Source organism: Pedobacter sp. V48, assembly GCF_000523515.1.
In the GTDB taxonomy this organism is placed as follows: domain Bacteria; phylum Bacteroidota; class Bacteroidia; order Sphingobacteriales; family Sphingobacteriaceae; genus Pedobacter.
On the sequence record NZ_AWRU01000005.1, the window covers coordinates 57,672 to 173,014 of the forward strand.

The 115,343-nt window shown below is 39.0% G+C and carries 69 protein-coding genes and 7 pseudogenes; 50 read left to right on the forward strand and 26 right to left on the reverse strand.

The window, feature by feature from the left end; translation table 11 throughout:
* Positions 1 to 223 precede the first annotated feature (223 nt).
* Positions 224 to 1,087, forward strand: coding sequence for an alpha-1,2-fucosyltransferase (locus N824_RS03675; protein ID WP_048903800.1), 864 nt, complete (start codon positions 224 to 226; stop codon positions 1,085 to 1,087).
* 26 nt (positions 1,088 to 1,113) lie between these two features.
* Here N824_RS03675 and N824_RS31140 read toward each other — a convergent pair whose 3' ends face one another.
* From N824_RS31140 to N824_RS38205, 3 genes are all read right to left on the reverse strand, one after another.
* On the reverse strand, positions 1,114 to 1,353 hold the full coding sequence (locus N824_RS31140; RefSeq protein WP_048903801.1) for a hypothetical protein: 240 nt from the start codon (positions 1,351 to 1,353) through the stop codon (positions 1,114 to 1,116).
* Positions 1,354 to 1,540: 187 nt separating this feature from the next.
* Positions 1,541 to 1,702 carry a hypothetical protein gene (locus N824_RS31145; RefSeq protein WP_161662253.1) on the reverse strand — a complete coding sequence of 54 codons (162 nt, stop codon included), beginning with the start codon at positions 1,700 to 1,702 and terminating at the stop codon, positions 1,541 to 1,543.
* Positions 1,703 to 1,707: 5 nt separating this feature from the next.
* Complete coding sequence (locus tag N824_RS38205) at positions 1,708 to 1,950, reverse strand: DUF6577 family protein (protein WP_048903802.1); 243 nt, start codon at positions 1,948 to 1,950, stop codon at positions 1,708 to 1,710.
* A gap of 70 nt (positions 1,951 to 2,020) precedes the next feature.
* Here N824_RS38205 and N824_RS03690 point away from each other — a divergent pair, with 70 nt between their 5' ends.
* Positions 2,021 to 3,916 carry a PQQ-binding-like beta-propeller repeat protein gene (locus N824_RS03690; protein ID WP_052334048.1) on the forward strand — a complete coding sequence of 632 codons (1,896 nt, stop codon included), beginning with the start codon at positions 2,021 to 2,023 and terminating at the stop codon, positions 3,914 to 3,916.
* A gap of 637 nt (positions 3,917 to 4,553) precedes the next feature.
* Here N824_RS03690 and N824_RS03695 read toward each other — a convergent pair.
* Positions 4,554 to 5,756, reverse strand: coding sequence for a TlpA disulfide reductase family protein (locus N824_RS03695; RefSeq protein ID WP_048903803.1), 1,203 nt, complete (start codon positions 5,754 to 5,756; stop codon positions 4,554 to 4,556).
* Between the two features lie 130 nt (positions 5,757 to 5,886).
* Between N824_RS03695 and N824_RS03700 the strand changes: the two genes are divergently transcribed.
* From N824_RS03700 to N824_RS03720, 4 genes and pseudogenes are all read left to right on the forward strand, one after another.
* On the forward strand, positions 5,887 to 7,029 hold the full coding sequence (locus N824_RS03700) for a carboxypeptidase-like regulatory domain-containing protein (RefSeq protein ID WP_161662254.1): 1,143 nt from the start codon (positions 5,887 to 5,889) through the stop codon (positions 7,027 to 7,029).
* Between the two features lie 526 nt (positions 7,030 to 7,555).
* On the forward strand, positions 7,556 to 8,143 hold the full coding sequence (locus tag N824_RS03705) for an RNA polymerase sigma factor (RefSeq protein WP_048903805.1): 588 nt from the start codon (positions 7,556 to 7,558) through the stop codon (positions 8,141 to 8,143).
* Between the two features lie 436 nt (positions 8,144 to 8,579).
* Positions 8,580 to 9,356: pseudogene (locus N824_RS03715) on the forward strand (FecR family protein).
* Between the two features lie 49 nt (positions 9,357 to 9,405).
* On the forward strand, positions 9,406 to 9,771 hold the full coding sequence (locus tag N824_RS03720) for a hypothetical protein (protein ID WP_048903807.1): 366 nt from the start codon (positions 9,406 to 9,408) through the stop codon (positions 9,769 to 9,771).
* Positions 9,772 to 10,349: 578 nt separating this feature from the next.
* Here N824_RS03720 and N824_RS03725 read toward each other — a convergent pair.
* Together N824_RS03725 and N824_RS03730 are read right to left on the reverse strand one after the other, a co-directional pair.
* On the reverse strand, positions 10,350 to 11,561 hold the full coding sequence (locus N824_RS03725) for a hypothetical protein (RefSeq protein ID WP_152541976.1): 1,212 nt from the start codon (positions 11,559 to 11,561) through the stop codon (positions 10,350 to 10,352).
* 510 nt (positions 11,562 to 12,071) lie between these two features.
* The gene (locus tag N824_RS03730) at positions 12,072 to 12,668 is read right to left on the reverse strand and encodes a pitrilysin family protein (protein ID WP_048903809.1); all 597 of its coding nucleotides are present in this window, start codon (positions 12,666 to 12,668) and stop codon (positions 12,072 to 12,074) included.
* A gap of 200 nt (positions 12,669 to 12,868) precedes the next feature.
* Between N824_RS03730 and N824_RS03735 the strand changes: the two genes are divergently transcribed.
* The 3 genes from N824_RS03735 to N824_RS03750 all read left to right on the forward strand — a co-directional run bounded on the left by N824_RS03735 (position 12,869) and on the right by N824_RS03750 (position 16,658).
* The gene (locus N824_RS03735; RefSeq protein WP_048903810.1) at positions 12,869 to 13,561 is read left to right on the forward strand and encodes a LytTR family DNA-binding domain-containing protein; all 693 of its coding nucleotides are present in this window, start codon (positions 12,869 to 12,871) and stop codon (positions 13,559 to 13,561) included.
* A 143-nt stretch (positions 13,562 to 13,704) separates the two neighbouring features.
* Positions 13,705 to 15,561 (forward strand): tetratricopeptide repeat-containing sensor histidine kinase, encoded by a 1,857-nt coding sequence (locus N824_RS03740; RefSeq protein ID WP_048903811.1) that lies wholly within the window; start codon positions 13,705 to 13,707, stop codon positions 15,559 to 15,561.
* A 359-nt stretch (positions 15,562 to 15,920) separates the two neighbouring features.
* Positions 15,921 to 16,658, forward strand: a complete 738-nt coding sequence (locus N824_RS03750; RefSeq protein ID WP_048903813.1) for a hypothetical protein — start codon at positions 15,921 to 15,923, stop codon at positions 16,656 to 16,658.
* Positions 16,659 to 16,807: 149 nt separating this feature from the next.
* Here the strand turns inward: N824_RS03750 and N824_RS03755 are convergent, their stop codons facing one another.
* Positions 16,808 to 17,611 carry a hypothetical protein gene (locus N824_RS03755; RefSeq protein WP_048903814.1) on the reverse strand — a complete coding sequence of 268 codons (804 nt, stop codon included), beginning with the start codon at positions 17,609 to 17,611 and terminating at the stop codon, positions 16,808 to 16,810.
* A gap of 67 nt (positions 17,612 to 17,678) precedes the next feature.
* Positions 17,679 to 18,326, reverse strand: a complete 648-nt coding sequence (locus N824_RS03760) for a DUF1349 domain-containing protein (protein ID WP_048904083.1) — start codon at positions 18,324 to 18,326, stop codon at positions 17,679 to 17,681.
* A gap of 65 nt (positions 18,327 to 18,391) precedes the next feature.
* Between N824_RS03760 and N824_RS03765 the strand changes: the two genes are divergently transcribed.
* Positions 18,392 to 19,180: a response regulator transcription factor gene (locus N824_RS03765; protein WP_048903815.1), complete on the forward strand. Its 789-nt coding sequence runs from the start codon at positions 18,392 to 18,394 to the stop codon at positions 19,178 to 19,180.
* A 52-nt stretch (positions 19,181 to 19,232) separates the two neighbouring features.
* On the opposite strand, the gene N824_RS03770 is transcribed toward N824_RS03765, so the two are convergent.
* On the reverse strand, positions 19,233 to 19,868 hold the full coding sequence (locus N824_RS03770; RefSeq protein ID WP_048903816.1) for an MgtC/SapB family protein: 636 nt from the start codon (positions 19,866 to 19,868) through the stop codon (positions 19,233 to 19,235).
* A 191-nt stretch (positions 19,869 to 20,059) separates the two neighbouring features.
* Between N824_RS03770 and N824_RS03775 the strand changes: the two are divergent.
* The 10 genes and pseudogenes from N824_RS03775 to N824_RS03825 all read left to right on the forward strand — a co-directional run bounded on the left by N824_RS03775 (position 20,060) and on the right by N824_RS03825 (position 37,173).
* Positions 20,060 to 20,427, forward strand: a pseudogene (locus N824_RS03775) (VOC family protein).
* 131 nt (positions 20,428 to 20,558) lie between these two features.
* Positions 20,559 to 21,917: a sensor histidine kinase KdpD gene (locus N824_RS03780; RefSeq protein WP_048903818.1), complete on the forward strand. Its 1,359-nt coding sequence runs from the start codon at positions 20,559 to 20,561 to the stop codon at positions 21,915 to 21,917.
* 565 nt (positions 21,918 to 22,482) lie between these two features.
* Entirely contained in the window at positions 22,483 to 23,670 is a 1,188-nt protein-coding gene (locus N824_RS03785) for an ROK family protein (protein WP_048903819.1), read from the forward strand.
* A 117-nt stretch (positions 23,671 to 23,787) separates the two neighbouring features.
* A complete protein-coding gene (locus N824_RS03790; protein ID WP_200869809.1) occupies positions 23,788 to 27,144 on the forward strand; it encodes a SusC/RagA family TonB-linked outer membrane protein in 3,357 nt (1,118 codons plus the stop codon).
* A 19-nt stretch (positions 27,145 to 27,163) separates the two neighbouring features.
* A complete protein-coding gene (locus tag N824_RS03795; protein WP_048903820.1) occupies positions 27,164 to 28,765 on the forward strand; it encodes a SusD/RagB family nutrient-binding outer membrane lipoprotein in 1,602 nt (533 codons plus the stop codon).
* 57 nt (positions 28,766 to 28,822) lie between these two features.
* The gene (locus tag N824_RS03800) at positions 28,823 to 29,404 is read left to right on the forward strand and encodes a redoxin domain-containing protein (protein ID WP_048903821.1); all 582 of its coding nucleotides are present in this window, start codon (positions 28,823 to 28,825) and stop codon (positions 29,402 to 29,404) included.
* Positions 29,404 to 30,738, forward strand: coding sequence for a cytochrome c (locus N824_RS03805; RefSeq protein ID WP_152541977.1), 1,335 nt, complete (start codon positions 29,404 to 29,406; stop codon positions 30,736 to 30,738). The genes N824_RS03800 and N824_RS03805 overlap by 1 nt, the downstream gene beginning before the upstream one ends.
* 53 nt (positions 30,739 to 30,791) lie before the next feature.
* Complete coding sequence (locus N824_RS03810; protein WP_052334049.1) at positions 30,792 to 34,139, forward strand: VCBS repeat-containing protein; 3,348 nt, start codon at positions 30,792 to 30,794, stop codon at positions 34,137 to 34,139.
* 254 nt (positions 34,140 to 34,393) lie between these two features.
* A complete protein-coding gene (locus N824_RS03820; RefSeq protein ID WP_161662256.1) occupies positions 34,394 to 35,467 on the forward strand; it encodes a vanadium-dependent haloperoxidase in 1,074 nt (357 codons plus the stop codon).
* 155 nt (positions 35,468 to 35,622) lie between these two features.
* Complete coding sequence (locus N824_RS03825) at positions 35,623 to 37,173, forward strand: sulfatase (RefSeq protein ID WP_084498180.1); 1,551 nt, start codon at positions 35,623 to 35,625, stop codon at positions 37,171 to 37,173.
* Positions 37,174 to 37,246: 73 nt separating this feature from the next.
* Here the strand turns inward: N824_RS03825 and N824_RS03830 are convergent, their stop codons facing one another.
* The 5 genes from N824_RS03830 to N824_RS03850 all read right to left on the reverse strand — a co-directional run bounded on the left by N824_RS03830 (position 37,247) and on the right by N824_RS03850 (position 44,515).
* Positions 37,247 to 38,680, reverse strand: coding sequence for a TolC family protein (locus N824_RS03830; protein WP_048903823.1), 1,434 nt, complete (start codon positions 38,678 to 38,680; stop codon positions 37,247 to 37,249).
* Positions 38,673 to 41,840 carry an efflux RND transporter permease subunit gene (locus N824_RS03835; RefSeq protein WP_048903824.1) on the reverse strand — a complete coding sequence of 1,056 codons (3,168 nt, stop codon included), beginning with the start codon at positions 41,838 to 41,840 and terminating at the stop codon, positions 38,673 to 38,675. Before N824_RS03835 ends, N824_RS03830 begins: the two co-directional genes overlap by 8 nt.
* A gap of 27 nt (positions 41,841 to 41,867) precedes the next feature.
* The gene (locus N824_RS03840) at positions 41,868 to 42,950 is read right to left on the reverse strand and encodes an efflux RND transporter periplasmic adaptor subunit (RefSeq protein ID WP_048903825.1); all 1,083 of its coding nucleotides are present in this window, start codon (positions 42,948 to 42,950) and stop codon (positions 41,868 to 41,870) included.
* Between the two features lie 146 nt (positions 42,951 to 43,096).
* Positions 43,097 to 43,501 carry a hypothetical protein gene (locus tag N824_RS03845; protein ID WP_048903826.1) on the reverse strand — a complete coding sequence of 135 codons (405 nt, stop codon included), beginning with the start codon at positions 43,499 to 43,501 and terminating at the stop codon, positions 43,097 to 43,099.
* 123 nt (positions 43,502 to 43,624) lie between these two features.
* Complete coding sequence (locus tag N824_RS03850) at positions 43,625 to 44,515, reverse strand: FimB/Mfa2 family fimbrial subunit (RefSeq protein WP_048903827.1); 891 nt, start codon at positions 44,513 to 44,515, stop codon at positions 43,625 to 43,627.
* Between the two features lie 892 nt (positions 44,516 to 45,407).
* On the opposite strand from N824_RS03850, the gene N824_RS03860 reads away from it, so the two are divergent.
* From N824_RS03860 to N824_RS03950, 19 genes and pseudogenes are all read left to right on the forward strand, one after another.
* The gene (locus N824_RS03860; RefSeq protein ID WP_048903829.1) at positions 45,408 to 48,599 is read left to right on the forward strand and encodes a TonB-dependent receptor; all 3,192 of its coding nucleotides are present in this window, start codon (positions 45,408 to 45,410) and stop codon (positions 48,597 to 48,599) included.
* Positions 48,600 to 48,618: 19 nt separating this feature from the next.
* Positions 48,619 to 50,277: a RagB/SusD family nutrient uptake outer membrane protein gene (locus tag N824_RS03865; protein ID WP_048903830.1), complete on the forward strand. Its 1,659-nt coding sequence runs from the start codon at positions 48,619 to 48,621 to the stop codon at positions 50,275 to 50,277.
* 322 nt (positions 50,278 to 50,599) lie between these two features.
* Entirely contained in the window at positions 50,600 to 52,369 is a 1,770-nt protein-coding gene (locus tag N824_RS03870) for a hypothetical protein (RefSeq protein ID WP_200869810.1), read from the forward strand.
* 66 nt (positions 52,370 to 52,435) lie between these two features.
* Positions 52,436 to 55,603: a TonB-dependent receptor gene (locus tag N824_RS03875; protein WP_200869811.1), complete on the forward strand. Its 3,168-nt coding sequence runs from the start codon at positions 52,436 to 52,438 to the stop codon at positions 55,601 to 55,603.
* An 18-nt stretch (positions 55,604 to 55,621) separates the two neighbouring features.
* Positions 55,622 to 57,517 (forward strand): annotated as a pseudogene (locus N824_RS03880) (RagB/SusD family nutrient uptake outer membrane protein).
* Between the two features lie 34 nt (positions 57,518 to 57,551).
* Positions 57,552 to 60,617 (forward strand): SusC/RagA family TonB-linked outer membrane protein, encoded by a 3,066-nt coding sequence (locus N824_RS03885; RefSeq protein WP_161662257.1) that lies wholly within the window; start codon positions 57,552 to 57,554, stop codon positions 60,615 to 60,617.
* A 12-nt stretch (positions 60,618 to 60,629) separates the two neighbouring features.
* Complete coding sequence (locus N824_RS03890) at positions 60,630 to 62,396, forward strand: RagB/SusD family nutrient uptake outer membrane protein (RefSeq protein WP_048903833.1); 1,767 nt, start codon at positions 60,630 to 60,632, stop codon at positions 62,394 to 62,396.
* 129 nt (positions 62,397 to 62,525) lie between these two features.
* A complete protein-coding gene (locus N824_RS03895) occupies positions 62,526 to 65,801 on the forward strand; it encodes a glycosyl hydrolase (protein ID WP_052334058.1) in 3,276 nt (1,091 codons plus the stop codon).
* Positions 65,802 to 65,815: 14 nt separating this feature from the next.
* Positions 65,816 to 67,009 carry a glycoside hydrolase family 99-like domain-containing protein gene (locus N824_RS03900; protein WP_084498182.1) on the forward strand — a complete coding sequence of 398 codons (1,194 nt, stop codon included), beginning with the start codon at positions 65,816 to 65,818 and terminating at the stop codon, positions 67,007 to 67,009.
* A gap of 5 nt (positions 67,010 to 67,014) precedes the next feature.
* On the forward strand, positions 67,015 to 68,733 hold the full coding sequence (locus tag N824_RS03905; RefSeq protein ID WP_048903834.1) for a hypothetical protein: 1,719 nt from the start codon (positions 67,015 to 67,017) through the stop codon (positions 68,731 to 68,733).
* Positions 68,733 to 70,553: pseudogene (locus N824_RS03910) on the forward strand (hypothetical protein). Before N824_RS03905 ends, N824_RS03910 begins: the two are co-directional and overlap by 1 nt.
* 72 nt (positions 70,554 to 70,625) lie before the next feature.
* Positions 70,626 to 73,445, forward strand: a pseudogene (locus tag N824_RS03915) (family 78 glycoside hydrolase catalytic domain).
* Between the two features lie 23 nt (positions 73,446 to 73,468).
* Positions 73,469 to 75,223, forward strand: a complete 1,755-nt coding sequence (locus tag N824_RS03920; protein ID WP_052334050.1) for an alpha-L-rhamnosidase C-terminal domain-containing protein — start codon at positions 73,469 to 73,471, stop codon at positions 75,221 to 75,223.
* Positions 75,224 to 75,345: 122 nt separating this feature from the next.
* Complete coding sequence (locus N824_RS03925) at positions 75,346 to 76,395, forward strand: FecR family protein (protein WP_048903837.1); 1,050 nt, start codon at positions 75,346 to 75,348, stop codon at positions 76,393 to 76,395.
* Positions 76,396 to 76,425: 30 nt separating this feature from the next.
* A complete protein-coding gene (locus tag N824_RS03930) occupies positions 76,426 to 79,893 on the forward strand; it encodes a SusC/RagA family TonB-linked outer membrane protein (protein WP_048903838.1) in 3,468 nt (1,155 codons plus the stop codon).
* 23 nt (positions 79,894 to 79,916) lie between these two features.
* Positions 79,917 to 81,506 carry a SusD/RagB family nutrient-binding outer membrane lipoprotein gene (locus tag N824_RS03935; protein ID WP_048903839.1) on the forward strand — a complete coding sequence of 530 codons (1,590 nt, stop codon included), beginning with the start codon at positions 79,917 to 79,919 and terminating at the stop codon, positions 81,504 to 81,506.
* Positions 81,507 to 81,528: 22 nt separating this feature from the next.
* On the forward strand, positions 81,529 to 82,512 hold the full coding sequence (locus N824_RS03940) for a glycosyl hydrolase family 18 protein (protein WP_161662258.1): 984 nt from the start codon (positions 81,529 to 81,531) through the stop codon (positions 82,510 to 82,512).
* 32 nt (positions 82,513 to 82,544) lie between these two features.
* A pseudogene (locus N824_RS03945) lies at positions 82,545 to 83,885 on the forward strand (glycosyl hydrolase family 18 protein).
* Positions 83,882 to 85,075: a DUF5009 domain-containing protein gene (locus N824_RS03950; protein ID WP_048903842.1), complete on the forward strand. Its 1,194-nt coding sequence runs from the start codon at positions 83,882 to 83,884 to the stop codon at positions 85,073 to 85,075. The pseudogene N824_RS03945 and the gene N824_RS03950 overlap by 4 nt, the downstream one beginning before the upstream one ends.
* Here the strand turns inward: N824_RS03950 and N824_RS03955 are convergent.
* The 4 genes from N824_RS03955 to N824_RS03970 form a co-directional block, all read right to left on the reverse strand.
* A complete protein-coding gene (locus tag N824_RS03955; protein ID WP_048903843.1) occupies positions 85,072 to 85,668 on the reverse strand; it encodes an RNA polymerase sigma factor in 597 nt (198 codons plus the stop codon). The genes N824_RS03950 and N824_RS03955 overlap by 4 nt on opposite strands.
* 290 nt (positions 85,669 to 85,958) lie before the next feature.
* Complete coding sequence (locus tag N824_RS03960) at positions 85,959 to 86,888, reverse strand: bestrophin family protein (RefSeq protein WP_048903844.1); 930 nt, start codon at positions 86,886 to 86,888, stop codon at positions 85,959 to 85,961.
* Positions 86,889 to 86,924: 36 nt separating this feature from the next.
* Complete coding sequence (locus N824_RS03965) at positions 86,925 to 87,416, reverse strand: hypothetical protein (protein ID WP_048903845.1); 492 nt, start codon at positions 87,414 to 87,416, stop codon at positions 86,925 to 86,927.
* Positions 87,417 to 87,654: 238 nt separating this feature from the next.
* On the reverse strand, positions 87,655 to 88,335 hold the full coding sequence (locus tag N824_RS03970) for a response regulator transcription factor (RefSeq protein ID WP_048903846.1): 681 nt from the start codon (positions 88,333 to 88,335) through the stop codon (positions 87,655 to 87,657).
* A 157-nt stretch (positions 88,336 to 88,492) separates the two neighbouring features.
* Here N824_RS03970 and N824_RS03975 point away from each other — a divergent pair, with 157 nt between their 5' ends.
* Both N824_RS03975 and N824_RS03980 read left to right on the forward strand, forming a co-directional pair.
* Positions 88,493 to 89,812 (forward strand): DUF3887 domain-containing protein, encoded by a 1,320-nt coding sequence (locus N824_RS03975; protein ID WP_048903847.1) that lies wholly within the window; start codon positions 88,493 to 88,495, stop codon positions 89,810 to 89,812.
* Between the two features lie 100 nt (positions 89,813 to 89,912).
* Entirely contained in the window at positions 89,913 to 90,275 is a 363-nt protein-coding gene (locus N824_RS03980; RefSeq protein WP_048904094.1) for a response regulator transcription factor, read from the forward strand.
* A gap of 59 nt (positions 90,276 to 90,334) precedes the next feature.
* Here the strand turns inward: N824_RS03980 and N824_RS03985 are convergent, their stop codons facing one another.
* Both N824_RS03985 and N824_RS03990 read right to left on the reverse strand, forming a co-directional pair.
* Positions 90,335 to 90,835 carry a DinB family protein gene (locus tag N824_RS03985; RefSeq protein ID WP_048903848.1) on the reverse strand — a complete coding sequence of 167 codons (501 nt, stop codon included), beginning with the start codon at positions 90,833 to 90,835 and terminating at the stop codon, positions 90,335 to 90,337.
* Positions 90,836 to 90,942: 107 nt separating this feature from the next.
* A complete protein-coding gene (locus N824_RS03990; RefSeq protein ID WP_048903849.1) occupies positions 90,943 to 91,251 on the reverse strand; it encodes a hypothetical protein in 309 nt (102 codons plus the stop codon).
* 135 nt (positions 91,252 to 91,386) lie between these two features.
* Here N824_RS03990 and N824_RS03995 point away from each other — a divergent pair, with 135 nt between their 5' ends.
* The 3 genes from N824_RS03995 (at position 91,387) to N824_RS04005 (ending at position 93,368) form a co-directional block, all read left to right on the forward strand.
* Positions 91,387 to 91,977 carry a hypothetical protein gene (locus N824_RS03995; RefSeq protein ID WP_152541978.1) on the forward strand — a complete coding sequence of 197 codons (591 nt, stop codon included), beginning with the start codon at positions 91,387 to 91,389 and terminating at the stop codon, positions 91,975 to 91,977.
* A 95-nt stretch (positions 91,978 to 92,072) separates the two neighbouring features.
* Positions 92,073 to 92,570 carry a phosphoheptose isomerase gene (locus N824_RS04000; RefSeq protein WP_048903851.1) on the forward strand — a complete coding sequence of 166 codons (498 nt, stop codon included), beginning with the start codon at positions 92,073 to 92,075 and terminating at the stop codon, positions 92,568 to 92,570.
* A 66-nt stretch (positions 92,571 to 92,636) separates the two neighbouring features.
* A complete protein-coding gene (locus tag N824_RS04005) occupies positions 92,637 to 93,368 on the forward strand; it encodes an acyl-CoA desaturase (RefSeq protein WP_048903852.1) in 732 nt (243 codons plus the stop codon).
* A gap of 317 nt (positions 93,369 to 93,685) precedes the next feature.
* Here N824_RS04005 and N824_RS04010 read toward each other — a convergent pair whose 3' ends face one another.
* The 3 genes from N824_RS04010 to N824_RS04020 form a co-directional block, all read right to left on the reverse strand.
* Positions 93,686 to 94,990 (reverse strand): DEAD/DEAH box helicase, encoded by a 1,305-nt coding sequence (locus N824_RS04010; RefSeq protein WP_048903853.1) that lies wholly within the window; start codon positions 94,988 to 94,990, stop codon positions 93,686 to 93,688.
* 107 nt (positions 94,991 to 95,097) lie between these two features.
* A complete protein-coding gene (locus N824_RS04015; protein ID WP_048903854.1) occupies positions 95,098 to 96,447 on the reverse strand; it encodes an MFS transporter in 1,350 nt (449 codons plus the stop codon).
* A 54-nt stretch (positions 96,448 to 96,501) separates the two neighbouring features.
* The gene (locus N824_RS04020) at positions 96,502 to 97,821 is read right to left on the reverse strand and encodes an APC family permease (RefSeq protein WP_235206981.1); all 1,320 of its coding nucleotides are present in this window, start codon (positions 97,819 to 97,821) and stop codon (positions 96,502 to 96,504) included.
* Between the two features lie 154 nt (positions 97,822 to 97,975).
* Here N824_RS04020 and N824_RS04025 point away from each other — a divergent pair, with 154 nt between their 5' ends.
* On the forward strand, positions 97,976 to 99,877 hold the full coding sequence (locus N824_RS04025; protein WP_048903856.1) for a DNA topoisomerase IV subunit B: 1,902 nt from the start codon (positions 97,976 to 97,978) through the stop codon (positions 99,875 to 99,877).
* Between the two features lie 120 nt (positions 99,878 to 99,997).
* Positions 99,998 to 102,118, forward strand: coding sequence for an ATP-binding protein (locus N824_RS04030; RefSeq protein ID WP_048903857.1), 2,121 nt, complete (start codon positions 99,998 to 100,000; stop codon positions 102,116 to 102,118).
* Here the strand turns inward: N824_RS04030 and N824_RS04035 are convergent.
* From N824_RS04035 to N824_RS04045, 3 genes and pseudogenes are all read right to left on the reverse strand, one after another.
* Complete coding sequence (locus N824_RS04035; protein ID WP_048903858.1) at positions 102,115 to 103,152, reverse strand: YihY/virulence factor BrkB family protein; 1,038 nt, start codon at positions 103,150 to 103,152, stop codon at positions 102,115 to 102,117. The two genes, N824_RS04030 and N824_RS04035, sit on opposite strands and share 4 nt — an antisense overlap.
* A gap of 8 nt (positions 103,153 to 103,160) precedes the next feature.
* Positions 103,161 to 105,461, reverse strand: a pseudogene (locus N824_RS04040) (BamA/TamA family outer membrane protein).
* Positions 105,445 to 110,559: a translocation/assembly module TamB gene (locus N824_RS04045; RefSeq protein WP_048903859.1), complete on the reverse strand. Its 5,115-nt coding sequence runs from the start codon at positions 110,557 to 110,559 to the stop codon at positions 105,445 to 105,447. Before N824_RS04045 ends, N824_RS04040 begins: the two are co-directional and overlap by 17 nt.
* Positions 110,560 to 110,729: 170 nt before the next feature.
* Between N824_RS04045 and N824_RS04050 the strand changes: the two genes are divergently transcribed.
* From N824_RS04050 to N824_RS04065, 4 genes are all read left to right on the forward strand, one after another.
* Positions 110,730 to 111,218: a cytidine deaminase gene (locus tag N824_RS04050; protein ID WP_048903860.1), complete on the forward strand. Its 489-nt coding sequence runs from the start codon at positions 110,730 to 110,732 to the stop codon at positions 111,216 to 111,218.
* A gap of 149 nt (positions 111,219 to 111,367) precedes the next feature.
* Positions 111,368 to 114,403: a DNA gyrase/topoisomerase IV subunit A gene (locus N824_RS04055; RefSeq protein WP_048903861.1), complete on the forward strand. Its 3,036-nt coding sequence runs from the start codon at positions 111,368 to 111,370 to the stop codon at positions 114,401 to 114,403.
* A gap of 136 nt (positions 114,404 to 114,539) precedes the next feature.
* Positions 114,540 to 114,839: a hypothetical protein gene (locus tag N824_RS04060; protein ID WP_048903862.1), complete on the forward strand. Its 300-nt coding sequence runs from the start codon at positions 114,540 to 114,542 to the stop codon at positions 114,837 to 114,839.
* Positions 114,840 to 114,890: 51 nt separating this feature from the next.
* Entirely contained in the window at positions 114,891 to 115,328 is a 438-nt protein-coding gene (locus N824_RS04065) for a tail fiber domain-containing protein (RefSeq protein WP_048903863.1), read from the forward strand.
* Positions 115,329 to 115,343 lie beyond the last annotated feature (15 nt).

Below are 115,343 nucleotides of genomic sequence, written 5' to 3' on the forward strand. Positions count from 1 at the left end.
TAACACGACTACCTCCAATATGATGAGATAAAAAATGGCCTCTAATTACAGATGGTGAGCTTTGGTGGAGTATTAATTTAAGTACTAATAATTTCTAATATCCATAGAGTTTTAAAAGAGCCTAAAATATTTAAACAAAATATCTTGTGCAACTATAAATTAAAATTATATTTTTGAGAAAAGCAGGCCACTGCTATAAAAACCTCATGAAATTTTTGATCGAATGGTAATTGTAAATTTAATTGGAGGAGTTGGAAACCAAATGTTTCAATACTGTTTTGGAAGATACCTGTCGGTTTTAACTAATCAAGAACTTTTTCTAAATATAAACATATACAGTGCTGGAAATAGTGATAGAAACTATGATCTTGATATATTCAGACTGACAAAATTCAAGGATGGTGACGCAGAAAAAGCACTTGAGTATTTAAAGCACTCAAATATCCCGGCTATTCATATAAATGAAAGGTTCTTTCATTATAATAAGGACTTGATTAAATCACTTCAATGCAAATTGATAGAAAGTTTTGGAAACCAGATTCCTCATTTAATAATTTCTGGTTATTGGCAATCTGAAAAATATTTTAGAAAAATAGAAGGTCTTATCAAAGAGGACTTTACTTTTTGTAATCCTCTTTATGGAAAATGGGAATTATTAAATAAACAGATAGTGCATTCAGAATCTGTAATGATAAATGTAAGGCGAGGGGATTATCTCCAAAAATTAGATTATCATGGAGTAGTGGACATAGATTATATTAATTCTGCAATTGAGCTAATGAATGAACGCGTTTCAAATCCTAAGTTTTTTATCTTTTCTGATGACATACTATGGTGTAAAAATAATATCCCTCAAATTGAAAATGTTATTTTTGTAGATGAACAGTATTATGATCCTAAATATCAATACTATTTGCAGCTAATGAAAAATTGCAAATATTTTATCATATCTAATAGTACTTTCGCATGGTGGTCAGCTTGGCTTGCGCCGTATAAAAACAAAATTGTAATAGCACCAAAAAAATGGTTTATCAGTAAGGATCTAAACACAAAAGATTTATTTCCTGAAAAATGGATAAATATATAAAGTTAAAATTTCATACTTTATTACAACTAAACGTTTAATATTTTCCTGATGTTTAACCATATCTGTTTAAAACTCGACTGATCTTCTGTAATAGTCTCGGCTACAGCTAATATTCCTGGTTTTATTTTAATTAAAGAATCTTGAGCAGTTCGGGTTAATATCACTCTAGAAACGAAAAAAGCTATCCTTGATAAGGATAAGGTGGCGAAGTAATTTTGTAAATCTTTTGAGGGAATATCAACGTTTATTGCATTCACTTTTTCCATTTTATATTTAGTGTCTTAATTCCAATTGATTTTTTTACTAGCTCATAATAATGCCTCCTTTAGGCCGTCAATTCTTGATAAGTCCCTTGTTCGATAACTTATCCTTTCTCAATAACGATAATATTATCTGCGTTTTTAACTGTACTCAGCCAATGAGCAACAATAGTGCGGTTATTAAAAGATTGATCTATTTTTCAACAGTTTCTTTCTCGTTATGTATATTTCGCTGAAATACCCACAGTAGGAGCAATGCCCTGATTACTTTTTCTACAAGAAGCGGATCAGCTTTTCTGTTTTTTGCCGATACTTGTTTTAGCCAGTCAGTCGTGAGGCTCTGTCTTGAAATCATGAAATTTATTGGTTAGTTTTTTGGTTGTTGAAATTTCCTTCATGAATATATCTATGCAAATCTGGTCTTCGGCCTTTTCGGGCTGAGTAGCGCAATAGTTTATTTTCGTTTACTACATATTTAAAATATGCATTGGTAAAAATTGACTGGCAATCGCTACCGGCAAGGAAATTAAATTCCATATCACAAAATACATCCGCTAATAGTTTTTCAATAGAAACTGTAAAAATATTGTTTATCTGATTCAATGGGCTTTCAACGCAAAATCAGTGTAATCCCATCGTAATTGGAAAAACACTCTATGGATCAACGCCCACTTTGAAATTATTTGCCCTTGATGCAGCAAGTGGCCGGCAAAAATGGTTGTTTGACCCAGCCTCGCTCGATACCGGAAAAAATGCTGATCCTAAAGCATATTATAAGGTGAACAGAGGCGTGGTCTACTGGCAGAGCGATCAAAAGAATGGTACACCGAGGATATTTTATAATGTAGGGGATAAGGTATTTGCTATTAATGCGACTGATGGACGCCCGGTAGTGAACTTTGTCAACAATGGTTATATAGATTTGACTCAAAAGCTAGGTGGTACCAATCACTCTTTTGTCGCAGCAACCACACCGAGTATTATTTATAAAGATTTGCTGATTATGGGGCTACGGGTATCAGAAGGTGAAGAAGCATCGGCGGCACCTATCCGGGCTTATGACGCGTTAACCGGTAAGTTACGCTGGACTTTTAATACTATTCCCCATCCGGGAGAAAAAGGGTATGAAACCTGGGAAGACAAGCAGGCCTGGGAAAAACTTGGAGGTGCTAACAATTGGGCTGGTATGTCCCTCGATGAGAAAACAGGTGTGGTTTATATCCCAACCGGCTCTGTTGGTGGCGATTTTTATGGGGCTAACCGAAAGGGGCAAAATTTGTATGCCAATTCGCTTATTGCACTTAATGCTGCAACAGGTAAATATATATGGCATTATCAGGTGGTGCATCATGATCTGTGGGACAGAGACCTTCCTGCAAACCCTAATTTGGTAACCCTTAATCAAAATGGCAAAGTGGTAGATGCTGTGGCACAGATAACCAAACACGGGTATATCTTTCTTTTCAATCGCACAACAGGTATTCCTATATTTCCAATAGTAGAAAAACCTGTACCCCAAACCGCATTACCTGGTGAATCCCCCTGGCCAACACAGCCCATTCCTACATTGCCGGAGCCATTTGCACGCCAGACATTTGGCCCCGGTGAGGTAACCAATCTGTCGCATCAAACACATAAGGAAATGATGGAACAGTATATGAAAGTAAAATATCGGGCAATGTTCTCACCACCTAGTAAAGAGGGTGGCTGGATTTTCCCGGGTTTTGATGGCGGTGGTGAATGGGGGGGTGCTGCCGTGGACCAAGAAACTAAAGTGATGTATATTAATGCAACAGAACTGCCTTGGATCCAATTGATGATTGATGTTCCTACGGAAAGTACCAACGATCTTTCTTTGCAAAGTACAGGCCATGCTTTATATAATCGTCATTGTATCAGTTGCCACGGCGAAAAACTGATGGGTAATGGATCAACTATACCGGGTTTGACAGATTTAAATAAAAGGTATACTGAAAATACTGTCCTAAAGGTTATTGAAAATGGCCGTAATATGATGCCCTCTTTTAAAGCGCTCCCAGAGGGAGAAAAAAAAGCGATACTTGCCTTCTTGCTTAAAATTCCTGAAAAGGAGGCCGTCGGGCCAAAAATAATAAACAAGGGAATCAGGACGGATAAAAATAAAAATCCACCCTATGCCATGGCTGGGTATACTCGTTTTCTGGATAAGGATGGCTACCCAGGCATCAAACCGCCCTGGGGTACACTTAATGCAGTGAATTTGCAAACAGGTCGGTTGCTATGGAAAGTACCTTTAGGTGAGTATCCTGAATTAACAAAAAGAGGTATTCCAGTAACTGGTACCGAAAATTATGGTGGGCCGCTGGTAACAAAAGGAGGATTGGTTTTCATTGCTGCAACTAAAGACGAAAAAATACGCGCCTTTAATAAAAAAACAGGTAAGCTTGTTTGGCAAGCAAATCTACCGGCGGCGGGCTATGCTACCCCTGCATGCTATCAAATTAACGGCAAGCAATATATTGTAATCGCTTGTGGTGGAGGTAAGATCGGTAGTAAATCAGACGATAAGTATGTAGCTTTCTCTCTATAAGCTTGGGCATTGCTGCTTCCCTCTGTATAAACTGTCATAAGTAGGTCCAGCGACATTTTTAATGTCTGAACTTCTCCCAACTAATTAAATAGCTTTCGTCAATGTAGGCGGAAGTTCTAGTTTTAATTGGCTGTTGAAGAACAAATATATTTTTTGGATTGACCTAAACGACACCAGGTACTGGTTTCGTTTACCATATACTTTGGGTGATTAAGGGTCTGATCCGGGTTTCGCTTTACAAACGACAAGTAAATTCAGGAAGGGCAATATTTTTCTTATTTTAATAATCAAATAGAGAAGAGTGTTTTTATGGATATGTCAGGTGTTTACTCAGTCGAAACTCAGCCACAGAATCTATCTAAAAAAAGAAGGAAAAATGTTGCCGGACGAAATTCCAGTATTCTTGTGTAGATTGTTCAATTGGTTGATATACAGTGATTTGTTGGGGTATTATTCATTCTTGAGTCAAAACTCAGCCACTGAATTTGTTAAGAAAAATGGAAGAAACTGAGCAACTTAGTATTCGCAGTTCAAAACTCCAAAACACACTAATTTGGTGATAAGTAAAACAGGACAAGACAACTAAATAAATATTCTGGGTATTTGAAAATAATTTACTGAAAAAGCTGGCTCCGGGTCAGTTTCTTAGCACAAATCGATATACTGGTAGCTTCTTTTTAATCATTGTCATTTTAATGCCGTATGGTTTGAGCGAGGTTATTAAGTTTTTGATGTTATCAATTTTTATAGTCAAGGACATTTTTCGATTCCAAATGCTATCTGGTTTCATTACAACTACTTTTTGAAACCTCTCCTCAATCGCTCTTGTTAATTTTGAGAAATCATCATAGTCAATTGCGGCATAGGTGTCCGAAGAGCTGGAACGACTCACACGAGCTGTTGAATCAGCAAGAAATCTCTTCAAAGTCTCCTTCTGTAGTACCTTCAATTGTATCACGTCTATCAAACTGTCAGATATACTATACTTTAAATTTAAGCTGTGTAGTATGGTGTCCATCACTTGTTCCTTTTTATTTTTTACCTGGCTTTTATAACAGTATGAAATACAAAAGTTGGATAAATTATCAGGCAATAGTATTTGATTTTCTGCAACATCCAAAAATATAGATAGACGTCGCACAAGTCTGTCTCCAACAACGAATTGATTGTATGGAAAATTTTTGATGCCTCCGTTAAGAAAATCTGCTCCAAACTTTTCAGGAATTATAGGCCCCATGCTGAAATATTCCTTAAGATCCTCGTCTTCATAATATCTGGCATACCGATCATATAATGTATTGTACATAGTCTTTGTTTCGTCAGGTAAGGATGATTTGGTTTTTTCGACAAGGCTTTCGGTCTCTCCTTCAATGATCTTATCAATCGTTTCGTTGGTAAGGTTTGCAGAGTGCCCAGTCCACCGGATTATATTTTTATCGTCAATTACCACACAAAAAGGAATAGAACTAACCATGAAATTTTCGCCCGTCTGTCGCGTGGTATCAGTAACAACTGCTGCCGAGAACGGAATTCTTTTTAATAACCAGTTCATTTTATCAACTTTTTCATCTGTTACAGCCAGAAATATAAGATTAGATTTTGATTTGTTCTTATTTACCAGATTATTCATATGCGGCATCGATTCAAGACAGGGAGCACACCAGGTAGCCCAAAAATCCATAATAACAAATTTGCCTTTTAAATCATTAGACTTAGGAACATTCTTTATCCAGTTGGTAATAAATATTTCTGGAGCTTGCTCGCCTACTTTTAGTTGGGCAGGAGAAACAAAAGGTGCGAGAAGGCACACGAATACTAAAAAAGAATATTTTTTAGGCATAATCAGAGAGATAGCGTAATTAACAATTTCTAAACTTTTACAAGTATAATATTTATAAAATTAAAATGTATATTGATGATGATTAAGCTCTTAGGTAATGCTATTTCTACATTTTTCTCCAAAAATATTTTTGATAACACTGTTTATCTCTTTAAACTGGGTCTTGGTTTTTGGTCAGCAATCTATCATGCAAATAACAGGAATGGTAATTGATGCTCATAGTAAACAGCCACTTGCCGGGGCGACGATATATCTTGACCATACGACAAAAGCTACGATTAGTTCTGATACTGGAAACTTTGTGCTAAAGAATATTCCATCAGGAAATTATAAGTTAATTATATCCTATATCGGCTATAATTCGGCATTCGTTGACTTGAGCGAAAAAGATACACCCAATTTAATTGTTGAGCTTACTCCAAGTGTGAAGTTACTTGATGAAGTGGCTATTACAGCAAATCCAAATTGGCAGGAATATTTTCTGCTTTTTAAAATGTTTTTTTTAGGAAAAGAGGGACAGTACTGCACGATCAAAAATTCAAAAACATTATCTTTTGATCATAATGATACTTCCTATGTTTTAACTGCACAAGCAGCCAAACCCCTAATTATTGAAAATCAGGCGTTGGGGTATAGGGTATATTATGAGTTAAATTCTTTTGTTCACTATGCCGGCCGGACCTCGTATTCTGGTTATACCCGTTTTGAGGAAATGACTGCTGCAAATAGCAAAGAACAAAAGAAATGGAAATCCAACAGAGAGAAAGCATATTTCGGTTCTTCAATACATTTTATGCGCTCGCTGGTAAATAAAACATCAAAAGAAGAGGGCTTTGTGATGAAAAAATTGGTCAAAACTAATTTACGGAAATCAGAGGAAAACGAATTTAAATCAACTGATACGATTGTCACTATGCAATGGAATGGAAAGGATTATTTAGCTAAAGATACAACTGTTCTTTCAGGAGCAGGTAGTTTAATAGGCGGAAGAAAAAAGGGATATGATCGGCTTTATCCTGAAGAGTTATCTTACGATAGCGTTGTGACGACTAATCTCAACGGCAACTACAAACTTTCTTTCAACAATTCCTTATTTGTTACTTACAAAAAGAAAAAAAATGTAACAGCTATTCTAACGATGTTGTCTCCAGAAACTTTGGTGGACATTCACGGAAATCTGACAAATCCTCAGGCCGTATTACATGAGGGTTATTGGGCTACCCTGCGTATTGCGGATCAATTGCCATTTGATTATGTGCCGGACAAGGACTGACATGTGTATTAAATTTAAACGGTGTAGTATAAGTATCCATCACTTGTTCCTTTGTTTTTTAGCTGGCTTTTATAACAGTATGAAATACAAGAGCTGGATAAATTATCAGGCAATAGTATTTGATTTTCTGCAACTAACTGGGGATTATTCTATATGTGGCCACCTCTTTCGCGGAACGTGGCCTCATATAGAATAATCCCCACAGGTAAACAGATGTGAATTTTTGATCGTTAGGAGTAAATAATATGGTGGAAGCACTTTCTTATGCTGTTAATAATAAGATTAGTTAATTTATTATTCAGGGGCAATCCATTGTAAAGGTTTGAAATAATCCAGAAGTAATATTAAAAAATACTGACCCTAAGGTTATTGCGATTTTACCCTTGATAGTTTAGAATATTTTTTATAATCTTGAGGTGAGAGCGTTAATTTAGGAGGCGGCGACTGTCCATTAACTTAGGCAGCGCCGCTTTCTTTTTTCATTAAAGGAGCTCTAAAAGATCATTGTTGAAAGAAAACCTTATAAATGAATGATTGTAGAACACTTTCAGACGCTGAGCTTGTAGACCTCCTGAAGGCAGGGGATCATCATTCATTTACTGAGATTTATAAACGGTATAATAGCTTGCTTTACATCTATGCCTATAAAAAGCTTCAGGACAACGAAAGTGCCAAAGATATTATCCAGGAGATATATGTCCATTTATGGAATTCCAGGAGTAATTTAAATATTCAGACTACACTTTCTGGCTACCTTTACAAGGCTGTTTTAAACCGTGTGCTGAATGTTTTTCGGCATGTGGCCATCACACAGGAATACATCTCATCATTCAAAGAAGTTACAGACAATGTAGCTGCTCAGACGGACTATCGCATTAGGGAAAAAGATCTTAAATCATTAATTGAAAAAGAGATCAACAACCTGCCAGAAAAAATGCGCGAAATATTTCAATTGAGACGCCAGGAATATTTAAGTAACAAAGAAATAGCAGATCGCTTAAATATCTCAGAACATACAGTAGCTACTCAAATCAAAAGGGCATTAAAAACACTTCGGGGAAAACTTGGACTGTTCCTTTTTATATATGCTTTTTTAGCAGGGATGTTGAAATAAATATTTTTTTTCTCTTCGTGTACCCGATTCCTAATTCAGAGGTGTCTTTGTTTTGATTATCTTAAAAAACGCATAGGGTAGATTATGAATGATGAACAAGTAAAGGACTTATTGGAGAGATTTCAGGCCGGGGCATGCTCCGATCGGGAACTTGAAAAAGTGCGTTACTGGCTGTACAAATTCCGTGAGGATGAGCAGTCCGGTTTGTCACAGATTGATCTGGAAACTATCGATGATCAGATGTGGCAACTTATTCTTAAAGCTACTCAGCCAGAAACGGCCAGAATGATAAGCTGGCCATTACGGGTTGCAGTTTCAGCAGCATCGATCATCATCCTGGGTGTTTTTATTTATTTCTTCACTAAAGACTCTTCGAATAAAACATATGCAAATGACATTGATCCGGGAAAGAATACCGCCGTACTCATTTTGAGCGATGGTAAAAAGAKCWAWKWKYKRAAKNGCRWAAAATGGTTTGCTGGCCCTACAATCTACCACTCAAATTATAAAAACCGAAGAAGGAGAAATTATTTATACCTCTCGACATGAGCTGCCCCCGTTACAGAACGGGGGCAAAAGCTCATATTCTGGAATCTCAAATACCATTCGAACGCCACGTGGCGGACAATATAAGCTCTCGTTGCCGGACGGCACGAAAGTATGGCTAAACGCCGCTTCATCTCTAACATATCCGATTTCTTTTCGTTGGCTTAAAGAGCGTAGAATAGAGCTGAACGGCGAGGCCTACTTTGAAGTTGCTAAAGATAAATTACATCCATTTTTAGTACAAAGTAAAACACAAACTGTAAAAGTACTTGGAACACGGTTTAATATCAGCACCTATTCTGATGACGAGTTTACAAATACAACGTTGCTTGAAGGTAGTGTGCTGGTTAACCAAGTTACACTTAAACCCGGACAACAGGCTGTGAATTCAGGAACGGCGATCAAAGTGAAGGTTGTGGACCCCAATGATGTTATTGCCTGGAAAGAAGGAGCATTTTCTTTTAGAAACGAACCTCTTCAAAATATCATGAAGAAAATATCAAGATGGTACAACGTGGATGTTGTTTATCAAAATAAAGAAGCCGGCAAACAGATTTTTGGCGGTACCATATCCAAATATGGAAAAATCTCACAGATACTTCACATCCTGGAGTTAACTGGTGATGTAAAATTCAGGGTAGAAGGAAAAACAATCACCGTGTTATAGAAAATTTAGTTTCCTGACAAGAGATTCATCACCTCCGCATAAGCAGTCCATGGAACCTCAAAAGATCATAGAGATGGTCCCTTCCCATCTTTATGATGTGTTTTATGTTACAGAAGATATCTCAATCGAAGAAACACCAATCTTAACACTGGAAGGGCTAGAAAGCATGCTTCTTGGAGTACAATCTGTTTATTCCGTGAAAGCTTCTGGGTACCCAATTTCTGAGCAGTTTAATTGGACAGTTACTAGTGGTCTTCAAATTATAGGGTCTGCAACCGGCTCAAATGTAACGGTAAAAGCAACAGATTGGAGCGGAGGAGTTCTCAATGGTAGTCAGAATGGATGTACGAATTTGATTACTAAAACTATTTTATCCTCGGTCGCAGACAACGTTTTTTTGGATGGGCCTGGATAAGTAAATGATCCAGTCGTAATGCCAATTAGATTTCAAATTAGACAGAAGGCCCATTGATCGGAAAAACGATAACTAATACTACATGAACAGTACCTCCTGGTTGGATAATTGATTATTCTCAAGAGGATTTCGTTGACATTCTCCCGAGTCCTAAAGTGATAGCTGGTTATGTTGAGGCAAATTTTTTTGTTTGACGGATCACCCGCTCAAGTGAAAAAGTTCACCAAGTACAATCGGACACTTAATTAAGATAAACCGGCCTCACTTTAATAAGTGGGGCCGGTTTTCTCTGCATTTGAGACATGCTTACAGCAGAAGATTACTAAGCAGCATTTCATGGAATTGAATTACAGCAAGGGCCAATTGAATTAGGGMCWSKTKCMNCTAYACSANGMTSTKCCNNTCNTAGYTATYNANWMKYWMWKMMCRWKYSTKCSMAYCKSRAAGMANNCRAAYGAGTTRNNAGNGAAYMGGKMGKWTGRAGSYWNAYASRCTRMYGMWAAYKWTWGATKAKKSSNNCAWTMMNNTWAYAASWNCAYRWCTGTTTTCAATCATTCATTCAGCTTAATCCGTGCAGTTTACCACTTAATCTTCCGCTTCGCTATATTGATTAGTTTGCTATCCTTATTGTAGGTTAAAGAAAAGTCTGTATTATTAACACTTACAGATGATATAGCCTTATCAGAATTAACTAATAATGAAAGGTCATACCAAGATATGTTCTTGTTAGGAATGGTGGAATAATCTAACGTTATCGTTAGTGTGTTGCCTTCAAACGTTTGAGTCTTTGTGACGTGATCTTTGATGTGTGTATACTCTAAAAACTCTCTTAAGCTACAAAAGATTAAATCATCCTTAGCTTTTAAAGCAATATCATCTATCCACTCATTAAAGTTTTTGATAGCATCATCATCTTTCAGCCCGTGTGTGCCAATCTCGAAGAAGTCAAATGAGTTGTCAGCGAATAGGGCGTTTGACAATTCCCAGTGAGGACCGTCCTCTGACCAATCGTCACTGAAACCTCTTCTAATAGCTAAGTATTGAAAAGGTTTAATATCACTTAATTTAAGTTTAGGAGTAAACTTTCCAATTTGCTCGAACTTATCGAATGTCCCTTGTGAAGCGCCTCCGATATAACCAAATTCAGATGAGGAAGTGTGGAACCCTACAAGGTTAGTTGGAACGACAAGGGTATTCATTTTATATCCTTGATTCAACAATATCATGGCATCCAAATCCTTGATATTCTTATCGCGGTCTTTGCCATTATTGAAATTTCCTTTCTCTTCATGGTAGAAAGAGTGGTTCATAATGTCCATGCCCTTAAGAATCAAAGGAAGACGTTGCGAATAGGTTGCAGCATAATTTGTATAAAAACCGATTTCTTTATCACTGTATTGATTTTTGCCGTTAACGGCCAATCCTAAACTATAGTTTTTGTTATTGCCACAACCATCCGTATAGAAGGTATTAGAAAGCTTATCGTAGGCCTTAATAACTGTCAGGGCGGCATCATCGAACTCCATGAGTATAGCCTTGCTCTTATTGTATTTTAATTTAGGGAAGCTTGTCGTTACTGCAGAAGGCTTGTCATTAAATACAACCTTTATTTCAACTTTTCCGGTAAAGTCAGGTACTATTGGGCCGTCTGGCAATGAGGGTTTATTTTGTTCTTCTTTAGGGATTTCTTCTTTCGGGTCGTCTTTTTTAGAGCTCAACGGAGCTTTTGTACAACTAAAAATAAAAACAGAACACAGGGTAACAAGATTGAGAGCTATTAATTTTTTCATTAAAATTGATTTTTTTTGCGAAAATAGGGCTTTTTTTTTAGTTTTTCGTCCATTTCCCTCATTAATACGGATTATCCCGTATATGGCCACCTCGTTCGCGGGACGTGGCCTCATATTACGGTCCAAAATGGTTCTTCCCCAATTTTAGTGGCTTTTCAAAATGAAGTGAGTAATGTAAAATCAATGAATTAAGTATTCATTAAGGCTTGCTGGTGATTAAAGCCGTAGGATCAACTAACATATAGACGAGAATCATGATCAATGTTAGTTCCCGCGAAAAGCACAAAAGAACCACCGAGATAATGAGCTTGTAATAGCTAAAATATCGAAAAGAGCCTTTGTTGAATTTAGGGATTATATCGCTGGTAGGTTAATTGTGGTGGTGGGCTGAGGAATTCCATAATTGCTTTGCTGTATATTTCAGCGATAATGGTCAGGCGGTTCGCATTACAGACAAAGCTGTCCAAAAGAGTTCCGGACAGCTTATCAACGATGAATCCTTAATGTAAATTATTTGCTGGCCAAAGATTTCGAAGCCGGACTGGTCCAGTCTCCGAAGGATTTCTTTGTAAGGGACTTGGCCTCTGCTACGGTAATGTCACCGGCAATCGTAAGGTAGGTATTTGAGGGTTTAATGTTTCTGCTATAATATGCTTTGATATCTGCTAGGGTCAAGGCTTTAAGCGACGTTTCTGTAACAGTTTCAGGGTAATATTGATCTTTGTCATTTACGCTTGCGATTACTTTAGCGATCGCTGTTTCAAAGGCATCCTGGTTTAATACTGGTTCTTTTACTGTTTTGGAAAACAGGGTTAGGGCATTGTTGAAATCCAGTGTATTTGCGTTAATATTACCGCCTTTATCGCTAAAGTTCATCATGGAATTAAATACATCCCTTGCGCCCGGTTTAATGCTTTCATAGGGTTCTTCATCAGCAGTAAAGCCTGCATATATTTTGTTGCTGTTCTCATTCTGAGCAACAATGACGGTCAAGCCATTTTTTAGTTTAAAACTAATTGGCTCTTTCATTGGACTGGACTGAGCACTGGCTGTCTGGATGGACAATGCTGAGATCATGACGATGATAAAATTTTTAATGGTTTTCATAATAACTTTTATTTTTTGAATTGATAGGCCAAAATTATATATGGGAAATGATCATCGAAATGAATAGGGGACAGAAAGGCTAATCCGTTCGTCGAAACGGGGATATGAAACGTTGAAGTCTATGGTTGATGTTTGGTCTAACAGTAGTTTTATGGATTAAAAATATTAGCGTATATTGGATTCATAATTAATCATTGCTGATGAATTGCTTGATTGTCGATGACCATGCGGTATTTAGAGCCGTTTTAAGGAACTTAGTGAGTTTAGACCCTTCTTTGTTTTTGGTTGCAGAATGTACAGACGCAGCTGAAGCCCATCAGGTTATCCTCCACAATGATATTGATGTGATTTTTTTGGATATCGAAATGCCGCGGATGAGTGGAATTGAGTTAGCGCGGTTATTGGAGGGCAAAAACCCCATGGTTATTTTTACCACTTCTCAAATCGACTATGCCATAGAAGCTTTTGACTTGAATGTAGTTGACTTTTTAACAAAACCGATTGGGTCTGTGCGGTTTTTAAAGGCTGTCCAAAAGGCGAAAGACCTCATCAAAAATAAGACCTCAATTGCAAATGAGGCGGATGATTTTGTGTTTATCAGAGATTCCAACATCATTAAAAGAATTAAGCTCTCCGATATTTTATATTTTGAAGCTAAAGGTGATTATATAAAGATTTTCCTAACAAATACAAGTTATTCGATTCATTCGTCCTTGAAATCTGTGGAGCAAAAATTACCGGAGAATGTATTTTTCAAAGTGCACAGGTCTTTTATCGTTAATCTGGGGAAAATAGATTCCATTGAAGGTGGAACATTAATCATCAATCATACGATGATCCCCGTATCGGATACCCATCGGCCATTGCTAAATAGGCGTACGCAAATTCTGTAATGATTGGTCCGGGAAGGTATTGAACGGACAGCAAGGTAAAAGACCGACTCTAAATAAATGAAATGAACAGATTTCAGGCCATAATTTTAACGGCATTTGTTCTAATTAAATAATAAATTAGTTAAGCTATTTACATCTCAATCATGTCCCGATTAAAACCGATACTTTACCTGTTACTGATTCTTCCATTTTATGGCGGTAAAGCCCAAGGCCAGTCTAATCTGATAAGGGCTGAGCAGCAAAAATTGCATTTTGTTAAAGACAGTATTGATTATGTCAACTCCATAAACCGCCTGGGGATGCTTTACCATATGAAGGACGTTGACAGCAGTCTTTATTATGGCATGATGGCTAAAGATCTGGCCAGCAAGTTACAATACCCAAAGGGAAAAGCAGATGCCGATAATGTAATCGCTTCAGTACTCTATATCAGGGGGCTGTACCAGGAATCACTTCAACTGTACACAGAGGCTTTGTCTGCTTACAAAGTACAAAAGGATACCTCAAATGTGAGTCAGGTAACGATGAATATAGGGAATGTTTACATGAGTCTGGGGGATACGGCCAAGGGTCTTGAGCTTTTCCGGCAGGTGATGCGAACAGGCAGAACAGATAGTATTATGAGCCTGGTTTACGCCAATTACTGCATGAGTAACTCAAACCTTTCAGATGATAGCACTCAGTATTATATCAACAAAACCAGGAAGATTGCGGCTAGCTATAAAGATTACCGGGTGCTGATTGCAGTAAAAGAACTGGAATTCGATCTGCTGCTAAAAAAAGGCCACAATACAGAAGCATTGAAACTGCTGGGAAGCACCTTAGCTGAGGCCCGAAAATATGAGCTTGACGATCAAGAAATTTATTTGCTGAGTTCCTATACCACGTTTTATAAAAACCAACCTGATAGTGCGTTGCATTATGCCTGGCGTAGTTACCAGTTGGCTAAAAAAAAGGATTATGTCCTGGAGCTGATCCCGATATTGAAGAATATCTTAAGCTATACCCAACTATCGGGTAATAAAGATCAGATCATCAGTGTTCAACAGCTGCTGGAAAGTGCAATGGCTGAAGAAAATGAGAAGCTGAAAAAATTTGTTGGGGATTACATTAAGTACAATACCATTCAGCGTGACAATACGGTTTTAAGTCTTGTAAATAAGAACAGCAAGACTAAGATTGTGTTGCTAATTGCCATTTGTGTTGGGGGTATATTTTTACTGCTCTTTATTTATCGCTTATACCAGATTTCACGTAAACATCAGCGTGAATTGGAGCAGCTTAACCTAAAGGTGGTGGAACAAAATAAAACCCTGCAAGTAAATGATGAATTCAAAAACAAACTCTTCTCTATTTTAGCGCATGATTTCAGGACGCCGCTGATCTCTACCATAAGTATAGCAGGTTTAATGAAAGACAATCCTGAATTTACGAAAGCAGAAATGGAACAGTTTTATGGAGATATAGAAAGGCAGGCGTCAGGTATGCTGGAGTCATTCGATACCATATTACAGTGGATCAAACAACAATTGTCCGGTTACCAGTATAAACCAGAAGTACTGGTGCTTCACGATTTGTTTGGAGAATCAGCAGCTATCCTCAAGCAACAACTGGACGCTAAAAAAGTTACCTTTTCCAATCAGATACCAGTACATATAACTGCAACATCGGATAAGGAAATGCTGCAGTTTGTTAACCGGAATTTACTGTCCAATGCCATTAAATTTTCACCTGAAGGGGGGACGATTGTGATTAGTTGTGGCCAGGATGGTAATGCGATTACGGTGTCTGTTGCAGACCAGGGCCAGGGGATGGATGAGCAAACGATCAGTAAGCTATTTTCGGTGTCCAGTAATTTCGGCTCTTCTACGCAGCATGGGGCGGGGATAGCACTTTCTATGTGTAAGGATTTTATTCAAAAGCTTGGGGGAAAGATCTGGGCTAAAAATGCAGCGCCAAATGGGGCAGTATTCTCATACGCCATTCCGTCAACGGTATAATTCAGCCGGAACAGTTATAAAAATTCGTCATAACACTTCTTTGTATTTTCTTGTAGATCAAGTTGTTGTGTGGGAATGGAAATTAACTACCTCGTTTTAGTACCGGTCTTTATTGTGTGTGTGCTTAGTCGTTTATCTGACACGCAGAAACAGCAAAAACCAAACGAAAAGGAAGTCATCGACTCGGAGATCAAGCCTGTGAACATAATTCAGCAAATCATCTCTAGCTTTAATTCCAAGGATCACATTGTTAATGCACCTTATAGTGACATGGTAAATGCTAATGTGGAATTCTGAATGTAAACACATTGATGGCAACAAATCAATACGTTATATTTACAATCTTAGAATTTTGTACTATGAAAAGATACCTTTTACTATTTTTATTATTCGCGACATTGTCGGGGTATACACAACACACGATCAATAATTACAAATACATACTGGTGCCTGAGCAATACAGTTTCTTTAAAGAAGTGAACAAGTATGGTCTGAACAACCTGACCAGGAAATTGCTGGAAGAAAAAGGGTTTACGGTTTATTTTGATAATGAAAATTTGCCGGTAGAAATCGCCGGTAACAAGTGTAAGGCAATGACTGCAGATCTTATCGAGAAAAAAGGAATGTTTACTACCAGACTTACGCTAATATTAAAAGACTGCCAGGGTAACGTGGTTTTCAAGGGTGAAGAAGGTAAAAGCAAGGAAAAGGAATTTACTGCAGCTTATCATGAGGCCTTACAAAACGCCTTTATTTCTTTAAATGAACTTCCCTATGCTTTTACAGGTGATGCCCAAACGGCTGAAAGTGTAAAGGCACCGAAAGTTGCTGCCGTGCCGGCAAATCAACAGGCGGCAGGGGCTGAACCTGCTGAACCATCAGGCACATTATATGCTCAAGCAACAGCAACTGGTTTTCAGTTGATAGATACCACACCAAAAAAAGTGCTGACCCTGTTTAAAACCTCTGTTGAGAATTGCTTTATTGCAGAGGATAGCCAACACAAAGGAATGGTACTGAAAAAAGACGAGAAATGGTTCTTTGAATACTACAATAATGAAAAACTGATTATCGAGGAATTACTGATTAAGTTTTAGTATTGATCAATAACGCAAATCAAATACGTTTTACTTCTGAATTATTGGATATTCTAGACAAACAAGCAAGGGAGTAGTTCTTCTTTGAGGATAGGGTCAATAAAAATGGCTGATTACATCAAAGTCTGGTCACCGAAGCAGGCTTGTGGTCACTTCAAAGTTTGCTCACTGAGCACAACCGAATAATTTGAAAAATATAGCGTTCCTCTCCATTTACCCCTAACTGTACACAACTGCCCGGTACTTTCATTTTTAAATACGGCAGAAAAAGAAACCTTAGCCCAATATTCTGTAATAGATCGATCAATTTGGATCAGAGATCTGGCTGGAATCTTTATCGCCTGACTAGAAGGTTTTATCTCATTAACAGGCCGTTGCTGAAGTGTAGCAGAAAGCTGCCAACCCAGATCAAAGGCATAAATACGCTGAGCATCTATTTCTGCTGGTGTTTGAATATACACAGTTGACAAGTCGATGTATTTAGCGAGATCCACCGGCAGACTATCGAACGTAAAAAATGATTTTTTGTTCAAATACTGAAAATCTTCGATATAGGTTTGCTGAATTTGATCATTGGAAGAATTACTTAATTTATAGGATTTTAATTGATGTATCGTGGAGTCTTCACCATCAGTCTTTTCCAGGAGGTAATCAACTTTTAACAGGGAAAAAGCTTTGGTAACTGAAACTGCCGGAACACCCTCCTTGGGAATAGAAGTGTTTTTTTTGCATGACAAGACAAAAAATAACAACGATAAAACAAGCAAAAAAGATATTCTCTTCTTTCGTAACTGACTAATATACTTCATGGGCTGAATAAAAAACATCGCTATTGATGCCTGACTCAAAGTTAATCCGGGTTTAATGTCTTCAATTAAATCCCATGACAAAATATTAGCAGCAGACACCAGAAATAATAAGAGAAATAGGGCTAAAACCTGATGTTTTTGCATAGTGCTTAAGGTAAAGTAAATTAATAAACAGTCAATTTTAATCATTGCCGGACAGTACCCTCGAGGCCTATTGATGTTGCTTAAGCCACTCTGTACGCCGTTGATCGGGAAGGTGTTTTACCGAGAAATTTTCAAACCGCGCCTCAAAGCCGTTTCCATCGGGAGAGGCAGCCATGAGGCCTACCATAACAGGAGTGTTGTCCTGTAATGGAGCATTTCGGGTCATGATGTAGTTTTTGTCATCAAAAGAATAATAAATCTCGATAGCATCCAATCTTCGTAAAGCCTTAATCCAAATAAAGGGAGGGATTTTGTTAAGTGCAGTCACACTCCAATCACTCTTTTCATGGGTCACCACCGTACTGACATTAAATTTACCATCCACAAATTCAACACCTGTTTTAATATAGTTTTTTTGGTCGATGCGAATCATAAGTCCCATTTGATCAAATCGAGCTTTGTAATCACCCGTTAACTTTACCTTCGCTTCAAACTCGCCACCGTAAGTGCTATAATAAAAAGGGGCGTCGTCAACTGTGAAACCATAATGTGATATCCGCCAATAATCAGTTTTGGGCGTTACCTGCATGATTAAGCTGCCGTCTTTGATCTGCCATCGTTCCGGTTCATTGTACCAATTCATTTTCTCCAGACTCTGAGCCCTGATCTCGCTAAAGCTCAGCATTAAGGTAATTGCCAGTAAGGTTTTTTTCATATTTTTCATCGCTTCGAAAGCTTAACTTGTGCGTTCCAAATTTACAGTTTGCTAATCCAACACAAATGGCTATAAATAACCATCAATACACTAAAGAGATGCGTGATTTGCTTGATATAAAGCTCTTTTCTCAGCCCATTTCGGGGAAGGTTCAACCCGATCTGATGCTCGATGATGGTAAAATGATCGCTGGCATCTATGCAAAGCTGGAAAATACCATTAGCGTATTGAGTGATATGCGGGCAAGAAAAAGCTATATCTATTGTGGCGGAGCTGCGCGGCAACTTGGTTTTGAACCCACACGGACAGAAATAAATTCAATATGGGAAGATGAATTGTTAGCCGGGGTCCATCCTGAGGACCTTCAGAAGAAGTACAGGCTGGAATTTAAGTTTTTCCAGCTAATTAAAGCTATCGACTTAACCGAACGTCTTAACTACAGTCTGATCACCAGGCTACGGATAAAAAACAACGAGGGAAAGTATCTCCTGGTCAAACATCGTTTGCTTTACCTTAGCAGTACCAAACAGGGGGATGTTTGGTTAACCCTTTGCTTGTACAACATGGTATATGATCATCCTGGATTTGACGTTCCGGAAGGTCTTATTATCAATTCCGGTACAGGTACGATAGTAGATAGTGAGCAGGGACGGTTCGAAGACATCCTGTCTTCACGGGAAGGGCAGATTCTTCAACTTATTAATCAGGGACTAAGGAGTAAAGAGATCGCCAGTAAACTGGCTCTGAGTATCCATACTGTGAACAGGCACAGACAGAACATTTTTCAGAAGCTCAATGTAAATAACGCAATAGAAGCCTGTCGGGTTGCTGATGCTACGGGTTTATTACATTAGTCATAGTGAATGGGCTAATAAGCCGATCCATTTCCTGGGGAGAAGAGTATCCTTAGGAAAAACTTATGATTTCTGGCACGGTAGCTAGTGTTTCATTCATTTCCACTAGGTACTTTTTTTTGCCCGATACTTTGAAAATCACCATCAGGTGGTTGTTTTCTTTGGCGATTTCCATTCGTTCTAGCGAAAGGCCTTTTGTATTTAGAGTCTTTTCCAGCCGCTCGATCTGACTAAAGTCCGGTTCACGAAATGTCACACTCAAAAGTTGCTCTTTTTGAAGCTTGGCAATCAAACGCTCCACTTTGGTTACCATTAACAACACTCCTAGTGTGATGACCGTTAGACATAGAGCTAATGCATGATACCCGATGCCGGTTGTCATTCCGATTGCGGCAGAAGTCCAGATGACAGCAGCTGTTGTTAGTCCACGTACAGAAATTTTGTCTTTAAAAATTACCCCTGCGCCAATAAATCCGATACCGGTGATGATATTTGCCGAAATTCGGTCATCTGTCCCAACTCCGTGGCGGGAAACTATCGTGAAAATTGTCGATCCAAGAGAAATCAGAATGATGGTACGAAAACCAGCAGACTTATTCTTATATTCCCGTTCAAAACCTATTGCTCCTCCGCATATGATTGAGACAATCATTGCAATCATATCTTCAACTTCTACCGTAAAATCCATAAGTAAATCTGAAATTGTTATTAGTAAACCGAATTAAAGGCGTTTTGTTTTAACTGTCCAAATCTTAAATGATCCCATGGGTATTTATACCATGACCCTGTAAGTTTACAGCAGCGCCATACTTTTTAAATAAACTTCATCTTATCATCCATTAACCAAATCAATTTGTCCCACCTAGGCTTCCAAAAACCATGAAAGCATTAAGTTCTGCAACCGTCATTCACGTCAGCGATTATTCCCAGGCCCTGAAATACTACACCGAAATCCTCGGCTTTAGTATCGATTCTGAGTACGGTCAATATGCAGGGCTGTCCAAAAACGAAGCCTGCATCCATATAAACGGACCAGCGAATCCCGGCAGAAAGAACCCCCTGGTGACGCCCATTTGGTCGTTGACTGCGATGCCGTGGACACTTATTATCTGGATATCTCTGAAAAAGGCGCCATTGTTTCGGTTCCAATAGACAACCGAATTTACGGTATGCGCGACTTTGCCGTCGACGATCCCGATGTAAACACCACTGTCTTTGGACAAGCCAGCGACTCCAGCGGGTTTTAATCCTCATTTAGATCAGATTGTGGTGAGAATATAGAATAAACGTATTAACGCGTTCACCGCTCTAAAACTTTTCATCGGGCACTGATCAGATTTTTCTTAGATTTACTGCTTTTAAAATTGGCAAATTTTTGATGATCAAATCTATTAAACGGTTGCATGCCAAATTGATCGGTACCAACGCTGACACCCCCCTCCAGGCCAGAATATTTCATGAAGTTAGTGTGATCGCTATGATCGGTCTTCCTTTGGCAATACTGGTAAATATTGTGATAAAAGTACCCTTAGCAAATGCAGCACTTTCAGCTGCCTGGATGGTAACGGCAGCGATGTACATCAATTCCAGGTATTTTGGAAGATTGCGCCTTAGTTTTATCATATTTAGCACGAGTACGAGTGTATTGATGGTATTGAATTATTTTATCAATTCAGGGATACATGGACCTACATTGATACTTTTTCTCCTTTCGCTGGTCTTTACTTTGGCGGTAATGCCGACCAGGCAATATGTATTTTGGATGTTTATTAATGTGGGTATTGTTGGTGGGTTATTGCTGGTCGACTATTATAACAGGGGATTTGTAAAAGTCACGTATGCAAAGCGCAGTGATCTGTTTCTGGACACAGCTACAACCTATATCTGCGTAGTTGTTTGTATAGGTGCGGTATTTTCTTACCTGATCAACAGTTATCAGCGGGAAAGGAATAATGCATTGGCGGCTTCCCTGGCTTTAAAAGAAGCCAATGATTCCAAGACCCGGTTATTGTCTATTTTGTCTCATGACCTGCGCTCTCCGTTGAATTCAATTGCCAGTTTCCTGGAAACACTTCATGAATATGAATTATCACCGGATGAACGTCGGTTTCTGGAAAAGAGCCTGCTCAACGAGACAAAAAACACGCAGGTAATGTTGCATAATTTATTGAACTGGACAAAATCGCAAATGGATGGGGGCACCAGTGTAAATAAGAGGAGGCTGAACCTGTCCGAAATAGTATCAACCTGTTTGGCTGTACAACAAGCAGCAGCAGATATAAAAACAGTCACAATTGGAGTGAATATTGATCCCTCCGCTGAACTCACTGCCGATCTGGATATGCTTAAACTGGTGATCCGCAACCTGATTAATAATGCGATTAAGTTTACGCTTCCAGGTGGGGATATTCAGATATTTAGTTCTAATGGCCTCGGTTATGTCAGATTACATATTATGGATAATGGTGTGGGTATTCCTGCAGCAAGGCAGGCTGATCTCTTTAAGCTGAATGCAGCATCTACTTATGGAACCAGCAACGAAAAAGGCGTTGGGCTTGGCCTGATCTTATGTAAAGAGTATACCGAAATGCAAAAAGGTAAGATCAGTTTTTACAGCGTACCCGGCAATGGAACAACCTTCATATTAGAATTCCCTGAAGACAATAGTCCGGTTATTGCTGCTTCACGAGCTGGTAATGGCTTATATACGGGGACCAGATCAGCCTCCGGGACTTAGATTCTTAAAAAAATGGTACCTTTTTAATTGGTTTGGGTAAATCAGAGAAAATTGGCATGCGTGAGTTGTTTTAATGCAAATTGCCTTACATTTTTCCTGCAAAATTCGTGTCAAGCCATGGGTGCCCTTCGGTCGGCTGTGTAATGGAAGGTGTATTTGTTGGTGCACACCATATAAAACTCTAGTTTCACTCCGTGTTATTCGCCTGTTGGAGCAATGTAGTAGTTGGGTAACACGACCAGGGCTATATAATTTTTACCAACGATAATTATTTTCTATAAAACATTTAGGTTCCTCAGCCGATTTTGCCCTGCTTTTAAACTCACCTTCATTAAGCTAATTAGATTAGCGTTATCAGCTTAAGTTCGAAGAAACAGTTGTTCAAACTCACCCATTTCCATTTTTCCGGAACTTAATATCGAAAGCAGATGTGTTTATCTGGTTTGTGTGATATGTATAGATTCTTGATTAATTATTTATGCAGAACGGCTTATGTAATTAAATTTTTTAAAAAGTTTGTATTTCTTTTGTTTTATTTATATTTTTATGGAAACTAAACAAAAAAATGTCAGCAACTATTAAGAAAGCGCAGCAATTAAGGGCTGACATCATCAAGCAGCTTTATTATAAAAAGAATTCTTCGCTGATTGATTTGAGTAAGCGTACTAAAAAAAGCCTGCCTTTAATTACGTCGGCGGTAAATGCTTTAATGGGGGAGGGATTAATTATAGAACAGGGTCTAGCGCCATCTACGGGGGGGCGGCGGCCTTTATTGTTTTTATTGAATCCCAATTATAAACGGTACATAATAGCTGTAGCCATGGATCAATTAACTACTCAGTTAACAATATATGATCTGTCGAATCATCAGGTTTTACCAACCCAGATAGTCGATTTGGACATGACTATGAGCAAAAGTGCCGATACTTTGATTGCATTTATTGATGATTGTATAAAGAAGTCAACAATTGATAAAGAGAGTTTTTTGGGTATTGGTATTGGAATGCCAGGTTTTATCAATGCCGAAAAAGGCATGAATTATTCCTTTATGCAAGTGGAAAAGGATATCAGCTTGCAAGATTACCTCTCTAAAAAAGTAGGTTTACCAGTATATATAGATAACGATTCTAGTTTGATCGCCCTGGCCGAATTAAATTTTGGGGAAGCAAGAAATTTAAGTGATGTGCTCGTGGTTAACATTGGTTGGGGTACTGGCCTTGGGATGATTATTAATGGTAAATTATACCGGGGCAGCAGCGGTTACGCTGGAGAATTTAGCCATATACCGTTATCTAATTCAAATACTTTGTGTTCCTGCGGCAAGCGGGGATGTCTCGAAGTTGAAACATCTCTTTTGATAATGGTTCAGAAAGCAGAAAAAGCAGTTAGAAATGGTGAAGAAACTAGCTTAAAAACGCTTTTTAAAGATAAAAGTAAAAGCCATGCTGATCACTTCTTAAATGCAGTTGTAAAGCAGGATCCTCTTGCGATTTCCATTTTAGCTGATGCCGCATTTCAGATTGGTAAGGGGTTGGCTACTTTAATTCATATTCTAAATCCTGAACGAATTGTGTTAAGTGGACGCGGTGCCAAAGCAGGGAAAATGCTTCTTCCTCCCATACAACAGGCGCTTAATGAATTTTGTATCCCTCGAATAGCTGAGCAAACTGAAATAATGTTCTCTACCTTAAATGATGAGGCCGAGTTGTTGGCAGCTGCCAGTTTAATGGTTGAAAATAGTTTGTTCGACTAAAAAAACTAACTAATATAAATGTTTAACTAAAACTAATTGTGTATGCAGAAATAGAAGAAGATCCATTAATGAATCCCTAATTATCCTAAACTAATATTAACTAAATAAATTAAAATTATGAAAAAAATGTACTTAAAGTGTTTTAGTCTGTTGTTGTTATGTTTTTTAACAATAACAGCTTTCGCACAGAAGAATATTACTGGTACGATAAAAGACTCGTCTGGTAATCCCATCCCTGGGGTAAGTGTTCTCGAAAAGGGAACTCAAAATGGAACTTCTACTAACGCCGAAGGAAAATTTGTGCTTTCGGTAAAAGAAGGTGCTAAACTGATTATTAAATCTATCGGTTTGGTTAGCCAGGAAGTTGCCGCTTCAGCCAATCAAACTATTGTGATGGTTGATGACACAGAATCACTTTCTGAAGTTATTGTTACTGGTTTTGGTGTTAAAAAAGATGTAAAAAGACTAAGTTATTCGGCAACAGCTGTAAGCGGTAGCGAATTGGCGGAAGCAAATAACGCCAATGTGGTTAATGCTTTACAAGGTAAAGTAGCTGGTGTAATGATTAATCAAGGGGCTAGTGGTCCGACTTCTTCTTCAAGAATTAGAATAAGAGGTAATTCATCATTAAGTTCAAATACACAGCCTTTAGTTGTTTATGATGGGATATTAATGGAGCCGGGTACTTCTGGAGCAGACTCATGGGGCGACGCTGCAGATTTTGGTAACATTATGAAAAACATTAACTCTGATGATATAGAGAGTATTAGCGTATTAAAAGGAGCTGCTGCATCATCATTGTATGGTTCTAAAGCCGCAGGTGGAGTATTATTAATTACTTCAAAAAAGGGTAAAACCAGCAAAGGTTTGGGTGTAACCATATCCCAAACGAGCTCTTTTGATAATGCTTATAAATTTGTAGATCTTCAGAATCAATATGGAGGTGGAATTTCTCCTGTATTTGCTAAGGATGCTAACGGGGTAGATGTGGTTGATCAATCTGCAGGTTATTATGTAGGTGGTTATTCCTTCGGACCTAAGTTGGATGGTAGAATGGTAAAGGATTTAGATGGCGTAATGAGACCTTGGGTAGCCAATAATCCATTAGATTATTTTAATACCGGAAAGTTTATCAATACAAATGTTTCGGTTGAAGGTGCCAGTGAAAACACATCTTATCGTTTAGCCTATACCAATTTAAATAATTCAAGTGTTGAGCCTGGAAATAAACTAAAGAGAGATGCATTTGCATTTAGGGTGACCAGAGAAATTTCGAAATCAATTTCAGTTGATGCGAGTGTAAACTACACGATGTCGAATTCGTTGAATCCGGCAAGACAAGGAAGTGCGAATAATCCGTTGTTTGCGTTTACATACTATAAGCCTAGAAATGTTGATTTAAATGCCTATATCAATAACAATATCAATCCGGCAACCGGCGGTGCATTGGGTTCGAGCGACAGAAATCGTTACGATCCTTACGGCATAGGATCATTTGCCTATGGACTTCAAAATGACAACAGGACTCAAAAGGAAAATAATTTATTGGCAAATATTGATGTAAATATTAAAATTCTTCCTTGGCTTTCGGCTTTGGTAAGAACAAATACTAACTTTTACAATATTGCTTACGAAAGAAAAAATAGAGGAGCTGGTATTGGCTTTAGTGGTGGCGATTACGAAATAACGCAAAATACCAATAAATCCTATCGTGTTCAAGGATTGTTGAATGCAACTAAAGAACTTTCAAGTGATTTTGAATTGAATGCCTCAATAGGAGCGGAAACTTATCAAAAAAACCTTGGGGATGCTGCATTTTATAACAGGTCGGTTACCAATGGCGGACTTAAAGTTCCTGATCTTTATTCCATTTCAAATTCCATTGATCCTTCAACAACAACGGCTTATCCAAATTTGGGTGAACGTACCGACGCAGTTTATTTGTACGGAGATATTACCTGGAAAAACATGTTGACCTTAAATGTTAGCGGAAGAAATGACTGGTCATCGGCGCTTACTTACAGAGATGGTCACGGTAATTATTCATACTTTTATCCAAGTGTAGGTTTGGCCTGGATATTTACCGAATTACCAGTATTCCAAAATAGTTCGATATTATCTTTTGGTAAATTAAGGGGGTCCTACTCTTATACTGGATTATCAGCAAAACCACAGCAGACCAATACTGATGGCTACTTTAAACTACAAGATGGTAGTTTTAACAATGCTAATGGTGGTAATCAATCGGTTTATGGATTTAGTGATAACATTCTTAGAAATGACAACTTAAAAAATGAGTTGACCAAGGAGTTCGAAATCGGTACCAATTTAGGATTCTTCAAAAACCGTTTGAATTTTGATGTCGCGTACTACAAGAAAAATTCCTACAATCAAATTTTAAGCTTTTCTTTACCACAGGAATCAGGAGTTACTTCACAAGCTTTAAACGCTGGTAACATCCAAAATCAAGGTATTGAGGTTTTGATTACTGGTAAACCAATTGAATCAAGAGATTTTAATTGGAATGCGTCTGTTACCTTTACACGTAACCGGAACAAAATATTGGAATTAGCACCTGGAGTTGAAAGTTATGATTTAGATTTAGCTTTTGGTAACGATATTACTTCTGTCGCCAGAGTAGGGGAACAATATGGATCGTTGATTACAGGTTACGCCTATTCATATTATCAAAAGAAAGACGCAAGCGGTAATCCAGTTGCCAGCCCAAGTAATGGCAAAAAAGTATTAGGTAACACAGGTTATGGAACTACCGGTGGCTATTACACTTTTGTTAGATCGCAGGATTATGATGGAACCAGAAAAAATTTAGGAACCATGATGGAAAATTATCTTGCCAGTACAAGACAAGATCTATCTTATAAAAACTTTTCTTTAGGTTTTCAAATTGATGCCAAAATTGGTGGTTTAATGGCTTCAGGAACCCATCAATATGGATCAGCGAATGGTTCATTCACAAATTCATTATTTGGTAGAGATGAAGCTTCAGGAGGAGTAAGTTATACCGATGCAAATGGCGTAACACAACACGATGGTATTATTCCGGATGGAGTATTAAACGATGGATTAAAGGCTAATGGAGTAGATTTAGGCGGAATGACCTATGCAGATGCAGTTAAGCAAGGTTTGTTAAAACCAATACCGGCTTATGCGTATTATGAAAATTTAAGTCAATGGTCTAGTGGTATTAGAGAATATTCAGTATTTGAAAATTCTTGGGTAGCACTTCGCGAAGTAACAGTAGGCTACACTGTACCAAGTAAGTATTTAAGTAAATTGAAAATAAATACTTTAAGCCTGAATTTAACAGGTAGAAACATAGCTTATCTATACAAAACAGCCAAAGACGGTGTAAATCCTGAAAGTATCTTTAGCAACAGGGCAGGTGCTTTTGCTGAATATGGCGGCTTCCCTTTGGTAAGAAGCTTAGGTTTTAACATCAGAGCATCGTTTTAATTATTTAAATACTACAGATATGAAAATTATAAATAAAGCAAAATATTTTTTCCTTATGGGTTCAACCCTGCTTGCAATGAGCGGTTGTAAAAAGGAAAGCTTTGTAAAGGCAAATTTAAACCCCAATACAATATATGAAGTTAAGCCTGAAGATCAATTTCTTAGAGCTGCAGTAGGGTCACAAGATGATTTCGAGTACTTTGCAGATGTGTACCGTGCCGCAAACCTTTGGATGCAGTACAGCACACTAAGCACTGGGAACGGATTGAACTTTAATAATGTTGGCTCGCAATTTAATACGCGTTACGGTAAAATATTTTATGGCAGATTAGGCCCGGCTCTAGCTGATGGGATAAGAAACATAGAATCAATGCCTGATGCTGATAAAAATGCAAGGGTACATATGAAAGCAATTTCACAAATACTCTTATCTTACTATGCATTTTACGTGAGTGATATCAATGGAAGTATACCTTATACTGAAGCTTTCCAAGCAAGGTATGGCGGTACCAAAACCCCGGGATATGAAACCCAACAGCAAATATTTGCAAAAGTAGATGAAGAGCTGAAAGCATCTGTAGCGACTTTAAAAGGCTCGGCCACAGGTCAGCTCAGTCTTGGTGGAAATGATCCATATTTCAATGGCGATGCAACACTTTGGGCTAAAGCAGCAAATGCTTTGCGTTTGAAAATCGCCATTCGCTTAATGAAAGTTGATCCAGCCAAAATGAAAACAATTGCGACTGAAGTACTGGCAGATCCAGTGCAAATGGCAAATGTTAATGATTCCTGGATGCTTAAAGTTGGACCATCTTATGCAAATGCAGGTGGAAACTTTAACCCAGCAAACTTTGCAGCAGGTAAACCTGTTTTAGACTTTCTTGTTGCCAAAGGCGATCCTAGATTAGCGATATATTATCGTCCGAATGCAGCTGGAAATTACGTGGGAAGTTTTACCAGTCCTGATGAAGCAAAATTACCTGTAAATAAGCCACTGTATGCTTCGATAGATAATTTATCGCAGCTGCAACACCGGTTATTTACACCTAATTATGACAATAATGATGGCTTAAAAGCTGGTACAGGCAAAGGTTTTTTTCCCGTGCTAACATATGCCGAATATTGTTTTCTACGTGCTGATCTTGCAGCCCGTGGTGTGACTACAGACGTTGCTGAAACATGGTATAAAAATGGAGTATATGCATCTATTAAATTTTACAGTGATAGAGCTGTTGATGCGAATGTAAAAGATTTTACCGCCGTAACTGCTCCGGCAATTGATGCTTACTATGATAAAGTTGGAGTTAAATTTGATGCGGCTAAAGCTACTGAACAAATCGCTTGTCAAGCTTATTTGGATTTTTACAGACAACCATTAGAAGCCTGGGCTTGGTGGAAAAGAACTGGCTTTCCTAATACCACATCAGTTTTGGCATGGTCTGAACTAAAGGCCAACGGAACACCACTTGTTTTAGCGCGTAGAGCAGGGATAGACTTGTTAAGTCCAACTAACTTAAACTATGCAAACCAGCAAACTGCATTGGCAGAAATGGCTAAAAATCCAGATTTTGGTAGCGGTCCAAATGATGCTTTTGGTCGTGTTTGGTGGGATAAAAAATAATTGTTAAATTAAAAAGCCCTTAGTAATTTTATTAAGGGCTTTTTTTAATCAAAAACCATGAGGCCGTTTATTTTTCGATTAAGTTTTTTGCTCTCATTAGCCATTTTTCCTGTTCTTATAAAAGCTCAGGAAAAAATAGTCTCTCCTGCAAAAATAAATTCGATCAAATTAATTGATTTAGCCGGTAAAGAAAGCCGAATCAATTTAAGTAAAGCAGTAGTTCTTGTGTTTTTAAGCCCCGAATGTCCATTGTGTAAAAATTATTTACCTGGTTTGATAAAGTTGCAAAATGCTAATAAAAACATCAATTTTTATGGCATAATCCCTGGGGTCAGTTATTCATTAAAAGAAATAAATGAACTTAGAAATGAATACGGGATCAATTTCAGTTTGTTAACTGACAGAGAGAAACAATTGTCAAAATATTTAGGTGCAACAACAACGCCGGAAGTTTTTTTAATCAATAAAATGGGGGCAATAACCTATAGCGGACTAATTGATAACTGGGCTACCTCACTAGGACAAAAACGTTTGGTTATTACGGAGAAATATCTCGAACAAGCTATAAAAGACCAGTTAAATGGTAAACAAACATTTAAAAAAACTATTCCAGTTGGGTGCCTAATCAACGATATATAATGAGTTCAAAATCTTTACTACTATCAAAAATTATTACCATAGTAATTGGGTTATTCATTTGCACAAATAACGTAAATGCCCAAAAAATTACTTACTATAAGGATGTTGCACCCATTATTCAAAATAAGTGTCAGTCCTGCCATAGGCCTGGAGAGTCTACTCCATTTTCTTTATTAACCTATGAGGATGTCGCAAAAAGAGGCTCTTTTATTAAAAAAGTAACACAATCTGGTTATATGCCGCCATGGAAACCAGATAACCATTACAGATTATTTAAGAATGATAGGTCATTAACGAATGAAGAAAAGCTTACTATAGCTAAGTGGGTTGACGCGAAAATGCCAATGGGCGATGTACGCGAAATACCAAAAACAGCAACTAAGACATTTATAGAAGGCACGCAGTATTCCAGAAAGCCTGACCTTGTTTTACAAACAATTAAACCATTTAAAGTTATTGGCGATAATAAGGAGCGGTTTATTGTTTTTAAAATTCCTTTTGATATTGGTGCAGAAAATAACGTCGAAGCAATGGAGTTTTTTTCCTCCAATAAAAAAGTAATACATCACGCCAACTTTGCCATTCACCCTGTAGCAGATGATATTGAAATTAACCAGGGTGCCGATTTTTTAAATTTGACAGAGGATGATAGGACCAAATACTCGCAGTATTTTCCTTTTAAAAAAACAATGACCTATTATGGTGGATGGATTCCAGGGACATCTTATGAATCTTATCCCAATAATTTTGGTTGGGTTATGCCAAAAAGGGGTGTCATCTTATTAACCATACATTATGCTCCGGTTTCGAAAGACGAAGAAATTATTTCCGGAATAAATTTCTTTTTCAAAAAAACACCAATAGAACGAAAAGTTGAGGTGATTAGCTTAGGTTCTGCCGGTGTAGGCGAAAGCTCTATTGAGCCTTATTTTTTTATTCCTGCCGATTCCGTAAGAAAGTTCGAACTAAAAATCACAACACCGCAAGATCAATCTTTACTATACATTTGGCCACATATGCATTACTTGGGTAAAATATTCAAATCATATGCAGTAACACCTCAGCAAGACACCATACAGCTTGTTTCAATCCCATCCTGGGATTTTAGATGGCAAGAAATTTATCAATTTAAAAGTTTAGTAAAAATCCCTAAGGGCTCTGTATTAACCATAGAGGGTACTTATGATAATACAAAGAGTAATCCTAACAATCCCAGTAGTCCGCCTCGAAACGTTTATTCGGCTAATGACATGAAATCTACCGATGAGATGATGACGATGTTGCTTGTATTTTTGCCTTATAAAGAAAATGACGAACAAATAGAATTAAAATAAAGATTTGCAGCTACCCATGTAATAAAACTTTAGGTTGATTTAAAAAAAGCACCATGAAAATAAAGATATGGCTATCTGCACTTTTCTTCTCAATGCTGGCAGTTGTTAACAACGCTAATGGACAACAGCCTTTATTTACCTTACTGCCGGCAAAAGAAACAAATGTCAGTTTTGTAAATAAGGTAATTGAAACCGATTCATTACATGTGATGAATTACGAATATTTGTATAACGGATCGGGAGTTGGCGTAGCGGATTTTAATGGAGATGGTTTGCCGGACATTTTTTTTTCGGCAAATGCCGGAGATTATAAATTATACCTTAATAAGGGTAATTTAAAGTTTGAAGATATTACCAGTAAAGCAGGCGTAAAAGGAAATGATACCTGGGCAACGGGAGTAAGCATAGCTGATGTAAACGGAGACGGCCTACCTGATATATATGTTTGTCATTCAGGAAAATTTCCTGATGATAAACTCAAAAATGAATTGTTTATTAATCAGGGAATAAAAGCTGGGGTACCTATTTTTAAAAACATGGCCGGAGCTTATGCCCTTGATGCAATAGGAACTCAATCTACACAGGCCGTTTTTTTTGATTATGACAATGATGGTGATTTAGATATGTTTTTGCTAAATCATTCCAACCAAACTTATAAACCTTTTTTAAACACTAAAAAAGTACGATCTACCCCAAATATGAAATACGGGAATCGCTTATTTAGAAATGATTCTAAAAATAATCAACCTCATTTTGTAGACGTTACTTTAACCTCAGGGATTATAAACAATGCCTTAAATTTTGGGCTAAGTGTAGCGGTAAGCGATTTAAACAATGATGGCTGGCCAGATATTTATACCTCAAGCGATTATACCGAACAAGATTGCCTTTATATCAACAATAAGAATGGGACTTTTTCGGAAAGTATCCGGAAATCAATTAAGCACATCTCAAAATATTCAATGGGTTCGGACATTGCCGATTATAATAATGATGGTAGACCGGATATCTTGACTCTTGATATGCTTCCAGAGGATAATCACAGGCAAAAATTGCTGAAAGGACCGGATGAATACGATCAATATCACTTGTTGCTGGACAGTGGATATTATAACCAGCAAATGAGAAATATGTTGCACTTAAATGAAGGTGTGGCAGAAGATGGTAGTCTGCACTTTAGTGAAATAGGTCAGTTGGCAGGTGTTTCTAATACAGATTGGAGTTGGGCATCTTTATTTGCCGATTTTGACAACGATGGCTGGAAAGATTTATTTATATCCAATGGTTATTTAAGAGATTTTACCGATATGGATTTCCTAAAGTATACTGTTGCCACTGCGCAAAAGGAATCGCTTAAACAGGGGAATTTAAAGTTTCAAACCTTCGATTTGGTCAAAAAAATGCCCTCAAACAAAATCTCGAATTATATTTTCTCTAACAATCATGATTTAACCTTTAGTAACAAAACGGCAGAGTGGGGCGTTTCGGAGCCCTCTGTTTCTAACGGTGCCGCTTATGCCGATTTAGATAATGACGGTGATCTGGATTTAATTGTTTGTAACATAAACTCACCTGTAATGGTGTATAGGAATAACTCAGAATCGCTAAAATCACACTATTTAAAAATTGAGCTTATCGGCACAGGGTTAAATACGGCTGCAATAGGAGCTAAAATTTATGTTAAAACAAACGATAACATACAGTATCAGGAAAAATATGTGGTACGTGGTTATCAATCTAGTGTAAGTCAAACAAATTGTTTTGGTGTAGGTAAAAATACTGAAGTAAATTCAGTCAAAGTAATTTGGCCTGATGGAAAAGAGAGCTTTATTGAAAATATACAATCGAACCAGACATTAACTTTCAATCAGAAGGATGGGGCAGTCAAAAAAGAGAATATTGCTAAAACAAAACCCTTGTTTGTAGACAATACATTAGAATCGGGGCTAAAATTTAAACATAATGAAAATGATTTTATAGATTTTAAAGTCGAAACGCTCTTACCTTATCAGCTATCAAAATTTGGTCCTGCTTTAGCCAAGGCCGATGTTAACAAAGATGGAATAGAAGATATTTTTATAGGAGGAGCAATTGGTCAGGCAGGTCGATTATTCTTAGGTAATAAAGAAGGAAACTTTAACCCCTCATCAAATCAGCCCTGGGAGGAGGACAAAGCCAGTGAAGATGTAAATGCAGTTTTTTTTGATGCAAATGGCGATGGGGCTCCTGATTTGTGGGTGGTCAGTGGTGGAAATGAATACGATGAAAATGCCCCTGAATATCAGGATCGATTATATCTAAATGATGGGAAAGGCGTTTTTCACAAAGCTAAAGACGCACTGCCAAAAATGTGGAGCAGTAAACAGGCCATTAGCGTTGTTGATTTTGATAAGGACGGAAATTTAGACGTTTTTGTTGGCGGAATGAGTAAACCAGGTTCTTTCCCGCTATGCAGCAAGAGTTACTTATTGCGAAATGATTCAAAAGGAGGGGAAGTGAAGTTTAGCGACGTAACCAGCCAACTTTCTCCTGATTTGGAGTACCCAGGGATGGTTGTTACAGCTTGTTGGCAGGATTTAAATAAAGATGGGTATCCTGAGTTGTTAATTGGGGGAGACTGGATGCCATTAAAGAAGTTTAAAAATGAGAAAGGGGTTTTGAAATATGATAAAGACTCGGGTTTAGAAAATTCAGACGGTATGTGGAGTAAAATCGTGCCGATGGATGTGAATAATGACGGCGCAATTGATTTTGTTGTAGGGAACTGTGGTTTAAACAATCAATTTAAGGCAAGTAGTACGCAACCAATAACCATTTATACTTCAGACATTAATAATGATGGCGTATTAGATCCGATTATGTGTTACTACATTCAGGGAAAAAACTATCCAATGGCCTCTAGAGATGAACTACTAGATCAGATCGTTCAATTTAAAAAACGGTTTTTAAGCTATGACGCTTATTCGAATATAACAATAGATCAGTTATTCACACCAGAGCAGTTGAGCAAAAGTCAAAAATTTTACTGCAAGCAACTCGAAACATCTATTTTATTAAATGATGGAACCGGGAAATTTACCATTAAAGTGCTTCCAATCGAAGCTCAATTTTCGAGAACATGGGGTATAGTCGTAGATGATTTTAATCACGATGGAAAAGATGACATCCTTTTGGCCGGAAATTTTTATCCCTATCGGGTTCAACTTGGTCAGTCAGATGCTGCTTTAGGTTTACTTTTAATTGGAAATGGTAAAGGTGATTTTAAACCACTGCCTCCGTATGATTCGGGTCTGTATATAGATGGAGACGTTAGAAATATGATTGAGATTAAAGGAGAAACCAAAAAAATTATTATTGTTAAAAATAATGATAACGTTCAGCTTTTAAAGGCTGCTAATTAAGACGAACATCATGAAGATATACTTGTTTTTATTTGTTTTTTGTACTTCAGTACATGCAAATGGTCAGTGGAGCAAAATCGAAAATGATCCCTTGCCTTTGCACAGATCACAGAAAGCCCTTTCTGACATTATTGWAASYGATNTAYTWTYTYYANCCTGNNTTKCANAGKMNNGAATRTTTRKTTAWWNCAAAMWTTKMYKYYTWTKWWWTTYWKKYTWAAAATAGTAATCAGTTTCAATCTTTAAAAGGACAATTGAATGGCTTTAATGGAATTCCAAACGCCGACAACACCCAAATTAGTTACTCACTGGCTGCTACCTACGCGTACTGGCAGGTTGCAAAACGGCTTGTATTCTCCGATCAGGTTGCGTTAGATAGTTTAAACAGCATCCTTTTGTGGTATAAAGTAAAAGGATATCCTGATACTGTAGTTCAAAACTCAATTTTATATGGTAAAAAGGTGTCAGATTCTATTTTAAGATGGGTTGATCAGGATCAGTATAAAGAAACGCGTAAGTTAAGGCGCTATAGTATTGTGAAAGAAGAAGGGAATTGGGCACCTACTCCACCTGGTTATATGGCGGCAGTGGAACCTTATTGGAACAAAATACGACCATTATGTATGAAAACAGCCGATCAGTTTAAACCTGCGCCTCCTCCGGCTTATAGCAGGGATAAGAATAGTGCTTTTTACAGAAATGCGAATGAAGTTTATCTAGCTGGTAAAAACCTAAATGCGGAACGACTTGACATTGCGAAATTTTGGGATTGTAATCCTTTTTTTCTAAATGTAAATGGACATATGAATTATGCAACAAAAAAGATTTCACCAGGAGCACATTGGATTTCTATTGCCACCATTGCCTGCAAAATGAAAACTTTTAATTATATCCAAAGTAGTTTTGCATACACATCTACATGTATTGCATTATTTGATGCTTTTATTAGTTGTTGGGATGAAAAATACAGGAGCAACTATATTCGGCCGGAAACATTCATAAATTCTAATATCGATGAAAATTGGCAGCCAATTTTGCAAACGCCACCATTTCCAGAATACCCAAGTGGCCATAGTGTTGCTTCAACATCAGCCGCCTATATTCTAACCAAAATATTTGGCGATGATTTTAAATTTAAAGACAATACAGAGGTTGATTATGGATTGCCAATAAGAAGCTTTACTTCTTTTGATCAGGCAGCTAAGGAAGCAGCTATTAGTCGGCTTTACKGAGGAATTCATTATAGGCCAGCTATTGAAAATGGTCAAATTCAAGGAACGGATATTGCAAAGTATCAGACTGAAAAAATTAAAATGAAAAAAAAATAATCTTCTATTTGACTTATCGTCCTGAAAAATTGATACAGGATTAATAATTAATAAATTTACAATTTTTAAATAGCAGCTGGTTCATCCAAAAGATTAACAGGGCCGGAATGAACGCGTTTACCTCAACGCCCTTTATATGACAACATGGTTATCAAATGAAATTAAATAAGACCTTACTACTCCTTGCATTGGCCAGCAGTTGTATGCAACTGTTTGCACAAAAGCAACAAACAGCGGCAGCTTCAAAACGACCAAATATCGTGATTATCATTTCAGATGATCATGCCTATCAGACCATAAGCGCCTACGGCAGCAAATTAATGAAAACCCCCAATATAGACCGGATTGCAAATGAAGGGGTTCGTTTTGATAAGGCATATGTAACCAATTCCATTTGTGGTCCCAGCAGGGCGGTAATCCTGACTGGAAAATACAGCCACAAAAATGGATTTAGAGATAATGAGAGCTCAGTTTTTAATGGCGATCAGGACTCCTTTGCAAAGCAACTGCAGAGAGGTGGCTATCAAACCGCGTGGATTGGCAAGTGGCATTTAGAAAGCAAACCCCAGGGTTTTGATTTCTGGCAGGTATTGCCTAATCAGGGACAATATTTCAATCCAGACTTTGACATGATGGACGGAAGCAAGAAAAGAATTGACGGCTACGTAACCAATGTAATTACGGATGAAGCTGAAAACTGGTTGGATAAAAGAGACGATTCCAAGCCATTTTGCCTGGTTATCGGACATAAGGCCACACATCGCGTTTGGCTGCCGGATACTGCTGATCTGGGCCGCTTTGATAAGGTTAACTTTCCGCTTCCGGCCAATTTTTACGATACCTACCAAAACAGAAAAGCTGCGGAGATACAGGACATGTCTATCGAAAAAACCATGCTGATGGGATATGACCTAAAGATGTTCGGTTCGGATGATAAGGAGAATAAAGATGGTAACTTTAGTAGGATGAACGCAGCCCAACGTGCAAAAATTGATGCTTATTATAAACCGATTGAAGCGCAATTTAATGTATTGAACTTACAAGGAAAAGCACTTACCGAATGGAAATTTCAACGTTATATGCGCGATTACTTAAGTACTGCCACCTCCTTAGACCGAAACATTGGTCGCACACTAGACTACCTGGATCAACATGGTCTGAGCAAGAATACTATTGTAATTTATCTGTCCGATCAGGGATTTTATATGGGCGAACACGGCTGGTTTGATAAGCGTTGGATTTATGAGGAATCATTCCGTACACCTATGGTTATGAGATACCCCGGCATGGTAAAAGCAGGTACTGTTTCCAATCGCTTTGTGATGAATCTGGACATTGCTCCAACTGTACTTGATGCAGCTGGGTTGGCTATTCCAAAAGATGTACAAGGCATATCTATGTTGCCTGCCTTAAAAAATCAGGCTGATAAAGGCAGACAGGTTTTATACTATCATTATTATGAAAATGGGGAGCATTCGGTTTCCCCGCATTTCGGGATTCGCACAAAGAGGTACAAATTGATTCGCTTCTATAAGCGTGTAGCAGGATGGGAGTTGTACGATCTGCAAAAAGATCCACATGAAATGGATAACAAATACGGTAAAAAAGGATATGGAACCATCACTGCCGACTTGTACAAAGAGCTAAACAGGCAAATTAATAAATTTGAAGATAAGGATGCGCTACAAATCTTGAAGGACAGATAAGATCCGTTATTGATTAAAAAGAAGCAAAAAAGCCGGTTTTTTTATGACCGGCTCTTTTTGTAAAAAATTATTGTTATTTCCAGCCCCCACCAAGTTCCTGGTAGATATTGGTTACAGCACTGAGCTGGTTCTTTTTTGTTTCTATGAGTTCCAGTTTTGATTCCAGGGCATCCCTCTGGGTCATTAGCACTTCCAGATAATCTGCCCTTGCCGATTTAAATAAATCATTGGAGATGTCAATAGATTTGTTGAGTGCATCTACCTGATCAGACTTCAAACGAAAACTCTTTTCCAGGTTATCTATATTCGACATTTGAGTAGAAACTTCTAAGTATCCATTTAAAATTGTTCGTTCATAGTTATACATGGCCTGAAGCTGACGCAAGTTTGCGTTTTTAAACTCTGCCTTAATTCCGTTTCTATTGATTAGTGGGCCAGCAAGATCTCCTGCAAGTGAATACAGCATTGATTCGGGCGATTTCACCAGATAAGATGGGTTAAATGCCTGAAATCCGAACGCTGCGGAAATATCCAGTGAAGGATAGAATTCTGCTTTTGCTACTTTTACATCTAATTTTGCAGCAGCCAGCTCCAGTTCAGCTTGTTTAATGTCTGGTCTGTTGGCCAGCAGTTGCGATGGAATACCTGTGCGAACCGCTGGAGGTAGCAGGTGCAAGAAAGTGCCATGATCTCTTGGGATTTCCTGAGGGAATCGACCAAGTAGAAAATTGATCTTGTTCTCACTCTCCTTGATTTTTTGAAGAATGTCAAACTCCATGCTTTGAGAATTTAGTACCTCCGCTTTAAATTTCTGAACAGCTAGTTCGGTTACCCTGGTTGCTTGTTTTTGAATTTTTACAATCTCAAGGGCATCCTTTTGAAGCTGGATGTTCTGTTTAACAATCTCTAACTGATTATCCAAAGCCAGCAATTCATAATAAGAGTTGGCAACCTCAGCAATCAAATTGGTCAGTACAAAATTTTTACCCTCTACAGTGGATAAATATCTGCTAATTGCAGCTTTCTTAGAGTTACGGAGTTTTTTCCAGATATCTACTTCCCAGTTTGCATATACTGCAGCAGTATAATCCATCAGGGGATCTGGCGTTTCTTTTCCTGGGGCAATTTCTGTTGAAGCGTCACCAGCACCCTGACTGGTGTATCTTCCTACTTTTTCAACACTCAGGCCAAGCTTTGCACCTACGGTTGGCAAAAGTGCTCCCTGTTTAAATTTGATGTCGTTCTTGGCTATTTCAACTTCCTGAAGGGCTATGCTCAACTCCTGGTTATGTTTAAGGGCAGTGTCAATCAGATTCACCAAATTTGGATCGGTAAAAAAACGCTTCCATTCAAGCGCAGCTACGTTGGTAGTATCCCTGTCGTTATTATAAGATTCGGGAACCGATCTGTTTTCAGCAGACTGCATGAACGCAGGAACCTTACAGCTTGCAATGGCCAGGCAAATACCAACCACGCCAATGCATTTATATATCTTGTGTTTATACATTGTGATCAATTTCTTCAGTTAAAGGATTTTCTTCTTCATTTTTAACAAGAGCATATTTTTCTGAGATTTTGCCGAAGATGTAGTACAATCCCGGTATGATAAGAACGCCGAAAACAGTTCCGAAAAGCATGCCTCCGGCAGCGGCCGACCCGATTGTTCTGTTTCCTGTTGCACCCGGTCCAGAAGCAAAAACCAATGGGATCAATCCGGCGATAAATGCAAAGGAAGTCATCAGAATCGGTCGGAACCTTACGGCTGAACCCTCAATTGCTGCCTGGAGTACTGAGCTTCCTGCTCTGTGTTTCTGAACAGCAAACTCTATGATCAATACCGCATTCTTACCCAACAGACCGATAAGCATAACCATCGCTACCTGAGCATATATGTTATTCTCTAACCCGAATAATTTCAACAAGAGGAAGGCTCCGAAAATTCCTGCCGGAAGTGAAAGAATTACAGGGAATGGCAAAATAAAGCTCTCATACTGTGCAGCAAGGAGCATATATACGAAAACAAGGCAGATGATGAAGATATAGATCGCTTCATTTCCACGGGCAACCTCATCTTTGGAAATACCTGCCCAGTCAATCGAGAATCCTCTTGGTAAACTGGTTTTAGCCACTTCCGATACCGCATTAATTGCTGAACCACTACTATAACCTGGTGCAGAGGAACCACTAATTTCCGATGCATTATACATGTTGTGTCTGGTGATCTCTGATAATCCGTAAACCTTCTCAATTTTCATGAAGGCCGAGAATGGCACCATTTCGTCACGATTATTCTTTACATATAGTTTCAGAACATCTTCTGGTAAGGCCCTGTACTGTGGCAATGCCTGTACCATCACTTTGTATTGCCTATCGTACTTGATAAAGCTGGTCTCGTAGTTACTGCCCACAAGGGTAGAAAGCGTATTCATCGCATTCTCAATTGTTACCCCTTTTTGCTGAGCAATATCATTATCAATTTTGAGCATATATTGAGGGAAACTGGCACTGTAAAAGGTAAAAACCGACGATAATTCAGGGCGTTTACTCAGTTCCTTTACGAAATCCCTGCTTACCGTTTCCATCTTTTTGTAATCACCTGTTCCGGCTTTATCCAGCAAGCGCAACTCAAAACCACCCGCAGCTCCGTAACCAGGCACAGCAGGTGGCTGGAAGAATTCAATGGTGGCCCCTGTTACATCTTTAGATTTTTCCTCCAATTCATTGATTACCTCCTGCACAGAATGTTTACGTTCCTCCCAGCTTTTCAAGTTGATCAGACAAGTTCCTGAATTGGCTCCGGTACCCTCTGTAAGAATCTCATAACCCGCCAAAGAAGAAACGGATTGTACATCTTCCATGCCTTCGGCAATTTTCTGTAACTTTTCGGCAACTTGATTCGTTCTTTCCAATGATGAACCAGGAGGGGTTTGTATTACCGCATAAAACATTCCCTGATCTTCATTTGGTATAAAGCCAGAAGGAAGGCTGTTGTTTAGTAGCCATATCCCCGCGCAAAAGGCAACGAGCATGATAAAAGTAATTGCCCGTCTGTTTACGATTAAGCTTAATAATTTCTGGTATTTGCCAGAAACCCTGTTGAACCAGCTGTTGAAACCATCCAACACTTTATTGAGCCATGTTTTCTTTTGGGCTTTACCATGATTATTCTTCAGCATAATTGCACATAGGGCAGGGGTAAGGGTAAGTGCAACCACTCCCGATAGAATAATGGACGTTGCCATAGTAATAGAAAACTGTCTGTAGAATATTCCTACTGGCCCAGACATAAATGCAACCGGAATAAATACCGCTGCCATTACGAAAGTGATTGCAATAATCGCCCCACTGATCTCATGCATAGCTTCTTCCGTGGCTTTAAGTGGCGAAAGATTCTTTTCTTCCATTTTGGCATGGACTGCTTCGATTACTACAATGGCATTATCTACCACAATACCTATTGCAAGCACCAGAGCAAACAACGTGATGAGATTCAGTGTAATCCCAAAGAATTGCATAAATACAAAAGTCCCTATAAGAGAGACCGGTACTGCAATGGCCGGGATTAATGTTGAGCGCCAGTCACCAAGGAAAAGGAATACAACCAATCCCACAAGAATAAATGCTTCTACAAGGGTGTGTATTACTTTTTCAATAGAAGCATCCAGGAATTTGGATACGTCATAACTGATCTCATAATCTACACCTTTAGGAAATGAGCTGGATTTGATCTCCTTCAGTTTAGCTTTTATGTCTTTGATTACCTGGCTCGCATTACTTCCATAAGATTGCTTCACTACTATAGCAGCCGAAGGTCGGCCATTGAGATTGGAATAAAGGTCATAATACGAACTTCCAAACTCCACATCAGCCACATCCTTCAGGTGAAGGATCTCTCCCTTTGTGGATGACCTTAGTATGATGTTCTCATATCCCTCTTTGGTACTAAACCTTCCGGGATATTTTAATACATATTCAAATGCCTGAGATCTTTTACCAGAACTTTCTCCGGTTTTACCTGGCGAAGCTTCCAAACTTTGCTCATCAAGTGCTTTCAGAACTTCATCGGCCGATATCTTATAGGCCAGCATACGGTCTGGTTTTAGCCAGACCCTCATCGCGTATTCGCGGTTACCAAGGATATCTGCAACTCCAACACCATCCACTCTTTTTAGTTCTGACAATACGTTGATGTCGGCGAAGTTGAAAAGAAACTTCTGATCCATATGAGGGTCTTTACTGTACAGGTTAATGTACATGAGCATATTAGACTCTTCCCTCGTAATCTTTACACCTTCACGTACCACCAAAGGGGGTAGTTTATTTATAACAGAAGCTACACGGTTTTGAATATTTATCGACGCCTGGTTGGGATCGGTACCCAGATTAAATACGGCCTGTATGGTCGCTTCACCATCATTACCTGCATCCGATGCCATGTATTTCATTCCCGGAACACCATTAATAGCCCGTTCCAACGGAATGATTACGGATTTAATCATTAGTTCGCCATTTGCTCCCGGATATTCCGCAGTGATGTTCACCTTTGGTGGCGAAATGGAAGGGAATTGTGTTACCGGTAATTGAGTGGTAGCCAACACACCCAGAAATGTAATGATGAGCGATATTACTATAGACAGGACTGGCCTGTGTATGAATTTATTAAACATAGAATTACTTTTTTAAGGATGGAATTACTATTCCGTTTTCAATTGCAGACGGGAAATAACTTCCTTGGGTGCTATAAATTCATATTTGATCTTATCATCATCTTTAACCTTTTGGACACCTTCAAGCAGGATTTTGTCGTTTTCAGAAAGGGTATTTCCTACCACGTACAAGTCAGGCATTCTGCTACTGATACTGATATTCCGTGATCTTACTACTCCATTCTTGTCCACTACAAAAACATATACCTTATCCTGAATTTCGTAGGTCGCTTTTTGAGGAATTATTAATGCACCTTTAAGTGGAACCGTCATTTGAACTTTACCTGTCTCACCATTTTTTAAAAGCTTGTCGGGATTAGGGAACCTTGCTCTGAAAGCAATGTTTCCTGTTTCATTATCAAATTCACTTTCAACGGTTTCTACCTCACCTTTATATTTCAAGGGTTGGCTATTGGCCAAAAGCAGACTTACCTTGTTGTCGCCGCGACCTTTGATATTCGTCTGATAGTCCAGATACTCCGGTTCAGATACATTAAAGTAGGCGAACATCTGACTGTTATCAGAAAGGTTAGTCAATAATTCACCTTCATCAACAAGACTTCCCAGTTTTAGGGGAATGCGATCAATGGTGCCATCAAATGGGGCTTTGATTTCGGTGAATGACAAGTGTAGTTTTGCTAGCGCCACTTCGGCTTTAGCCTGGTCAAGTTTAGCTTGAGCCATTGTCAGCTCGTTTTTTGAGACCACATTTTTATCAGCCAGCGTTTTGGTATTCTGTAATTCTATCTCTACAGATTTGGCTTCGGCCTGCGCTTTCATTAACTCGGCTTCATACATTTTTGGCATGATCCTGAACAACAGCTGGCCCGCTTTTACAGATTGACCTTCGTCAACGTAAATGTTCTGCATGTATCCTTTTTCCTGTGCTCTTATCTCAATGTTCCTTACAGATTTTATTTGTGAAACATATTCCTTGGTAAATGAGGTGTCAATTTTTAAAGGAGTAGTAACCGCATACTTGCTGATTTCTTCCTTTTCTTTTTTTTCAGATGTACAGCTTGTATGGCATAATATAACACCCAAGCCCATGAGCATTGCAATTCTCTTCATAGTATGAATTAATTATTTATCGATTTGATGATCAGGAATCAGAAATTCCCTGGAATGAGAAATAGCATCAGTTACCGGGTATGAAACCAGAATTACCTCCACGGGCATATATGATCACAACTTCAATAACTGAAGCGTATTGTTGATCATATTTTTAGAACTCTTTGTAGAATGTATTTGTAAGAAGAAGTGTAGGATAGGTGCTTGCAAAAAGGCAAACGGTTTTTGAAATAAGCGTTGGAATAAATTAAAGTAGAAGCATAGGTAAGCGTTGCAAAATACTTGGCAGGCAATATAGATTTCCTGACAGATACAAGATCATCATCTTCGTCCTCAACACTGATGAAGTCTTCTTTTTTATCACCTATGGTACTGCTCTTAACTTCAGGAAGGCCCTGATTGGCCATAAGAAGCGTTTCTTGATGAGATTTTTCAATCTTTTGAACTGTTGAATGACTACTTGTGCTGTCATGAGCCCCTGCATAAACGTAATCTGATCCTCCTAAAAGGAAAAAACACAGAGACAGAAAGAATACAACAGCTGTTTTCATATTCGGCCACAAAAATAGTATTAGCCATGAAAGTTTACGTAATCTAATTCTTTTTAACTGTCAGGATTGTGTCAATAATTTTAATTGTGCTTGCTGGACGATGTTGGATTATCAATAGAATCCTTAAAAATGAACAACAGCAGTATCAACCAGCCACTTATCATTAATGGTAACATTAAAACCGGTTGATATATTGGGTACTAGTAGTTTGCCTTTTACAATTGTGCGCTTGTTTCTGTAAATGGGTACACTGAGTGTTTTTCTTACACCACCTCCCGATATCTCAATTAGAATTGGTCTTTCGGTACTCAGAATATAAATGCTGATGGGGCCATTTGCATTGCTTACCTCATAGCCTGCATTATCGTCAATACGGCCAAATGTTTTTTGATCTTTCAGTGTAAAACCCGTTGCTTCAAAATTAACATCAACAATAAAGTCAGGTACGTCCTCAACAAGGACTTCCAGTTTACCAACAACCCGCTGCAGTACGAGGTTTATTGTTTGGTCTTCACCGATGCTTACAACTGATGACTTTGCATAAAAAGTATCATCTGTTTTATAATGCTTATCAGCCATTGTTGGATTAGGTTGCCAGTACTGCATGTTTGCCTCGGCAAGTGGTAATAGTATAGGAACTTCGTTGTCCCGATAATACTTATTGATCCCGAAAAGTGATTTGGAACCAACTGCAATAAATATATAATTACCAACAGGCAAATCGAAATCTATTTCTCCCATACCAGGAAAATCGGTGGTTTGGGTAACTCTAGCGTATTCATTGCCGGTGTCAAAATTAAAGACGATATAGGTCAGTTGATTAACTAAATTTGCTATGGGTGTAGCTAATGTTGGTTCAGTGCCACCATCTAAACTTGTTTTTTCCTTTTCAACAGAAAGACCCACTTTGTACGTTGTTTTATTTGGTTCGGGAACTTCTTGTCCGGCTTTCTTGCTGCATGCCGATAATAGTAGAATGAAAGTAATTGAGGAGATAAACGTTAATTTTTTCATGATCTTTTTTACATGAAAATACCTAACATTTAACGAAAAGAAATGGAACTCTTATGATTGTGTAGCAAAGTGTGTAAATATCACATAATTTGTGTAACCTGTCATTTACAGCAGTTTAGAGATCGAGAGTTACCATTCAATAAGTTTGCTGTATAATCTGAATGTTTTCAAATTAAATTGGTGTAATAAATAGCGCAATTATGATGGACACAGATTTGTATTACACTCAAACCGAGGCTTGCAGTGTTTTAAGAATTTCTCTCAAGAAATTTAAGAGCATTATTAAAAATAATAAACTCCCTGTTTACAAAAGTTCTGAAACTGCAAATGCCTATGTGAAAAAGAAAGATTTTCTCAACGCAATGCTAAATGGGATCTAGCTACTATCCATTTCGTAATCTTCCATTCTAACCCATTCTAAAGGCTATTCCAAAGGGCTTAAAAAGCATTTGTATCATTTTTGTTGCGCAAACGTTTGTTTCGGTGTGTGCAATTGATCTTTTTTTCACCAAAAAAGACTGCCTTTAACGGGCTTTAAACTAACTTTTTAGTAGATAATTAAACATCTGGTTAATTATTATTCTTGTAGAAATAAAAAAAATCATGATTCATAAGGCCATACTTTGTTGAACAAAGTATGATTGAAGTTGATATACCTCAAAGCAATTTATTCAAGTTTTCAAGATGTAATTTATGCTGGCTTCAGTGCGAAATCAATCGATTGCGTTAAGTTGTACATAATATGTGACCTCTCGACTCTATACATTAGAGCTGAAAAGTTTTAACCATCTAAGTCCCTCCTCTCAATTCATGAGATTAAATAGTATGATAACCTAACAGAGTAATTGCTGCAATTCCATTAACTAACTAACAACTAAACTAAATAACAATTATGATTGACTATTATTTAAAACGGCAGTTAAGGCCGTTCGTTAAAACACTGGTATTGATAAAACTTTGTTTTTTAATATCGGTGACCGCATCTATAAGTGCTCATGCGGGAGGCCTGCCTGTAAACTACACTCGAGCTGACATTAATGTTAAAGGTACAGTTAAAGACAGCCAGGGTAACCCTATACCTGGTGTTTCTGTACAAGTGAAAAATTTAACAAGCCGTGGAACTTCAACCAATGCAGAAGGGGCGTATGCACTCACAGTACCCGAAAATAGTATTTTGGTTTTCAGAGCGATAGGTTTTAAAACTAAAGAAGTTACTGCAGCAAAAGCCGGTACAATAGATATAAGCCTTGAGGATGAATCTAGCAACCTGAATGAAGTTGTGGTTGTTGCTTACGGTACACAGAAAAGAACGAGTTTAACAGGTGCTATTGCTACCGTGACCCCTAAGCAGTTAAAGGACAGGCCAGTAACCTCTATACAGAATGCGTTACAAGGTGTTTCTCCTGGCCTTACTATTTTACAACGCCCTGGCGACTTAAGTCGTGATGCATCTGCTTCTACAACCGTAAGCATCAGAGGTAGAAGTAGCTTAGTGTCTGGTGGAAGCAATCCAATGTATGTTATTGATGGAATACCTGCCTCGGCACAGGAATTTGCTACTTTAAATCCTAACGACATTTCTAGTATGTCAGTTTTAAAGGATGCTTCTTCTGCTGCACTATATGGGTCAAGAGCAGCTAATGGTGTTATCATGGTAACTACTAAGCGTGGTAACGGAGAGAAAACTACTGTAGAACTTAATGCAAATTACGGATGGCAATCGCCTACCAAAATGGCTAAATATGTAGGCTCAGGCGACTATACTACTCTTTATAATGAGGCATTGACAAACGCTGGTGGTGCTCCACTTTTTACTGCAGAACAGATCCAGTGGTATAAAGATGGTTCAAAACCAGATCTTTACCCAAATACCGATTGGTATGATAAGGTTCTTCGCAAAACTGCACCGTTAAGCGACATCAGTTTAAATATAAATGCGCCAGGTAAAATTACCAATAGTTATTTGGGCGTATCTTATCTTAGTCAGGAATCTATTATTCCCGATAAAGATCAGAACCGATTTGTGGCTAAGTTAAATACTGAAACTACTATTGTGCCTGAAATTTTAAAGGTCGGAACTAACTTTTCATTCATAAACCAAAATTTCGACCGTAAAGGTAACATGAGCTGGACAGAGCTTAACAGGTCTTTGCCAACTTCAGTATTTCGTCAGAGCAATGGCGAATGGGGGTCAATCGATAATGGCAAAGCTAATGCGCAAACAGCAGGTCGTAATCAGGCGCGCATAATTGAAGAAGGCGGTAAAGCCTGGGATCGTGATAATTATTTTCAGACCTCTGCAAACGCTACTTTAACGCCGTTAAAAGGACTGTCAATAAATGGATTAGTTTCCCTAAAATATACAAATGGCAACTCATGGTCTTTTAACAATACCCTTGATCCTATTAATGACTTTTTAACAGGGAAGCCGATTACCTCGACCCAAAAAGTGCAGAATGATATGCTTGAGTACTGGCGCAAAAGAAGGGAGCTGCTAACACAGGTAACAACTGATTATGAACGTACTTTTGGCAAACATTATGGTAAATTAACAGTAGGTGCATCGCAAGAAAGCAATACCTACAGAACGGCATTTGTGGGTCGTAAAAATTTCCCGAATAATGATATGACCACTGTTGTATCGGGCTCCTCAAATCCTGAAGATATCAACTCTGATGACGATGGTCAGGCAAACCGTAGCAATCAGCAAGATTGGGCTATGCGCTCTGTTTTTGGACGTTTTAACTATGCTTTTAACGACAAATACCTTTTAGAAGTTAATACACGTATCGATTATTCATCCCGCTTTCGTAAAGATATCCGCAGAGCGGTATTCCCATCCTTTTCAGCAGGTTGGAATGTAAGTAAAGAAGACTTTATGAAAAATGTGGATTGGATCAATAATTTGAAATTACGTGGTTCATGGGGTTCTTTGGGTAACCAGGATGTTGTATCAATTGGAAACTATTTCGACCTGTTAAATACCGGTTATCAGTATAGTTTTGAAGAAGCTCCACAAGGCGGCGTGTGGTCAGCGAAAATTGCTAATCCATTGGCAACCTGGGAAAAAGTATACATGACAGATTTGGGTATCGACCTAAGTATGTTCAATGGAAAATTAGATATTACTACAGATTACTACATTAAAAACACTAAGGATCTTTTAATGAGGGTTCCTGCACTTGCAACCAGTGGAGTAAATACAAGCACTACCGATGCTATAAACAGTGGGCTTCCGCTATCAAATGGAGCTGCTACGCAAAACAAGGGATTTGAGCTTGCAATTACCCACAACAACAAAATTGGCAGCGATTTTACATTCAGCATAGGAGGTAATTTATCGATCATTAAGAGTACTATCACTAAGCTAGGCGATGGTAGTGAAACATTTGACGGACGATTTATACAGAAAATAGGTGAATCAATAGGTTCTTTTTACGGATATGAATCAGAAGGCCTTTTCGTTGATGCTGCTGATGTAACAAACCACGCATTCCAAACCGCTACCACCAAAGCCGGAGATATAAAATATAAAGACTTAAATGGTGATAACTTGATCGATGCGTCCGATCGCAAGATAATTGGCAACAACGTTCCGTGGTTGAATTATGGTTTTAATTTAAATGCTGCATATAAAGGATTCGATCTAAGTGTACTTACTTACGGTGTGGCAAAGGTTAAAACTTATTTATCTGAAGAGGCTGCTTATCCATTCTTTAATGGTGCCAATGTAAAAGAACAATGGTTAAACAGATGGACATCCGCTAATCCTGATCCGAATGCTGATTTCCCGCGCATTTTAACAACAGCTGCAGGCGCACATAATTATAATCCTACATCCTCATTCTGGTTATTCAGTGGGGCCTATTTCAGAGTAAGAGGCATAACCTTAGGTTATACTATTCCACAAGATGTAACTAAAAAAATTGGGCTGGCTAAACTAAGAATTTATGGTACAGCGAATAACCCTTTCACTTTTATGGCTGATAAGCGATTGGCAGATTATGACCCTGAGTCTGACTCTGGACGTGGAGGTTACCCAGGTATTAAAACCTGGTCTGTTGGTTTAAGTGCTGGTTTCTAATCAAAATAATAAGAATATCATGAAAAAAATAACATCAATATATATACTTACAGGGCTTTTAACACTAGGCGCTGTTACCTCTTGTAAAAAAGACTTTTTAGAAAGACCACCATTGGATCAATTGTCGGAAGCGACGTTTTGGAAAAATCCTAACGATGTCTATCAGGCAGTTATGGCGGTTTATAATCAGCTACCTGGCGATGGAACAATTTATGATGATGGTGCAACAGATAATGCCCATGCCCAGTATCCATGGGAAAGTTCCGCTACAGATGTTTCTGCCGGAACGCTTACCTCTACAACTGATGCAGGTTGGAGTTTCATCGACATCCGCCGTGCAAATTATTTCCTTGCCAATGCAGATAAAGTAACGACAATAGATGCTGCTTTATTGGAAAGATATAAAGCGGAAGTAAGGTTTTTAAGGGCAATGTTTTACTACAGATTAACAAATAAATTTGGAGATGTTCCTTTAATTACAACGGTTTTAGCCTTGGGAGCGGAAAATGTACCAAGAACTCCAAAAGCTGAAGTAGTAAAATTTATTACCGATGAGCTTGATGCCGTTTCTAAAATTTTGCCACAAAATTATGCCGGTGGTAAACCAAATGAAAAAGGAAGAATTACCAAAGGAGCAGCCCTTGCATTAAAGGCCAGGGTGCATTTAAATGAAAGTCAGTGGCAGCTGGCCGTTGATGCTTCAAGTCAGGTAATGACGCTGGGTTATAGCTTATTTAAGGTTGATGCCGAAGAAGCCATAGATGCTAAAGATGATTATAGTAAATGGGTTACTTTTGCAAATGCCAGCGACGAGAAGAAATTCCGCTTGGGTCTGCGTAGTTATGAGGCACTTTTTCATAAAGTAAATGAAGGTAATGCTGAGGTAATTTTGGACCGTCAGCAAATTGACCAAAAAGATGCGAATTTCTTAAATACTTACTTATTGCCGGGCACTATTGGTGGCTGGAGCTCCGTAACTCCAACTCAGGAATTGGTAAATAGCTATGGCAGTTATAAAACTGGTGAGGCAGTTACACCAACGGATCCGGCGCAACGTGCTGAATGGTATAAAACTAACAATCCGGCATTTGCTAATGAGTATAAAAACCGTGATCCACGCTTTTATGCGAGTATCCTGTTTGAAAACTCACCGTGGAATGCAGTGGAAGATGATTATAAGTTTAATTGGGTTCAGGGTGCTTCCAATATGTCTTTAACAGGATATAACTTCCGTAAATTGGTTGACCCTGCAATCTATCGTCAACAGGTCGATAACCATGCTAATATAATTTTAATCCGTTATGCTGAGGTATTGTTGACCTATGCAGAAGCTAAAAATGAATTAAGCGGACCTGATGCTACAGTTTATGACGCCTTAGATGCAGTTAGAACGCGTTCAGGAATGCCTGTTGTCGACAGGGTAAAATATGCAGGTAAAGATGCACTTAGAGAAGTAATTCGTAATGAACGCAGGGTAGAGCTTGCCTTGGAGGGACAACGTTATATGGATATTCGTCGTTGGAAAATTGCCCCTCAGGTAATGAAAACCATAAATAATATTAAAAATACCCAGGCTCAGGAAAGAACATGGAACGATAGGTTTTATCTGATGCCTGTTCCGCAAAAGGAGGTGGATCTTTCAAAAGGAGTGTTAACCCAAAATGCCGGATATAATTAACTGACAGCATTTCCTTAAACGATTAAAACGAGTGTCCTTACCATATGGGCACTCGTTTTTTTATGTACATCAATGTCGTAGTTAGATAACGGGCATTACCGGTATAATTATCTAAAAAAAGAAATTCTTTTATAAATAATTATTCTCTTCCTAATAGGATTTAGCATGTATTTGTACTCATAATTTAATATTTGAGAGCCTGTAGGTGCAGGATGCCAGTCAGTATAGTACAGGTTGCTGCTCGATGAAACTATTAATATTATTGAGATAGCAACCAATTGTTTCCTCTCGAAAACGATTGTGCCTAACCAAATATAGATTTATGATGAGCTTTAATATCAGATCCAGTGCTGGTCTTTTATTGGTGCTGTGTGCCGCTGTAACAAATGTTTTTTCACAGAAGCTACTAACCAATTATACAGCAACACTGCCAGCCACAGATGCACTGGGCAGAAAACTACCCGCATTTAATGTAGTAGGTAAAGAGAAAAGCGACAAATTTGTCGGCCTATTCTATTGGACATGGCATTACGCACAAGCGAAGCTAAAACCTAATAATACCACTGCCTTTTTACAGAAACATCCTGATGCACTTTACGATTACAAGCATCCGGCATGGCCGCAAAACATCATGAATTTCTGGAATGAGCCGTTGTTTGGTTATTACGTAGATACGGATAAATGGGTGCTTTGGAAACATGCCGAAATGCTGGCTGACGCAGGTGTTGATATGATTATGTTTGATTGTACCAATGGAGATATGGTGTGGAAGCCTGCGTATATGGCATTGTGCGAAGTGTTTTCAGAAGCAAGAAAAAATGGCATCCGTACACCTCAAATCGCTTTTATGATGGGATTTGGGGCATCAAAAGATACCAAAAGTGCCATCAGCCAGGTTTATAACGACCTATACAAACCGGGTCTTTATAAAGAGTTGTGGTTTCAATGGAAAGGCAAGCCCTTAATTATGGCATACCCGGATAATATTGATCCTGAGATTAAGAACTTCTTTACCTTCCGCCCGGGACAACCAGTTTACAATAAAGGACCCGAACGCAAAGATCATTGGGGATGGTTGGAGATATATCCTCAGCATGGCTTCGTGAAAAATGATGATGGAAGCTTTGAACAAATGACCGTTGGTACATCTCAAAACTGGACCAAGGAAAATGGTTTAAATCCAATGAACGCGAAAGGTGCATTTGGAAGAAGTTACACCAACAAAAATGGACAAAACACAAATAAAGATGCACATCAGTATGGACTGAATTTTCAGGAGCAATGGGACCATGCTTTAAAGCAAAACGTTGAACTGGTATTTGTTACCGGCTGGAACGAATGGATAGCCGGCAGATATGAAACCTGGCAGGATCAGCCAAATGCCTTTCCCGATCAATTTGATACAGAACATAGCAGAGATATAGAGCCTATGAAAGGTGGTCATCAGGATAACTATTATTACCAGTTAATCGCTAACATCCGCCGCTTTAAAGGGATGCCTGCTCCAGAAAAAGCCTCTGCAGCAAAAACGATCAGCATGGATGGGAAGTTTGATGAATGGGTTAATGTTAAACCAGAATTTATAGCTCATAAAGGAAATACCATACATCGTGATGCCGATGGCTTTGCAGGTACACATTATACAAATACGACTGGACGAAATGATATGGTAAAAGCCAAAGTAGCAAGAGATAACAAGTATGTCTATTTCTATGTAGAAACAGCAGATCAGCTCACCAGTCACAAAGATCCTGCATGGATGCGCCTTTTTATCGATATCGATAGGGATAAAAAAACAGGATGGGAGGGATATGATTTTGTTGTGAATAGAAAATCTCCCGATCAAAAGGCTTTTTTGGAAAAATCCACAAAGGGATGGAATTGGAAACAGGTTGCGCAGGTCGATTTTAACTACACCGGTAATCAGCTTGAAATTCGTATTCCGAGAACATTCCTGGCCTTAAAAAACACATTAAACTTTGAATTTAAATGGTCTGATAACATGCAGACTGATGGAGATATTATTGATTTCCTGGTCAATGGAGATGTTGCGCCCTCGGGAAGATTTAATTATCCATATAAAGAACATTAACACCAACAAAACACACCTGAAACCTAACCTAATAAATCCAAATCAAACATTTCAAAAATGCTCATTATGAGAAAAAAACGACTACTCTCAAAGCTCTATTGGACTCCTTTGCTGCTGCTGGCAATATGTAGTTCACTTAATGCTTTCTCACAGGAACAGATCACTGTCTCCGGAAAGGTATTGGATTCACTGGATCTTGGTCCCTTGCCCGGGGTCACTGTTACGGTTCAGGGATCTAAGGTGGGTACCCAGACAAACGTAAATGGGATTTACACTATTAAAGCTCCGTCAAATGCCGTATTGGTTTTTGCATACATAGGATATATTCAAAAGAAAATAGCCGTAAATGGGAAATCAGCAATTGATGTAATGCTGGTAAATTCCGATGAGAAACTGGATGAAGTGGTAGTAGTAGGATATGGTCAACAGAAGAAAATTTCGGTAACAGGGGCAGTTTCTTCGGTCTCCTCCAGGGAGCTTAAACAAAATTCTTCTGCAAGTCTTGCTAATGCATTGGCAGGTAAATTGTCGGGCTTAACATCTATTCAGTCTGGGGGTGGCCAACCGGGACGTGACGATGCAACGATGTACCTGCGTGGTGCTGCAACAACTAATACTAAAAGCCCCCTGGTTTTAATCGATGGAGTTCCCCGTGATAATGTCCGGACCATTGATGCTAGTGAGGTAGCAAATGTTTCGGTATTGAAAGATGCATCGGCCACGGCAGTATTTGGTGTTAGGGGAGCGAATGGGGTTATTCTTATCACCACCAAGCGAGGTATGGAAGGTAAGCCCGAATTATCTGTCAATTTAGATCAGAGTTATTCATCATTTACAAGGGAACCGGAAAGGCTACACTCTATAGACTACATGAAGCTAAGAAATGAAGCTTCTAAAAACGACAACATTTCGCCACTTCCTTTTAGTCAGGAAACCATGGATAAATACCTCAATCCTTTGGCTGGCTTAGATCCAAATGATCCAGATTACGCACAAAAAGCGGCGGTAAGAAAATACATGTACCCGGACCATGATTATTATCGTGAGTTTATATCCCGCTATTCACCGCAAACAAGAATTAATACCAGTGCACGCGGGGGAACAGAAAGGGTATCCTACTTTGTAAATGCTGCATATCTTAATCAAGGTGGTAACCTTAAAACTGAGCCTAAATCAGTATTGGGTTATGATCCTTCAGCAAAAATGGATAGGTTTAATTTTAGGGCCAACCTGGATTATAAAGTTACGAATTCATTAAAGTCATTCTTAAATATAGGTAGTTATATAGAACAGGTTAATATGCCTTCGGCATGGCTATATGGCGGAGGCGATACAAACTGGATGATGAGAGATTTATTGTATCAGGCTCAAACCATTTTACCAATTACGCCCGGACCAACAACAATAGGTGGATTTGGAATAGCACCTGGCCAAATAGTAGATCCAGGATACCTAGACCGTTCGGCCTTTGAAATTATGAACAGATTTGGATATCGTAACGAAGTTAGATCTAACCTGAACTCCACTTTAGGGCTCGATTGGGATTTAAGTAGTTTCGTTACCAAAGGGCTAAGTGTTAAAGGGATGATCTCTTATGATTCTAAATCAACTACCGCTACCCAAGGCAAGAAAAGCGAGCGTCTTTATCTTGCAGAAATTAACCCGGAAACTGATCAGTTAAGTTATGCTGTTAAACGTCCCGATGAAGAATTGCTTTCATTAACTAAAGGAGCAGATTCCCGTTATAACATCAACATGCAAGCCTCGGTTAATTATAGCCGAACATTTGCTGAAAAACATGATGTGGGGGCAATGATTCTTGGTCAGCGCGATTATTGGGAAACCGCGGGTGCTGATATCCCTTTTAACGTATTAGGTATAGCCGCCAGGGCCACATATGCCTATGACAATCGTTACCTGGCAGAGTTTAACATGGGCTATAATGGATCTGAACAATTTGCACCAAACAAGCGTTTTGGATTTTTTCCTGCAGGTTCTGTAGGGTGGATCATTAGTAATGAACAATTTCTAAAAAATAATAAGATAATTACCAGCCTAAAATTACGTGCATCTTATGGGAAAGTAGGTAACGATAGAATGGGCGAGGACAGGTTCCTTTATCAAAGTAATATCACCGTTGGAGGTGGTCCACTTGGCAGCCTTGGCGGTGGAATAAATCAGGGTCTTTTGGCGAATCCAAATCTCACCTGGGAGGTCGCGGAAAAGCAAAACTATGGTATAGACTTGCAATTATTTAGGGATTTAAGTGGTTCCTTCGATTATTTTGTTGAGAAAAGAAGCAACATTCTGATCTCGCGTAGCACTGTGCCTGAATTTCAGGGGGTACCCTTAAATTTTATTCCCAGAGTAAATATGGGATTGGTCGACAATAAGGGTTATGAAATTGAGCTTACCTATAACAAGTCTATTGTCAAAGATTTTTCCATTTTGCTTAAAGGTAATTATGGGTATAATCACAATGTGGCTAAGTTTTTAGATGAACAGATCCGTGATGAATCGTATGCAACAAGATATAGATCTACAGGGTACTCAATTGGTCAAACCCTTGGATACAAAATAGATTACAGCAACGGAAATGGGTATTTCAATTCAAAAGAAGAACTTGACAATTATCTGTCACATACCACTTATGGTTTCGGTACGCCAAGGGTCGGCGATTTTAAGTATGTAGACGCTAATGGCGATGGCGTGGTTAACGATAAGGATCAGGTGGCCATTGGCTATAGCACCATACCCAGGGTTACTTACGGTTTTACATTGGGCCTTAATTATAAAGGATTTGAATTTACAGCATTCCTGCAAGGTGTAAGCAAGTACTCCAATAATTATTCTGATCAGGGAGTTTATGAAACCATAAAACTGGGCACTTACTTCGATTATCACAAAAATGCATGGACTCCGGAGCGATATGCCAGCGGCGAGAAGATCACTTATCCAGCATTAAGCACATTGAACAATACGAATCACACGGCCAATGACTTCTTCATTATGGACCGTTCATTTATTCGTCTTAGAAACCTGGAGTTAGCCTACACACTTCCTTTAGGAATCCTTAATAAAATTGGAGTTCAAAGATTAAGAGTTTACGTAAGCGGACAAAATCTTTATACCTGGGATCATTTAAAAATGGGCCATCTGGATCCTGAGAACAATGATCCTCTCGGATACCCTGTAACCAAAATGGCAAACTTTGGCTTAAATGTTACTTTCTAATCCCCAACACAAGAAGTTATGAAAACGAAATATATAGTTTTATTAATCGCGCTCTCCATGTTTTTTCTTGGTGCGTGTAAGAAAGCTTTGGATACCGCACCCGATGGCAAGATCACTATGGAGGAAGTCTTTGCTGATAACGAAAAGGTGAAAGCTTTTTTAAATACCTGTTATGCAAACATGCCCGTAAAAGGGACCAGATACTTTTTTTGGCAAAGAGGCCCCGTCAACTGGAGCGATGAATCCTGGGATACGGATGCGGAAGCAGAGTCGGGACTTATGAGTGGCAGAATGTACAATGGTAACGCCTCTGCCAGTAATCATCCTATAACCAATGTAAGTGGGGATAGTGGAAATGGAAATTATTGGGCAAGCTATTGGAGCGCTATCCGCAACTGTACCATATTTATAAGCCGCATAGATAATGCAACGGTAGGCAATGAATCAGATAGAAAACGCTGGAAAGCTGAAGCCCATCTTTTAAGGGCTTACTATTACTCAGAACTACTAAAATGGTTTGGCCCTTCGTTACCTATAGAACGTGAACCATATGATTTTGCAGGTGATTTTTCCAAAGTAAAAAGAGAGACTTATTATGATGTAGTTAAGTTTATCATGGAAGATTGTGATGCTGCACTTGGCACAAATGAATTACAATGGAGAATTAACTCAGATCAGGAAGCTGGCCGTGTAAACAAAGCAATGGCCGAGGCAATAAAATCAAAAATGATCCTTTTTGCTGCGAGCCCGTTATATAATGAGGGCAAAGACTATTGGGAAGAGGCGTACGAAGTCAATAAAACATCATTAGAAAATTTAAGAAAAAACGGCTTTGAGCTTTATAATAAGGTAAACTATCCGCAAACTTATCTTTCAGATGTTGCATACCTCGGACCAAATAAGAATGAAAAAACTGCCATCTATAATGAATATTTCACTCAAACCATGGGTTATGCCTCCAGCGTAGATCATGAAACAATATATCAAAGTCGCGATGGGCAAGGTAACATCTGGAATATTGATGGCATTGGTGCACAGGATGGATACAAATCGGGAACCTGCCCAACGCAGGAACTTGTAGATGCTTATGAGACCATTGATGGGAAGCCGATTCTAAATCTTGCAAATCCATATCTTGATGATAAGCACCAGCAGCCAAACTATAATCCTGAAAATAAAACCTATGATCCTAAAAATCCGTATGCCAACAGAGATCCTCGTTTTTATGCTTCTATTTATTACAACGGATCCAAAAGAAAAGCATTCTGGAATTTTGCCGAAGCGCCTGAATCCTTCGAAAATTATCCTGCCCCAATGGGTAACAGAACCCGGATTATTGCAACGTATATAGGCGAACCTCAAACCGGAATTCATGCTTCTACCAGAAAAGCAACCCGTACAGGCTACTTCGAAAGGAAATTCCTGCATCCAAACTCAGGTAATGATAATCCTGTAGGCGGTGCCAATTGGAAAATGTTCCGTCTGGGAGAGGTAATCTTAAACTTTGCTGAAGCAGCTGCTGAAGCAGGTAAAKNGCMWKWWRCNNCTRCWKCWGYTAACGAAATACGGGCCAGGGCAGGCATGCCAGAAATCCCTTCGAATCTATCTAAAGAGCAGTTGATACTTAGGGTCAGGAATGAACGTAGGGTGGAGCTGGCTATGGAAGAAAATAGGTATTTCGACATTCGAAGATGGACACTGCCAACCGGCGACCTTTCTAAAACCGATCAGTGGGTGACAGGAATGGAGATTACCAGAAACCCGGACGGAACATTTACCTATAACCGAAGACCAGTCCGCGCCAATGAACGCAAGAATTTCACCAATAAATTCCTCTGGGTACCTATACCACTTGATGAGGCCAACCGACTGCAGTCAATTACAGGAGTTAAGTGGCAAAGTAACGGTTGGTAGTAATAGTTTTTAATAGACCTCAATGATAAATCAGATGATACATAAATTAATGATCAAAATAACATTGCTGCTGGCACTCTTGCTTTCCGTAGGAACAAGTGTCAGCGCACAAGAGGTATCGGTCCCTGTGAAAGGCATAGTGAAGGATGAATTTGGAAGACCGCTTGCTGGCGTAACAATAAACTCCCGGGATGGAGAAACAGGAACCTCAACAAATGAAAATGGTGAGTACACCATAATTCTGGATGTGAATAGCCCGCTGATATTTTCCTATGCTGGTTATTCTACACAAAAAATAGCTGTTAATGGGAAAGCTCAGATTGATGTTGAGTTAAAACCAGATATACATAAAAAAGATGATGTAGTTCAACTGGGGTATACCTCACAGCTGCGACATGAAATTTCCGGATCGGTAGCAACAGTTACTGGCGAAGAGCTGGAAAAATCTCCTGTAGCAAATCTTACCCAGAGTTTTGCCGGTCGTTTTGCAGGCTTAGTGACACAAGAAACGTACTCAGAGCTATCTAGAGCAACTACCAACATTTATGTCAGAGGGCTATCTGCTGCAAGAGGCAACGGACCGCTCGTAATTATTGATGGAATTATATGTGCTTACAACAGCAATCAAACACTGGAGTACATCAGTGCAAATGAAATCGAATCTGTCACTGTACTAAAAGACGCATCTACTCAAGCGCTTTATGGTATTCAGGGTGCAAATGGATTAATCGTTATTACTACCAAACGCGGGGTAAAAGGTAATGTCCAAATAAAAACAACTTTCGATCAATCCATACAGCAGGTCACAACCACACCAACGTCTTACAGTGCTGCCGATTACGCATCGATGAGAAATCAGGCCTTGGTTAATGATAAAAAGGAAAAGTTATTTAGCGATCAGCAGATTGAAAACTTTCGCTCAGGCGGGAACGACCTTTATCCCAATAACAATTGGTACGATAGGTATTTTAAGGACTACGCAGCGATGCAGCGTGCGAGTGTTAACGTTACCGGCGGAAACGAAAAAGTACAATTCTATTCCAATGTGAACTTCATGCATCAGGGCGGTCAGTTTATTACTGATCAGGATAAATACAATTCTAATGCAAACAACGTTTGGGTTAACTATCGCAGTAATGTTGATATGAACCTAAACCGCTATCTGAAGGCATTTATCCGTTTAAGTGGTAATATTAAAAGAGAACGTACMCSASGMTCYKSMRATNCAACAATATATGGCAGCTTTTTTCAGATACCACCAACAGTATATGGTCCGTTAACTCCGGATGGTCAGGTGATTACAACGAGTAATGTCGGATCGCCAACCTATGGGATGTTAAACCGATCCGGATATGTAAGACACACGGTTACCAATATCACCTCACAGTTTGGGCTAGACCTGGACATGGGCTTCCTAACAAAAGGTTTAAATTTAACGGGGGTAGTTGCTTATCAGACGAATGCAGTTGGTAGTTTGAGTACTACTCAGGATTATGAACGCTGGACAAGAGATAATACCAAACCCGCAGAACTCCTTTTCAATAGAAAAGGTGACCAGAACAATACACCTTTGAAATATGGCAAGGGAAGTTCATACTATTATCACTTAACCTATAATGGAGCGCTTAATTACAGCCGGGATTTCGGTAAGCACCATGTAGGAGGTATGGCCTATATGTTCTTCCAAAATCTGACAAAGGCAGATACTGGCTCTCCGGGATTGTTGCCTTATAACCGTGTAAGTTCGGGTGCAGAAGCAACCTATAGCTTCGATAACAGGTACCATATTAAGTTCGATGTTGGCTATTCAGGGTCTGAACAATATGCCCGCAATGATCGTTACACCTTTACTCCGGCAATTGCTGCAGCCTGGGAAGTGTCAAACGAAGATTTTATGAAGGATGCAACCTGGTTAAGCAACCTTAAATTAAGAGCTTCTTATGGTAAAACAGCAAACGACCAAAGTGGCTTAAACCGGTTCGCCTATCTTGATGAGGTAACCGTCAGAGGAGGAGGGCCAATTGGTTCCCTTCAGTATATTATAGATGAGCGCACCGTTGGAAATCCTCATATACAGGCTGAAATAGCTACAAAACAAAATTATGGGTTGGACCTGGGACTATTTAATTCCTTATCTTTTACTGTAGATGTGTTTAAAGAGCGCATGAATAATATGGTAGTTAGTGCGCTATCTGCTATTCCTTTGTATCAGGGTATACCTTTAAATAATTACCCTAAAACAAACACAGGTATTTTTGAAAACAAGGGCTATGAAATAACCGCCAATTATAGCAGGGCTTTAAATAAGGATGTGAAAATATCATTGGGAGGTTTAATTGGTTATTCGAAAAATAAAGTAATTAATACAAATGAGCCACTGAGAAACGAAGATTACATTTATAGAAAACAGGAGGAGGGTTATTCTTATGGCCAAACCTTTGGATACCTGGTTGACTATAGTAACGGCAATGGATTCTTTAATACTCAGCAAGAACTTGATGGTAACAAAATTGAGTATAAAGTTGGTAATCCACGTTTAGGGGATCTTAAATATCAGGACCTTAATAATGATGGTATTATAAATGAGGCCGATAAGGCCCCAATAGGTACCGGAGCACTTCCAAGGTTTACCTACGGAATATCGGGAGGTGTCACTTATAAATCCTTTGATCTGAGTTTCTTATTACAGGGAATTGGTCAGTACTCCTCAGTAATTGTTGGGCAGGGTGTTTGGGAAGCAGATTTTGATGGAATATACGGTGCTTTGCACAAAAATGCATGGACACCGGAACGTTACCAAAATGGTGAAGCAATAACAGCCCCTGCATTGTCAACAGTTAAGTCCTCAAGTCAGGAAATAAACGATTATTATAAATATAACCGATCCTATTTACGCCTTAAAAATGTGGAGCTTTCCTACACGCTGCCTGGCCGTCTGTCTAAAGCCATCTCAGCAGAAAAAATCAAGTTCTTACTTAGCGGACAGAATCTGATCACCTGGGATAAAATGAAGTCGAAAGATTTTGGCCCGGAAGGTGGGGGCTATACCTCTTTCCCGGTCTACAGGGTATTTAACATAGGTGTAAATGTTGTTTTTTAACAAATTATTGCGATGAGAAAGTATAAAAAATTTATAATTATAATTACGGCCGGTATTCTGTTTTCATGTAACAAACAATTGGATTTGCCTTCAGATGGCAGGATAACTATGGAACAGGTATTCAGCGACTACAACAGAACAAGAGGGTATCTGAATTCATGTTATGGATATTGTCCGGCCCCTAATACCGATAGAGCATCTTTTGGAGATGAATCTCAGGATGCAGATGACAATGTGGTGAGTTCCAAATATGCCGCCTGGTATGGTGGATCTATAACTTCCAGTTCATATGCGCAGTATTCTGCAGATGGTAGTCCATGGGGTAGGCTTTACGAGGGAATCCGTAAATGCAATGTATTTATAGAAAATATCAAAACGGCAACAGTATTTGCAACTGATGCAGAGAAAGGTGCCTGGACAGCTCAGGCACATACTTTACGTGCACTTTATTATTTGCAATTGATAAAACGATATGGGGGGGTGCCTCTCATAGATAAACCTTTGGGTGTAGACTATGACTACTCTAAGGATAAGAAAGCCACTTTTTCGGAGGTTGTGAAACTCATTCTTGCCGATTGCGATAAAGCTTTATCCTATCCAGCCGGGCGTGATGGTTTTTCATGGGATATTTATGATAACCAATATGGTATCATGACCAGGGCAATCGCTTATGCCATCAAATCAGAGTCTGTTACTTATGCCGCAAGTCCTTTATGGGCTGATGGAACTTACTCATGGGCGGATGCGACCACTATAAACATAGAGGCGCTTGCGCAATGCCTTGCAAACGACTATAAGCTTTTTACGCAGACTCCGGCAGCTGATGTTGCTCAAAATGCATATGCGTATTACAACCTGATTGGTTCTAACGATCAGCGGTCTACAGATAAAGAGACAATTTTTCATGGAGGCGGTAAACTGCAAATATGGAAGCTGGCCGGTATGCCAACAAATCCAGGAATGGAAAAGACTGGTCCCAGTCCAACCCAGGATCTGGTAGATAGTTACGAAATGGCAAATGGAGAACCTCCGATAAGCGGATATTCAGGAACAGACAATCTTGTAACAACAATAAATCCGGCATCTGGTTACGATCCAAATAATCCATACATTGGTCGCGATCCCAGATTCTACGCTTCTATATACTATAATGGTGCCGTAAGGAATCTGAATGATCCTGCCGGTAAAAAAGTGGAAACCTTTGTTGGCGGTCTTGAAGGGATTTCAGGAACGGAAAGAACGCGCACCAGAACCGGATATTACCTTCGTAAGTTCAACAACTATAAATCCGGAATTAGCAATGATGCAGATGGCTCTATCAGGATCTTCCGTTTGGCCGAACTCTATCTGAACTTTGCAGAATCAGCATATCAGTCAGCGGGGCCTGATGCTGCGGTATCCTCAGCAGGACTTACCCTGAGTGCTCGCGAGGCAGTTAGTGCTGTACGTGCCAGAGCGGGGATGCCTGCGTTTGCGGCTGGGATGTCAAAAGAAGCATTCGAAAAGAAATATCGTAATGAAAGACGGATAGAGTTTGCTTTTGAAGGCCATCGTTTCTTTGATGTCAGAAGATGGAAAATCCTTGATCAGACAGATAAATTTGTTACCGGGATGAGGATTACTAAAGAAGGCTCAAACCTTACTTTTACCCGTTTCAAATTTGCCGACAGAAATGCCTGGTCCAATAAGTATTTGTTGTATCCAATAGACCAGGCTGAGGTGGATAAGATGATTAACCTTACCGGACAGAATTGGCAAAACCCGGGGTGGCTTGATTAACAGCATCCTAAAAGTTACAATAAGAGCAGTATAGTACAGGTTGCTGGTTATTAAAATAATTAATAGTATTGGTACATTAACTAATAGTTTTTTCACGAAAGCTATTGACACAACCAAATGAAACCATTTATGAATTCAAACATCAGATCTTTTAAGGGTACTGTATGGGGGCACCTTGCCCACTTTGTGATACCGGTATTAATTTTAACAATTTCCGCTTGTTCAAGTACTAACAAAAACATTGCTTTTACTAAAGTTGAGAGTGGGTTTATCGTCCCTCCAGATTCAATACAGACCAGTGTGTATTGGTATTGGATTTCAGACAATATCTCTAAACAAGGAGTTATAAACGATTTAAAGGCAATGAAAGCAGTGGGGATAAACCGTGCTTTTATTGGTAATATCGGTTTAACCGGAGAAGTTCCTTATGGAAAGGTCAAGTTGTTTTCTGATGAATGGTGGGATATTACCCACACTGCTTTAAAAACAGCTTCGGAATTAGGTATAGAAATAGGAATGTTTAATAGTCCTGGCTGGAGCCAGTCGGGAGGACCATGGGTCAAACCTGAACAGGCAATGCGTTACCTGGCATCATCAGAAACGGTGTTCAAAGGACCTGCAAAGATTTCGCAAAAGCTTAATAAACCTGAAGGAAATTTTCAGGATGTTAAACTGCTTGCTTTTAAAGCGCCAAAAGGATATGGAAGCAGTATAGCTGATTTAAAACCTGTAATTACCTCAGATCCGGCTATAAAAAACATTGAAAATATCCTTGATAAAAACCAAAAGACTGAAGCATTGTTGCCCGGTGGTAAACCTGCTGTTATTACCATTGCCGCCAAAGAAAATTATACTGCAAGAAGCTTAACCGTCTATCCATCAAAAAAGAACATGAGTATGGATGTGAAAATAGAGGCATTGGACAATGGTAATTATCGCGAAATAAAACAGTTTAAGGTTGACCGTAGCAACAATGCATTAAATGTAGGTTTTGCTCAGTTTGCTCCCGTTATTATTTCATTTGAGGCAGTAGCGTCAAAAACTTTCCGTCTAACGTTTACCAACACATCCCAGGATGCAAGCATTGCTGAACTGGAAATTTCTTCGGTGCCAAAGGTGGAAAGATTCATCGAAAAAACACTCGCCAAAATGCACCCAACCCCACTTCCTTATTGGCATGAGTATCAGTGGGCACAACAAAAAGAAGTAGCAGATAATTCCTTACTTGTCGATGAAGGCTCAATAAAAGACATCAGTTCAAATCTGTCGGCCGATGGTACACTTACATGGGATGTTCCGGAAGGTGAATGGATTGTAATGCGAACAGGAATGGCACCCACAGGTGTTCAAAATAGCCCCGCTTCCCCCGAAGGAACCGGACTAGAGGTAGATAAAATGAACCATGAGCATGTGATCAAACACTTTGATGCATTTATGGGTGAAATACAAAGACGTATTCCAGCCGAGGACCGTAAAACATGGAAAGTTGCCGTCCAGGACAGTTACGAAATGGGCGGTCAAAACTGGACAGATGATTTCATTGCCAAGTTTAAAAAACGTTATGGATATGACCCTATGCCCCTTATACCGGTTATGTATGGGCACGTGGTAGGAAGTCAGGATAAATCAGATCGCTTTCTATGGGACCTTAGAAGATTTGTAGCAGATAATGTTGCCTACGAATATGTGGGGGGATTGCGAGATGTAAGTCACAAACATGGATTAACCATTTGGCTTGAAAATTATGGCCACTGGGGTTTCCCTGGAGAATTTCTTCAATACGGGGGACAATCTGATGAAGTAGGTGGAGAGTTTTGGAGCGAAGGTGAACTTGGTAACATAGAGAACAGAGCTGCATCGTCGGCAGCACATATTTATGGTAAAACTAAAGTGTCGGCAGAATCATTCACTGCTGCGGGAAATACCTTTGGGCGTTATCCGGCAATGATGAAACAACGTGGCGATCGCTTCTTTACCGAAGGTATCAATAATACACTACTACACGTTTATATTCAACAACCTTATGAGGATAGGAAACCGGGTGTCAATGCCTGGTTTGGCAATGAGTTTAACCGTTTCAATACCTGGTTTTACGACATGGATATGTTTATCCATTATCTTAAGCGCAGTAATTTCATGCTGCAGCAAGGTAAATATGTTGCAGATGTAGCCTATTTCATCGGAGAAGATGTACCAAAAATGACTGGAATACAGGATCCTAAGCTCCCGGAAGGTTATTCCTTTGATTACATCAATGCAGAGGTGATCATTAACCGGTTAACTGTTAAGGATGGCAAATTTGTACTCCCCGATGGCATGTCTTACCGGGTGTTGGTGCTGCCTGCACTCGAAACCATGAGGCCGGAATTACTGGAGAAAATAGCAAGTTTGGTAAAAGAAGGTGGCGTAATATTGGGGCCAAAACCAAAACGCTCCCCTAGTTTAGAAAACTACAGCACCGCAGATGACAATGTGAAAAAACTTGCCAACGAAGTTTGGGGAAAAATTGATGGACAACGTATTAAAACTAATGAATATGGTAAAGGTCTGGTAATGGATGGCCTTGATTTACAACAGGCATTAGATAAAATAGGCGTGATTCCAGATTTTAAAACCGTTGGTAATGATCTGGCCTTGTACATCCACAGAAAGACTAATGATGGCGAAATCTACTTTGTGTCTAATCAGAGTGATAAACCGATAAGCATCAATCCTGCGTTTCGGGTTAGCGGAAAAGCACCGGAATTGTGGAATGCGATAACAGGGAAAATGCGTGATCTTCCAGAGTATAGCTCAACACCAAATACAACATCTGTTCCTTTAAAACTCGATGCATTTGAAAGTGCTTTTATAATCTTCAGAAAAGACCAGTCAGGTAATGCCTCGGCCGAGAAAAAGGTTAATTTCCCTGCGCCGATTGATGTAATTAAATTAACTGACCCATGGACCGTTAAATTTGATAAAGAGGGTAGAGGTCCGGAAGAACCTGTGGTATTTAAAACTTTAATAGACTGGTCAAAACACCCAGATACACGAATAGCTCATTATTCCGGAAGTGCTTTATATAATACTTCATTTGAGATTAAGAAACCAGCTGCAGGGCAACGCATTTATCTAAACCTCGGCGCCGTTACCGCATTGGCAAAAGTAAAGGTTAACGGTAAAGATGTTGGTGGTGTATGGACACCGCCTTACAAGGTAGATATTACCGAGGCCGTGTTGGCAGGCGAAAATAAGCTGGAGGTAAAAGTGGTTAACACCTGGGTAAACCGATTGATAGGTGATTTAAAATTGCCAGAAGATCAACGTAAAACCTGGTCTTATATCAATCCGTACAAAGCAGACAGCCCGCTGCATCCTTCAGGGTTAACAGGTCCGGTATCCATTGAAATAAATCCGTATTAAACACAACATTTATTATGAAGTCATTATCTTATAATAGATCGCTCTTCTGTTTGGCAATAGCGATAGCTATTGCCACTATATTTCAATCGTGCAGCATTAAAAAGAAAATTACCCAGGATTATGACGTAGCTGCATTCTATTGGCCGGCCTATCACTATGAGCCCAGGGCAGCGTTTTTATTTCCTGAAAAAAAAGGGGAATGGGAGATCATTTATAAAGCACAACCTAAAGAAAAAGGACATGCACAGCCAAAAGTCCCGCTCTGGGGATATCTGGACGAGGCAAATCCAAAAGATATGGATAAAAAAATCACTGCCGCTGTTGATCACGGAGTGAATACTTTTATCTTCGATTGGTACTGGTATGAGGGAAAACCATTCCTTGAAGATTGTATCAACGAAGGCTTTTTAAAAGCCAACAAAGGCAGGATGAAGTTTTACCTGATGTGGGCAAATCATGATGCTACAACTTATTGGGAACGCAAGAACCCGAAAAAAGATTCAGTGATCTGGAAAGGTAGTGTAGATCGTAAACAATTTAATATTGTGGTAGACCGTGTGATAGAGAAGTACTTCAAAGATCCTGGTTATTACAAGATTGATGGCGCCCCGGTTTTCTGTATCTATGAACTGCATACGCTGATTGCAGGATTAGGCGGTGCAACGCAAACCAAAGAGGCTTTGGATTACTTCAGAGAAAAGACGATTGCCGCAGGGTTTCCCGGATTGCACTTACAGGGAATTCTTTGGCAGGCCTTGCCTTCAAGTATTGCAGGGGTACCGGGCGAAAAAATTGGAACACAGAATAAAGTTATGGAGTATTTTGGCTTTAACAGTTTAACAAATTACTGCTGGGCACATTTGCAAAACCCGGATGGAGATTATGAGAAATGGGCAGATTTGTCTACCAATATGTGGCAAGGATTTAGCAACGATTTTACCATTCCTTATTTCCCCAATCTCACAATTAGTTGGGATGCTAACCCAAGGTTCCCTTATAAAACCGGTTATATAAATAATCCCGCTCCAGAAAAATTTGAAAAGTATGTCGAAAAGGCAAAAGCATTTGCAGATGCACATCCAAAACAACGCAAATTAATTACCATCAATGCCTGGAATGAGTGGTCCGAAGGAAGCTATCTCGAACCCGATACCCTACATAAAATGGGTTATCTGGACGTATTGAAAAAGGCATTTGTAAAAAAATAAATCCTATGAGGTCTGTTCATTTTATAATACTTTTTGCAGTATTGGGTATTGGTTCATCAAGTGCCCAGCCATTTGCCGGAACGGATGATTTGGGCAGAGTTCTCCCTCAAAATAAAGAGGTAGGAAATCCTAGAAAAAAAACTGTTGCCATGTTTTACTTTTTATGGCATGAAACAGCACCTCGCAAATACTGGGATCTCCATGAAATCGTAAATGCACATCCCGAAGTACTTAATGATTTTGATCATCCATATTGGGGAAGCGGGTTAATGTATTACTGGGGGCAACCTATTTATGGATACTACAGCGCAAATGATTATTGGGTGCATTTAAGAAGCGTTCAGTTGCTAACTGATGCAGGAGTAGATCTTCTTGTAATTGATGCAACCAACCGCTTAACTTATCCAAAACAAGCAGACGTATTGATGAAGGCCATGAATGCGGTGAGGGCGCAGGGTAAAACTCCTCCTAAAATAGTGTTTTATACCAATACCTCATCGGGCGAGACCATGCAGGAAGCCTACAATAATTTTTACAAACCAGATGCCCCTTATCGTTACCCCGAATGCTGGTATTTAATGGATGGTAAACCCCTTATAATTGGAATATCTGCAGAAGCCAGGGGGAAAAACTATGAAAATACTTTCACTTACAGAGAATCACAATGGCCAAACGAACCGCAAAAAACAAACAGCTGGCCATGGATTGAGTTTGTAAGACCTCAAAAAACATACAAGAACGCCAAAGGAGAAATAGAAATTATCAATGTCTCAGTTGCACAGCACCCTAATCCAACAGCAGGAATGGGGGGTTCGGCATTTTACGGTAACAAAGACAATTGGGGTAGGAGCTACCATAATGGGTCACCCGGAAATCCTGCAACAGATGTAATTTATGGTTACAATTTTCAGGAGCAATGGGACTATGCTATCAAACAAAACACACCTTTTGTATATGTTACAGGTTGGAATGAGTGGATAGCCGGAAAATTTCCAAGTAGAGATGACAACCCGGAGCATTCCTGGTTTTGCGATCAGGCAAGCCCTGAATATAGCAGAGATATTGAGCCTTCGCTTACTGCCGGCTTAAAGGATAACTACTATATGCAGTTGGTTGGCAATATAAGAAGGTACAAAGGTGTCGCTGCAAATCCTTCGGCGGGCTTACCCAAAACAATTAAAGGACTCGGTGATTGGACATCAGTACAACCTGTTTATAAGGATTATACCGGCGACACTCAGGAACGTAACCATCCAGGCACTCCGATAGAGCCGGCTATTGTTTATACCAATGCAACAGGTAGAAACGATTTTGAGCAGATGAAGATTACGCGCGACAAAGCAAACGTTTACTTTTTCGTTAAAACGGTAGCTGATATCACTTCCAATTCGGACAGTAATTGGATGAGGCTATATCTGGATGCAGATCGAAGTGCTAAAACAGGCTGGAAAGGATATGATTTTAGAGTTGCTTGGGGAAGCAATTTACAGCAATACATAGATGGAGCATGGAAAGATTTGCAGATTTTAAAATACGTAGTTAAGGGCAATCAAATGATGGTTGCCGTTCCAAGAACCTATCTTAAAAACGTAGCAAAACCCCTCAATTTTGAATTTAAATGGTCTGATAACATGCAGAATGATAACGATCCGTTAGACTGGTATCTAAACGGCGACACCGCACCGGGTGGCCGTTTTAATTTCATATATAGCTCAACCAATTGATGATGGTTTTAAAAAAAATCTTCTTATCGGGATTGATTTGCATCACCTTTTATCAGACTAAGGCTCAGGTAAAGGATGCTACTTCTCAGCACTTAATTTCATCATCAAATGCCGATACATGGGTAGCAAAAGATGCGCTAGGTCGCACTATTGATCCCGCCAAATATAAAACTCCACGTAAAGATAAGTACGCCGGAATATTCTATTTCATATGGCAGGGAGCTCACGGCTATGATCAGCATAAAGGGGGCACTGCTGATGGTGGGGTGATGCCTAAAACACCGGGAGATACCGTTAGCCCATATGACATTACCAAGCTTTTAAAAGCCAATCCAACTGACCCTAAATATGGACCGATTCATGCTTTTCACCATTGGGGCGAGCCTTATTTTGGTTATTATCTTGCCGATGATGAATGGGTGATCCGTAAACATGCACAAATGTTATCTGATGCCGGCATTGATGTAATTATTCTTGATGTAACCAATGCTGCCATTTATCTGCCGCAGGTTACAAAGATTGCCAATACTTATCTTAAAATGCGTGCCGAAGGGTTAAGCACACCATCTATTTCCTTTATTGTAAATAGTGTGCCGAAGCAAACGGTTAATAACCTTTATGAGCAGATTTATAAAAAAGGGCTGTTTAGTAACCTTTGGTTTTTGTGGAAAGGAAAACCGCTGTTGTTGTGCCCGCCAGAGGCTGTTACTCCCGAAATTAAGAGTTTCTTTACCACCCGGCATTCCTGGGCCTGGAGTAAAGGTCAGCAGTGGTTTGCAGATGGTAAGGACAAATGGCCATGGCTTGATCATTATCCTCAATCTTATGGCTGGCACGATTCAAAAGATAAAGCCGAACAGGTAACCGTTTCTATTGCACAACACCCGATGTCGAACATTGGCAGAAGCTTTCATAAGGGTAAAGAGCCAGAAATATTTTCGACCGAAAAAGGACTTTACTTTGAAGAGCAATGGAAAAGAGCCCTGGAGGTAGATCCTGAATTTGTATTTGTAACCGGATGGAATGAGTGGGTGGCCATGCGCTTTAACGATGGAGCATCCAAAACCTTTTTAGGTAAGTCAATTGAAAAGGGAGAAACCTATTTTGTAGACCTTTATAATGCCGAATTTAGCAGAGATGCGGAACCTGAAAACGGCATCACCAAAGACAATTATTATTATCAGCTGGTAGATTATGTAAGAAAGTTTAAAGGCACAGGAAAACTGCCCATTTACAAAACCAATACATCAATGCGCATTGAWGRWMRRWWKAATGATTGGAAAAAAATACCGGCGGTATATAAAGATGATTGCGGAGATACCTTCCATCGCAAACACCCAGGTTGGGGCCGTATACATGAATATGTAAATAACACAGGACGCAATGATATTATAGAATCCAGAATTACTTCAGATCAGCAAAATGTGTATTTCTACGTAAAAACAAAAGATCCATTAACACCATGGGATTCTCCAGATTGGATGCACTTGTTTATCGGTGTAAAAGGTGCTGCCAACCAGGGCTGGGAGGGCTTCCAATATGTAGTAAACCAGCAGGTTTTAAGTAATAATACTGCTACGTTACATAACCTTAAGAAAGATGGCAGTATAGGTAAATCATCCTCCATAAAATACAAAACAGATAAAAATGAACTGGAACTTGTTGTCCCAAAAAAACAACTTGGTATTATAGGAAAAGAGTTTACATTAGACTTTAAATGGGCAGATAACTCACCTGTTGACGGAAATGCTATGCATTGGCTTGATAAGGGTGACGCCGCTCCAAATGCACGGTTTGCCTACAGGTATATTAAAGAATAAGACCAGGTACTGGACAGTACAGGTTGCGATTCTACTGTAATTGTGGTATTTTAAAAAACCAAATGTTAACCAATGAGACGAACTAAAAATATATTTATTGTATTACTATTCCTGTGTTTATCGGGCGCGGTTTTCGCCGCCAAAATAACCGGTGCAACCAGTTCCGTTGTTCCGGGAAATACCAGATGTGAATATCTTGTCAACCCAAAGGGGCTGGATGAATTACGGCCGCGTTTAAGCTGGACACTTACCGCAACTGATACCACTGCATTTGGACAAAAGCAGACTGCTTACCGGATTTTAGTCGCATCAACAGCAGGTGGACTTAAACTTAACAAAGGTGATGTATGGGATTCCGGCTGGGTAAATTCCTCAGAAATGCAGCAGATAACCTACAAAGGAAAACCATTTGCATCAGATAACATCTATTTCTGGAAAGTCGCCGTTAAAGACGAGAAAGGCAAAGCCTCTGCTTGGAGTAAAGCCGCTCAATGGACTACGGGTTTACTTAAACCAACTGACTGGAAAGCAAAATGGATTGGCACAGATCAGATTTTTGATCCTGCGCAGCAAGATTGTAATATCTCCGATCCCTGGCTTCGAAAAACCTTTACACTCAAAACAAAACCCGGAAAGGCAAACATATTTGTCGCCTCTGTAGGTTTTCATGAAGTATACGTAAACGGTAAAAAGATAGGCAATGATGTTATGGCACCAAGTGTAACAGACCATATGAAAAGGGCGCGTTATGTGGCTTACGATATTGCACCGGAACTTAAAGCGGGTAAAAATGTCATCACCATCTGGTTGGGAACATCATGGTCTATTTTTGGCCCCTACATTGTAAAAGACAGGCCAAATACCCCGATTGTAATTGCTCAGGCTTCAATTTATAGCAATAAAAACGTCACCCCACTATCAAAACCTGAACTGGTTATACGTACTGATGAAACCTGGAAAACGTACAAGAGCCCTAATAAATTATTAGGCGTGTGGGACTCTAACAGGATGGGCGGAGAGATTTGGGATGCAAATAGAGAAGTTGCAAATTGGAACACCACAGCCTGCGATGAAACAACATGGGATAAGGCAATAACCTATCAGCCCAAGCTACTCCTCTCTGCTCAAAAAATAGAGCCTAACCGTGTTTTTGATGAAATAAAACCAATTGGGATTGTAGAAAGAAACGATGGGACATATCGGGTTGATATGGGGGTGAACTTTGCAGGCTGGACAGAAATTAAAGTAAAAGGAAAGCAAGGGGATACTGTGAAATTTTTATTTTCAGAAAGAGAACAATCTGACATAACCTTTAGTAATTATAGTGCCTTTATCATTGGAAAAACAGGCGAGGGAACCTTTCATAACCGCTTTAACTATAGCTCAGGTCGCTGGGTTACGATTAAGGGTTTAAAAAGTAAGCCGTCGCTTGAGGACATCCGTGGTTGGATGGTACGAACAAATTACAAGGAAGCTACCACTTTTGAATGTTCAGATCCTTTGCAAAACTGGACATATAATACGATAAAATGGACCTTCCAAAATCTTTCAATAGGGGGTTATATTGTAGACTGCCCTCAGCGCGAAAGACTTGGGTATGGAGGCGATGCACATGCAACTTGCGAAACAGGAATGTTCAATTATCATATGGCCGCATTCTATACGAAATGGATGGAAGACTGGAGAGATGTACAAGGAACAGAATCTCTGGTAGGAAACATGTACGACGAAAATTTTGCCCGCAAAAGTGTAATGAGTGGCCGCATCATGAATAATGGCGTTTTGCCACATACTGCGCCTACTTATATGGGAGGTGGTGGCCCTGCATGGGGCGGCATAGTAGTTTCTTTACCCTGGTTTGTTTATCAGCATGAAGGTGACAAAAGGGTGCTTGATAAGAACTTTGAAATGATCAAAGGCTGGCTTTCATTTTTGGATCTTAATACTAAAGATGATATGCTGGTTCGCTTTGGCGGATCATGGGATTTTTTGGGTGATTGGCTAYKSYYMSGANYCWYAGCNGAGGGGATGAATAACAATAAGCCCCAAACCGTTTTCTTAAACAATTGCTATAGAATATTTAACCTGCGTACGGCTGCTAAAATTGCCCGCGTACTTCATAAAGACAAAGAAGCACAACAGTGGGAAAAACAAGCGGATGTATCAAGCGCAGCAATTCATGCTAAATTTTACAATGCCGACGATCATAGTTATGCTGATAAATCCATGTCTAACCTTGCTGCGGCCCTGTTGGGTGAGGTAATGCCCCATGACTTGAAACCATTCATCATGAAGCGGCTGGAAAATGAGATTCTGGTGGTTCGTAAAGGGCACATCAATGTAGGAATTACAGGTGGAGCAATGCTCTTTAAAGTACTAAGAGACGCCGGACGCGATGATCTTATTTATGCCATGACCTCGCAAACGGATTATCCGAGCTGGGGTTATATGAAAGCCAACGGTGCAACCACCATTTGGGAAATGTGGGAAAAAGACCTGCCAGGACATTCGCTATTGCATAGCTCGTATCTGTATCCTGGTGCCTGGTATATTGATGGCGTTGCCGGTATAAAACGCGATCCGCAAGCACCCGGATTTCAACGCTTCATTGTTCGCCCCCCACTGTTAACAGCCACACAAATGGAATGGGCCAAAGCCAATATGCAGTCGCCTGCCGGTTTAATTAAAACTGCATGGAAACGCACAGGTAATCAACTTACCATGAACATAACTGTACCTCCTAATTGTACGGCTATACTTCAGTTACAGGAAAATGAGACAAAAAATATAACTGATAAATCAAGCCACATGAAGGACTTAGGTTTAAAGGATGGTTTCAGATCTTTTGAGCTTACATCAGGTAGCCATATTATTAAAACAGAGAAAATCTAAACAGATCATTATAAATTAAAAACATGTTACAAAAACTCTTATATCCTCTTTTTGCCATTTGTTTAATAGCCACTAGTACACATGCACAGCCAGGCAAGAAACTTAGTAGTTCTGCTAAAGCTGATAATATTAGTCCTTTAACCAGACAATATATTTCTCCTGTAAAGATTTTATGGAAAGAAGGTCAGGTTAACAACATTGAGCAATTGTTGAAACCGGGAATTAGTCAGGCCGACCTGGCCAATCGTAACATGGCGATCTTGAAGAATGATGGCTCAGGTAAAAAAGCATCCATATTACTGGATTTTGGTAAAGAACTGCAGGGAGGATTGGAGATTGTAACCGGCATGTGGGGGCCAAAAAATGTTCCTCTTAAAATACGTGTGCGTTATGGTGAATCGGCAAGCGAAGCTATGTCTGACGTAGGTGGTCCAAAGGGTGCAACCAATGATCATGCAATCAGAGATTTTACCACATTGGCTCCCTGGTTAGGCAGAATCCAATTGGCTGAAAGCGGATTTCGCTTTGTGCGCATCGACCTTGAAGAGGAAAATGCAGAACTGCAATTGAAAGAAGTACGTGCAATTTTTACCTATCGTGATATTCCTTATATCGGTTCATTTAAAAGCAGTGATGAACGACTGAACAAAATCTGGGAAACGGGTGCTTATACAGTACACTTGAACATGCAGGAATACCTTTGGGACGGAATTAAACGTGATAGATTGGTATGGGTCGGTGATCTTCATCCTGAAATATCCACTGTTAATTCTGTTTTTGGATACAACGAGGTGGTGCCTAAAAGTTTAGATTTATCAAAGGAAACTACTCCTTTACCAGGCTGGATGAATGGGATAAGTACTTATTCTATGTGGTGGATTATTCTACATTACGATTGGTATATGCAGAACGGAGATTTGAATTACCTGAAACAACAGAAGGAATATTTAAGTGGATTGGTAAAACAAATAGTAGCAAAAGTTGGGGATGATAATCGGGAAAAACTGGATGGAACACGTTTTCTGGACTGGCCATCGAGTGAAAATCCTAAAGGAATTCATGCGGGTTTACAGGCCATGACGGTTTGGTCATTAGCTACTGCATCTAAAATAAGTACGCTTGTTGGCGATAAAGAAACCGCTGATTTATGCAACAAAACGGTGGCCAGGATGCGTAAGTATGTGCCCGATCCTAATGGTTCAAAACAAGCAGCAGCTTTGCTTGCCATCACTGGTTTGATGCCTGCAGAGAAAGCCAATAAAGATGTACTATCTGTTGGTGGTGCTGCAAATTTCTCTACTTTTTATGGCTATTACATGCTCGAGGCTAAAGCTAAAGCAGGGGACCATCAAGGTGCTATTGAGGTAATCCGTCAGTACTGGGGTGCAATGCTCGACTTAGGAGCCACAACTTTCTGGGAGGATTTTAATATGGACTGGATAGCTAACGCTTCCCGCATTGATGAGTTAGTGCCAGAAGGTAAAAAAGATGTACATGGCGATTACGGAGCATATTGTTATGTAGGTTTCAGACATAGCTTATGTCATGGATGGGCGTCGGGCCCAACAGCATGGTTAACTGAACATGTTTTAGGCGTAAAAGTAGTAGAGGCCGGTTGTAAAGCAATTAAAATAGAGCCACATTTAGGTGATTTAAAGTTTGTAGAGGGTACGTACCCTACACCTTATGGTGTTTTGAAAATTAAACACACTAAACTGGCTAACGGAAAAATTAAAACGGATATAAATGCCCCTAAAGGCGTAAGGATAATTCAATAGAATTATCCTTGTTGAAATTAATGCGCTCATCATCAGTTGTTTGTATTGATTTTTAAAATTCTTTTGGTAAAAAATGGAATAGTCCTGCACTTGTGCTTATAAATCAATTATAGGCGATAAAAATGGATTATTCTTTATATACTATTGAAGACTTTCTAACCGAGGAAAGCTTTGTTAAATATTGTTTGCGCGACAACCATCAGGATATTGCATTCTGGGAAAACATCCTTATCCAATATCCGGAACTTTCGGCAAAAATACACCAGGCTGAATCGCTTTTCTTTTTACTTTCTGTAAAAATCGATCCGCAGGAAAAGGAGCGGGAACTGTCCAAACTTAAGTCTTCTATTGAACGCTTACAGGCATCAGAATCTGAACAGATCCCTGCAAAAACCATTCGTTTAAAAAGCCGGATGCTTTGGTTCTCATCGGCAGCTGCAATTTTAATTGCTATAGGTGCATATGCACTGTTGAACAGGAAGGATTATAGCACGACCATTCCGGTCTATCATGAACTTAGCACAAAAGCTACTATAAAAACAGGATATAACGAACGTAAAACTATAAGGCTATCAGACGGAAGTACTGTGTTGATGAACAGCTTAACAACACTAAAGATTGACGACAATTACAACGAAAATAACCGGGTTTTATGGATGGATGGCGAGGCTCATTTTAGCGTTGCAAAAAATAAAGACAAACCTTTCATTGTAGTTTCAGGCAAAACAGCTACCACAGCCCTGGGCACCTCTTTTAAAATCAATAATTACAAAATGCATACCGCTACCTCTGTAATGCTCACCACCGGTAAGGTTAGTGTTGGAACTGTTGATGATCAAAAAATAATAAACAAAGTTGAACTGATTCCCGGAGAACAGGTTGAGATTGTGGAGCGTCAAAATAAATTTACGAAATCAAACTTTGAGCTTGAAAAAGTGGAGAACTGGGCAGAAAGGAAACTCGTATTCTCAATGGCTTCTTTAAAAGATATTAAATCGGTTTTAAAGGAGATCTACGGAGTTGAAATCAGAACGGAAAAGCAACCTAAAAAGCCAATCGCATTTACCGGTCAATTTAAAAATGAAAGTCTTACCGATGTGCTTAATGCCATCGGATTCGCTAACCACTTTACTTACACTATAAAAAATGATACCGTAACACTGGCATTCTAAACCGAAACAACCTAAACCAAACCAAACAATATGAAAAAAAACTTACCAACCTATTATTTCTTTTATGGGCTTTTATTTAAAATAAGCTTATGCGTTGTTCTAATCCTGTCAACTTCCGCATATGCACAGTCCAAGGATAAATTGTACTCATTTAAATGGAAAAACACCACCATCCTGGATGCGTTTAAACAAATAGAAAGTCAGGGGCAAGTGCACTTTTCTTACAACCCGCTCGACTTAAATGTAGACGCAAGGTTTGATCTGCATATCGAAAAACAGAAAATTAATGACGTTCTGGATGCCATTTCAAAAAAGGTGAGCATCAAATATCAGATCAACGGACAAACGATAATGATCCAATCTTACAAGCCGGTGGTTGTAAAAGTTGAATTTACTATAACCGGAATTGTGACTGATGAAAAGAATATCCCAATTCCCGGCGTTTCTGTGATTAACGCTACGGCTAACAAAACAGTTTCCACTAACGAGAGCGGAAAGTTTTCTATTGCCGCGAATAAAGGCGACATCATCAGGTTCCGGATGATGGGCTTTCAGCAAACCGGTATTGTTGCTAGTGAATCACAGAGAAATATAACTGTGGTGCTTAAAGAGGAATCGCTTGAACTGAAAGAAACAGTTGTTACCGCTCTGGGTATCAAAAGAGAAGAAAGATCTTTGGGGTATGCGGTTTCGGAGGTAAATGGGGAGGGATTAAAAAAGGCAAGGGAAACAAATGTAATTAATTCTTTGGCTGGAAAGGTCGCAGGCCTTATCATTAACAGCACTGCAGGTGGTCCGGCAGGATCCTCAAGGGTTATCATTCGAGGTAATACCACAGTTACTGGCAATAACCAGCCCTTGTATGTGGTAGATGGGGTTCCAATAGACAACTCGAATTACGGGGGTACCGGATCTGAGATGTATGCTCAGGGATATGATTTCGGAGATGCAATATCTGCAATAAATCCGGATGATATTGATAAAATCAGCGTATTAAAAGGACCCTCTGCATCGGCTTTGTACGGTGCAAGAGCTGCAAATGGTGTGATCTTGATCACAACAAAACGGGGTAAAGGGACTTCCGACCTTGGTATCGAAGTAAACAGTACTGCATCTTTTGAGAATCAGCTTACTTCCTTCGATGGATACCAGTACTTATATGGTCAAGGCCGTAATCAGACCATCAATACCTCTTCTTTGCAGGCCAGAACATCAATGTTTAATAACTTTGGTGCGAGACTGGACCCTGATTTAATGGTAATATCTTATGACGATGTGTACAGGCCTTACCAAAAGATTGGTGACAATATTGGTGGCTTTTTCAGAACCGGTACTACGTTTACCAACAATGTTTCCTTCAGTAATGCCAATGAAAAATCATCTGTCAGATTTTCTGCTACTGATCTTAGAAATAACGATATCATTCCTGAAAGTGACATTAGAAGAAATTCATTTACTTTTAATGGAACATCAAAATTTGGTTCTAAGCTCTCTCTCGAAGCCAGGGCTTTTTACATGGACGAAAATGTAAATAATCGTCCTGCTTTGGCTGATGATCCCGGGAATATTGGAAACGCTTTTATAGGACTTGCAAATAATGTGGATCAGGCATGGTTTGCAAAAACTTATAAAAACCCGGATGGTTCATATATCGAATGGGGTGGTGGTCAATATCGTTTAAATCCGTATTGGGTAATTAACGAAATGAAGAACACAACCAAAAAGAATCGTCTCCTAGGGGCCTTACAATTAAATTATGAAATCACCGATTGGTTAAGTATTCAAGGTCGCGGATCAACAGACCTTACCTATATCAATTTTGAAAAATTCAGCCCCAGAACTACACCGGGCGTTGTAACAGGAGCGTTGGATCAGATCAACAGAAAGCACGTAACTACAGAGGCCGATGTATTGATTACCGGACAAAAGCAGCTTACACCTTCTCTTTATCTGGCCGCCCGTTTAGGGGGCAGTATTTCGAGGGTACATAACAATGCAGATTTTATGCAGTTCACAAACCTAACGGTTCCCGATGCAATTACCCCTACAAGCTTTACCGATAAAAGTATTATTCCTGTTCCATATAAAAAGAACTTGAACTCTGTTTATGCACTGCTTAGTGTAGGCTATAAAGGTTATCTGTACCTGGATGCAACCGTTAGAAATGATGCTTACTCTACTTTGAATAAAGATTATGTATATCCATCACTGTCTTCAAGTTTTGTCTTCTCGGATGCCTTTAAATTAAGTAAAAAGGTTTTAACGATGGGTAAATTAAGAGCCGCAATTTCTGAGGTGGCCAGTGACACCGATCCTTATTTACTGGATTTGTACTACTCGGTAAATCCCTTGTCTTTTAACGGAATGTCTTACGGAGGACTGAATACCGCCAGAATGCCAAATGCTAATTTGTTGCCAACCCGTACACGTTCCTGGGAAATAGGTACCGAACTAAAGTTCTTAGAAAACAGAATTGGGCTTGATGTTACTTATTACAACCAAAGATCAAGAGATCAGATCAATAATGTTCCAAGTCCTTTCTCCTCGGGTTTTTCGACAAGGATGATCAATGCAGGAGTGGTTTCGAACAAAGGGGTCGAGGTATTGCTTACCGCAAGTCCAGTTGCCAAGAAAGATTTTAAATGGGATGTGAGCTTTAATTTCGCCCGTAATGTCAATAAAGTTGAATCACTGGCCGATGGTGTACCTTTTTTAACCTTATCAGAGGCTAGATGGATGGGGGTTGCGGTAATAGCAAAGCCTGGCGAAAACTATGGCTCCATATTGTCCTTCGACTATCAGAAAGATCCCAATGGAAATGTGATACTTGATCCTACTACACTTTTGCCCCTGCAAAGCGACGAAAGACAGGTAGTGGGCAAAGGAATTTACGATTGGACCGGGGGTGTTAGCAATACGGTTTATTTCAAAAACTTTAGTTTAAGTGCACTTATTGATGTGAAGTTCGGGTCAGACCTGTTTTCAATGACCAATCTTTTTGCCGCCAGTCGTGGTAGTTTAAACACTACACTTGCCGGACGTGAAGAATGGATTGCATCGGAAGAAGAAAGACAAGCCCAAGGTTACACACTGGACCAGTGGAAGGCAATAGGGAAGGTGAGGGGCTTGGTTCCTGAAGGTGTAGTGAAAGACGAGAATGGAAACTTTGTTAAAAACACAAAAGCCGTTGATCCTTCAGTTTACTGGCCACAGATCGTATCAAGCGGTGGTGTAGCCAGACCCTATATCTACTCTGGAACTTATGTCAAAATGCGCGAGATCACCCTGGGGTATACTATTCCTGAAAGAATCTCCGCTAAATGGGGCGTTAGAAATATACAGGTAGCACTGGTAAGCCGAAATCCATTTATTCTTTTCAGCGATGTGCCAAATGTAGATCCCGATTCTAATTACAACAATGGAAACGGACAGGGTCTGGAGTACGGCTCTTTGCCCACCAGACGCAGCTGGGGCTTTAATTTAAACTTTAAGTTTTAAGAGATTCATCAAGGGAGATAAACATGAAAACGAATTTAAAAAAATACGCATTCGTACTTGCTATAACGGTATTGATGCTCAGTGCCTGTAAAAAATTTGGGGATGTAAACATTGATCCCACCAGATCAAGCAATCTTGATCCTTCTTTACAGCTCACAAACGTTCAACTACGCTTCTCAGGAGATCTGGAAGTAAATGAAAAACTGGGCCTGGTATTTACCATGCCTCTTGTACAGCAAATTGGAGGAATTTGGCTGAATAGAAATGGTCAGTTCTACGTATATGATAGAAACTATCTGTCCTCTTTATGGAATAACACCTACAACAATGATGTGGTAAATATTGTAGATGCGGTGAACAGGACTAAAAACGATCCTTTAAAAACGAATCTGAATGCCATCTGTCGTATTATGAAGGTGTATGAATTTGCCAGAATAACAGATGTGTATGGAGATATCCCATATTTTGAAGCGGGCAAAGCATTTACAGACGGGATAGTACAACCGAAGTTTGACAAACAGGAAGAAATCTACAATGATTTTTTTAAGGAACTTACCGAGGCCTCAGCCCAACTCGATGCTTCCAAGGATGCCGTGAAAGGCGATCTTTTCTACAATGGAGGAATTGCTTCATGGAAAAAATTCGCCAATTCGCTTAGGCTAAGGTATGCCATGCGTCTGGTAAAGATTAATCCTGATAAAGCCAAAACGGAAGCTCAGGCTGCATTTGCTGCCGGAGTTTTTACCAGCAATGCAGAGCTGTGTAAAACAGTTCATCAGGATGTACAAAACAGCTATATAGATATTAGGGGAAATGGTGTGTCTGCAGCTTTTTGTCAGTCTGAGGTTATTCCCCGTGTTCAGGACCCTTTCATAGAACAATTGAGAAGCACTAATGATCCTCGTCTTTCCCACATGGTAAGGTATTACATCGACATTGTGAACAGACCTTTTGACCGCACAGACATCACAGATCAGGTTAAAGCGCAAATTGGCTATAACGGAGTGCCTCCTAACGAGTATATTTGGGATGGCTGGATGAATCCGATCACTATTGATATACCAGGTGTTGGGCCTACTGAGGCAGTTAACAATGATCAAAAAGCGCAACTGGCTAATTTCCTCATTCGTAACAATGCCCCTTTTCTTCACCAGACTTATGCCGAAGTTGAATTGCTGCTTGCCGAAGCAACAGTAAGGTGGGGCACAACCTTTGGTGGAACAGCCGCAGAACATTATGCAAAAGGTATTGAAGCTGCAATTTCACAGTTAAGCCTGTTCCCAGGCGGACCTTCCATCAGCGCAACAGACATCAGTAATTTCATAAAAGGGAATAACCTGATTCCAGGAAGGGAAATTGAGATGATCAATAAACAGCTGTGGATAGCATTGCTTTTGAACGGACCGGAAGCCTACGCAAACTGGAGAAGAACAGGCTTTCCTGCCTTAGCTTCATCTACCAATTACGACTCATCCGTTCAAACCACGCCAAGACGATTTGAATATCCAATTTTTGAACTGGAGCAAAATGCAGTGAATGCTGCTGTTGCGGTGGCGGCAATTGGTCCTGGAGGCAATACCTGGACAAACAGGGTTTGGTGGGATAAACCATAATGTTAAACCTAATTTTCATACGATGAGAAAGTCAAGAATATTTATACAAATCATTTGCTTGTTTGCATTAGTTTCCTGTGCCAAATCAAAAGCAACAGATCAAATTATTCCAGATAAAAAGGAGAATGGCTTTTATGTTGTTGGATATATATTCGGAAGCGGCGATTTAGATGCAGAATCTGCAAAGCTGGATTTCAGCAAGATCACACATTTAAACATCGCATTTTTAAATCCGGATGCCAATGGATTGTTTAGTCCATCTGCAGGTTTAACTGTAGCCATAAAAAGAGCGCATGACCATAAAGTAAAGGTATTGTTCTCCTTTGGAGGAGGGAATGCCCCGCAACATTTAAAAGAACTAATCAAACCAGATAAACGTGCTGAATTGATTAAGGAACTGGTTAAGCTAACCAATACCTATAATTTTGACGGGGTAGATGTTGATCTGGAGGGAGATTTTATAGACCTGAACTATGAAGGGTTGATTGTTGAATTGTCGAGCGCGCTGAAGCCGCATAAAAAACTACTAACAGCAGCAGTTGCAACCTGGAACGGAAATGCAATATCCGATAAGGCGCTGGCTTTGTTCGATCTGGTTAACATCATGTCTTATGACCAGACGGGTCCGTGGAATAAAGCAAAACCAGGCCCCCATTCAACCTATGAAGCGTCCGAAACAGACTTTGCTTATTGGAACACTTCCAGACGCGTACCCGCAAATAAGCTTACACTTGGCTTGCCCTTTTATGGATATGGTTTTGGCCCCTCAATTCAGGAGAGCTATTCTTATGGCGATATTGTAACAGGATTTCCAGGCTCAGAGCTTGTCGATTTTGTTGTGGTGCCCAACCAGGGAACGATCTATTACAACGGATTACCAACCATAAAGAAAAAGGTTGGCTTTGCTTTGAATAAAAAGGCAGGAGGCATCATGATCTGGCAACTGCTGGGCGATGCGACTGGAGATAAATCACTTTTGTCAGCCATAAACGCCCTAATCCAATAAGAGAAATTATTTAAAATAATAAAGATATTCAGATGAAAAAAATAGTATACCTTATATTCCCCTTGCTGATATTTATGCTCGGGTGTAAAAAAGACAATAATGAGGTCGGCGGAGATTTTCATCCCCGGATTTTCGACCAGGGGTTGGTATTTCAGTCGCCATCCAGAATTATACAGGAAGGACAATCGGCCATCTATAACCGCCTGCTATTTTCTCCGGCTCCCGGGGCTAAAACAAAATTAAGCTGGAAGGTAGATGGTAAAGAGGTTTCAACAGATACTGCCTTTACGTTTACCCCAACCGCCGGTGGTGAATTTGAAATTAAACTGGAAGCCACATTTAACGGACAGACTGCGACACGCCTCTCAAAGGTTCTGGTTAGCCCATCCACTTATACACCAAAAGTTAGCCCATTTGTAAATATGCCTTATCTTTCTGAAAACGGGGTTTCGGCCAATGTTACCTGGGCCAATGTTTCCCATGTGGCTTTTAGTGGAGCAAGGGTGCTTCCTGATGGAGAAGTGGATTTTTCAAAGGGAAACCAGAATCAAAATATAGANNTRAGMTMGKWNGMGCGYSGCCATATGAATGGTGTTCCCGTACTACTGGGTGTTGGGGGCCGACTGTCGGGAGTAGATGGCTGGTCGTTATACAACAGTACAGATTTTGGTCTGGTTATCAGCGATGCAGCCAAAAGAAATCATCTGGTACAAGCGCTTACTCAATATGTTGTAAACAGAAAGCTGGACGGAATAGATGTTATGATGACAGACTTAAGTAACGACGTTTACGATATCTCCGCTAAAAGTGCCCAATCCGTTGGTCCTTTCGTATCAGCGTTAAAGGCGGCATTACCAGCGGGAAGTATCGTAACAGCAACGGTAACCACAAACTATATGCACTGGGAATATACAGATCTTTCTAAGGCCGACTGGATAAATGTTCACGCATTTGAGGATGGTACGCACGTAGGCCCGGGAGCTCCTTTAGGGCAGCAATCATCCCTTAGCTTTATGAATGATGGCGCAACCATCTGGCGAAATAAAGGTTTCCCCGCTAACAAAATTGTGTTAGGAATACCAGCTTTTGGTGTAAGGTATCTTGAATTGGATGGAGATGGTAATAACCTGAGTTGGGGATCTTACGACTATATGCAATTTAAGGACATATTGGTAAAGGATCCAACGGCTGCTCAAAAAGAATTTACTGCTGTTGAAGCTAAAGGTGTATATTTCAATGGAATTCCGCTGGTAACTCAAAAAGCCAATTACATAAAAGAAAAAGGTTTTAAAGGAGCATATCTTTGGGCGGGCGACTATGATGCTGCCGGCGAAAATTCTTTAATGAAGACATTAAGCCAAATACTCAAATGACAGTTAATCCAGGTGTAACATTATCCAGGCTGATCTCTATCGATGCTTTCAGGGCAATAGTGATGATATTGATGATTTTTGTAAACGACCTCTGGACCTTGATTGATATTCCGGGTTGGCTTGAACATGTTTCGGCCGATGCCGATGGTATGGGGCTTGCCGATGTTATATTCCCTGCTTTTTTATTTATCGTGGGCTTATCTGTGCCCTATGCAATAGAGAGCAGGAGAAAAAAGGGCGATAGAAACACCACAGTATTTTTTCATATTGTGGCAAGAACAACAGCATTGCTGGTAATGGGTCTGTTCCTGGTGAATTCAGAAAGCTATGCCGAACATGCAATTTTACCTAAGGATGTATGGATGATTTTATTGGTAACCGCTTTTTTTCTGATATGGATGGCCTATAAAAATCCTGAGTCATTAACCGTAAAACTGTTAAAGGCTGGGGGAGTTTTGCTATTGGCCATATTGGCCGCCCTCTATAAAACCGAAAACGGCAATGGAATAACGGCCATGGGTATTCATTGGTGGGGGATACTTGGATTAATTGGCTGGGCCTACTTCATTGCTTCTTGTGTTTATCTTTTCTCGGCCGGAAAACCTGTAATTCAGTTACTTGCCTTTGTTTTTTTTATGCTATTTAGCTGCGCGTCATTTTTAGACTGGCTAGGGCCAATAGAAAACATAAAAAAATACGTTTGGATTGCAGGCGATGGGTCAATGCCTGCATTTAGTATGGCGGGAATTATTACTTCAATTGCGTATCGAAACCTTAGTTCGGCAAATAAAAAATTCTGGATATTGATGGTTGTATTTGCCGTTGCACTCATTGCATTTGGTTTACTTACGCGCCCTGTTTGGGGAATCTCTAAGATCAGGGCTACACCATCCTGGACAGCCATCTGCTCGGGTATTGGAATTCTTGGGTTTTTAGTAATGGTGTACATCAGTGATATCCGAAAAGGGGTGAGCTGGTATAATTACATTAAACCGGCCGGTACCAGTACACTTACCTGTTATTTAGTGCCTTATATCCATTATTCATTAATTGGACTACTCGGACTTTCCCAGCTACCGGAGGTGATGCGTACGGGAGTGCCAGGTTTATTTAAATCGTTGATTTATGCCTTGCTTGTTGTATCGGTTACAGGTTTGCTGGAAAAGAGAAATATAAGGTTAAAAATTTAGAGTTCGCCCAGGATCATAAGGATAAGAATGGAAAGAAGAGAATCACGCAAAACGTTGACTGCATTATGAAGGGTATTGTAAACCGTTCTTTCTGTAAGCTCCGTTTTGTGTGAAATTTCTTTGAATGATAAACACTCAAAATAACGTAACTGTACAATCTCCTTTTGCCTTGGCGTAAGCTTGTTCAGTGCATGTTCCAGTCTTTTTTTTAGGTGCTCATCCTCCTGGCTGGCAATAAGTATTGCTTCATAAGAATGGACGGAAACATATTGCTCGTTAAGGTCTTCCAGATGTACAACTTTACCCGGGTCTTTGTGGAGCTCTTTTTGATAGGTTTTATACATAATCCTTTTATAGACAGTAAAAACATACTGCTGAATGTTTTGTACATGGATTAGTTTATCCCTTATTTGCCAAAGCTCTATAAACAAGTTTTGAATGCTCTCTTTAACAAGCTCCGGATTTCTGTATAGCGACATTCCAAAACGATAGAGGTCGTCATAGAATAAGTTGAAGCAGGTGTAAAGCCCCTGCTTCTCACCCTCGACCAGGAGCTTCCAGTTTTTTGTAATTCCCTGATGATTATATTCCATGTACCTACCKTTTYGNNGAAWGWCRYTRTANAGAAAACGAAAATAAGAAAAAATATCAGGATATGATTGTCTCAAATGATGTTAAAGTAAGGTGTCAATTTTCTTTTGCTATTGTCTTGCTTTCCTTTTGCTGAGACAGTAAAATAGCAAAATTGATACAGAATAAATACAACGTATTGGCAAAATTTGGTTGATGCCTAATGCTAGCCTCGGTTGGAAATGTAAAGGAAAACAGCGATGATCAACCTATTAATTTAAGAAGATTGAGTGCATGCTGTTTTCCTATGATTTTATAGAATATAAAACAATTGTGATTTTATCAGCAAATCAGTATTATGCTTTTCATCTTGTCGATAGTTTTCTTTAAGCATTTGTTTCACATCACGTTCAATGTTATTGGAAATTGTAGTAGTTGGCGTATCCGTAGGTTTGTTCTCGAAAGGATCCTGAAGATGAATGGCCATTTTTTCTATTAGAAAAAAAGAGCAGGATATCGCAATCACCAATGGTACTTCTACAATGCCAAAGAATTCTATCAGGCCAAATGGAAGCAACATGATAAAAAGGACCAAAGCGAAATGAATATATACACTGTAAGTTGCCGGAAAAATGGTGTTTTTAATTCTCTCACAGCCTCCCATGTGATTGGAAAAACGTGTTAATGTCTTATCCATTTCCACCTGTTGGTAGGTATTGATCCATTCCAGTTTGTGTGCATTGCGGAGATCAAACCCCTGCAGTTCCAGCAATGCTAATGGAATATTATTACAGCTTTTAATATGATTGTAATCCTCTTCAGAAAGTAATTTTTCGAGTCCTGGCATAATATCCTGACGCCTTAAATGTCTACCAAGTGCATGGCACCATGCTACTTGTCTTTTTGCCATGTTTTCGCAGAATGCTTTTCCGTCAGCCGAGCTATAAGGAGTATCTACAAAGGTGAGCAGCTGCCGGGTTAAACTTCTGGTGTCATTTACAATTGCCCCCCAAATGGTTCTTGCTTCCCACCAGCGGTCGTAAGCCTGGTTAGATTTAAAGGCAAGCAATAGAGAGATTACCGTTCCCAGTATGGTGGGAACGGCAATAGGTATGGAAATCCTTGTAAAGTGAAAGTTGTTATAGACAATTGCTATTAAGATAGCGTAGGCACTTACAAGAATGATCTCTTTACGAATCTTACCGGCTATATAGCTAATAGGAATATTTTCTTTTAATAGCATAGGATTAATTTTTAGGTGAAGTAATAGCCGCTAAGCTTAGGCCAACAATGTTTCCAATGTTTCGGTTTCCAGTATGATTTTTCTTTTTGGAAGCTCGGCAACAGGCGTGGTATTAATATGGATTACAGGAGTGCCCGAACGCTGAACTAACAAAGCCGGATCAATGCTGTTATTGTTCAATTTACCAGTGGAGCAATAAGAGGGATCGAGAATTTGATTAACTCCGGCGTTTTCAAGGTAATCGCGAAACATTCCTACCGTACTTCCATAAAAAAACTCTATTTTAATTGCTTTAATTAGGGGATAAGTCTGTTTCATGAGCTCGCACTGATCGTAAAATGCTTGGCTTACATATTTGTATTCTCTGTTCCTTCGGGAAAGCATCAAAAGATCGCCCATTCTATCAGAAAGTTTGAACATATGGATGAAGATAAAGTTCATTTCCTGTTCAGGTAATTGTTTGCATAACGTTGGGATGCAGTTTACCGATGTAGGGTTGAAATCGGTGGAGATAAGTATTGTTTGCATAACTAAATAATTAATGGTTAATGTTATACTGCAATACTAGGCCCCAATCATTAAAAGGGGATAAGAGGTAAATTAGAATTTGATTAGAAAAACATATTGAATTATAAGTTTAAGTTGTTGGTCTACAGGTGTTTTTTGTGGATTAGTTGGTGTGATTTTTATACTTATTAGAATTTGATTAGAAATTTGGGTGTAAATTTTCTTTGGCATCGCAAACTGGCAGTAGAATTTAACCTCACTAAGCTTCTTCCTTTAATATATAACCCATTCCAAAAACGGTATGGATTAGCTTTTGCCCGGTGCCGTTATCTATCTTTTTTCTGAGGTAGTTCACATAAACATCAACCACATTGGTGCCCATATTAAAGTCGATATCCCATACATTTTCAAGAATCTGTATCCGCGAAAGTATTTTGTTGGCATTTTTTACAAAATATTCAAGCAAGCGATATTCGGTTGCGGTAAGACTTATGGGTTTGTCGTTTCTTTTTGCGGTTTTTGAATTAAAATCCAATTCAAGATCGGCAATATGAATGCTGTTGCCCGCCTCGCCTTGCGTACTTCTTCTTCTGACCAGCGAACGTATGCGGGCCTCAAGCTCCGCAAATTTGAATGGTTTAACAAGGTAGTCATCAGCTCCGCTGTCTAATCCGGTTACTATATTTTCGGTACTGCCTAATGCTGTGAGCATCAGGATGCTCACGTTTTTGTTGACTTTACGGACTTCCCTGCAAATTTGTATTCCATTAATGCCAGGCAGCATGATGTCAAGAATAATCAGATCAAATTGGTGCTTTACTGCCATCTCTAACCCTGTAGTTCCATCGGCCGCAACACTTACCTGCATATTGGCTTCCGTCAATCCTCTAACCATTACAGAAATTAGACCGGGTTCATCTTCAATCAATAGTATCTTCATATACTTTGCTTTCTCAAATGGGGAAAATATAATATTCCGATCAATAAACAGATTTTAGGAGCAAAAAGTTACATTAAAAGTATTTTTTACTAAATAATGCTAGCTTTGGTTTGAAGTCTCTAAACGAAAGACCTGAAAATCAATTATTATTATTTAAATGAAGAAAGTAATTCTATTAATCTTTGCGTTGTTTGTTACAACAACTGCGTTCTCACAGGGTGTGTTAAATTTATTAGGTCGATCGCAGGATTTCTTTAAGCTCCTGGAAGACCAAAAGTATACAGACGCTTATGGATATCTTGATAGTACTTTTCAGGCGAAGGTTCCTGAAGAGGATTTAAAGAAACTATGGACTCAGATTTCAGAGAAACTTGGTAAAATTGAAACATTAGATGTAATCAGCAGCAAAACCCAGGGAGAGTTTTTTGTGGTTACGATGGAGGGTAAATTTACTAAAGATGATCAAAATTTTCTTTTAGCATTCAACAAAGCTGAAAAGATAGTTGGATTTTTTCTTCAGCCAAAGTCTACGGCAGCTACTTACGTACTTCCAGCCTATGCAGATACGACCTTATATAAAGAAACCGAAATAAATGTTAAAACACCCGGACATACCTTAGTTGGAATGTTAACTGTGCCGAAAAAGCTTTCCAGTTACCCTGTTGTGGTACTGGTTCATGGATCCGGACCAGCCGATATGGATGAAACCGTTGGCCCTAATAAGCCGTTAAAGGATATTGCTGTTGGTTTAGCATCAAAAGGGATTGCTTCTATTCGTTATGTAAAAAGAACAATGATTTATGCCGGGGAGTTTGGAAAGGCTTTTACCGTTAAAGAAGAAGTAATGGACGATGCACTTGCCGCAATTGCACTTGCAAAGACTTTGCCTGAGGTGAACAAGAAACAGATGTATCTGCTTGGACATAGTCTTGGGGGGATGATTGCCCCAAGAATAGCTGGTTTGGCACCAGACTTAAGTGGGGTTATAATGCTTGCTGCTCCGGCAAGGAAGTTTACAGATCTTTTGGTTGAACAAAACAAATATATGTTTGGCCTTTCGAAAGATACCTCGGAAGCGGGTAAGAAAACCCTTGATACGGTAATAAAGGAGTTAGAGGTTACCAGAATAACCAAGCTTGGGACAATGAAGCCTGATTCTGTTTTGTTGGGTTTGCCAGCTTCTTACTGGGTTGATATAAATGTAAACGATCAGGTTGCTGCGGCAAAGAAGTTAGTAAAACAGCGTATTTTTGTTGGGCAGGGTGGAAACGATTTTCAGGTTTCAACTACCGATTACAATTTATGGAACACGGCTATAGGTAAGAAAAAAGGCGCTATGGTAAAATTGTATCCTGAACTTAATCACCTTTTGAGTCCTCAAACTGAAAAGGGTTCAATGGAGCAATACAGGACTCCTGTAAGTGTTTCTGATGTACTGATAACAGATATAGCTACCTGGATAAAAGCCAAACCCTAGGTTATTTTTTACTAATAAGTAACATTTATATGCAGTTTTGTCATATATGGCAATATTGTTGCTAGCATTAGCCGAAAACCATATTAATATAAGATCCGTTATGATAAAAAGAATACACATACTTGAAGATGATGAAGACATAAGGTACATAATTGGAGTTCTACTTAAGGATGAAGGGTATGAATTACAGCTTTCTTCTACATTTACTGAACTAAAAAGTAAATTAAAAGATAGCGTTCCTGATCTTTTCATTTTAGACGTAATGATACCTGATGGTGATGGTACTGATATTTGCGGTGATTTGAAAAGTGATCCCTTTACTAAACACATTCCAATTATAGTGATGTCTGCAAATGATCAGAATAAACAAAAAAGTTTAGATGCGGGAGCTAATGATTACATCAGTAAGCCATTTGATATTGATTACATTGTAAAACGAATTAATTCACAATTGGCGCAGTAAAAACACAAGTCAAAAGATAGAAGACGAGGGTGATCGCATGTGATTACCCTCGTCTTTTTTTATACCAGCTGTTGTATGTTTTTGAGTTGATGTGTATGCCTTTGCATATGGTAGATAAGAAAGTTAATCCATTCTAATCTTGTGAATTTTCCAAATCCCGGAATCTCAAAATCTGTATAAATAAAAGATAATTCCTGTTTATTAATTGCATCAGTCATCTGTTTTGTTAAGGACTTTAGCTCATCGACCAATGTTTCCTTTTTATGAGGTGGCTGAGCTGGAAGTACAAACTCCGGAGAACTCATTTTAGTTGTAAAGTCTAAAAATATACTTTTAATGAGCTCAATCTTTTTATCAGGTTGCCTCTCAGTTGGTACTGCTTTGTCATTAACTATTTTTATTACCCCATCAAACGATTGTGAAATGTGATCTGTAACCTGCCCGGCGGTCCAGCTACCTTCAAAAGGAATTTTATTTATTTGCTCTTCTGATAGAGCCGAAACGACCTTTAATAATTCGTTTGTAGTTTCTGTGACTTTGTTTAAGGTTTCTGTTTTCATGGGTTTTGTTTTTATAACTTAAAGTTACATCCCTTTAGCTGTTAATGACAGGTGCAGATACGGCAATATAAGGGGTCAATTGCGACCGAATGATTAAGGCGATGTAACTAGTTAAATATATCAAAAGATGACGACACAAGCTGCAAGAATTCGATATGCGGCTCAATTTCCAAACTTTGATCTCTTTGCTTTTGAAACGATTTAAAAGATTCAAGGTTAAACAGGTTTTGTTGGGCTGCATCGTTTTTATGTACGGAAATATGTGTAAATGTTTTGCCATCTTCGGCAAGGTATGATGAATAACGAATGCCTGAATCTTTAATGTTTCTTAAATCGGTTATAAATGTATTTACATTTTTCTGATTCGTTTGGGCAAATTCTGCCTTTACAGTGTAAGTTACTTTGACAATTTTCATGACGATCTGTGGATTAAGTTAAAAGTTGTTTTAATATTTAGACGATTGACAAAATTGAAATAGGACATGATCTTTTATTTTGTAATATGCCGAGATGTAATTAACTTCAACGAATAACATCTAAAAGTTAGCATTTTGGAAGATAGCATTAAAGGGCTTGTACCACATGTATTGAGTTTTATTATAAATGAGCTTTGCAAGAACGGCTTTATGATTGCTTATGAAAAGGACCTGTCGGATTTAAAGGGGCTGATTGAGCCGGATTCTATTTCTTCTGATGATTTTGAGCTGCTAGAGGCTGTTGACGATGATGTTGTGCGGGTTTTGCTGGGGTCTATTGATAAGGTGATAAAATGCTCTAAAACTTACTTTCTGATAAACAATCTTGATGAAATGGAGGTAATGGAAAATGAAGAGTATAATCTATTAGCTTCTGATAACTACTATACTTATATTATTGATTGGGAAAGTAAAAGCTACAAGGACCTACTCTACAATTTAAATGCTGTTTATTTTTCTATTTCGCAACTGCTTTATCATACCACTTGCCAAATTAAACTTGATGAAGTTGAAATACCAGAGGATATGTATGATGAATTTCTAGATAAGTATTCGGACTTGTTAAGAGGGAAGATAAATCCTGATGATAAAAATATTTCCCTGTTGTATGATCTTATAATAGACTTAAATGCTGATCTGGGTGATATTGATAAGCTCACAGATTAACTCTTTTATTGGTTTTTTTGATTTTTTTTGTCTCTGTTAATGAAAGCTTAAGCAGTTTTAAGTAAGTTTGGGATTTAAATTATACCACTTATAAAATGTCAGATCAGAAAAAAGAAATATTCGAAGGCGTAGCACAGCGCTTAAAGATTGAAGGATTTAATGTAGTTAACCGTGATGAGACCCGTCCTTGGGGAGGTTTTTTTGTAATTGATGAAGAACAGGCGCAACAGTTTGCAAACGTTTATTTTGAAGGTTTAAATGTTGATGATCTTAAAATTTCAGGTAAATTAAGTCCTAAAATATTAATCGTTGCTCCAAATACACGTTTGTCGTGGCAATACCACCACCGTCGTGCTGAAATATGGAGAGTAGTTAACGGTACTGTTGGTGTTATTACAAGTGATACCGATGAGCAGGGGGAAGTAAAACAATTAACTCCTGGGCAAAGCATAAAATTAAAGCAAGGTGAAAGACACCGTTTAATTGGTTTAGAAGACTGGGGTATTGTTTCAGAAATCTGGCAACACACAGACCCAGCCAATCCATCTGATGAGAGCGATATTGTAAGGGTTCAGGATGACTTCGGAAGATAATGCATCTTCCTGTCATTTAATGACATCATTGTATCTAAACACCTATAATACTCGTTAATATCTTATATGATAATTTTATTATTTTTTCTGGCACATTGGTTTTTGTCTCTTTTTTCTCAAACGTTCTTTTTGCATCGTTATGCATCGCATAAGATGTTTAAAATGAATGGTTTTTGGGAGAAATTTTTTTATGCAATCACCTTTTTGTCTCAGGGGTCTTCCTTTTTAAATCCGAGAGCGTATGCGATTTTGCATCGTATGCACCATGCCTTTAGTGATACAGAAAAAGACCCGCATTCTCCACATTTTGTAAAAGATGTTTGGGGCATGATGATTCAGACAAAAAACATTTATCTGAATTATTCAAAATATAATCATGAGCCTGAAGAGCAGTTTCGTGATAACTATCCTGCATGGCCACTTATTGATAAGATAGGTGATTCATGGATTACACGTCTTGTATTCATTAGTTTTTACATTTGGTTTTATGTGACTTTTGCTACCGCATGGTGGATGTTTTTATTGTTGCCAATACACTTTTTGATGGGACCTCTTCATGGTGCGATTGTAAATTGGTGTGGACATAAATACGGTTATTCTAATCATGATAATGATGATCACAGCAAAAACTCTTTGCCTCTTGATTTTCTGATGCTGGGAGAGCTGTTTCAGAACAACCACCACAAAAAACCTAATAGCCCTAATTTTGCCTCAAAATGGTTTGAGTTTGATCCAACTTACCCTCTTATGAAAGTGATGCACTGGATGAGGATTATTAAGTTAAGAAAGTCAAATTAAGTGATCTGTTTTCCGGCTGCGTCCTTCCAGACACTGAATTTGTAGTAAAGGTAGGAAAGACAATGGTCGTTTACAAACACTTGTGAGCCATTGAGTGTAACGGAGGTTGTACGTTAGATGCTGTAAATCAAATGATATATAGTAAAGAAATATTTGACTTCTCTTACAACACAAGAGATATAGCTTATGAAAAAGGGCAGGTTCTTCGAAGATCCTGCCCTTTTTTATTTTTTCCTGCAAATTCAATGTCTGGAAGAGGGCCTAACGTTCTTTTGCGCTTCTTCAGTGCAAATTAGCGTAGCCCGAAAACAGATCATTTAATTTGACTTCTTTTTACCACTCCAACGTCTGCTTCCACTGCTTGGCGTTCTTTTAGCGCCGCTTAAGTTAGGCTGACGGTCTGCTCTTTCCGGGCGTTGTCCTCTTGATGGTTTAGCTTTGCCTTTTGATTTTGCTGCGGCAGCACCTGACATCAGGCTTTGCCAGCTCATAGCAAAAGGGTGATCTTCGGTAACAGGTATTTTTAAACCGATCAATTTCTCGATATCATCTAAAAATTCTTTCTCTTCTGAATCACAAAACGAAAGGGCGGTACCACTTAAGCCGGCACGACCAGTACGACCAATCCTGTGTACATAAGTTTCAGGTATATTTGGTAATTCGTAGTTGATTACGTGAGTTAATTCATCAACATCAATACCACGCGCTGCAATATCAGTAGCAACCAATATACGTGTGGTTTTAGCTTTGAAATTGGTTAGTGCGCGTTGTCTGGCATTTTGTGATTTATTACCATGAATGGCTTCGGCTTTAACACCAACTTTGATCAGGTCTTTTACAATGCGGTCGGCACCATGTTTTGTACGAGAAAACACCAATGCAGTTTGAATGGTTTTGTCTTTTAAAATATGGTGCAATAAATCTTTCTTGTCGTTTTTTTCTACATAAAAGATCTCTTGTTGAATCTTTTCTGCTGTAGATGAAATAGGGGTAACTTCAACTTTAATTGGATTTGTAAGGATCGTATTGGCTAAAGTCTGGATTTCCTTTGGCATGGTAGCCGAGAAAAACAAAGTCTGTCTTTTAACAGGTAATTTAGCAATAACCTTCTTCACATCGTGGATGAAACCCATGTCAAGCATTCTATCGGCTTCATCAAGAACAAAGATCTCGATGTCACGTAGGTTGATAAAGCCCTGATTCATCAGGTCTAGTAATCTTCCTGGAGTAGCCACAAGGATATCTACACCTCTGTGTAGTGCATCAGTTTGTGCTTTTTGTCCAACACCACCAAATATTACCAGTTGTTTTAAAGGCAGGTTTTTTCCGTAAGCTTTAAAGCTCTCTTCAATTTGTATGGCCAGCTCACGTGTTGGTGTTAATACCAAGGCTTTTATAGCTTTATGTATTTTCGTATTGGCGTGAGGTTTACTAAGCAACTGTAACATTGGGATAGCAAACGCAGCAGTTTTACCTGTACCGGTTTGTGCACACCCTAACAGATCTCTGTTTTGAAGTATGGATGGTATGGATTGTTCTTGTATTGGGGTAGGTTGTGTATAACCTTCTGTTTGCAGCGCTTTTAAAATTGGCTCAATCAGGTTTAATTCTTCGAATAACAATGTATTTGTATTTTAATGTATAATAGAGGCAAAAGAATATCACCTCGCTGCAAAGGTACATATAAACTTCCGGCTTTTATTCATATCCCTGATTTATAGCTATGTGACTATAAATCAGAAGCTTTGTTTTCTTTGAATCGGCTAAAAAACAGGAGGGCCAGTATGCAAAGTACAAAGCCTACAACACCGTTTAAACGCAACCCGTAATCATTTCCCGGGTCTTTGCCATATACGGTTAACATGGCGAATATGGCTATTCCCATAGTTTGACCCAATTTAACAAAGAGGTATTTAACGGCAAAAAACATCCCCTCGTGGTTTTCTCCCGTTTCTTTTGTGTCATTTTGAGCAATATCAGCTAAAATAGCATTAGGTAAAATGCCTAAAGACGCCAAAGGGAAAGACGCAAATATTACCAGTATATACATTTGGACGGCAGGAGAAAAGGGCAGGTGACCTAAGAAATAAATGGTGACAAATATTAAGCTGAGTATCGCAAATGCAACCAGTACCAGTGGCTTTTTGCCAAATCTTTTTGCTCCATAATTAATAAAAGGATAAAAACAGAGCGATAGAATTACCATGGTGCCCATAAATTTCCCGCCATCAGAATCTGGCAGACCTAACAATACAGTAACAAAGAAAAGCAGGCCACTTGAGATGATACTAAGGGCAATGTAATAAGTGAAATCGGAGATCAGGTAATATTTAAAATTGGTATTTCTGAACGTGTTTTTAAGCGCTGGTATTAATTCGATATGTGTTGGTTTGGCATCGGTATATTCTTTTTCATCTATAAAAATAACCGGCAAGATCATAACCAGCTCAGAGAATATGCTGAGGCAAAAGATGGTGTATTGAAGGGCTTCGGATCTGTCTGTGATTTTAAAAACATCTTGTATCAGATCAGCATAATTATTGCACATGGCTCCGATTATCATCCCTAAAACAAAGCCTACCTGCTGGAAGGTAGAAAGTTTCACTTTCTGATCAGCACTATGTGTTAATTCGGCAAGCAGTGCATTATAAGGGATAATATAGGTGGTAACCGAGATAAAAAAACCAGCCAGTACTATGGTAAGCCACCAGGCATTGGTAATGCTTTCTCCCTTAACCATAGGATAGAAAACAAGAGAGCAACATACTACTGCCGGTATTATTGCGTATTTCATAATAGGAATGCGCCTGCCTTTGGGATTGTCGCTGGCATCGCTCAAAGAGGCAATGAACGGGTCATATATGGCATCAAACAATCTGCCGGATGCAGCAATGAGTGATAAAATATTAAAAGCACCAAACACCAATAATTGAGGAACCAGCGGTGTGAGCCCTGAATTGTTTGGAGGAAGATAAAAATATGGCAGCATAACTATAATAATGTTGGTCATGATGCTCCAGCCCATCATTCCTGCTGCGTAGGCAATTTCTTTTTTAAAGGGTAGTTCTTTTATCGGCATCTTATATAGGGTGATGGATTGAGCTTGTTAATTGTGGTTGGTATACTGTGCTTGTTATGTTCGGTTTCTTTGGTAAAATCGATTTATGAAATAGATGATAATAAAGCATGCAAAAATCAATAGACCATTTATGGCGGCTTGCGGATCGTCAGCATAAATGCTGATGGCTACAAATAAATAGGCCGCAATAAATATTAATGGCATTAAGGGATACAGGCGCATGCTGTAAATAGTGTTTTTATCAAGATGGGCGGTTCGCTTTCTTAAAAAGAATATGGTAGCCGCCGAAGTAGCCATACCAATACAATCTAAAAATATGGTATAATTCAGGATTTTGTCGAACGTTTGAGCGTAAAACAATGTGATGATAGAGATGATGGTGAATACAGTTAAGCTCACAAACATGACATCCGATTTTTTGCTCTTTTTAGTAAAGATTGCAGGTAATGCCTTCTCTTCGCCCATAGCAAACATAGCTCGTGGATTGCTTAGTAAATTGACATTTACATATCCCAGAACAGAAAGGTAAATCAAGCAGGATAACACAGTAAAACCTATAGGGCCAAAGATTTTTCCTGCAAGTATTGCAGCAATGCTTTCGGCCGTTTTTAGCTGCTCAAACCCTATCACGCTTACATACACATAATTAATTGCCATGTAAAGTATAAAAATGATAGCTAAGCCGGTGAAGATTGAGCGGGGGATAATTTTACCCGGAGACTTCGTCTCGCCCCCAAAGTTGATGGTTTGCTGGTATCCCCCAAAGGTAAAAGAGATGCCGATTAAACAGATGCCCAGCGCCTTGCCATAATCAAATAAGGTTGGTATAGCCCCACCTGATGTGCTGAAAGTGGAAGGAGAGCTTGCTGCTGCCGGCCCCATAAATACAGCGCCAATTAATATAAGCACCATGCCGATTTTTATTAACGAAAGTACATTTTGTGTTTTAGAGCTAACTTTTAGCCCCAATAAATTGATGAAGTAAAACAGGCCTATAGAAATAGCGGCAATTGCTATTCTTGAAAACTCTGTTTGCATTTCAACGGGTAAAATGATCTTACTTAAATATTCGGCTCCGATAATTGAAACACCTGCAACTGAAGCGGCATTTGAAACTACTATGATACAGTTGATGGCAAAAGCAATGGAAGGATGGTAAAATGCAGAGAATATTTTATAGTATCCGCCGGTAACCGGAAAACGAGATCCTATTTCGGCATAAGTTAAAGCCCCACACAGGGCAATTAGTCCTCCGATAATCCATGCTAAAAAAAATAATTCTGGTATTTGCGCTCCTGCAGCTACGTTAACGGGTGTGCGGAAGATGCCCATCCCTATTACCAGACTTACAACGATCATTGATAAGTCAAGCATGGAGAGCTGTTTTTCAGGTCGCATATTGAGCATGATTTAATTTGTTTGAATATACATGAAAATGTGCATTTGTTGAAACTTTGTAATTGATTCCCCAGCTTATTCGAGTAAATTTACTGCATTATAGTATTTTTGTATTATACTTACTTACATCATGGCTGAACCGAATTATAACGAAGATAGTATACGCTCCCTCGATTGGAAAGAGCACATCAGATTACGTCCCGGTATGTACATTGGTAAACTGGGCGATGGATCTGCACAGGACGATGGGATTTATGTTTTGCTTAAAGAAATTGTGGATAACTCAATTGATGAGTTTGTGATGGGCTCTGGCAGAACAATTGAAATTACGGTATCCGAACACAAGGTGAATGTGAGGGATTACGGTAGGGGTATTCCTTTGGGTAAAGTAATAGACTGCGTATCTAAAATAAACACCGGCGGTAAGTATGATAGTAATGCCTTCCAAAAATCTGTAGGGTTAAATGGTGTGGGTACTAAGGCTGTAAATGCACTCTCTACTAATTTTGTGGTTCAATCTTATCGTGAGGGGAAAACGAAGAAAGTAGAATTCTCTAAAGGTGAAATTGTCTTAGAGAATGATATTATTGAAACAACCCAACGTAATGGTACCGCAATTACCTTTTATCCGGACGAGACTATTTTTAGAAACTACCACTACATTTCTGATTTTGTAGAAAGTATGATCTGGAACTATGTGTTCCTGAACACAGGTCTTACCGTTAATTTTAACAATCAAAAATACTTCTCGGAAAGAGGGTTGTACGACCTGCTTTCTAAATTTAATAAAGCCGAAGAATTGCGTTACCCTATCATTCACTTAAAAGGTAATGATATTGAAATTGCAATGACTCACGGACAACAGTACGGCGAGGATTATCATTCTTTTGTGAACGGTCAGCATACTACGCAAGGCGGTACGCACCAGGCTGCATTCCGTGAGGCTGTGGTAAAAACGATAAGAGAGTTCTATAAAAAAGAATATGATGCTTCTGACATCAGGGCATCTATTATTGCTGCTATTTCTGTTAGGGTGCAGGAACCTGTTTTTGAGTCGCAGACTAAAACCAAACTTGGATCTCAGAATATGGGGCCAGACGGGCCTTCGGTAAGAACATTCATTAACGATTTTGTTAAAAAGGAGCTTGATGATTACCTGCATAAACATTCTGACGTATCTGATGCATTGTTGAAAAGAATACTGCAATCTGAAAGAGAACGTAAAGATATTGCAGGTATTAAGAAGCTGGCTAACGACAGGGCAAAAAAAGCATCTTTGCATAACAAGAAACTAAGAGACTGTAAAGTTCACTTTAACAGTAATCATGATAAAAGATATGAAACTACCTTGTTTATTACCGAGGGTGATTCTGCTTCCGGTTCTATCACTAAATCCAGGGATGTAGATTGTCAGGCAGTTTTTAGTCTTAAAGGTAAGCCTTTAAATTGTTATGAGCTTACTAAAAAAGTGGTGTATGAAAATGAAGAGTTCAACTTGTTGCAACATGCATTGAATATTGAAGACGGGCTAGAGGGTTTGCATTACAATAATATTGTGATTGCTACTGATGCCGATGTTGACGGTATGCACATCAGGCTGCTAATGATGACCTTTTTTCTTCAGTTTTTTCCTGATCTTGTACGTGCAGGCCATGTTTACATTTTGCAAACACCATTGTTTAGGGTTCGTAATAAAAAAGAAACAATTTATTGCTATAGCGACGACGAAAGAAAGCGTGCAATTGAGAAGCTTGGTAATAAACCTGAAATTACCCGATTTAAAGGTTTAGGCGAAATCTCACCTGATGAATTCGGACTTTTTATAGGTAAGGATATCAGGCTAGATCCAGTAATCTTAAAGGATCAGACCATTAAAAATCTTTTGGAATATTATATGGGCAAAAACACTCCAGACAGGCAACAACACATCATTAGAAACCTTAGAGTAGAAAAAGATACCATAGAGGAATTATTGCCTGAAGAACTTGTAGTCGCAGAAGATCCTGAGGAAACAACATTGGATGTTGCTTAAGATTCATTAAAGTATCGGTTATGTGAAAATTTTCGTTTATTATTGTACTTCAATCAGATCCCTCTTGATATAATTGTTTGATAAGTCCTGTGGTTAAAAACTGCAGCATAATAAGATAATATGTCGTTTAACGCTAAGAGAAGAGATCCGTTCCGTTACTTTGTAGTAGCCTTTTTGATACTTGCACTGTTTATTTATGCTTTTCTTTTATACCTAAGGAATAGCAAAATTAATGGGTTAAAGAATGACATTACAAAGCTAACCATGCTTCAGAAAAGTTATTCAGAAGTAGATACCTGTATTTATACTCTTTATCAGGCAGAGAATAACTCCCGAATGTATGCTGTGACTGCAGATAAATATTATCTTAATCAATTCTCGGATGGTATCCACAAAATTTCTCTTCTTTTAAACGATTTAAATGGCCTCGGAGATAACAATCCGGAGAATCAGGATTTAAAAGAACTGGTAAACCAGAAAAAGCTAAAGACGGAAAGTTATTTGAAACTTAGGCAGTTAACGGATAGCCTGTTTGCTGGTTTTTCAAAGCTTGGTTTGGAAGAAAGGCGTACCCAGGCAAAGATTAATCTGGGTTCAATAAAGAAAAAGTTTAAAACCGTAACAACTGTAGATACGATTAAACAACCGGTTAAACCGCGTAAAAAATTCTTTGGCAGACTAGCGGATGCAATTTCTAATAAGGGCAGTAAAGACAGCGCCGTTACCATTGTTAAAACCAAAAAGAACGAGGGGGTTGTGGATGAGGTTACAACTTTTAATAACAAATTATTAGAGGAAGTAGAAGCCTATTACCGGAAACTTTATGCTAATAATAACCAAATTAAGAGCAATGAAAAGGCAATTTTGTTGTTGAATAATAAACTGATCCAAGATATTATTACGGTATTAAAGGAGTTTAAGCAAAATGATATCGAGTACGTAGCTAAAAGAAGGGTTACTTTGGGTGGGGAGCTTGAAGTAGAGCTTAAAAAATTAAGCGGAATGGAACTGATAGATGCACTATTGTTGGTTTGTTTAGTTGGTATTATTCTATACAATTTGTATAAGCTTTATAAAAATGAAAGTCTATTGATCAGCCTGAATGGTTTGGCTGCACAGGATTCCCATTCGAAAAGTCGTTTCCTTGCTAACATGAGCCATGAAATACGCACACCACTGAATTCTGTGGTTGGATTTTCTGAGCAGCTTGGTAAGAGTAACCTGAATGACGAACAGAGAGAACAAGTAGCCGCTATCCGCAGTTCATCAGAGATGTTGCTTGAACTGGTTAATGAAATTCTTGATTTTTCTAAATATGAAGTAGGCGTAATAAATATCGAATCTGAGCCCTTCTCTCCAGAGTCAGAGATTGCCGAAGTTTTTCATAGCATGAATGTTCTTGCGGAAAATAAGGATCTGAAATTAGAGAGTAAAATAGCTATTGATAAAAATATTTATTTAATTGGCGACCGTTTACGTTTGAAACAGGTTATTATGAATCTGTTAACCAATGCCATTAAGTTTACAAAAAGAGGCAAAATAACGCTTCGGGTCCAACTGATAGTAGATGGGAAAAAACAGGCAGTCTTAAAAGTACAGGTAGAAGATACCGGTATAGGTATGGCCAGGGAAGATCTTGATCTGATATTTCTTGAATTCTCGCAAATCTATTCATCGGCCACAACACAACTTCAGGGAACTGGCCTGGGATTGGCAATTTGTAAAAAGATAGTGGAACTGCAGGGTGGTAAAATTAATGTGAGCAGCGTACTTGGTAAGGGGTCTGTATTTAGTTTTGAAATTCCCTACGTTATTTCAGAATTCGCAGAGGAGCAACATGATGATAAAAGGACATCAACTGTTGAGAAACTGAAAGGAAAGAAGGTGCTGCTTGTAGATGATAATAAAATGAATATTTTATTGGTTCAAACCATATTGAAGAGGTGGGGCATGGAATATGATTCTGCTTATGATGGTAAACAGGCACTCGAATTATACAAGAAGAATGACTACGATATTGTTCTAACCGACATTCAAATGCCAGTGATGGGTGGGGTAGAGCTGACTCATGAAATCAGATATAACGGAGATTTTGCAAAATCAGGAATTCCAATTTTAGGCATAACTGCCCACGTAATGCAGGAAAACAGGGAGGCCTACTTAAAGGCAGGAATGAATGATCTGGTATTAAAACCATTTTTAGAGCAGGAATTGATGGACCAGATGCTTAAGTATGTTTAAGGGATTTTTGTATCCTCCGGATGCTGTGGCGGTAATACATCCACCTTTTTTTCGACAATAACAATTTTGGTATGCACCGCATATTTACTTGGTGCTATTCCTTTATCATATCTTTCTGCATAGGCCTGAGTAAATTCAGCTCCAAAATATAATATGATAGAGGTGTAATAGATCCACAACAGGATTACGATGATAGAACTGGCAGCTCCAAATGCGGATGCAGGATTCCCCTTTTCAATATATATTCCAATTATATACTTACCCAAACTAAAAAGTAGTGCAGTAAACAGGGCGCCAACAATTGCTGGTTTCCATTTTAAATCAACATCAGGCAATACCTTAAAAATGATGGCGAAAATGCAGGTTACAACGGCCAGTGTTAAGGCATTGGTGAGGATCAGCATAAAAAGTTCTGATACTTTTTCAACGCCAATTTTAGAAGCAAGCCCTACAAGTTTGTCGCCTATACCCACTACTATACTATTTATAACAAGGGACACCAGTAATAAAAATCCTAGCGAAGCAATTAGCGAAAAGGAAAGAAGTCTGTTGGTGATTAACTTTTTCCATCCCTTTTTTGGTACAGCCTTGACTTTCCAGATTAAGTTAATACTGTCTTGAATTTCTATGAACATCGCCGTAGCACCAATAATAAGTGTGGTGATCCCTATAATTAGCCCTAAAGTACTTTTTCCTGAAACATTTGATTGTTTTACGAATGATTTGAGTTGAGTGGTGGCATCCGGACCTACCAAATCTTGTATTTCAGAGAAAAGCTCCTCTCTCGGATCCATTTTATATTCTTGTACTGTTCCATCAGCAGATGTTTCCGTTGTATGCTTAATATCTCCACCTAAAAACAAACTTGCTGCAGCAATGATAATAATGATAAGTGGGGTAAGAGAAAATATGGTGTAATAGGCAAGTGCCGCGCTTAGCTTCATCACCCTGTCTTCCATAAACCCTTTTCCGGCGGCTATAAATAAATGTGCTGTTGCTTTAACAAAATGAATAACTTTTTTTAAGAATGTCATAATCAATATTAAAAAGGATACCCAATACCTATGTTATAGATTAAATTTTCTTTACGCCAGGCGCTGCTTCCAAAATCAACCTGATCGATTACCCAACGATTTCCAGGTTCAAGATAAGGTTTTCTGATAGGGAATGCTACGTCCAGGCGGATCACGAAGATGGTGGCATCAACCCTAAGACCGGCTCCGGTACCGATTGCAATTTCGTCTAAGGCATCTTTAAAGTTAAAACCGGATCCAAGTCTGTCCGGATCCTCTTTTCTCAGCCAGACGTTACCGGCATCGGCAAAGACTGCACCGTATAAAACACTAACGAGTTTAAAYYRNAGWTCGGWAKWKNNCRTCGYKTTTATATCACCACTCTGATCGGTATAGCTGTTGGTTGMAYTCTKNTSYYTRYAMGAMSCWSKACCKAGMKWMCTTGCTGCAAAAGCCCGGATATCGTTACTGCCTCCGGCGAAGAATTGCCGCACAAATGGGATAGATGTATTGTTCCCATAGCCATAACCATAACCAAGATTTAAACGGCTTGCCCAGATCAGGTTCCTGGTGATTTTATAATAATCTCTAAAATCGGTTTCGACCCGTATAAATTGATTGATAGGAATGCCTAGTACAGTCTTTTTACCTTCATCGTTTTTCCCTGCAAATAAGCCCCATACGTTCCCGCCAGTTTCAAGAGTCCCATTGAAATAAATATTGTTTCTTCTGAAATCTTCCATCTGGTTGGTGTAGGTGAAACTATAATTGCTTCCTATAATAAACTGGCGTTCCAGATTCTTTTGCAGACCGGGGTTTGCATCAAAAAGACTGTCCCTCACGGCTGTGTCACTGGTTACTTTTGAGGTTACATAGTTTACTGAAATGGGATTGAAGCTGTGTTCCTTATATAAGTTCTCCTTCCAATTATATCCAAATTCTCCTTTAAATGAATTCAGGCTATACAGGGATCCCCTGTTTAACAATTGATAGGATAAAGAGGCAATGGTCTTAGGGATAAACGAGTTTGTACTGTTGAATTTGAAGAAGGGGATAATGAACCTTGGGAAGGTCAGTTTTCCTTCAGTAGTAAACGAATAGGAATTTAGGCCTTTTGCCTGTCCGCTTACCTGAGTTTCAAAACCTCCACTTACGCTGACATCTAATTGTTCGCCACCCCTGAAAAGGTTACGTGTAGTCTGCGTCAGCTTGGCCTCTGATCCGACAAAGTTATTGGATTTGCTGGTCCCGGTAACCGAAAAAGACAAAGAGTTTTTCTTTAATGGGGTCAGAAATATGTTGAGGTTTAATTTGTTATTCTTAAAGCTATCTACTGGCAGAAATTCCACCTTAACATTTTGGAATGTACCAATGTTAACCATTCTGTTTAAAGACTGATTGTGGTCAGCTCTGTTATAAAGTTCGTCTTTTTTAAAGAATACAAGCCGGTCAAATAAGCCTGATTTATAGGTGTGCCGTGGGTCATAAATATTGAAATCCTTGTAGACTTCAGGAATAGAGTTCCTCAGTGCGCTATCTCTTCTTATCGTGTAATTTGGGTAGATGTTGATCTTGTCGATGGTATAAGGTTTCACCGCGGCATCGGGGGCAATGTCTTTCACTTTTACCCTGATGTCTACCAAGTGTTTTCCAGCGGTGCTGTCTATTTCCAGGAGCAAGTAATCTGGGCTAAAATAAAAATATCCCTGTTCCTTCAGATCATTGTCAATCCTGATCCGTTCGTTTTTGTACGTTTCCAGATCGTAATTGTTACCTACTTTTAATAGGGTTTTGTCCTTATTTTGGTTAATGATGTGAGTGAGATTGCCACTGTCTTTTGGGAAAGTGACACTGTTTATTTTATAGCGGGCACCGGTAACAACAGTATAAAGTGCGCTTCCCTTCTTGCCTTTGACAACAGTATCCCCGTTTACCTCAGATTGCAGGTATCCCTGACTGATCAAATAGCTTTTGAGTACAGCATTGTTATAAGGGATTTTAACCTCACTCAGCAATACAGGTGGCTCACCAACCTTGGTGCGCAACCAGTGTTTTAACCCTTTAGGTTTTTTAGGCTCTCCAGCCAGATTATACATCCCCAGCTTAAACTTAATTCCAAGAATAGATTTATTAGGCTTTGGTCGGGTCTTATCGATAAGGACACTTTTCACCTCCTTCTGATCTTCTATTTTCGCTGAAGAATCGGGGTTGATATTAACATCCGCACCGGTGTATAATATTTCGCCAGGTTTAAGATTTTTGGTGCTACTACAGGCGCCGAAAACTAAACATGCAAGTATAAATAAGCCCCATTTAATTTGTAGTTTCATTTTTACGCCTCTCTTCATTTCTAAGTCTTTTCTTTTTGGAGAAGTTCTGGAAAACTTCTCTGAATTTATTGTAATCAACTACCAATGCAAACCCAAGCCCAGTTTCTATAATCTGGCCTTCAATTACACCCTCGTTTTGGTTTCGTCTGTATGCCCTTAATCTATACCTTCCATCGCTTGAAAGCAGGTATTCTACATTCACATTCCCTGCAATGTTCGTAGAGCTTTGCCCTTGTTGCTTGGCTCCTTCCAGGCCGAATGAGCTACCCACAGTAACGATCAATCTGTCACTTAATAACTTTTTGGACAGACCCACTTCAAGATCTGTTTTCTGCTCTAAATGACCAGATGAATAATCTTCTGATGAGTTGACACCAAAGTTGATGTCCACACCTTTGATTAGATCGGAGGCAAGATTGTTTAGCTGCTCAGTAAGCAGTTTACTTACACTTGAACGGGCAAGAGTGGAAACGCCCCCACCTCCGCCAGCTAGACTCTGAAAAGGGTTGTCTGCAATGAATCTATTTAACGCCAGCAATGCAAATACCTGTTTGTTCAATTCGCTTTCATTCGTGTTTACATTTTGCAATTTTGCATAAACATCACCGCTTAGTGCACCACGTTCATTTTCTGGCAGGTCTAACCTAAACTTAATAGCAGGTTTCAGTAGCTCACCGGTCATCATTAAGTAAACCTGAAATGGTAATTTTGTCTTTGCTTCAGTTCTTGTAGGATCGCCTAGTAAATCGATAGGCGCGGCGTTGACTTCATACAGTGCAGTCAGGTTGACATTTGCTGATGTCGGTTCTCCAGTCCATACGATGCTACTTCCTTGCTGCAACTTAAATTCTTTTTTACCTAAGGGACCTACCGAAAGATTGTAATTTCCATCAGAAACCTGATATCTGCCCGTTAGACTGGTTTTACCACTAGGATCCATCGTTGCGGTTAAAGAGGCCTGGCCTTTGACCTTTAAGGCGTCACCGTTAGATGGATCTACCACTACGTTCAATTCGGCATCCGGGTCAATGTCGATAGTAGCACTTAGATTAAACCCTTTAATAGGTGCCTTGCTTACAGAATCGCTAGCATTGAGCGCTTTTTTACCATTATAGGGCGCAGCATTGAAGTCTACAAATTTGACAATACCTTCCTGATCAATTACCGAAGGATCATCAGGTGGCATCGCAAAGAAGAACTTAGTTTTATCTTCTACTTTAACGTTCATGTCTACATCCGGCTGGTTAAGATCACCCCGAACCTTAATGGTACTGGTAACATAGACAGTCCCATAGATCATGTCATTATCAGCCGCAGTAGAGTTCATAAGCCTAAAATTGTTGGTCCTCATATCCATGTTGAACCGGAAATCTTTATAGTCAGTTGTGAGGACGCCACCGGTAATTACAGCCTTCTGATTTAAAGAATCTATAATGGTAAATCTATTGAAGTTTATCCCCTTATCCGTAAAAGTTATGGACTCATTTGGCATTCTGAAATAAGAATTCACATAAGTTGCTGTAAATGCAGCCTGATTAAATTTAACATCACCTAAAATTTTGGGGGCCTCAAGTGCACCCTTAATAGATAACTCGCCTGATATTGTACCCGAGCCATTCTTTATCTGTCCCATTGACACACTCTCTATCGCTTTCAGGTCGATTTTATCAATGTTTAAGGTAAGATCAAGCGCACTCTGTGGCGAAGTATAGTAAAACCCATTGACCCGTAACTCATGCACACCAGATAATGCAATGTTAGTTTCGTATGCATTCTCCGTATTGTTATTTACGGCAACACGCAAAGTTCCAAACTCATCTTTTAAATACCTTAGCCGATCTATTGTCAGGTTTGCCTCAAACTTAGGTGTATCCATAAGCTCCTTTGCGTCAACAGTACCGTTAATAGTACCACCAACCAATGAACTGTCCTGCTCGGCAAACTTAGTAAGGGTTTCTATTTTGAAGTCTTTAAACTCAACTTTTAAAGGAGAGTTGGCAACATTATCTGTGCTGTTAATCCCTAAAAGCTGATTACCTTTACTCAGGTTAAATTGATTAGCGATAATACCCGACTGGCCAAACTGGATGTAATTTTCAGGGGCGATGGCCCACTTTTCATAATTAAGCAAAAGCTTTTGAGGATCTAAACTGAACTGGTAATCTTTGTTAATTGATTTAAAATTGCCACCCAAAATATATTTGTCTTTCCGTTTACTGTCTCTTAAATAAATATTCAGGCCAAGGTTGTTATTTACAGCTTCACCACTAATTTCGGTATTAAATAAATTGGCTGCCGAGCTCTGAAAACTTTTTATTTGTAATTTATAATTAAGCTTCTGCTCAGTGTTGTTCACATTAAGTTTAGTACTATCTATCCTGTAACCACCATAAACTATCTGAGGGAAAGAAGCATTCATAAGTAAACTATCCTTCTGCGTATCAATTAAGCCGTTCATTCTGGAAGGCGCAAAGGTGGTTAGTTCGGGTACAAAGTTCTGAAGGATTTTAGGATTATAGAAATTTACGTAAAACCTAAACCGCTGATCAGGGATTTTAGTAACCTCACCAAATTGATAATATTTGTTGATCTGGTTAATTACAGCACTACCGACATTGGTGAGTTGATATTTACCATCTATTTTGGCTCGCATGAATTCAGAACGAAGGGTAAGCATATTGTGTGTTTCGCTCGCTTCAGAATGCATTACAATAGTATCTACATTAAAACGCTGGCCATCTTTTACTATCTGTAAGCCATTCACAAAAATATCGCCGTTAAGGTAATCCGGATCAGCAGTTTTTACATCTGCATTAATTACCCCCGCTAACTTAAATTCGCCCGGACTGAAGTTCAGTTTCTTCAGATCAACCTGTTTTAAATCCATATCCGCTTTTACTGCCGGATATTTGCCGGCAATATTTACGGCTGTGGTTAAATTAAAATTCAAATTGGTGTCGGCCATATTGCCTTTTAAATTCAATTTTTGCTGCTTAAAATCGCCACTTAAAAAGAGATCCTTGTAGGTGTATTTGTTGTAGTAGGCACTTATTAATTGTGCTTTAAACTGTGCTGAAGCAGTTTTAGGGTCGAGTCCCGTTCCTTTAACACTGGCTTTAGCTGTAACTTTTCCTAACTGAGCTTGCTGTTTAAGTAATCTACCTACATTAAAATTATTGAGATTTACATTGGCAACATAACTCTCTTTACCTTTCGGGCCTTTCATGCTTGCCAGTAATTTGGCCGATCCCATATCAGTATTAATGTTAAAACCAGTATTGAAGTTGGTCATTGAACCAGTAAATTTTCCGTTTGCAACAATCACATTAGGGAGCGTTATATTGGTTGGTAAAGTCTTTTTAGGAATAACCACCAACAGATCTCTTTTAGTCATCGAAAATCTTTTGATGTTCAGGTCAAAGTAGGCTTTGTCCATATCAGGGAGTCCTTTTATCCTGCCACTCACATCAATGTTCGTGCTTTTTAGCCCCGAAATCTGTAGTCGGGGAATAACCAGGTTATTCATATAGCCACTAACATTGGCATTTACTTTTATCTTTTCATTTCTATAGTTTGCGGGAACCGCATCACTAAAATAAGCCGCGTCTTTTAAGCCAATAGTTGTGTTTTTAACTACCATCGAAAGCTTTACCTTTTCCGGATGTTTTGTTAAATCATCAAGAGAAGAGTAATTTAATTCTGTAACGTTTTCTATTGATGTGTTAGGTGTTTTCAATAGGAAATTATTCACCTTAATTGCCTTGTCCGAGTATACAACATCCCCTCTTAGTTTAGCTAGTTGAAAACCACTCTTCTCCTTAAACACACCTTCTTTTACATTTATTTTTATACCCGTATCGCTATATGCAAGTGCATCAGCAACTAAGGTAAGACCAGTAAACTTTAAATGATTAAAGTCCATGCCTTTAGTAGGTTTAGCTCCAAGATTATCAAACTGAACATTGTTCTCGGTTAAACTTATATTATCAACCCGTAATGACAGGGGTGAAGATTTCTCTGCAGTATCCGCTTTGCTCTGTTTGCCTGGCTTAACCGTTTTTAATGCAAACAGGATATTTGATTTGTTTAGCTTTGCATCATTTACCTCGTATTTGCCATTTTTAACGTCTGCCAGAAGCTTGGTTAACGATAACTCGTTAACATTTACGTTCGCTTTGTTGGTTGCTGAACTGAAATCTATCCTGGTGTCATTTAGTTTAGCATCGTCAATTTTATAATTGCTATTGGTAAGGTCAATAAACAGTTGAGTTAAGGCTAGCTTGTTCAGATCAACATCCGCATTCATGCCCGAAATCCGATCGTCGAATCCTATTTTTATATTGTTAAAAGCAAAATCCTGAATTTCTACCAGGGGCAGTTTACCCGATTCCGTTTTTGCTGTATCTATGCTGTTTTGTAAATGGGCCTGTAACTGGGTAAGGGGTTTTTGTTGCAGGTATTTTAACGAAGTGTTTTTTAAGGCCAAAGATTTAATCACATAGTGCTGATTATCCAGATCGAAATCTTTAATGTTGGCAGTAAACTCACCCAGATTTAATTTTACATCATTTCCTGCAACATCATCACGATAAACGATACCTATGTCTTCAAAAGCCACCTTTTCAATTGAAAATTTGAGGGTAGATGTGGTGTCTTTTGCAACCTCCTCTTCTGGCTTTTCCTGTTCAGACATAAACGCATCTACCAGGAAAGAAAAATTGAATGCCGTATCCGGGTTTATGCGGGTAACATTGGCTCTTATTTTTTGCAGTGAAATATTGTTGATCTCCACCTGATTACTCAAAAGTTTAAATAGGCTGATGTCTACAGAAAGTTTTTGTGCATATAGCAGGGTGTCGCCTTTTCTATCCTCAATGTAAAATTTATTCAGCACCACATCCTTTGGTAATGCAATTTTTATACTCTCCAGACTTACCTCAGTTTTGGTTTTATCCTTTAAATAATTTACTGCTTTGTCCTTTACAAAATTTTGTACTGCCGGAATGTTTAAGGAAAGCGCAATAAGGACAACCAGCATAATGATGCTTGCAATTATCCAAAGTATGATTTTAAGACTTTTACGAATATATATATTCAATTGAAATGCGTTTAATAGGGTTTTAAATCTATGATTGCAGCACTAAAACCATGCCATCGGCGTCAAAATTAGGCTTCTTACTTATATCTACAATCTAAATAATTAAATTGTTTAAATCAAGTGATAAAATTGTTGTTAATCTATTGTTAGAAAATTACGTATGTTTAAATATGGATCAAAAAAATTTTGTTGTTAGCTATCAAACTTTTAAGTCCTTAAATGAGCTAAGTGCATCAGATCAGGAATTATGTTTAAAGGCCGAAGAGGCATTGAAATCATCATACTCACCTTACTCAAATTTTAAGGTTGGGGCAGCGTTAAAACTAAGCAATAAACAGGTGGTTCTTGGTAGTAACCAGGAAAATGTGGCCTATCCTTCTGGGCTTTGTGCAGAGCGCGTTGCGCTATTTACAGTTGGGGCTGCTTACCCACAAGCGGCTGTTCAGGCTATGGCAATTACTGCAAAAAGCAGTAACTTTGTTATCCAGAAACCCGTTACATCCTGCGGTGCATGCCTACAGGTAATGGCCGAATTTGAACAGAAACAAAAGCAGGAAATTGAGGTGCTTTTTTACTGTATAGGGGGCGAAATAATAAAAGTAAAAGGGATTAAAAACTTATTGCCTTTTGTGTTTGTGGAAGAGCGTTTGGAAAGATAAAACATCATTTCATAAAATAATGCCCAAAAATTATGAAAACCTAGCCCATTAACCCGAAAAAGATAGGTTATTAACTAAGAACTGTTAAAAACTTCTGTTCTTAATATTTCATTCCAACCCTTATATTTACAAAATCCAATCCTTTTTTGATGAGCGACGAAACAGAAAACAACATAAACGAAGAAAGTACACATACTGTAATCCCTATCAACGGGCTTTATGAGAACTGGTTCCTCGATTATGCCTCTTACGTAATTCTTGATCGCGCGGTTCCACACATCAACGATGGTTTAAAACCGGTTCAGCGACGCATTATGCACTCTTTAAGAGAGATGGATGATGGACGTTTTAATAAGGCTGCCAACGTTATCGGAAATACCATGAAATATCACCCGCATGGGGATGCTTCTATTGGCGATGCGATGGTGCAAATTGGCCAAAAGGAACTGCTGATAGATTGCCAGGGTAACTGGGGTGATCCGGTAACTGGCGACAGTGCGGCTGCGGCCCGGTATATCGAAGCGCGTTTGTCTAAATTTGCAAATGAGGTCGTATTTAATCCGGATACTACCGTTTGGCAATTGAGTTATGATGGTCGTAACAACGAACCGATTACTTTGCCGGTTAAATTTCCTTTGCTATTGGCCCAGGGAGCAGAAGGTATTGCTGTAGGTTTGGCCACCAAGGTTATGCCTCATAATTTTCTGGAACTTATTGATGCATCTATTGAATCGTTAAAAGGAACCAGACCAAATATCCTTCCTGATTTCTTTACCGGTGGTATGGCCGATTTTTCAGCATATAACGAAGGTATGCGCGGCGGTAAAATCAGGGTTAGAGCAAAAATTACAGAAAAAGATAAGAAAACACTCGTAATAACTGAAATACCATATAGCACAACAACAGGTTCTGTAATCGATAGCGTGTTATCTGCTAACGACAAGGGTAAGATCAAGATCAAGAAAATTGAAGACAATACGGCACAGAATGTGGAGATTGTCATCCATCTTGCTCCTGGTATCTCACCTGATGTTACCATTGATGCCTTGTATGCTTTCACTTCATGCGAAGTTTCTATTTCTCCAAATACTTGTGTTATTAAGGATGATAAACCTCAGTTTTTGAGTGTTAATGACATCCTTATAGAGAATACCCATAATACCAAGAACCTGCTAAAACAGGAGCTGGAAATTAAGTTACATGAATTGCAGGAAAGAATATTCTTTAGCTCATTACTAAAGATCTTTATTCAGGAGGGCATGTATAAAAATGCCGACTACGAGAATTCTGGTAATTTTGAAACAGTTGTTGAGGTATTGAATCTTTTATTCGAGCCATTTAAGCCCGATTTATACAGAGAAATTCAGCCAGAAGATTTCAAAAAACTTATTGATAAACCAATGAGTAGCATTACCCGCTTCGACGTTAAAAAGGCGGATGATCAGATGAAAGCTTTAGCCGATGAGATCAAAGTTGTAAAAAATCACCTTCGTCACCTAACAGATTATACCATTGCCTGGTTCCAGAAACTTAAAGATAAGTATGGTAAGGGTAAGGAACGTAAAACAGAGATCCGGTTATTCGATAGGGTAGAGGCATCTAAAGTTGCTTTAGCCAATGTGAAACTATACCTGAACCGTGAAGATGGTTTTGTTGGTACCGGTTTGCGTAAAGATGAATTTGTTGCAGATTGTTCTGATATTGATGAAATCATCGTTTTCAGAGAAGATGGCAAATGTATCATCACCAAAGTAGCAGACAAAACCTTTGTGGGTAAAGGAATTCTCCATGCACAGGTGTTTAAAAAAGGAGATGAACGGACCATCTATAACATGATCTATAAAGATGGATCCAGTGGCGTTTCGTACATTAAACGTTTCGCTGTAGTTGGTGTGACCCGCGACAAGGAATACGACCTTACCAAAGGAAGCAAAGGTTCTAAAGTATTGTATTTTACAGCCAATCCAAATGGAGAAGCTGAAGTGATTACGGTTCAGTTAAAACCACACACTAAACTTAAAAAGCTTCAATTTGACCTTGATTATGCTGAAATAGCCATTAAAGGACGCGCCTCTCAAGGTAATATTGTATCTAAATATCCTATCAAAAAGATCCTGTTAAAAACAAAAGGAGTATCAACGCTTTCTGGCCTTAAGATATGGTATGATGATTTGCTTAGAAGACTTAACGTTGATGGGCGAGGTAAATACCTTGGTGAGTTTGACGGTGATGATAAAATATTACAGGTCCATAAAGACGGATGGTATGAGCTGAGTACATTCGAGTTGAGCAATCACTTTGATGCAGATCTGATACTGATCCAAAAATTTGATCCGGAAAAGCCATTCACTGTTGTACAATATGAGGGGAAAGCTAAAAATTATTTCATCAAGAGATTTGTATTTGAATCAATTGCCGTAGGTAAAAAAGGTAATCTGATTAGTGAAGAAAATGGTTCGAGATTCCTTTACCTGACCAGCAATCCAGAAGCGGTATTAACTGTTGATGTACTTAAAGGTAAAACACAAATTCCTGAGACATTGGAAATTGTGTTGGCAGAGTTTATTGATGTAAAAGGTATAAAGGCTAACGGAAACAGGATCACTCAACATGACGTAAAAAATGTGAGTATTTCCAATCATGAAGAACCAGAATTAGTTCTGGAAAGCAAGGTCAGTATTCCAGATGCGTCTTCCAATGAAGAGCAAGCTGAAGGAGAAACTACTGAAACGACCGACGAGGTAACTACAAGTGAGGAAGAGGAAAATATCCAGGAAGTAGAGGAAAGCAATGTCGACCCGGAAGAGCCGGAAGCTGTGTCAGAAGAACCTGACGTTGAACAAGAGGAAACATCGCCCGTTGCGAAAAAACCTTTTATTGTTGCCAAGGAATCAAGATCTGTTGCAAAAGAAGAGCCTGCAGAAAAGGTTGAAGAAAAGCCAACTGATGAAGTGGCCGAAGGAAAACCTAAAAAAGCATGGGGAACAGCTAAAGCACCAGAAAAAGAAACAAAGGCGAAGCCTGAAGTTAAGGAAGAGCCTAAAGGCAAGTCAAAACCTGAGGCTAAGGGAACCCCTGAGACAAAGAAGGATGAGAGGGATGTTCCAGCAAAAGAAATTAAGTTTGAGATCACTAATCCCGACGATATAGAAATCGACGATAAGGGACAGTTAGGCTTGTTTTAGTCTTAATGTCCTAACCTTCGTTATTTTGATCATTAAATTTTTGTCATTTTCTGGCTAATCATTGCCGGATTTTGATTTAGATAAATATATTTGTCAGATTACACATCACAATTAAAGATAGATACTACTTAGGTTTATGTTGAAAAAATTGACGGGCATACTTATTTTACTTTCATTTTTGCTGGTAAAGCACGTCTCGTTATTTACTGTAACCGACCATAAACAAACGGTATCCATCCATCATACCGATCAAGACACTGAGAATTCAGAAGAGGAAAAAGAATTAAAAAATCTGGAACTTACCGACGATGTTTTTATTCATCAGCCTATTGTAGATTTGGCGCATACCCTAACCTCCAAAAGGGTTAACTATAGCTTTGTATCGCGTACGGTCACCTCAGTTATTTCGCTACCATACCCCCCTCCTGAAATCTGATTGTAAATACTCTACAATCAAGATTCAAATATTACACAATAATTTTATTTTATGAGATATCCTTTAGTATCAAAAGGTGCCGTATTAGGCATTTTATTAAGCGCAGCTGCATTGTCAGTAAATGCACAAAAAATTGAAGAGCAAGAGTTAAAAGTAAACGTAGATAAGATTTCTAATTCTACTGAACACTTAAAAAACCTGCAGCCCGTAACTTTTAAATACGATGTACAAAAGTACAAACATCTTAAATTACCAGCTGGCGAGCAATATGGCTTCCTTGCGAGTAATGTACAGTCAGAATACCCTGCCATGGTTTATGAGGCTACTAAAATGTATAACCAGGGCAAGAACAACTCAAAAATTGCAAGATATAGCGAGGTACAATCAGAAAATCTGATCCCTGTACTTGTGGCGGCTATTAAAGAGCAGCAGGCAGAAATTGAGTTGCTTAAAAAAGAATTAAACCTCTTGAAAGAGAAGTCTAAATAGGTAGTTTTTTGTTTT

What these genes read in the sequence shown, in the direction of transcription:
- N824_RS03830 (WP_048903823.1), bottom strand. Translation starts at nt 38,680, where the DNA reads ATGTATAAACACAAGATATATAAATGCATTGGCGTGGTTGGTATTTGC.
- N824_RS03905 (WP_048903834.1), top strand. Translation starts at nt 67,015, where the DNA reads ATGAGGTCTGTTCATTTTATAATACTTTTTGCAGTATTGGGTATTGGT.
- N824_RS03890 (WP_048903833.1), top strand. Translation starts at nt 60,630, where the DNA reads ATGAGAAAGTATAAAAAATTTATAATTATAATTACGGCCGGTATTCTG.
- N824_RS03705 (WP_048903805.1), top strand. Translation starts at nt 7,556, where the DNA reads ATGAATGATTGTAGAACACTTTCAGACGCTGAGCTTGTAGACCTCCTG.
- N824_RS03735 (WP_048903810.1), top strand. Translation starts at nt 12,869, where the DNA reads ATGAATTGCTTGATTGTCGATGACCATGCGGTATTTAGAGCCGTTTTA.
- N824_RS03765 (WP_048903815.1), top strand. Translation starts at nt 18,392, where the DNA reads ATGGCTATAAATAACCATCAATACACTAAAGAGATGCGTGATTTGCTT.
- N824_RS03850 (WP_048903827.1), bottom strand. Translation starts at nt 44,515, where the DNA reads ATGAAAAAATTAACGTTTATCTCCTCAATTACTTTCATTCTACTATTA.
- N824_RS03985 (WP_048903848.1), bottom strand. Translation starts at nt 90,835, where the DNA reads ATGAAAACAGAAACCTTAAACAAAGTCACAGAAACTACAAACGAATTA.
- N824_RS03825 (WP_084498180.1), top strand. Translation starts at nt 35,623, where the DNA reads ATGAAATTAAATAAGACCTTACTACTCCTTGCATTGGCCAGCAGTTGT.
- N824_RS03845 (WP_048903826.1), bottom strand. Translation starts at nt 43,501, where the DNA reads ATGAAAACAGCTGTTGTATTCTTTCTGTCTCTGTGTTTTTTCCTTTTA.
- N824_RS03720 (WP_048903807.1), top strand. Translation starts at nt 9,406, where the DNA reads ATGGAACCTCAAAAGATCATAGAGATGGTCCCTTCCCATCTTTATGAT.
- N824_RS03740 (WP_048903811.1), top strand. Translation starts at nt 13,705, where the DNA reads ATGTCCCGATTAAAACCGATACTTTACCTGTTACTGATTCTTCCATTT.
- N824_RS03760 (WP_048904083.1), bottom strand. Translation starts at nt 18,326, where the DNA reads ATGAAAAAAACCTTACTGGCAATTACCTTAATGCTGAGCTTTAGCGAG.
- N824_RS03935 (WP_048903839.1), top strand. Translation starts at nt 79,917, where the DNA reads ATGAAAACGAATTTAAAAAAATACGCATTCGTACTTGCTATAACGGTA.
- N824_RS04000 (WP_048903851.1), top strand. Translation starts at nt 92,073, where the DNA reads ATGTCAGATCAGAAAAAAGAAATATTCGAAGGCGTAGCACAGCGCTTA.
- N824_RS03960 (WP_048903844.1), bottom strand. Translation starts at nt 86,888, where the DNA reads ATGCTATTAAAAGAAAATATTCCTATTAGCTATATAGCCGGTAAGATT.
- N824_RS03940 (WP_161662258.1), top strand. Translation starts at nt 81,529, where the DNA reads ATGAGAAAGTCAAGAATATTTATACAAATCATTTGCTTGTTTGCATTA.
- N824_RS03800 (WP_048903821.1), top strand. Translation starts at nt 28,823, where the DNA reads ATGAGGCCGTTTATTTTTCGATTAAGTTTTTTGCTCTCATTAGCCATT.
- N824_RS04060 (WP_048903862.1), top strand. Translation starts at nt 114,540, where the DNA reads ATGTTGAAAAAATTGACGGGCATACTTATTTTACTTTCATTTTTGCTG.
- N824_RS03725 (WP_152541976.1), bottom strand. Translation starts at nt 11,561, where the DNA reads ATGAAAAAATTAATAGCTCTCAATCTTGTTACCCTGTGTTCTGTTTTT.
- N824_RS03920 (WP_052334050.1), top strand. Translation starts at nt 73,469, where the DNA reads ATGTTACAAAAACTCTTATATCCTCTTTTTGCCATTTGTTTAATAGCC.
- N824_RS03805 (WP_152541977.1), top strand. Translation starts at nt 29,404, where the DNA reads ATGAGTTCAAAATCTTTACTACTATCAAAAATTATTACCATAGTAATT.
- N824_RS03990 (WP_048903849.1), bottom strand. Translation starts at nt 91,251, where the DNA reads ATGAAAATTGTCAAAGTAACTTACACTGTAAAGGCAGAATTTGCCCAA.
- N824_RS03675 (WP_048903800.1), top strand. Translation starts at nt 224, where the DNA reads ATGGTAATTGTAAATTTAATTGGAGGAGTTGGAAACCAAATGTTTCAA.
- N824_RS04050 (WP_048903860.1), top strand. Translation starts at nt 110,730, where the DNA reads ATGGATCAAAAAAATTTTGTTGTTAGCTATCAAACTTTTAAGTCCTTA.
- N824_RS04065 (WP_048903863.1), top strand. Translation starts at nt 114,891, where the DNA reads ATGAGATATCCTTTAGTATCAAAAGGTGCCGTATTAGGCATTTTATTA.
- N824_RS03875 (WP_200869811.1), top strand. Translation starts at nt 52,436, where the DNA reads ATGAGAAAAAAACGACTACTCTCAAAGCTCTATTGGACTCCTTTGCTG.
- N824_RS03840 (WP_048903825.1), bottom strand. Translation starts at nt 42,950, where the DNA reads ATGAAGAGAATTGCAATGCTCATGGGCTTGGGTGTTATATTATGCCAT.
- N824_RS03900 (WP_084498182.1), top strand. Translation starts at nt 65,816, where the DNA reads ATGAAGTCATTATCTTATAATAGATCGCTCTTCTGTTTGGCAATAGCG.
- N824_RS03835 (WP_048903824.1), bottom strand. Translation starts at nt 41,840, where the DNA reads ATGTTTAATAAATTCATACACAGGCCAGTCCTGTCTATAGTAATATCG.
- N824_RS04035 (WP_048903858.1), bottom strand. Translation starts at nt 103,152, where the DNA reads ATGACATTCTTAAAAAAAGTTATTCATTTTGTTAAAGCAACAGCACAT.
- N824_RS03860 (WP_048903829.1), top strand. Translation starts at nt 45,408, where the DNA reads ATGATTGACTATTATTTAAAACGGCAGTTAAGGCCGTTCGTTAAAACA.
- N824_RS03930 (WP_048903838.1), top strand. Translation starts at nt 76,426, where the DNA reads ATGAAAAAAAACTTACCAACCTATTATTTCTTTTATGGGCTTTTATTT.
- N824_RS03955 (WP_048903843.1), bottom strand. Translation starts at nt 85,668, where the DNA reads ATGGAATATAATCATCAGGGAATTACAAAAAACTGGAAGCTCCTGGTC.
- N824_RS03750 (WP_048903813.1), top strand. Translation starts at nt 15,921, where the DNA reads ATGAAAAGATACCTTTTACTATTTTTATTATTCGCGACATTGTCGGGG.
- N824_RS04055 (WP_048903861.1), top strand. Translation starts at nt 111,368, where the DNA reads ATGAGCGACGAAACAGAAAACAACATAAACGAAGAAAGTACACATACT.
- N824_RS03950 (WP_048903842.1), top strand. Translation starts at nt 83,882, where the DNA reads ATGACAGTTAATCCAGGTGTAACATTATCCAGGCTGATCTCTATCGAT.
- N824_RS03780 (WP_048903818.1), top strand. Translation starts at nt 20,559, where the DNA reads ATGATCAAATCTATTAAACGGTTGCATGCCAAATTGATCGGTACCAAC.
- N824_RS04005 (WP_048903852.1), top strand. Translation starts at nt 92,637, where the DNA reads ATGATAATTTTATTATTTTTTCTGGCACATTGGTTTTTGTCTCTTTTT.
- N824_RS04025 (WP_048903856.1), top strand. Translation starts at nt 97,976, where the DNA reads ATGGCTGAACCGAATTATAACGAAGATAGTATACGCTCCCTCGATTGG.
- N824_RS03870 (WP_200869810.1), top strand. Translation starts at nt 50,600, where the DNA reads ATGATGAGCTTTAATATCAGATCCAGTGCTGGTCTTTTATTGGTGCTG.
- N824_RS03695 (WP_048903803.1), bottom strand. Translation starts at nt 5,756, where the DNA reads ATGCCTAAAAAATATTCTTTTTTAGTATTCGTGTGCCTTCTCGCACCT.
- N824_RS04020 (WP_235206981.1), bottom strand. Translation starts at nt 97,821, where the DNA reads ATGCTTGACTTATCAATGATCGTTGTAAGTCTGGTAATAGGGATGGGC.
- N824_RS03795 (WP_048903820.1), top strand. Translation starts at nt 27,164, where the DNA reads ATGAAAATTATAAATAAAGCAAAATATTTTTTCCTTATGGGTTCAACC.
- N824_RS03925 (WP_048903837.1), top strand. Translation starts at nt 75,346, where the DNA reads ATGGATTATTCTTTATATACTATTGAAGACTTTCTAACCGAGGAAAGC.
- N824_RS04030 (WP_048903857.1), top strand. Translation starts at nt 99,998, where the DNA reads ATGTCGTTTAACGCTAAGAGAAGAGATCCGTTCCGTTACTTTGTAGTA.
- N824_RS03755 (WP_048903814.1), bottom strand. Translation starts at nt 17,611, where the DNA reads ATGCAAAAACATCAGGTTTTAGCCCTATTTCTCTTATTATTTCTGGTG.
- N824_RS03980 (WP_048904094.1), top strand. Translation starts at nt 89,913, where the DNA reads ATGATAAAAAGAATACACATACTTGAAGATGATGAAGACATAAGGTAC.
- N824_RS31145 (WP_161662253.1), bottom strand. Translation starts at nt 1,702, where the DNA reads ATGATTTCAAGACAGAGCCTCACGACTGACTGGCTAAAACAAGTATCG.
- N824_RS31140 (WP_048903801.1), bottom strand. Translation starts at nt 1,353, where the DNA reads ATGGAAAAAGTGAATGCAATAAACGTTGATATTCCCTCAAAAGATTTA.
- N824_RS03730 (WP_048903809.1), bottom strand. Translation starts at nt 12,668, where the DNA reads ATGAAAACCATTAAAAATTTTATCATCGTCATGATCTCAGCATTGTCC.
- N824_RS03895 (WP_052334058.1), top strand. Translation starts at nt 62,526, where the DNA reads ATGAATTCAAACATCAGATCTTTTAAGGGTACTGTATGGGGGCACCTT.
- N824_RS03965 (WP_048903845.1), bottom strand. Translation starts at nt 87,416, where the DNA reads ATGCAAACAATACTTATCTCCACCGATTTCAACCCTACATCGGTAAAC.
- N824_RS03970 (WP_048903846.1), bottom strand. Translation starts at nt 88,335, where the DNA reads ATGAAGATACTATTGATTGAAGATGAACCCGGTCTAATTTCTGTAATG.
- N824_RS03975 (WP_048903847.1), top strand. Translation starts at nt 88,493, where the DNA reads ATGAAGAAAGTAATTCTATTAATCTTTGCGTTGTTTGTTACAACAACT.
- N824_RS03785 (WP_048903819.1), top strand. Translation starts at nt 22,483, where the DNA reads ATGTCAGCAACTATTAAGAAAGCGCAGCAATTAAGGGCTGACATCATC.
- N824_RS03770 (WP_048903816.1), bottom strand. Translation starts at nt 19,868, where the DNA reads ATGGATTTTACGGTAGAAGTTGAAGATATGATTGCAATGATTGTCTCA.
- N824_RS04015 (WP_048903854.1), bottom strand. Translation starts at nt 96,447, where the DNA reads ATGCCGATAAAAGAACTACCCTTTAAAAAAGAAATTGCCTACGCAGCA.
- N824_RS03810 (WP_052334049.1), top strand. Translation starts at nt 30,792, where the DNA reads ATGAAAATAAAGATATGGCTATCTGCACTTTTCTTCTCAATGCTGGCA.
- N824_RS03865 (WP_048903830.1), top strand. Translation starts at nt 48,619, where the DNA reads ATGAAAAAAATAACATCAATATATATACTTACAGGGCTTTTAACACTA.
- N824_RS03790 (WP_200869809.1), top strand. Translation starts at nt 23,788, where the DNA reads ATGAAAAAAATGTACTTAAAGTGTTTTAGTCTGTTGTTGTTATGTTTT.